The sequence below is a fragment of the Plantactinospora sonchi genome, from assembly GCF_036422035.1.
Taxonomy (GTDB): domain Bacteria; phylum Actinomycetota; class Actinomycetes; order Mycobacteriales; family Micromonosporaceae; genus Plantactinospora; species Plantactinospora sonchi.
Window position 1 is genome coordinate 115,344 of the sequence record NZ_JAZGQK010000012.1, and the last position, 114,454, is coordinate 229,797.

102 protein-coding genes and 1 pseudogene (2 of these 103 only partly in view) are annotated in these 114,454 nt (G+C 72.3%); 66 read left to right on the forward strand and 37 right to left on the reverse strand.

What is annotated here, in order from left to right; translation table 11 throughout:
* The 3 genes from V1633_RS14680 to V1633_RS14690 form a co-directional block, all read left to right on the forward strand.
* Positions 1–728: the 3' portion of a glycosyltransferase family 4 protein gene (locus V1633_RS14680; RefSeq protein WP_331214855.1), read on the forward strand. It extends 517 nt beyond the left edge of the window; 728 of the gene's 1,245 nt are visible here — the last part of the coding sequence; its start codon lies off the left edge, out of view; the stop codon is at positions 726–728.
* 222 nt (positions 729–950) lie between these two features.
* Positions 951–2,741: a DUF4012 domain-containing protein gene (locus tag V1633_RS14685; RefSeq protein WP_331214856.1), complete on the forward strand. Its 1,791-nt coding sequence runs from the start codon at positions 951–953 to the stop codon at positions 2,739–2,741.
* Positions 2,742–2,811: 70 nt separating this feature from the next.
* Positions 2,812–3,453 carry a hypothetical protein gene (locus V1633_RS14690; RefSeq protein WP_331214857.1) on the forward strand — a complete coding sequence of 214 codons (642 nt, stop codon included), beginning with the start codon at positions 2,812–2,814 and terminating at the stop codon, positions 3,451–3,453.
* Positions 3,454–3,574: 121 nt separating this feature from the next.
* On the opposite strand, the gene V1633_RS14695 is transcribed toward V1633_RS14690, so the two are convergent.
* Entirely contained in the window at positions 3,575–4,036 is a 462-nt protein-coding gene (locus V1633_RS14695) for a MerR family transcriptional regulator (RefSeq protein WP_331214858.1), read from the reverse strand.
* A 28-nt stretch (positions 4,037–4,064) separates the two neighbouring features.
* Between V1633_RS14695 and V1633_RS14700 the strand changes: the two genes are divergently transcribed.
* Positions 4,065–4,619: a class I SAM-dependent methyltransferase gene (locus V1633_RS14700; RefSeq protein ID WP_331214859.1), complete on the forward strand. Its 555-nt coding sequence runs from the start codon at positions 4,065–4,067 to the stop codon at positions 4,617–4,619.
* Positions 4,620–4,668: 49 nt separating this feature from the next.
* On the opposite strand, the gene V1633_RS14705 is transcribed toward V1633_RS14700, so the two are convergent.
* Positions 4,669–5,619 (reverse strand): LLM class flavin-dependent oxidoreductase, encoded by a 951-nt coding sequence (locus tag V1633_RS14705; protein ID WP_331214860.1) that lies wholly within the window; start codon positions 5,617–5,619, stop codon positions 4,669–4,671.
* Between V1633_RS14705 and V1633_RS14710 the strand changes: the two genes are divergently transcribed.
* Both V1633_RS14710 and V1633_RS14715 read left to right on the forward strand, forming a co-directional pair.
* Positions 5,609–6,586: a pirin family protein gene (locus V1633_RS14710; protein ID WP_331214861.1), complete on the forward strand. Its 978-nt coding sequence runs from the start codon at positions 5,609–5,611 to the stop codon at positions 6,584–6,586. The two genes, V1633_RS14705 and V1633_RS14710, sit on opposite strands and share 11 nt — an antisense overlap.
* Positions 6,587–6,729: 143 nt before the next feature.
* The gene (locus tag V1633_RS14715; protein ID WP_331214862.1) at positions 6,730–7,395 is read left to right on the forward strand and encodes a hypothetical protein; all 666 of its coding nucleotides are present in this window, start codon (positions 6,730–6,732) and stop codon (positions 7,393–7,395) included.
* Positions 7,396–7,651: 256 nt separating this feature from the next.
* Here V1633_RS14715 and V1633_RS14720 read toward each other — a convergent pair whose 3' ends face one another.
* Positions 7,652–8,257 carry a DUF1345 domain-containing protein gene (locus V1633_RS14720; protein WP_331214863.1) on the reverse strand — a complete coding sequence of 202 codons (606 nt, stop codon included), beginning with the start codon at positions 8,255–8,257 and terminating at the stop codon, positions 7,652–7,654.
* A gap of 54 nt (positions 8,258–8,311) precedes the next feature.
* A complete protein-coding gene (locus V1633_RS14725) occupies positions 8,312–8,617 on the reverse strand; it encodes a DUF2795 domain-containing protein (protein ID WP_331214864.1) in 306 nt (101 codons plus the stop codon).
* A 94-nt stretch (positions 8,618–8,711) separates the two neighbouring features.
* On the opposite strand from V1633_RS14725, the gene V1633_RS14730 reads away from it, so the two are divergent.
* Positions 8,712–9,623, forward strand: coding sequence for a sulfotransferase domain-containing protein (locus V1633_RS14730; protein ID WP_331214865.1), 912 nt, complete (start codon positions 8,712–8,714; stop codon positions 9,621–9,623).
* A 26-nt stretch (positions 9,624–9,649) separates the two neighbouring features.
* Here V1633_RS14730 and V1633_RS14735 read toward each other — a convergent pair whose 3' ends face one another.
* Positions 9,650–10,828 carry a CaiB/BaiF CoA transferase family protein gene (locus V1633_RS14735; protein WP_331214866.1) on the reverse strand — a complete coding sequence of 393 codons (1,179 nt, stop codon included), beginning with the start codon at positions 10,826–10,828 and terminating at the stop codon, positions 9,650–9,652.
* A gap of 161 nt (positions 10,829–10,989) precedes the next feature.
* Between V1633_RS14735 and V1633_RS14740 the strand changes: the two genes are divergently transcribed.
* From V1633_RS14740 to V1633_RS14755, 4 genes are all read left to right on the forward strand, one after another.
* On the forward strand, positions 10,990–13,143 hold the full coding sequence (locus V1633_RS14740; protein ID WP_331214867.1) for a glycosyltransferase family 2 protein: 2,154 nt from the start codon (positions 10,990–10,992) through the stop codon (positions 13,141–13,143).
* Between the two features lie 62 nt (positions 13,144–13,205).
* The gene (locus V1633_RS14745; protein WP_331215197.1) at positions 13,206–13,796 is read left to right on the forward strand and encodes a molybdopterin-dependent oxidoreductase; all 591 of its coding nucleotides are present in this window, start codon (positions 13,206–13,208) and stop codon (positions 13,794–13,796) included.
* Positions 13,766–14,530 (forward strand): ferredoxin reductase, encoded by a 765-nt coding sequence (locus V1633_RS14750; RefSeq protein ID WP_331214868.1) that lies wholly within the window; start codon positions 13,766–13,768, stop codon positions 14,528–14,530. Before V1633_RS14745 ends, V1633_RS14750 begins: the two co-directional genes overlap by 31 nt.
* A 32-nt stretch (positions 14,531–14,562) precedes the next feature.
* Positions 14,563–14,895 (forward strand): DUF6510 family protein, encoded by a 333-nt coding sequence (locus V1633_RS14755; protein ID WP_407952017.1) that lies wholly within the window; start codon positions 14,563–14,565, stop codon positions 14,893–14,895.
* Here the strand turns inward: V1633_RS14755 and V1633_RS14760 are convergent.
* Complete coding sequence (locus V1633_RS14760) at positions 14,861–16,303, reverse strand: MFS transporter (protein WP_331214869.1); 1,443 nt, start codon at positions 16,301–16,303, stop codon at positions 14,861–14,863. The two genes, V1633_RS14755 and V1633_RS14760, sit on opposite strands and share 35 nt — an antisense overlap.
* Before the next feature lie 363 nt (positions 16,304–16,666).
* Between V1633_RS14760 and V1633_RS14765 the strand changes: the two genes are divergently transcribed.
* The gene (locus V1633_RS14765) at positions 16,667–17,419 is read left to right on the forward strand and encodes a class I SAM-dependent methyltransferase (protein ID WP_331214870.1); all 753 of its coding nucleotides are present in this window, start codon (positions 16,667–16,669) and stop codon (positions 17,417–17,419) included.
* A gap of 123 nt (positions 17,420–17,542) precedes the next feature.
* On the opposite strand, the gene V1633_RS14770 is transcribed toward V1633_RS14765, so the two are convergent.
* Both V1633_RS14770 and V1633_RS14775 read right to left on the reverse strand, forming a co-directional pair.
* The gene (locus V1633_RS14770) at positions 17,543–18,235 is read right to left on the reverse strand and encodes a response regulator transcription factor (RefSeq protein WP_331214871.1); all 693 of its coding nucleotides are present in this window, start codon (positions 18,233–18,235) and stop codon (positions 17,543–17,545) included.
* A 70-nt stretch (positions 18,236–18,305) separates the two neighbouring features.
* The gene (locus tag V1633_RS14775) at positions 18,306–19,616 is read right to left on the reverse strand and encodes a sensor histidine kinase (RefSeq protein WP_331214872.1); all 1,311 of its coding nucleotides are present in this window, start codon (positions 19,614–19,616) and stop codon (positions 18,306–18,308) included.
* 229 nt (positions 19,617–19,845) lie between these two features.
* On the opposite strand from V1633_RS14775, the gene V1633_RS14780 reads away from it, so the two are divergent.
* The 3 genes from V1633_RS14780 to V1633_RS14790 all read left to right on the forward strand — a co-directional run bounded on the left by V1633_RS14780 (position 19,846) and on the right by V1633_RS14790 (position 23,099).
* On the forward strand, positions 19,846–20,736 hold the full coding sequence (locus V1633_RS14780; protein WP_331214873.1) for an ABC transporter ATP-binding protein: 891 nt from the start codon (positions 19,846–19,848) through the stop codon (positions 20,734–20,736).
* Positions 20,733–21,728, forward strand: a complete 996-nt coding sequence (locus tag V1633_RS14785; protein WP_331214874.1) for an ABC transporter permease — start codon at positions 20,733–20,735, stop codon at positions 21,726–21,728. Before V1633_RS14780 ends, V1633_RS14785 begins: the two co-directional genes overlap by 4 nt.
* Positions 21,729–21,827: 99 nt before the next feature.
* On the forward strand, positions 21,828–23,099 hold the full coding sequence (locus tag V1633_RS14790; protein ID WP_331214875.1) for an MFS transporter: 1,272 nt from the start codon (positions 21,828–21,830) through the stop codon (positions 23,097–23,099).
* A 102-nt stretch (positions 23,100–23,201) separates the two neighbouring features.
* Here the strand turns inward: V1633_RS14790 and V1633_RS14795 are convergent, their stop codons facing one another.
* Positions 23,202–24,128, reverse strand: coding sequence for a 2-hydroxyacid dehydrogenase (locus V1633_RS14795; RefSeq protein ID WP_331214876.1), 927 nt, complete (start codon positions 24,126–24,128; stop codon positions 23,202–23,204).
* 432 nt (positions 24,129–24,560) lie between these two features.
* Here V1633_RS14795 and V1633_RS14800 point away from each other — a divergent pair, with 432 nt between their 5' ends.
* On the forward strand, positions 24,561–26,660 hold the full coding sequence (locus V1633_RS14800) for an alpha-glucuronidase (protein ID WP_331214877.1): 2,100 nt from the start codon (positions 24,561–24,563) through the stop codon (positions 26,658–26,660).
* Positions 26,661–26,769: 109 nt separating this feature from the next.
* Here V1633_RS14800 and V1633_RS14805 read toward each other — a convergent pair whose 3' ends face one another.
* The 7 genes from V1633_RS14805 to V1633_RS14835 form a co-directional block, all read right to left on the reverse strand.
* Positions 26,770–28,809 (reverse strand): beta-galactosidase, encoded by a 2,040-nt coding sequence (locus V1633_RS14805; RefSeq protein WP_331214878.1) that lies wholly within the window; start codon positions 28,807–28,809, stop codon positions 26,770–26,772.
* On the reverse strand, positions 28,806–29,495 hold the full coding sequence (locus V1633_RS14810; RefSeq protein WP_331214879.1) for a DUF624 domain-containing protein: 690 nt from the start codon (positions 29,493–29,495) through the stop codon (positions 28,806–28,808). Before V1633_RS14810 ends, V1633_RS14805 begins: the two co-directional genes overlap by 4 nt.
* The gene (locus tag V1633_RS14815; protein ID WP_331214880.1) at positions 29,492–31,117 is read right to left on the reverse strand and encodes a GH39 family glycosyl hydrolase; all 1,626 of its coding nucleotides are present in this window, start codon (positions 31,115–31,117) and stop codon (positions 29,492–29,494) included. Before V1633_RS14815 ends, V1633_RS14810 begins: the two co-directional genes overlap by 4 nt.
* A 124-nt stretch (positions 31,118–31,241) precedes the next feature.
* Positions 31,242–32,879: an ABC transporter substrate-binding protein gene (locus tag V1633_RS14820; RefSeq protein WP_331214881.1), complete on the reverse strand. Its 1,638-nt coding sequence runs from the start codon at positions 32,877–32,879 to the stop codon at positions 31,242–31,244.
* A 59-nt stretch (positions 32,880–32,938) separates the two neighbouring features.
* The gene (locus V1633_RS14825; protein WP_331214882.1) at positions 32,939–33,901 is read right to left on the reverse strand and encodes a carbohydrate ABC transporter permease; all 963 of its coding nucleotides are present in this window, start codon (positions 33,899–33,901) and stop codon (positions 32,939–32,941) included.
* A complete protein-coding gene (locus tag V1633_RS14830) occupies positions 33,898–34,887 on the reverse strand; it encodes an ABC transporter permease (RefSeq protein ID WP_331214883.1) in 990 nt (329 codons plus the stop codon). The genes V1633_RS14825 and V1633_RS14830 overlap by 4 nt, the downstream gene beginning before the upstream one ends.
* A complete protein-coding gene (locus tag V1633_RS14835) occupies positions 34,884–37,310 on the reverse strand; it encodes a beta-xylosidase/alpha-l-arabinosidase (protein ID WP_331214884.1) in 2,427 nt (808 codons plus the stop codon). The genes V1633_RS14830 and V1633_RS14835 overlap by 4 nt, the downstream gene beginning before the upstream one ends.
* A 291-nt stretch (positions 37,311–37,601) precedes the next feature.
* On the opposite strand from V1633_RS14835, the gene V1633_RS14840 reads away from it, so the two are divergent.
* Positions 37,602–38,642, forward strand: a complete 1,041-nt coding sequence (locus V1633_RS14840) for a LacI family DNA-binding transcriptional regulator (protein WP_331215199.1) — start codon at positions 37,602–37,604, stop codon at positions 38,640–38,642.
* 108 nt (positions 38,643–38,750) lie between these two features.
* On the opposite strand, the gene V1633_RS14845 is transcribed toward V1633_RS14840, so the two are convergent.
* The 3 genes from V1633_RS14845 to V1633_RS14855 form a co-directional block, all read right to left on the reverse strand.
* A complete protein-coding gene (locus V1633_RS14845) occupies positions 38,751–39,848 on the reverse strand; it encodes a hypothetical protein (RefSeq protein ID WP_331214885.1) in 1,098 nt (365 codons plus the stop codon).
* Positions 39,849–39,964: 116 nt separating this feature from the next.
* Positions 39,965–40,786 (reverse strand): SAM-dependent methyltransferase, encoded by an 822-nt coding sequence (locus V1633_RS14850; RefSeq protein WP_331214886.1) that lies wholly within the window; start codon positions 40,784–40,786, stop codon positions 39,965–39,967.
* Positions 40,787–40,854: 68 nt separating this feature from the next.
* On the reverse strand, positions 40,855–41,685 hold the full coding sequence (locus tag V1633_RS14855; protein WP_331215200.1) for a helix-turn-helix domain-containing protein: 831 nt from the start codon (positions 41,683–41,685) through the stop codon (positions 40,855–40,857).
* 174 nt (positions 41,686–41,859) lie between these two features.
* On the opposite strand from V1633_RS14855, the gene V1633_RS14860 reads away from it, so the two are divergent.
* Positions 41,860–42,951 carry a winged helix DNA-binding domain-containing protein gene (locus V1633_RS14860; protein ID WP_331214887.1) on the forward strand — a complete coding sequence of 364 codons (1,092 nt, stop codon included), beginning with the start codon at positions 41,860–41,862 and terminating at the stop codon, positions 42,949–42,951.
* A 150-nt stretch (positions 42,952–43,101) separates the two neighbouring features.
* A complete protein-coding gene (locus V1633_RS14865; protein WP_331214888.1) occupies positions 43,102–44,580 on the forward strand; it encodes an MFS transporter in 1,479 nt (492 codons plus the stop codon).
* A gap of 6 nt (positions 44,581–44,586) precedes the next feature.
* Here the strand turns inward: V1633_RS14865 and V1633_RS14870 are convergent, their stop codons facing one another.
* Positions 44,587–45,255, reverse strand: a complete 669-nt coding sequence (locus V1633_RS14870) for a GntR family transcriptional regulator (RefSeq protein WP_331214889.1) — start codon at positions 45,253–45,255, stop codon at positions 44,587–44,589.
* A 118-nt stretch (positions 45,256–45,373) separates the two neighbouring features.
* Here V1633_RS14870 and V1633_RS14875 point away from each other — a divergent pair, with 118 nt between their 5' ends.
* The 10 genes from V1633_RS14875 to V1633_RS14920 all read left to right on the forward strand — a co-directional run bounded on the left by V1633_RS14875 (position 45,374) and on the right by V1633_RS14920 (position 55,974).
* Entirely contained in the window at positions 45,374–46,429 is a 1,056-nt protein-coding gene (locus V1633_RS14875; protein WP_331214890.1) for a sugar ABC transporter substrate-binding protein, read from the forward strand.
* A 94-nt stretch (positions 46,430–46,523) separates the two neighbouring features.
* Positions 46,524–47,609 (forward strand): mandelate racemase/muconate lactonizing enzyme family protein, encoded by a 1,086-nt coding sequence (locus V1633_RS14880; protein WP_331214891.1) that lies wholly within the window; start codon positions 46,524–46,526, stop codon positions 47,607–47,609.
* Positions 47,606–48,673, forward strand: coding sequence for an ABC transporter permease (locus V1633_RS14885; protein ID WP_331214892.1), 1,068 nt, complete (start codon positions 47,606–47,608; stop codon positions 48,671–48,673). Before V1633_RS14880 ends, V1633_RS14885 begins: the two co-directional genes overlap by 4 nt.
* Entirely contained in the window at positions 48,670–49,662 is a 993-nt protein-coding gene (locus tag V1633_RS14890; RefSeq protein ID WP_331214893.1) for an ABC transporter permease, read from the forward strand. The genes V1633_RS14885 and V1633_RS14890 overlap by 4 nt, the downstream gene beginning before the upstream one ends.
* On the forward strand, positions 49,659–51,185 hold the full coding sequence (locus V1633_RS14895) for a sugar ABC transporter ATP-binding protein (protein ID WP_331214894.1): 1,527 nt from the start codon (positions 49,659–49,661) through the stop codon (positions 51,183–51,185). Before V1633_RS14890 ends, V1633_RS14895 begins: the two co-directional genes overlap by 4 nt.
* A complete protein-coding gene (locus V1633_RS14900) occupies positions 51,182–52,201 on the forward strand; it encodes an aldo/keto reductase (protein ID WP_331214895.1) in 1,020 nt (339 codons plus the stop codon). Before V1633_RS14895 ends, V1633_RS14900 begins: the two co-directional genes overlap by 4 nt.
* On the forward strand, positions 52,198–53,031 hold the full coding sequence (locus V1633_RS14905; protein WP_331214896.1) for an amidohydrolase family protein: 834 nt from the start codon (positions 52,198–52,200) through the stop codon (positions 53,029–53,031). The genes V1633_RS14900 and V1633_RS14905 overlap by 4 nt, the downstream gene beginning before the upstream one ends.
* Positions 53,028–53,900: a fumarylacetoacetate hydrolase family protein gene (locus V1633_RS14910; RefSeq protein WP_331214897.1), complete on the forward strand. Its 873-nt coding sequence runs from the start codon at positions 53,028–53,030 to the stop codon at positions 53,898–53,900. The genes V1633_RS14905 and V1633_RS14910 overlap by 4 nt, the downstream gene beginning before the upstream one ends.
* On the forward strand, positions 53,897–55,192 hold the full coding sequence (locus V1633_RS14915; RefSeq protein WP_331214898.1) for an enolase C-terminal domain-like protein: 1,296 nt from the start codon (positions 53,897–53,899) through the stop codon (positions 55,190–55,192). Before V1633_RS14910 ends, V1633_RS14915 begins: the two co-directional genes overlap by 4 nt.
* A 32-nt stretch (positions 55,193–55,224) precedes the next feature.
* The gene (locus V1633_RS14920) at positions 55,225–55,974 is read left to right on the forward strand and encodes an SDR family NAD(P)-dependent oxidoreductase (protein WP_331214899.1); all 750 of its coding nucleotides are present in this window, start codon (positions 55,225–55,227) and stop codon (positions 55,972–55,974) included.
* A gap of 35 nt (positions 55,975–56,009) precedes the next feature.
* On the opposite strand, the gene V1633_RS14925 is transcribed toward V1633_RS14920, so the two are convergent.
* Together V1633_RS14925 and V1633_RS14930 are read right to left on the reverse strand one after the other, a co-directional pair.
* Positions 56,010–56,789, reverse strand: a complete 780-nt coding sequence (locus V1633_RS14925; protein WP_331214900.1) for a glucose 1-dehydrogenase — start codon at positions 56,787–56,789, stop codon at positions 56,010–56,012.
* The gene (locus tag V1633_RS14930) at positions 56,786–58,591 is read right to left on the reverse strand and encodes a glycoside hydrolase family 15 protein (RefSeq protein WP_331214901.1); all 1,806 of its coding nucleotides are present in this window, start codon (positions 58,589–58,591) and stop codon (positions 56,786–56,788) included. Before V1633_RS14930 ends, V1633_RS14925 begins: the two co-directional genes overlap by 4 nt.
* A gap of 140 nt (positions 58,592–58,731) precedes the next feature.
* Between V1633_RS14930 and V1633_RS14935 the strand changes: the two genes are divergently transcribed.
* From V1633_RS14935 to V1633_RS14955, 5 genes are all read left to right on the forward strand, one after another.
* The gene (locus V1633_RS14935) at positions 58,732–59,118 is read left to right on the forward strand and encodes a hypothetical protein (protein WP_331214902.1); all 387 of its coding nucleotides are present in this window, start codon (positions 58,732–58,734) and stop codon (positions 59,116–59,118) included.
* A gap of 169 nt (positions 59,119–59,287) precedes the next feature.
* Entirely contained in the window at positions 59,288–60,094 is an 807-nt protein-coding gene (locus tag V1633_RS14940; RefSeq protein ID WP_331214903.1) for an alpha/beta fold hydrolase, read from the forward strand.
* A gap of 112 nt (positions 60,095–60,206) precedes the next feature.
* Positions 60,207–62,636 carry an ATP-binding protein gene (locus tag V1633_RS14945; RefSeq protein ID WP_331214904.1) on the forward strand — a complete coding sequence of 810 codons (2,430 nt, stop codon included), beginning with the start codon at positions 60,207–60,209 and terminating at the stop codon, positions 62,634–62,636.
* A gap of 125 nt (positions 62,637–62,761) precedes the next feature.
* Positions 62,762–63,997 carry an alpha/beta hydrolase gene (locus V1633_RS14950; protein WP_331214905.1) on the forward strand — a complete coding sequence of 412 codons (1,236 nt, stop codon included), beginning with the start codon at positions 62,762–62,764 and terminating at the stop codon, positions 63,995–63,997.
* A gap of 131 nt (positions 63,998–64,128) precedes the next feature.
* Entirely contained in the window at positions 64,129–64,788 is a 660-nt protein-coding gene (locus V1633_RS14955; RefSeq protein WP_331214906.1) for a thiaminase II/PqqC family protein, read from the forward strand.
* A gap of 6 nt (positions 64,789–64,794) precedes the next feature.
* Here the strand turns inward: V1633_RS14955 and V1633_RS14960 are convergent, their stop codons facing one another.
* Positions 64,795–66,321, reverse strand: coding sequence for an MFS transporter (locus V1633_RS14960; RefSeq protein ID WP_331214907.1), 1,527 nt, complete (start codon positions 66,319–66,321; stop codon positions 64,795–64,797).
* Positions 66,322–66,425: 104 nt separating this feature from the next.
* Here V1633_RS14960 and V1633_RS14965 point away from each other — a divergent pair, with 104 nt between their 5' ends.
* The 5 genes from V1633_RS14965 (at position 66,426) to V1633_RS14985 (ending at position 71,405) form a co-directional block, all read left to right on the forward strand.
* Positions 66,426–67,172 (forward strand): TetR/AcrR family transcriptional regulator, encoded by a 747-nt coding sequence (locus tag V1633_RS14965; RefSeq protein ID WP_331214908.1) that lies wholly within the window; start codon positions 66,426–66,428, stop codon positions 67,170–67,172.
* 265 nt (positions 67,173–67,437) lie between these two features.
* The gene (locus V1633_RS14970) at positions 67,438–68,568 is read left to right on the forward strand and encodes an ABC transporter substrate-binding protein (protein WP_331214909.1); all 1,131 of its coding nucleotides are present in this window, start codon (positions 67,438–67,440) and stop codon (positions 68,566–68,568) included.
* Positions 68,569–68,575: 7 nt separating this feature from the next.
* Positions 68,576–69,505: an ABC transporter permease gene (locus tag V1633_RS14975; RefSeq protein WP_331214910.1), complete on the forward strand. Its 930-nt coding sequence runs from the start codon at positions 68,576–68,578 to the stop codon at positions 69,503–69,505.
* Entirely contained in the window at positions 69,493–70,314 is an 822-nt protein-coding gene (locus V1633_RS14980) for an ABC transporter permease (RefSeq protein ID WP_331214911.1), read from the forward strand. Before V1633_RS14975 ends, V1633_RS14980 begins: the two co-directional genes overlap by 13 nt.
* Positions 70,311–71,405 (forward strand): ABC transporter ATP-binding protein, encoded by a 1,095-nt coding sequence (locus tag V1633_RS14985; protein ID WP_331214912.1) that lies wholly within the window; start codon positions 70,311–70,313, stop codon positions 71,403–71,405. The genes V1633_RS14980 and V1633_RS14985 overlap by 4 nt, the downstream gene beginning before the upstream one ends.
* Before the next feature lie 55 nt (positions 71,406–71,460).
* On the opposite strand, the gene V1633_RS14990 is transcribed toward V1633_RS14985, so the two are convergent.
* Positions 71,461–72,915: a M20/M25/M40 family metallo-hydrolase gene (locus V1633_RS14990; RefSeq protein ID WP_331214913.1), complete on the reverse strand. Its 1,455-nt coding sequence runs from the start codon at positions 72,913–72,915 to the stop codon at positions 71,461–71,463.
* 140 nt (positions 72,916–73,055) lie between these two features.
* Between V1633_RS14990 and V1633_RS14995 the strand changes: the two genes are divergently transcribed.
* Positions 73,056–74,354, forward strand: coding sequence for an NAD(P)/FAD-dependent oxidoreductase (locus V1633_RS14995; protein WP_331214914.1), 1,299 nt, complete (start codon positions 73,056–73,058; stop codon positions 74,352–74,354).
* Between the two features lie 268 nt (positions 74,355–74,622).
* Here the strand turns inward: V1633_RS14995 and V1633_RS15000 are convergent, their stop codons facing one another.
* Positions 74,623–75,618 (reverse strand): EamA family transporter, encoded by a 996-nt coding sequence (locus tag V1633_RS15000; RefSeq protein WP_331214915.1) that lies wholly within the window; start codon positions 75,616–75,618, stop codon positions 74,623–74,625.
* A gap of 87 nt (positions 75,619–75,705) precedes the next feature.
* Between V1633_RS15000 and V1633_RS15005 the strand changes: the two genes are divergently transcribed.
* Positions 75,706–76,203, forward strand: a complete 498-nt coding sequence (locus V1633_RS15005) for a MarR family winged helix-turn-helix transcriptional regulator (protein WP_331214916.1) — start codon at positions 75,706–75,708, stop codon at positions 76,201–76,203.
* 68 nt (positions 76,204–76,271) lie between these two features.
* On the opposite strand, the gene V1633_RS15010 is transcribed toward V1633_RS15005, so the two are convergent.
* On the reverse strand, positions 76,272–77,252 hold the full coding sequence (locus V1633_RS15010) for a DUF2267 domain-containing protein (protein ID WP_331214917.1): 981 nt from the start codon (positions 77,250–77,252) through the stop codon (positions 76,272–76,274).
* Positions 77,253–77,579: 327 nt separating this feature from the next.
* Here V1633_RS15010 and V1633_RS15015 point away from each other — a divergent pair, with 327 nt between their 5' ends.
* Positions 77,580–77,900 carry a hypothetical protein gene (locus V1633_RS15015; RefSeq protein WP_331214918.1) on the forward strand — a complete coding sequence of 107 codons (321 nt, stop codon included), beginning with the start codon at positions 77,580–77,582 and terminating at the stop codon, positions 77,898–77,900.
* Between the two features lie 81 nt (positions 77,901–77,981).
* Here the strand turns inward: V1633_RS15015 and V1633_RS15020 are convergent, their stop codons facing one another.
* A complete protein-coding gene (locus V1633_RS15020) occupies positions 77,982–78,830 on the reverse strand; it encodes an aldo/keto reductase (RefSeq protein ID WP_331214919.1) in 849 nt (282 codons plus the stop codon).
* Positions 78,831–79,201: 371 nt separating this feature from the next.
* Between V1633_RS15020 and V1633_RS15025 the strand changes: the two genes are divergently transcribed.
* From V1633_RS15025 to V1633_RS15035, 3 genes are all read left to right on the forward strand, one after another.
* Positions 79,202–79,546, forward strand: a complete 345-nt coding sequence (locus V1633_RS15025; protein WP_331214920.1) for an STAS domain-containing protein — start codon at positions 79,202–79,204, stop codon at positions 79,544–79,546.
* A 113-nt stretch (positions 79,547–79,659) separates the two neighbouring features.
* On the forward strand, positions 79,660–80,106 hold the full coding sequence (locus tag V1633_RS15030; protein WP_331214921.1) for a response regulator: 447 nt from the start codon (positions 79,660–79,662) through the stop codon (positions 80,104–80,106).
* Between the two features lie 300 nt (positions 80,107–80,406).
* On the forward strand, positions 80,407–81,045 hold the full coding sequence (locus V1633_RS15035; protein ID WP_331214922.1) for a hypothetical protein: 639 nt from the start codon (positions 80,407–80,409) through the stop codon (positions 81,043–81,045).
* Positions 81,046–81,181: 136 nt separating this feature from the next.
* On the opposite strand, the gene V1633_RS15040 is transcribed toward V1633_RS15035, so the two are convergent.
* Positions 81,182–82,057 (reverse strand): hypothetical protein, encoded by an 876-nt coding sequence (locus V1633_RS15040; protein ID WP_331214923.1) that lies wholly within the window; start codon positions 82,055–82,057, stop codon positions 81,182–81,184.
* A 495-nt stretch (positions 82,058–82,552) separates the two neighbouring features.
* On the opposite strand from V1633_RS15040, the gene V1633_RS15045 reads away from it, so the two are divergent.
* A complete protein-coding gene (locus V1633_RS15045; protein WP_331214924.1) occupies positions 82,553–83,497 on the forward strand; it encodes an endonuclease/exonuclease/phosphatase family protein in 945 nt (314 codons plus the stop codon).
* A gap of 77 nt (positions 83,498–83,574) precedes the next feature.
* Complete coding sequence (locus tag V1633_RS15050) at positions 83,575–84,204, forward strand: hypothetical protein (RefSeq protein ID WP_331214925.1); 630 nt, start codon at positions 83,575–83,577, stop codon at positions 84,202–84,204.
* A gap of 17 nt (positions 84,205–84,221) precedes the next feature.
* Here V1633_RS15050 and V1633_RS15055 read toward each other — a convergent pair whose 3' ends face one another.
* Positions 84,222–84,644, reverse strand: a complete 423-nt coding sequence (locus tag V1633_RS15055) for an OsmC family protein (RefSeq protein ID WP_331214926.1) — start codon at positions 84,642–84,644, stop codon at positions 84,222–84,224.
* Positions 84,645–84,967: 323 nt separating this feature from the next.
* Between V1633_RS15055 and V1633_RS15060 the strand changes: the two genes are divergently transcribed.
* The 7 genes from V1633_RS15060 to V1633_RS15090 are packed head-to-tail and all read left to right on the forward strand — an operon-like array spanning position 84,968 to position 93,267.
* Positions 84,968–85,108, forward strand: a complete 141-nt coding sequence (locus V1633_RS15060; protein ID WP_331214927.1) for a hypothetical protein — start codon at positions 84,968–84,970, stop codon at positions 85,106–85,108.
* Positions 85,105–85,194 carry a K(+)-transporting ATPase subunit F gene (kdpF, locus tag V1633_RS15065; RefSeq protein ID WP_331214928.1) on the forward strand — a complete coding sequence of 30 codons (90 nt, stop codon included), beginning with the start codon at positions 85,105–85,107 and terminating at the stop codon, positions 85,192–85,194. Before V1633_RS15060 ends, kdpF begins: the two co-directional genes overlap by 4 nt.
* On the forward strand, positions 85,195–86,850 hold the full coding sequence (gene kdpA, locus V1633_RS15070; RefSeq protein ID WP_331214929.1) for a potassium-transporting ATPase subunit KdpA: 1,656 nt from the start codon (positions 85,195–85,197) through the stop codon (positions 86,848–86,850).
* Between the two features lie 44 nt (positions 86,851–86,894).
* Positions 86,895–89,099 (forward strand): potassium-transporting ATPase subunit KdpB, encoded by a 2,205-nt coding sequence (gene kdpB / locus V1633_RS15075; protein ID WP_331214930.1) that lies wholly within the window; start codon positions 86,895–86,897, stop codon positions 89,097–89,099.
* Positions 89,099–90,004, forward strand: a complete 906-nt coding sequence (locus tag V1633_RS15080; protein ID WP_331214931.1) for a potassium-transporting ATPase subunit C — start codon at positions 89,099–89,101, stop codon at positions 90,002–90,004. The genes kdpB and V1633_RS15080 overlap by 1 nt, the downstream gene beginning before the upstream one ends.
* A gap of 42 nt (positions 90,005–90,046) precedes the next feature.
* Positions 90,047–92,590 (forward strand): DUF4118 domain-containing protein, encoded by a 2,544-nt coding sequence (locus tag V1633_RS15085; RefSeq protein ID WP_331214932.1) that lies wholly within the window; start codon positions 90,047–90,049, stop codon positions 92,588–92,590.
* Entirely contained in the window at positions 92,587–93,267 is a 681-nt protein-coding gene (locus tag V1633_RS15090; protein WP_331214933.1) for a response regulator, read from the forward strand. The genes V1633_RS15085 and V1633_RS15090 overlap by 4 nt, the downstream gene beginning before the upstream one ends.
* A 135-nt stretch (positions 93,268–93,402) precedes the next feature.
* On the opposite strand, the gene ahcY is transcribed toward V1633_RS15090, so the two are convergent.
* Both ahcY and V1633_RS15100 read right to left on the reverse strand, forming a co-directional pair.
* Positions 93,403–94,863 carry an adenosylhomocysteinase gene (ahcY, locus tag V1633_RS15095; RefSeq protein ID WP_331214934.1) on the reverse strand — a complete coding sequence of 487 codons (1,461 nt, stop codon included), beginning with the start codon at positions 94,861–94,863 and terminating at the stop codon, positions 93,403–93,405.
* Positions 94,864–95,151: 288 nt separating this feature from the next.
* A complete protein-coding gene (locus tag V1633_RS15100) occupies positions 95,152–96,093 on the reverse strand; it encodes an EamA family transporter (RefSeq protein ID WP_331214935.1) in 942 nt (313 codons plus the stop codon).
* Between the two features lie 72 nt (positions 96,094–96,165).
* Here V1633_RS15100 and V1633_RS15105 point away from each other — a divergent pair, with 72 nt between their 5' ends.
* Positions 96,166–97,167, forward strand: a complete 1,002-nt coding sequence (locus V1633_RS15105; protein ID WP_331214936.1) for a LysR family transcriptional regulator — start codon at positions 96,166–96,168, stop codon at positions 97,165–97,167.
* Positions 97,168–97,235: 68 nt separating this feature from the next.
* Here the strand turns inward: V1633_RS15105 and V1633_RS15110 are convergent, their stop codons facing one another.
* Positions 97,236–98,390 carry a phospholipase D-like domain-containing protein gene (locus V1633_RS15110; RefSeq protein WP_331214937.1) on the reverse strand — a complete coding sequence of 385 codons (1,155 nt, stop codon included), beginning with the start codon at positions 98,388–98,390 and terminating at the stop codon, positions 97,236–97,238.
* 102 nt (positions 98,391–98,492) lie between these two features.
* On the opposite strand from V1633_RS15110, the gene V1633_RS15115 reads away from it, so the two are divergent.
* Positions 98,493–99,209, forward strand: coding sequence for a helix-turn-helix domain-containing protein (locus V1633_RS15115; RefSeq protein WP_407952026.1), 717 nt, complete (start codon positions 98,493–98,495; stop codon positions 99,207–99,209).
* On the opposite strand, the gene V1633_RS15120 is transcribed toward V1633_RS15115, so the two are convergent.
* The gene (locus V1633_RS15120) at positions 99,206–99,628 is read right to left on the reverse strand and encodes a VOC family protein (RefSeq protein ID WP_331214939.1); all 423 of its coding nucleotides are present in this window, start codon (positions 99,626–99,628) and stop codon (positions 99,206–99,208) included. The genes V1633_RS15115 and V1633_RS15120 overlap by 4 nt on opposite strands.
* Before the next feature lie 191 nt (positions 99,629–99,819).
* On the opposite strand from V1633_RS15120, the gene V1633_RS15125 reads away from it, so the two are divergent.
* The 7 genes from V1633_RS15125 to V1633_RS15155 all read left to right on the forward strand — a co-directional run bounded on the left by V1633_RS15125 (position 99,820) and on the right by V1633_RS15155 (position 108,967).
* The gene (locus V1633_RS15125) at positions 99,820–99,999 is read left to right on the forward strand and encodes a hypothetical protein (protein ID WP_331214940.1); all 180 of its coding nucleotides are present in this window, start codon (positions 99,820–99,822) and stop codon (positions 99,997–99,999) included.
* A gap of 11 nt (positions 100,000–100,010) precedes the next feature.
* Positions 100,011–101,480: a methyltransferase gene (locus tag V1633_RS15130; RefSeq protein WP_331214941.1), complete on the forward strand. Its 1,470-nt coding sequence runs from the start codon at positions 100,011–100,013 to the stop codon at positions 101,478–101,480.
* 67 nt (positions 101,481–101,547) lie between these two features.
* Positions 101,548–103,689 (forward strand): sulfatase-like hydrolase/transferase, encoded by a 2,142-nt coding sequence (locus V1633_RS15135; protein WP_407952027.1) that lies wholly within the window; start codon positions 101,548–101,550, stop codon positions 103,687–103,689.
* A 302-nt stretch (positions 103,690–103,991) separates the two neighbouring features.
* Positions 103,992–105,275, forward strand: coding sequence for a citrate synthase (locus V1633_RS15140; protein WP_331214943.1), 1,284 nt, complete (start codon positions 103,992–103,994; stop codon positions 105,273–105,275).
* A 503-nt stretch (positions 105,276–105,778) separates the two neighbouring features.
* Positions 105,779–106,528 (forward strand): acetate uptake transporter family protein, encoded by a 750-nt coding sequence (locus V1633_RS15145; protein WP_331214944.1) that lies wholly within the window; start codon positions 105,779–105,781, stop codon positions 106,526–106,528.
* 302 nt (positions 106,529–106,830) lie between these two features.
* The gene (locus V1633_RS15150; protein WP_331214945.1) at positions 106,831–107,769 is read left to right on the forward strand and encodes an SRPBCC family protein; all 939 of its coding nucleotides are present in this window, start codon (positions 106,831–106,833) and stop codon (positions 107,767–107,769) included.
* Between the two features lie 25 nt (positions 107,770–107,794).
* The gene (locus V1633_RS15155; protein ID WP_331214946.1) at positions 107,795–108,967 is read left to right on the forward strand and encodes a zinc-dependent alcohol dehydrogenase; all 1,173 of its coding nucleotides are present in this window, start codon (positions 107,795–107,797) and stop codon (positions 108,965–108,967) included.
* Between the two features lie 56 nt (positions 108,968–109,023).
* Here the strand turns inward: V1633_RS15155 and V1633_RS15160 are convergent, their stop codons facing one another.
* Complete coding sequence (locus tag V1633_RS15160) at positions 109,024–109,428, reverse strand: transcriptional regulator (RefSeq protein WP_331214947.1); 405 nt, start codon at positions 109,426–109,428, stop codon at positions 109,024–109,026.
* A complete protein-coding gene (locus V1633_RS15165; RefSeq protein ID WP_331214948.1) occupies positions 109,425–109,946 on the reverse strand; it encodes a hypothetical protein in 522 nt (173 codons plus the stop codon). Before V1633_RS15165 ends, V1633_RS15160 begins: the two co-directional genes overlap by 4 nt.
* Positions 109,947–110,031: 85 nt before the next feature.
* On the opposite strand from V1633_RS15165, the gene V1633_RS15170 reads away from it, so the two are divergent.
* Positions 110,032–111,099, forward strand: coding sequence for a PrsW family intramembrane metalloprotease (locus V1633_RS15170; protein WP_331214949.1), 1,068 nt, complete (start codon positions 110,032–110,034; stop codon positions 111,097–111,099).
* 115 nt (positions 111,100–111,214) lie between these two features.
* On the opposite strand, the pseudogene V1633_RS15175 reads toward V1633_RS15170, so the two are convergent.
* Positions 111,215–112,060, reverse strand: a pseudogene (locus V1633_RS15175) (DMT family transporter); the annotation flags it as partial.
* A 181-nt stretch (positions 112,061–112,241) separates the two neighbouring features.
* Between V1633_RS15175 and V1633_RS15180 the strand changes: the two are divergent.
* A complete protein-coding gene (locus V1633_RS15180) occupies positions 112,242–112,604 on the forward strand; it encodes a DUF3817 domain-containing protein (RefSeq protein WP_331214950.1) in 363 nt (120 codons plus the stop codon).
* Between the two features lie 141 nt (positions 112,605–112,745).
* Here the strand turns inward: V1633_RS15180 and V1633_RS15185 are convergent, their stop codons facing one another.
* Positions 112,746–113,291: a hypothetical protein gene (locus V1633_RS15185; protein ID WP_331214951.1), complete on the reverse strand. Its 546-nt coding sequence runs from the start codon at positions 113,289–113,291 to the stop codon at positions 112,746–112,748.
* 175 nt (positions 113,292–113,466) lie between these two features.
* On the opposite strand from V1633_RS15185, the gene V1633_RS15190 reads away from it, so the two are divergent.
* A protein-coding gene (locus tag V1633_RS15190; RefSeq protein WP_331214952.1) for a baeRF2 domain-containing protein crosses the window boundary here: on the forward strand, positions 113,467–114,454 show its 5' portion. It continues 140 nt past the right edge of the window; only the first 988 of its 1,128 coding nucleotides appear in the window; it begins with the start codon at positions 113,467–113,469; its stop codon lies off the right edge, out of view.

Genomic DNA, 114,454 nt, shown 5'->3' on the forward strand with positions numbered 1-114,454 from the left:
CCGGGATCGCGGTGATCGCGCCGTCGATGCGGGACGTGGTTGTCGAGCGGGGAGCCGACCCGGACAAGGTGCGGGTGGTGCTCAACTGGACCGACGAGAGGTTGTTCCGGCCGGTGGGGCCGACCCCCTCGGCCCGGCGGGCGATCGGCCACCGGGGCCGTACCACGATCATGCACGCCGGGACGATCGGACCGTTCCAGCGGGTGGACACGGCGGTCCGGGCGGCGGCCTCGCTCGACGGCCGGCTCGACGTGGACCTGGTGCTGGTCGGTTCCGGTCCGGAGGAGCAGCAGAGCCGGCGGCTCGCCGAGGAACTGGGCGCCGGCAACGTACGTTTCCTCGGCTGGCGCCCGCCGACCGAGATGGCCGAACTGTACGCCGCCGCCGAGTACCAGCTGGTCCTGCTGCGCGACCTGCCCGCGTTGCAGGGGGCGGTGCCGTCGAAGTTGCAGGCCGCGCTCTCGGCCGGGGCGCCCGTGGTGGCCTCCGCCGGTGGGGACACGGCGGAGCTGGTCGAACGGGCCCGGGTCGGGCTCTCCTGTCCGCCGGAGGACTGGCAGGCGCTGGCCGACCGCCTCGCGTTGGCCGCGCTGATCCCGAGCGCGGCACGGGACGAGATGGCCCGGCGGGCCCGGGACAGTTACCTGGCCCGGATGTCCCTGCGGGCCGGCGTCGACCAGATGGAACAGATGCTCGCCGAGGCGGCGGCGAGCCGGGGTCGCCGCTAGCGCCGAGTCCGGTCCCGCCGCCACGGCGAGTGCGTCCGCGGATCCACCGCCGCCAAAGCCTCGGTCGCCGCTTGTGAAGCATTTTATGAGCATCTTTCATGAGAAATAGATAAGAGCGGTAAAGGCGCGAAAACGTTCATTACGGACTTATTCGCATGCTATAGAGGTATAGGACAGTACTGGTGTTGTGTCCGGCTTCGTCCCGGATCAGAGAGAGCGGTGGTGGCAGTGGGAGACCTCTCCCCGGGCCGGCGGAACAGAGGCCGCCGGAAGGTTCGGCCGAGACTGCGCCGGATCCTGCTCACCACGCTTGTCGTCACCTGCCTGCTCGCCCTGTCGGTCGGCTGGGTGGGGCTGCGTGGCTGGCAGGCCCGGGGACACCTGGAGAACGCGGCCGACCTCGCCCAGGAGTTGAGTCGCCAGGTGCTGGACGGGGAGACGGCCCAGGCGCGGCGTACGCTGGCCGCCCTGCAACAGCAGACCAGCGCCGCCCGGTCGCGTACCGGTGACGTGGGCTGGCGGGCCGCCTCGCACACGCCGTACGGCGGGTCGACCCTGGTCGCGGTACGCGGGCTGGCGGAAGGGATCGACGAACTGGCCCGCCGGGCGTTTCCGCCCCTGGTGGAACTCGACTTCGAGGTACTGCTGCCCCGGACCGGTCGGATCGACCTGGCCGCGCTGCGCGACGTGATGCCGACGGTGGCCCAGGTGGACACCGCCGTCCAGGAGGTCCGGGAACGGATCTCGGACCTGCCGGCCGACGGGCTGTCCGCCCCGGTCCGGGACGCGGTCCGGCAGACCCGCGCCGAACTGGACCGGCTGGCCACCTTCACCGCCGCCGTACGGCGCAGCGGCGCGCTGCTCCCGGCGCTGCTCGGCGCCAGCGGGCCGCGCACGTACCTGATGGTCTTCCAGAACCTGGCGGAACCGCGGTCGACCGGCGGGATCTTCGGCGCCTACGCCGTCGTCCGGGCCAACGGTGGCGAGGTGAAGATCCTCAGGCAGGGCCCCACCAGCGACCTGGAGATGTTCGACCGGCCGGTGCTCCGGCTCTCCCGGGAACAGCGGGCCCTCTACACCGACCTGCTCGGGATCTATCCCGCCGACGTCAACCTCACCCCGCACTTTCCCACCGCAGCCACGCTCTACCGGGAGATGTACCGGCGGACCGTCGGCGGCACCGTCGACGGGGTGCTCGCCACCGACCCGGTCGCGCTCGCCTACCTGCTCCGCGCGATCGGCCCGGTTCCGGTGGCCGGGCATCCCACCCTCACCGCCGGGACCGCGGTCCGCAGCCTGCTCTCCGACGCCTACCGCCTGCTCGACCAGCCGGCCGAACAGGACGGTTACTTCGCCGCCTCGGCCAGGGCCGTGTTCGACGCGCTGCTGAAGCGTCCGGTCAACCCCCGCGCGGTGGCTCAGGCGGTCGGCACCGCCGCCGCCGAGCGTCGGATCCTGTTCTGGAGTGCCCGACCGGAAGAACAGAAGGAGCTGGTCAACAGCCGGCTGGCCGGGGTCATGCCGGACCGGGAGACGGTGAACAACGTCGGGGTCTTCCTCAACGACGGCAGCGGGGCCAAGCTCGGCTACTACCTGAAGCGCAGCGCCGAGCTGACCGTCGGCGACTGCCGCCCCGACGGCCGCCGGGAACTCCACCTGCGGCTCACCCTGCAGTCGACCGCTCCCTCGTCCGGCCTCAGCAAGTCCGTCCGCGGTCTCGCGCTGGCCGGCGATCCGTACACCGCCCGTCTAGTGATCTACGTCTTCAGCCCGCTCCGAGGCTCACCCGTCGGGGCACGGCTGGACGGCAGGCCGGAACCGATGGGGGGTGGCATCGAGCGTGGACGGCGGGTCGCCGTGCTCGGTGTCGACATCGGCGCCGGACGTACCCGCGTACTGGAGATCAGCCTGTTGACCCAGGCGAACACCAGCGGCGCGGCCGAGTTGTGGCTCACCCCCGGCACGACGCCATGGACCACCCGAGTCAGTTCCGCACCCGCGTGCAACCAGTAGGTCCCGCACGCATCCACGACGTCATGCGATCCGAAGTGACGGCATGAGACCAGTAGAGAGAGGATCCACCATGCGGCTATCCCGCATCATCGGCTCGGCCGTGGCGACGCTCGCCACGGTGGGCGCGTTCGCCATCGCGGGGGCGCCCGCCCAGGCCCAACCGCTACCACAACCGCCCTACCCGCCACAGCCACCGGCGCTGACCACCAGCGACTCGACGGTCGAGGTGGGCGCCGCGTTCACCGTGTTCGGCTCGGGATTCGGCGGTAACGAGCTGGTCCGGCTCGACTTCGCGACCTCACCGCTCGCCGCGCCCGCGCGCGGTGCGCAGCCGGCGGGCGAGGGTTCCGGCGGTGTCGGCGCGATGGACCCGCTCGTCCGCCAAGCCCCGACGGTGTACACCGACCCGACCACCATCACGGTCCGGGCCAACGCCACCGGCGAGTTCTCGGTCCGGGTCAAGTTCACCCGTCAGCAGACCGTGGTGATCACCGGTACCGGGCTGACCACGGGACGGGTGGCCACCACCACGGTGACCATCGTCCGTGGGCAGCCGCCACTGCCGGTGACGGGCAGTGAGACCGGATCCCAGATCACCCTGGGTGCGACCCTGCTGATCGTCGGTGCGCTGCTCGTCCTGATCGCTGTCGCGTGGCGGCGCAAGAACCGTGGTACCGGCGGCCGGTCCCGGGAACTGACCTCGGTCGGCTGACCCCGGCGCTCGGGTCGACACCGCACCTGGCGTCGACCCGGCACCGCGAACGGCGCCCGTCGGACGAGGCCCGCGTCCGGCGGGCGCCTGTCCGCGCGTGGGCACCCGGCGACCGCTGCCGTCACCGGCCGGGCGGGTTCCTCTCCTCGCCCGGCCGCCGCGCACAGTCCGCGTCGAGCCGGTGCACCATCTGCTGGAAGTCGGGGCAGTACAGGAAGTCCTCCGCCGGACAGGCCAACGCGTGGTCGAGCAGGTCGCGGGAGGCGGTCGCCCGGACGATCTGCTGGTCCAGTTCATCCCGGTGGTGCCGCAGCACGGTTCGTCGTGCGGTGGCGTCCTCGGTGGTGAGCATGACCCTGAGCCGGTCGAGCCCGATGCCCACCCGTCGGGCGTGCACGATGATCGCGACCCGGGTCAACTGGTCGCGGCCGTACCGGCGCCGGCCGTTGACCCGGCGGTCGGGCTGGAGCAGGCCGGCCGCCTCCCAGTGCCGCAGGACGTGGGTGGCGAGTCCGAAGTGGCCGGCGAGTTCTCCGATGGTCAACTCGGCGCTGCCGGGATCGTGCCGGGGGCTTGACTTCATGTTGACATTAACATGCACAGTCGACGTCATGGTCAAGCGAGAGAGCGCCCGCGAGGCGTGGAACCGGCGGGCGGCGAACTACGACAACCGGGGCGACCGGGCGGAGCGTATGGCGATCGGGGACAGTCGGGAGTGGATCTGCGCCCGGGCCCGGGGGCGGACCCTCGAGGTCGCGATCGGCACCGGCCGCAACCTGTCCCGCTACCACGACGCCGTCGACCTGGTCGGTGTCGACCTCAGCCCCGGGATGCTCGCGGTGGCCCGACGCCGCGCCGAGGAACTCGGCCGACCGGTGGAGTTGCGCGAGGCGGCGGCGGAGCACCTGCCGTTTCCGGACGCCGGTTTCGACACCGTCGTCTGCACGATGGCGGTCTGCGCGGTCGCCGACCGCGCCGCCGCGATCGCCGAGATGTACCGGGTGCTCCGGCCGGCGGGGACGCTGCTCCTCGTCGACCACGCAGAGCGGCGCTGGTTGCGGGGGAGGCCGGCGGACCTCGCCGTGCGGCAGGGGTTCGTGCCGGAGGCACGGGAACGGCTGCGGCTCGGACTGATCGAGCGGCTGGCCGCACGCCGACCCGGCTGATCCCCCGTGGCTCGACGTGAGGCCCGGTACCGGTGTCCGGTCGCCGCCCTCACCCGGGCAGCGCGGCCCGGACGGCCGGTACCACCTCCTCGGCGAAGATCCGGGACTGCCGTTCCCGGTCGGCGCCGGGCCAGAAGACGAAGGCGTTCATCCGGTGCTCGAGGTGCAACGTGGTCAACGTCTCCACCCATCGCCGTACCGGCCCGTGGAAGGCGTCCCGATCCTCGGCGCTGACCAGGCCCATCACGTTGTACAGCCGGACGATCCGGTCGGGATCCCGGCCGGCGGTACGAGCCGCCTCGTCGATCAGCGGGTGGAGTTCCGCCAACCGGGCCGGTGGCACGTACGGGGCGGAGACCGACCAGCCGTCCGCCTTCGCCCCGACCAGCCGTACCGCCCGGGGTCCGACCACACCGAGCCAGATCCCGATCTCGTGTGCGGGCCGGGGACCGGGCTGGACGCCCTCCAGCGCGTAGTGCCGGCCCTGGTGGGCGTACGGCTCGCCGGCCCAGCTCGCCCGGATGACGTCGATCGCCTCGCTGAGCGCCGCCCGGCCCTGACCCGGGGTGCGGCGCGGCCCGCCCATCCCGGCGATGGCGTCGACGAAACCGCCCGCGCCCAGCCCCAGCTCGAGCCGTCCGCCACTGATCACGTCGAGGCTGGCCGCCTGTTTGGCCAGCATCGCCAGCGGACGCAGCGGCAGGTTCGCCACGTTCGGGAACAGCCGCACCCGGCGGGTCCGGGCGGCCAGCCAGGTCAGCACCGTGAACGTGTCGAAGAATCCCGGGTTGTACGGGTGGTCCTGCACGCCGACGTACTCGAGGCCGTTGTCGTCGGCGATCACCGCGATCCGTTCGGCGATGGCCAGCCCACCGACGTTCGGGTCCGCGTTCAGGCCGAATCTCACCGCGTGCGCCATGCCCACCAGTCTGGCACCGTCGCCCCGGTCACCGGCCTGCGTGACCTGACCCACGCGTACGCTCGGACGGGTGAGCAGCACCGAACCGATGCTTGGACAGACCGTGCCACCCGCGGCGACCGCCGTGGCCGAGCCGACCAACGTCCTGTTGCCGGGCCACGACGTACCGCTGGGGCGCTACACCACGGTGCGCCGGCTGCTCCCGCAACGCCCGCGCCGCACCATCGGCGCCTGGTGCTTCGTCGACCACTTCGGCCCGGACAATGTCGCCAACCGGCCCGGCATGGGCATCGGTCCGCACCCGCACACCGGATTGCAGACGGTCACCTGGCTGGTGCACGGCGAGATCCGCCACCTGGACAGTCTCGGCAGCGACCAGCTCATCCGGCCGGGGCAGCTCAACGTGATGACCTCCGGCCGGGGCATCGCGCACGCCGAGTACTCCCCACCCGACCATCCGCCCACCCTGCACGGACTGCAGCTCTGGGTGGCGCTGCCGGACGCCGCCCGTTCCGGCCCGCCGGGTTTCGCCCACCACGCCGACCTGCCGGTGCTGACGGACGGGGACGTCTCGGTGACGGTCCTGGTCGGCGAGTTCGGCGGTGCCCGCTCGACGGCGGTGGTGCACACGCCGTTGCTCGGCGCCCAGCTCCGGCTACCGCGCGGCGGCACCGCCCGGGCGCCGCTGCACGGCGACTTCGAGCACGGTGTGCTGGTGATGTCGGGCGCGGTCGAGGTCGCCGGGATCCCGCTCACCCCCGGCTCGCTGCTCTATCTCGGGACCGGCCGGCGGGAGCTGGAGCTGCGCGCGGAGGGCCCGGCCCGGCTGATGCTGCTGGGCGGCGAGCCGTTCGACGAGCCGTTGGTGATGTGGTGGAACTTCGTCGGCCGTTCGCACGAGGAGATCGTCGAGGCCCGGACGGAGTGGATGGCCGGGGGTCCCCGGTTCGGCCGGGTGCACGGGGACGACAGCGCGCCCCTGCCGGCGCCGACGATGCCGACCACCCGGCTCAAGAGCCGCGACCGGCACGGCCGTACCGTCGGATGACGGTCCGTCGCCGGCGCGACCTCCGGGTGCCGGTCCGGCACTGACCGGTCGGCTGTGCCGGGAGCAGGGTCCGAACCGGGCTGGTGGCGGAATCGGCGGCTCCGGGTTGCTTTGCCCTGAGCCGTCGTGGGTAGTCGCCGGGCATGGCAACCACTGCGACCGCGAGCGTCGAGGAACGCAGGCGGCTCGCCCGTCGACTGGCGGGCCGGGGCCGGGGCTTCGCCGAGGAGTGCGGCATCCGGGTCACCAACAACCCGGCGAGTCTCTTCCAGGTGCTCTGTCTGGCGATCCTGCTGCGTCGTACCGGTGACGTCCGGCGCGCGGTCGAGCCGGCGCTGGCGTTGTCCGGCCGGGGCTGGGAAAGCCCGGCCCGGATGGCCAGGTCCCGGCCCGAGGCGCGCGCCGCCGTGCTGCGTGAGCACGGCCGGGGCGCGGACGCGGACCGGATCGCCGGCACGCTGGGTGACCTCGCCGGCACACTGGTTGCGCGTTACCAGGGCGACCTGCGTCGAGTCCGGGTCGCGGCCGGGTACCGGCCGGACCGGGAACGGACCCTGCTCGGCGAGTTGCCGGGCGTCGACGGCGAGGTGACCGACCTGTTCCTGCGCGAGGTCCAGGCGTTGTGGCGGGAGACCGCCCCGGTCGCCGACCGGCGGGCCCTCACCGCCGCCCGGCGGCTCGGCCTGGGCCGGTCGGCGGCCGAGCTGGCCACCCTCGCCGGGAGCGGCGAGTCCGAGCGGCTGGCCTGGCTGGTCGGTGCGTTGGCCAGGATCGACCTGGAGGACAACTACGACAAAATTGGTCGTTGAGTGATGAAATTGCCGTGCGTTCCCCCACAGTTTCCCCAAAATCTGACCGGACGGATGATGGCGACTCGTAGAATGAGGCAACGGTGATCGCTCATCCGGTTCGGGGAGCGACCGTCGCTCGGTGACCGCGTCCGGTTCGGACGCGTCGACGCCGGGGCACTGTCGGACGTGGTGCCCTGTCCGCGCCATCGCGTGCGCGGACGGGGTGCCTCGTCCGGTGTCGGGACGGCGCCGACAAGGAATCAGGACCCACCGGTCAGTGCGCGAGCCCGGCGAGCAGGTTGATGGTCGCCGCGATGATCACCGCGCCGAACAGGTACGACAACAGGGCGTGCCGGAGCACCGTGGCGCGTACCTGTTTCGACGTCAGGTCGGTGTCGGCCACCTGGAAGGTCATCCCGACGGTGAACGAGAGGTACGCGAAGTCCGTGTACTTCGGCGGCTCCGCCTCGTGGAAGTCCACCCCGCCGTCCTCGCCGGTGTAGTACAGCCGGGCGTACCGGGCGGTGAAGACCGTGTGCACCACGGTCCAGGACAGCAGCACACTGACGATGCCGAGCCCGATGTGGAAGTCGCGCTCCACACCGCGCACCGACTGGTCGGTGGCGAGCAGGATACCGATGGCGAGCAGGCTGGCCAGGCCGGCGACGAGCAGCACGACGTCCCGGACCGCCCGGCTCGGGTCCTCCCGGACGGCCAGTTCGGCGGTCTCCTGCCAGGTCCGTGGCCACAGCACCAGCCAGGCCCAGATCAGGTACGTCACCGCCGCCGCGTCCCAGCCGATCAGCGGGCCCATCACCGGGGAGTGCAGCAGCGTCGTCGGTATCCCGACGCAGAGGCCGACGACCGTGATGACGGTCATCTGCAGCGAGGCCCGAGGCGGGGTACGCCGGCTGCGCCCCATCCGTACGCGGGGTCAGATCTGGCGCATGTGCCGGGCCACCCGCTGGTGCGTACGGTTGCGGGTCTTCGCGGCCAACTCGGCGGGGGAGGCGTCCGGAGCCAGGTCGGTGGCGGCCGAACGGGCCACCTCCTCGGTGTTCCGGTAGTCGACCGGCGGCATCGCCCGCAACGCCTGCAACACCTCCCGTGGCGCGCCCGCGCGTTCGGCCTCCCGGACGATGTCCTCCTTCGGCGCCGGGAAGTCCATCGACTGCAGATAACGCAGTACGTCCGCGTTGGTCACCATGGGATTGCGCTCCTCGCCGGTTGTCTGCTCCACCGGCCGGCCGGATACCCGCTGCGGCGACGGTCACGCCTGCCTCCCCGGGGTATATCGGTGGGCCGCCCGGGGCCGGTGCGACTACTCTCGCCGGATGCTCAGTGGCCCCGTCCGGTACCGCTCCGACGACGAGGACAGTGCCCGCTGGCACGGTTTTCCGTACCGAACGGGCGACATCGTGATCAGCACCCGTTCGAAGAGCGGTACCACCTGGATGCAGATGATCTGCGCGCTGCTGGTGTTCCGGCGGCCGGAGCTGCCGGCCCCGCTGGCGGAACTCTCGCCCTGGCTGGACTGGCTGATCGTCCCCCGGGAGGAGGTCCTCGCCCGGCTGGCCGCGCAATCCCACCGTCGGTTCATCAAGACCCACACCCCGCTGGACGGTCTCCCGCTGGACCCGGCGGCCACGTACATCGTGGTCGCCCGGGATCCGCTGGACATGGCGGTCTCCCTCTACCACCAGGGCGGCAACCTCGACCGGGAGCGGATCCGGCAGCTCACCGGTCAGCCGGCCCCGACCGCCCCGCCGGCTCCCCGACCGCCGCTGCGGGAGTGGTTGCTGCGCTGGATCGACCGCGAGGTCGAGCCGGCCGACGCCCTCGACTCGTTGCCCGGCGTGTTCTGGCACCTCTCCGACGCGTGGGCGCGGCGCGACCAGCCGAACATCCTGCTCGTGCACTACGCGGACCTCACCGCCGACCTCGGTGGCGAGATGCGCCGGATCGCCGGCCGGCTCGGCGTCGAGGTGCCGGAGTCGCAGTGGCCCCGGCTGGTCGAGGCGGCGACCTTCGACCGGATGCGGGCCCGGGCCGACCGGTTGGCCCCCGACCCCTCCGGGATCCTGAAGGACCGCGCGGCGTTCTTCCGCCGTGGCGGTTCGGGGTCGGGCCGTGAGTTGCTCAGCGCCGACGAACTCGCCCACTACCGGGCCCGGGCGGCCCGGCTGGGCCCACCCGGGCTGATCGCCTGGCTGCACCGGGAGTGGGAGCCGGTGACCACCCGCTGATCCCGGCCCGACCCGGCGCAACCGGGTCAGGCCACCGAGCCGGCGTCCCGGAGCCGGCGGATCCGCGCGGCGTCCAGGCCCAGCACCTCGGCCAGGAGTTCGTCGGTGTGCTCACCGGGCTGTGGCGGGGGACGGCGGATCGCCCCGGGGGTACGGCTGAACCGGGGCGCCGGCGCGGGCTGTGTCCTGCCGGCGTGCTCGACGAAGACCCGTCGCGCCGCCAGGTGCGGGTGCTCCGGTGCCTCCCGCCAGTCGAGCACCGGCACCACGCAGGCGTCGGTGTGCTCCAGCAGCCCGGCCCAGTCGTCCCGGCTCCGGGTCCGGAACAGTCGTGCCCAGGCCCGCCGCAGGGCCGGCCAGTTCGCCGGGTCGTCCCGGTCGAGCGCCTCGTCCGGCGGCAGCGGGAAACCGGTGAGCCGGACCAGTTCGGCGTAGAACCTCGGTTCGATCGCGCCGACCGCCAGATAACCGCCGTCGGCACACTCGTACGTGTCGTAGTACGGCGCACCGCCGTCCAACATGTTGACCCCACGGGCGTCCTGCCAACGGCCCATCCCGCGCAGACTGTGGATCATGGTGGAGAGCAGCGACACCCCGTCCACCATGGCCGCGTCCACCACCTGCCCGGATCCGCCGCCGCGTACCTCGTACAGCGCGCAGACCACACCGAGGGCCAGCAGCATGCCGCCCCCGCCGAAGTCGCCGACCAGGTTCATCGGCGGCACCGGTCGCTCGCCGGCCCGGCCGATCCCGTGCAACGTGCCGGTCAGGGCCAGGTAGTTGATGTCGTGTCCGGCGTTCCCGGCGTTCGGGCCGTCCTGCCCCCAGCCGGTCATCCGCCCGTAGACGAGCCGGGGGTTGGCCGCGAGACACTCCGCCGGCCCCAGGCCGAGCCGTTCGGCGACGCCGGGTCGGAAGCCCTCGACGAGGACGTCGGCGGTGCCGGCCAGGTCGAGCACCAACTGCCGCCCCGCCGGCTGCTTCAGGTCGACCGCGAGGGAGCGGCGCCCCCGGTTGAGCAGGTCGGGATGGGCGGTGCCGAACCGCTCCGGTCGTACCTCGGCGACCCGGTCGACCCGGATCACGTCCGCGCCGAGGTCGGCCAGGACCATCGCGGCGAACGGAGCCGGCCCGATGCCGGCCAGTTCGACGAGGCGGACACCACGGAGAGGGCCGGGCGCGGGTGCCGGCCGGGCATCGGTCATCGCAGCACGATAGGACACCCGGGCCGGGGCTGGCGGGTACGACGGCCGGCAGGGCTTATCGTCGGCGAGGGAGTCACCAACCGTGTCCGCCATCGGACACTCCGCACCCGACGTGGTGCACCGGACGTGCGTACCCGGCGCGGCGGCTTCGGCCCGGTCCGGTGCGGCGTACCGGTGGGGTGGCGGCGTCCGGGCAGGGCGAGGCAGAGGCGGAGCGGAACCAGATGCGTACCGGCGAGCACGTGGACCCGGCTGCGGCCGTACCGGGAACGGGACCGGAGCCCGGGGGACTGGCCGCACCCGGTTCTCCGGATCGGGCGGAGCGGGGCTGGTGGTGGCGACTGGTCGACGCGCCGCCACCGACCCGGGCCGAACGCCTCGGCCGCTGGGTCGGGCTGCGGGTGCTCCGGATCCCCGGCCGAGGGCGGCTGCTGGTCGTCGCCGGGTCGGTGGACCGGCTCCGGGACCTGCTCACCATGCCGGTGTCGATCACCCCGACCCGGCGTACGACGGTCCTGGTGGCGTACTGGCGGGCGCCCTGGCGGGGCTGGGCGCACGGCATCGGCCCGCTCGACCACCTCCGTCGGCACCGGGTGACGCTGCCCCGTGGCGGCCGTGGCCCCGCCAGCGTCGCGGTCCGGCTCTCCCGGCCGGCGCGACTGCGCGACGTGGTACGGGCGGCGCTGGCCGCGCTGACTCCGGACCGGCCGCTGCCCGCCCCGGCCAGTGCGGAGCTGACCTGCTGGGACACCCTGCCGGGATACCTGCCCGCCGGGCCGGTCGCGGTGCTGACCGGGCCCCGGCTGCCGGCCGGTACCGAGATCCGTGCCCACGACCTCGTGCTGTGGGCGGGGGACCGGGCCGACTCCGCACACCGCGTCGACCCGGTAGCGGAGCCGCCCGGCAAGGCGTCGCGCACGGCCGACCCGGTAGCGGACACACCCGGCCCGGCGTCGCGCCCGGCCGACTCACCGCCGGGCGCCGGCAGCCCGTCATCGGGGGACGTCGAGCCGGCGTACGCGGTGGGCTGGCACGCCGGCCGACACGGACTGCGGACCGATGCCGGTCCGGTGGCGGTGCTGGTGGACGCGCGGCGGGTCAACCCCCGGGGCCGTCGCGCCGACTCCTACCGCCCGGACGCCCCCCGGATCCGGCTGGACTTCGTCTCGGATCCGCGGGGACGGCGACGCCCGGGTGCCGGCCGACTGGACGGACCGGGGCTGACCGCCGCCGACCTCGCCACCCTCCGCCAGGTCGGGACCGTCGACTGCGGCACCGTGCCGGACGCCGACCCGGTGGCGGTGGCGGCGCTGCTGGTGCAGGTGGCGATGACCGGGGCGACCCTGTCCGCCCCGACCCTGCCGGACCGGGTCGCCGGGCTGCTCACCCCAGAACTGCGGGAGACTGTCGGCGCGCCGGTGCCGCAGACGGACCCGCTGGCCCGCGAGGCGCGCAGCGTACGGCAGCGGCGGGCGGCCCTGCGCGGCCACGCCACCGGGTTCGCGCTGCCGCGACTCGCCGCCGCCCCGTTCCCCGGACTGCCCCGCCCACCGTCGGTGAGCGCGATCCTGGCCACCCGCCGCCCCGACCTGCTCCCCGAGGCGGTACGGACGATCGTCGGGCAGACGTACCCGGAGTTGGAGGTGGTGCTCTGCCTGCACGGGTGTGCACTGCCCGAGCCGGTACGCGACCTGCTCGCCGCCAGCGGACGACCGTACGAGATCGTCGAGGTGCCGGGGGCCCTCAGTTTCGGCGAGGCGTTGGGTGCCGCCACCGGTCGCGCCCGGGGCAGCCTGGTCACCAAGTTCGACGACGACGACAGCTACGGCCCGGAACACGTCTGGGATCTGGTGCTGGCCCGGCACTACTCCGGGGCGACGGTGGTGGGCAAGGGTTCCGAGTTCGTCCACCTGGAGACGCTGGACGTGACCATCCGACGGCCGTCCGGTGCCGCCGAGAGCGACGCCGAGGTGGTGGCCGGCGGAACCATGCTGATCGCCCGGGGCGACCTCGAATCGGTCGGCGGCTGGCGGCCGGTGCCACGTTCGGTCGACCTGGGACTGTTGCGGCGGGTCCGTCGGGACGGCGGCATCGTCTACCGCACCCATCCGTTCGGTTACGTCTACCACCGCCGGGCCACCGGCCACACCTGGGATCCCGGCCAGGAGTACTTCCTGGAAAGCGCGTACGCCCGCTGGCCCGGCCTGCCCGCCGAACTGCTGGACGGACCCGTCCCACCGTCCGGGGCGGACCGACCCGTCACGCCTCCCGGTCACCGGCGACCCGGGTCGGCGGGACCGGAGCACCGAGGCTGAGCCTTGTCCGGGTTCCCCGACGGCGCCGGGCCGCCGGGTGGTAGGAAGGTCGGGTGGGAATCGTGTCTCCGGGCTTCCAAGGACGGCGTCGGCCGAGCGAGCCGGCCTTGCCGCCGGGGCAGTACCTGACCGAGGACTTCCCGGTGCTCTCCGCCGGCCCCACCCCACGGGTGCCACGGCCGGACTGGGAGTTCGTGATCACCACCGAGACCGGTGCCGAGTTCCGGTGGACCTGGGACGAGATGTGGTCGCTGCCGACCGAGACCCCGACGGTGGACATCCACTGCGTGACCCACTGGTCGAAACTGGGCACCAACTGGGAGGGGGTCTCGCTGGACACCCTGCTCGAGGGTGTCGATACGGCCGCCGACTACGCGCTGGTCCACTCGTACGGCGGCTACACCACCAACCTGCCGCTGGACGATCTGCGTGACGGACAGGCGTGGATCGTCCACCGGTACGACGGCGGCGACCTGCCGGCCGAGCACGGCGGACCGGCCCGGCTGCTCGTTCCGCACCTCTACTTCTGGAAGTCGGCCAAGTGGGTGCGGGGCATCCGGCTCGGCCTGACCGACGAGCCCGGTTTCTGGGAGACCGCCGGCTACCACGACTACGGTGACCCATGGCGCGAACAGCGGTACCAGGGCGACTGAGCAACCGGGCCACCTGGCGGGTGGCCCGGTTGGTCGACCGTCGCCAGGAGACGGAGACGGCCGCCACGCTGGTGTTGGAGGTGCCCGACTGGCCCGGACACCAGCCCGGCCAGCACGTCGACCTGCGACTGACCGCCGACGACGGCTACCAGGCGGCGCGCAGCTACTCGATCTCGGCGCCGGTGGACGGTGACCGGGTCGAGGTGACGGTGCAGCGGGTGCCCGAGGGTGAGGTGTCGCCGTACCTGCTGGACGTCTTCACGGTCGGCGATCCGGTGGAGGTCCGCGGCCCGATCGGCGGCTACTTCATCTGGCGGGTCACCGACACCGCCCCGGTGCTGCTGGTCGGTGGCGGGTCCGGGATCGCGCCGCTGATGGCGATGGTCCGGGCCCGGCGGGCGGCCGGCAGCCGGGTGCCGTTCCGGCTGGTCTACTCGGTCCGCACCGAGCGGGACATCTACTTCGCCGACGAGTTGCGCCGACGGGTCCGGGACGACCAGGGGCTCGACGTGACGTACCTCTACACCCGCGAGGCGCCGGAGGGCTCGCCGGCGAGCCCGCACCGGATCGGTGTCGCCGACCTGAACACCCACGGCTGGCCGCCCCAGCTCGAACCCGCCTGTTACGTCTGCGGTCCGACCGGATTCGTGGAGACCGTCGCCGACATCCTGGTCGGGCTCGGTCACGAGCCCCGCCGGGTCCGCACCGAGCGGTTCGGCCCCACCGGAGCCTGACCGGCCCGAGCCGTGACCTTCCTGGAGGCGAGATGACCGACCAGTTCTATCCGGAGCAGCCGGCGATGGACTACCTGGACGGCAACATGCTGGCCGGCCCGCTGGCCGAGGTGTTCGCGGTGGACCTGACGACGGCCACCGGCCGGTGCGCCTCGTGCGGGCGTACCGGGCCGGTGGCCGGTCTCCGGATCTACGCGAACGCGCCCGGTGTGGTCGCCCGCTGTCCGTCCTGCCAGGAGGTCATTCTCCGACTGGTCCGGACCCCGACCAGCGCCTGGCTGGACCTGCGTGGCGCGACCTTCCTGCAGGTGCCGATGCCGGCCGAGCCGGTCATGATGCCAGGTCCGAACCCGACCGCGATGTGACCGTCGGCGCGTCGTCCGGGTCGACCCCCGGGCCCGACCGGCCAACCGTCGTGTCCGCCGGTCCGGTCCTACCCGCCGGTCCGCTGGGGTCCGCCGGTCCGGTCTCACCTGTCGGTTCGCTCGTACCGTTCGGTCCGCTGGGGTCCGCCGGTCCGGTCGCGGCGAGTTGTCGCCAGAAGGCGACGGTGAGCAGCGCCATCGCCGCCCCGGCGGCCCAGTACGGCGCGGTGAGACTGTCGGTCAGGGAGGCGAGGACACCGCCGAGCAGGCTGCCCAGCGCCGCGCCGCCGAGATCGAGCAGCCCGTAGACGCTGTTCACCCGGCCGCGCAGGTGGTCGGGCACGAGTCGGGCCCGGAGCCCCATCACGAGTGCGCCCCAGACCATGGTGTGCACCCCGAACAGTGCCATCACCGCCCCGGCCAGCCACGGCTCCCGGGTCGCCGCCAACACGACGTGGGTGATGACCTCGACGATCAGACCGGCCCGGAGCAGCGCCGGGGTGCCGTACCGGAGGCGCAGCCGCGGCGCGAGCCCGGCACCGAGCAGGCCGCCGGCCGCCGAGCCGGTCAGCAACACCCCGAAGCCGATCTCGTCCAGCCCGAGCCGGTCGCGGCAGTAGAGCACAAAAACCGCGAACGCCGCGCAGAACACCACGTTCATCAGCGCCAGGCAGACCGCCAGCATCCGCAGCACCGGGGACGACCACAGTGCCCGGACACCGGCGCGGATCTCGTCCGGCAGGCTCCGGCGGACCGGCCCGTCGGTCGCCGCCGACCGGTCGTCCGGCGCCGGGCGCCACCGGAGTACGGCGAGCAGCAGCGCCGCGACCACGAACGTTGCCGCGTCGAACCCGAACGGCAGCGCCACCGCGACCACGAAGAGGTACGCCCCGAGCGGCTTGGCCACGAACTGGTTGCCGACCACGAACGTCGCCTGCAGCCACCCGTACGCCTGTTCAAGGCGCTCGTCGGGGACGACGGCGGGCAGCAGTGCCGTGGCGGCGGTGTCGGCGATCGTCTCACCGGTGCCGAGCAGGAAGAAGGCCAGATAGACGGCGGGTACGCCGACCGTGTCGGTCAGCACGGCCCCGGCCAGCGCGGCGAGTACGCCGGCCCGACCGAGGTTGACCAGCACCATCACCCGACGGCGGTCGTACCGGTCCACCAGGGCGCCGCCGATCAGGGCGAACAGCAGCCAGGGCAGTTGCTGGGCGACGACCGCCCCGGCGACCAACGCCGGGTCGTCGGTCAGCGAGGCGACCAGGAGGGGGCCGGCCACCATGGTCACCCCGTCGCCGAGGTTGGAGACCGCACTGGCGGCCCAGAGTTTGCCGAAGTCCCGGCCCAGCGGGCGGATTCGGCGGGTTCCGGACGCGCGGGGGCGTCCGGAGTCGGCGTGCGAAGACACGGAGGAACTCCTCGGAAGCGATGCGGTGGCGCCGGACGGGGGCGCCGGAGACGGGGCCGCCCGGACGGGGCGGCCTGGGTGGTGCGATCGCTTCGAGGCGGAGGTCGGAGGTCGGAGGTCGACGGAGCGCGCTACGCGGTCGGTACGACGATCAGGGTGTCGTACGTCGAGGCGGCGGCGGGATCAGCGAGCGGTGGACTTCCGCGCCGAAGCGGGTACCTGCACCGTGCCGAGGAGAGCAAAGCTCATGATCAGCCTCCTGGGGTCGTACCTGTGACTCGGGGAGCGTACCTGACCGCCAGCGCCCGGTGTCCCTGCCGGAATCCGGTTGAGCGGGCTCCGGGCTGTCGGGAGACTCGCGCAATGGCAACCTTCGAGGAACTCGTCGCGGAAGGCGTCGCGGTGCCGGTCGAGGGCTGGGACTTCTCCTGGTTCGCCGGCCGGGCCACCGAGCAACGGCCGTCCTGGGGCTACGCCCGGCTGATGGGCGAACGCATGGCGCGCGCCGACCGGGCGGTGGATCTGCAGACCGGCGGCGGTGAGGTGCTGGCCGGTGTTCCGAAGCCGCCGCCGGTACTGGTGGCCACCGAGGGCTGGCGGCCGAACGCCGTGCTGGCCCGGCAGCGTCTCGCCGCCGTCGGAGGTGTGGTGGTCGAGGTCGGGGAGGCGGCCGACCTGCCGTTCGTCGACGGCGCGTTCGACCTGGTCGTCAGCCGCCATCCGGTGACGGTGCGCTGGGACGAGATCGCCCGGGTGCTGGCGCCCGGCGGGACCTACCTGTCCCAGCAGGTCGGTCCCGGGTCGGTACGGGAACTCGCCGAGTTCCTGACGGGACCGCGACCCGTCGGGCGGGCCCGCGATCCGGAGCGTGCCCGGGCCACCGCCACCGCACTGGGGCTGGACGTGCGGGACCTGCGCAGCGAGGCGTTGCGGATGGAGTTCTTCGACGTCGTCGCCGTGATCGTGTTCCTGCGCAAGGTGGTCTGGACGGTACCGGGTTTCACCGTCGACGGTTACCGGGACCGGTTGCTGGCGCTGCACCGGCGGATCGAGCGCGACGGCCTGTTCGTGGCCCACTCACGGCGTTACCTGTTCGAGGCGCGCAAGCGCGGCTGAGCGGATCGGCGGTGTGACCGTGAGCCGTCACCGACGGTTCCGGGCGGGCGCGGTCGGGCCCCTACCGGGCACGGACGTCAGGACCGGCCGAACCGGTGCGGTCAGCGTCCGGCCCGGCGGCGGTCAGCTCCGGCCGGGCAGGTCCGTGCCGCCACCGGGCGTGATCAGCCCGGTCTCGTAGGCGACGATGATCGCCTGCGCGCGGTCGCGCAGCCCGAGCTTCGACAGGATCCGGGTCACGTGCGTCTTCACCGTGGTCTCGCCGAGGTACAGCCGGGCGGCGAGTTCCGCGTTGGTCAGGCCCCGTCCCAGGAGCTGCAGCACCTCCAACTCGCGCGGTGTGAGCGTGGACAGGTCGCGGTGCGGTACGGCACCCCGGTCGTCGTGCCGCGCGAAGCGCTCGATGAGGCGGCGGGTGATCACCGGTGCCAGCAGCGCGTCGCCGGACCTGACCATGTGCACCGCCGCGACCAGGCGCTCCGGGGAGACGTCCTTGAGCAGGAAGCCACTAGCCCCGGCGGTCAGCGCCGCGTAGACGTAGCGGTCGAGGTCGAAGGTGGTCAGGATGATGATGCGCGGCGTCGGCGTCGGCCCGGCCAGGATGCGTCGGGTGGCCTCCAGCCCGTCGACCTCCGGCATCCGGATGTCCATCAGCACCACGTCGGGACGGGTACGCCGAACCGCGTTGACCGCCTCCGCGCCGTCGGCGGCCTCGGCGACCACCTCGATGCTGCCGTCGGCTGTCAGGATCATCGCGAAACCGGTACGGAGCAGGGCCTGGTCGTCGGCGATGACGACCCGCAGTGGCTTGGTCATGGCACCCCCTCGTCCACACAGCCGCCGGGTACCGCCGTGACCGGACGCGGAACCGGGGGGCCGCCCGCCGTCACGGCCGCTCCACGGGGATGACCGCGCGTACCCGGAACCCGCCGAGCGGCAGCGGGCCGGCGTCGAGGGTGCCGCCGTAGACGGCGAGCCGTTCACGCAGGCCGATCAGTCCTCGGCCGTGGCCGGAGCGGGCCGACGGCGACGGGCTGCCGCCGGTGTCGGAGACCTCCACCCGCAGCGCGTCGGTGCCGTGGTCGACCCGTACCACCGCGTACGCCCCGACAGCGTGCTTCATGACGTTGGTCAGCGCCTCCTGGACCACGCGGTAGCCGGTGAGGTCGACGCCGGCCGGGCGAGGGTCGGCGGTGCCGCGGACGGTCAGCTCGACGGGCACCCCGGCGGCCCGGACCCGGGCGATCAGCGCCGGCAGCTGCCCGAGGTCCGGTGGCGGGGTGAGTTCGTCCGTCCCGCCCTGGTCGGCGGGGTCGCCGTCCATGCTGAGCAGACCCATCACGTGCCGGAGTTCGCTCATCGCGGCCCGTCCGCCGGACTCGATGGCCAGCAGCGCCTGGTGCGCCTTCTCCGGTGCGGCGGCCAGGACCGTACGCGCGGCACCCGCCTGCACCACCATCACGCTGACATTGTGGGTGACCACGTCGTGTAGTTCCTGGGCGATCCGGGCCCGTTCGCGCTGCACGGCCAGCCGGGTCTCGGTCTCCCGTTGCGCCTCCACCGTCCGTACCCGCTGTTGCAGGGTGTGTACGGCGTTGGCCGCGAGCGCCACCGGGATCAGCAGGAACAGGAAGATCAGTCCGGGTTCGGTCCGGGGCAGACCGTCCCGCTGACCGCCGGCGATCAGCACGGCGCCGGCCAGCACACCCGCCACCGCCGCCACCCGGTACGGGCTGTACATCACCGCGCCGTACGCGACGGTCGCGCAGGCGGCGTAGGTGAACGTGGCGTCGAGGCCACCTCTGCCGTGGTACGCCTCACTCGCGAGGACGACCACCCAGAACACGGTGAGCGGATGGCGCCGGCGCACCGCGACGGGCAGTGCGGTGGCGAGCGCGAGCGCCACCCAGAGCCAGAGTTCGGCTCCGGACATCGGCTCCGATCCGGGAAAGCCGATGATCCATTCGGGCGGTGCCGGCGCGTCCGAGCCGCGGGGCAGGTCCCGTTGCGGCACGTCCTGCCCGGCACCCGGGCCGCCGTTGAGCAGGTCGTTGAGCGTGCCGACGGCGAGCGCGAGAGCGAGGAGCGCGTCGGCGCCCCAGGCCCAGCGGGACGGGCGCGGAGGCGGGACCGACGTACGCCGACGCAGTGTGGCGAGGCCCGCTTGCCAGCGCTCCGCCACCTCAGTCCTGTCCATCGACGCAAGTGTCTCAGGGCCGGCCGCCCGGCCACATCGTCCTCGGCGACCGTGGGGTCGTCCGGGACGCGTACATCGCGCGGAGGACGTCGGGGACGGATCCTCCCCGCGAAGGTCCCGGGTTCGTCGCCGCGACCGACGCGCCGAGGTGTCGACCGCTCCTAGCGTTCCCCCTCGTACCGAGCTGGAGGCCGTCCGCGGCTTCCGTGACCGAACTGAGGAGTCTGACATGACCAGCCCCGTGCTCCACGCCGAGGGCCTGACCAAGCGGTACGGGCGACGCCTGGCGTTGTCCGACTGCACGCTCTCCGTCCCGCCCGGCCGGGTCGTCGGGCTGGTCGGCCCGAACGGCGCCGGCAAGACGACACTGCTCCAACTGGCGGTCGGCATGCTGACCCCGACCGCCGGGACCATCCGGGTGGTCGGCGGCCGTCCGGCCTCGGGCGCCGCCCAACTGGCCCGGGTCGGCTTCGTCGCCCAGGACGCGCCCACCTATGCCGGTCTGTCCATCAAGGACCACCTGCGGTTCGCCGCCCGTACCAACCGACGCTGGGATCAGCGGATGGCCGAGGACCGGGTCGCCGCACTCGGTCTCGACCCCGGGCAGCGGGTGGGTCGGCTGTCCGGTGGGCAGCGCGCCCAGATCGCGTTGACCCTGGCCATCGCGAAGTGCCCGGAGCTGCTCGTCCTCGACGAACCGGTCGCCGCGCTGGACCCGATGGCCCGGCGGGAGTTCCTCCGCGCCCTGGCGGCGTACACCGCCGAGAACCGGACCAGTGTGATCCACTCCTCACACCTGGTGTCCGACCTCGAACGGGTCTGCGACTACCTGGTCGTGCTGGTCGCCTCCCGGGTCCGGCTCGCCGGTGACGTCGGGGAACTGCTCGCCGGCCACCACCGGCTCACCGGTACCCGTCGCGACGCCGCCGACCTGCCGGCCGGCGTCCAGGTCGTCGAAGCGAACCACACCGCGTGCCAGTCCACCTTCGTCGTACGGGGTGACACACCGGTCAACGACCCCTCGCTGACCGTCGAACCGCTCTCCCTCGAGGACCTGGTCCTGGCGTACATGTCGCAGGCCGTCACCTCGTCCCGGCCCGACCTGGAGGCGACACGATGACCTGGTTCACCTGGCGTCAGTTCCGTACCCAGGCCGCGGTCAGCGCCGCCGCCGTGCTCGCGTTCGGCATCGTGCTGCTGGTCACCGGCCCCGGCATCGCCGAGATGTACGCCGACGTCGCCGCCTGCCGGACCAACTGCGAGAGTGTGGTCTCCGGTTTCCTCAGCCGGGTCGACGACAGCGCCGCCGGGACCCTCTACCACGCGTCGCTGGCCGTCATGTACACGATGCCCGCCCTGATCGGCATCTTCTGGGGCGCCCCGCTGGTCGCCCGCGAACTCGAAGCCGGCACCCACGGACTGGCCTGGAACCAGGCGGTCACCCGGACCCGCTGGCTGGCCACCAAGCTCCTGGTCCTCGGCGCCGCCGCGGCGGCGCTCGGCGGTCTGCTCAGCCTGGCGGTCACCGGCTGGGCACGGCACATCGACAGCGCCGCCGCCGACCGGATCACCCCCCTGGTGTACGGCGCCCGCGGCATCGTCCCGGTCGGCTACGCGGTCTTCGGGTTTGTCCTCGGGGTGACCGCCGGCATGCTGATCCGTCGCACCATGCCGGCGATGGCGGCCACCCTGGCCGGCTACGTCGCCGCCGTCGCGCCGATGCCGCTGTGGATCCGGGCCCACCTGGTGCCCGCCCGGCACGAGACACCGGCGCTGGACCTCGACCGGATGGACTTCGTCGGGATCCGCACGGACGGTCGGATGGACGTCCTCGGTGAGGACCTGCCGAACACCTGGACCGTGGTCAACCGGACGACCACCCCCGGCGGCCAGCTCTTCACCGGACCCGCCGACCCGACCGCCTGCGGGCGCGACACGCCGGTGCAGGGGTGCGAGGCCTGGTTGCGTGGCCTCGGCCTGCGCCAGGAGGTCGTCTACCACCCGGACAGCCACTTCTGGTCGCTGCAGTGGATCGAGACGGGCATCTTCCTCGCCCTCGCCGTGCTGCTGGCCGGAATCTGCTTCTGGTGGGTCCGTCGGCGTATCACCTGACAAGGGCCGGATCGAGCACGGTCGCCGGGGCGTTGATCCGACATCGTCGGCTCGTTACCGTGCGCCCATTCGACCGCGAGTGCGAGGAGCGAATCTGGCGTGACAGGTCCGGCCATCGGCACCAGCACCGACGAGCCCACCCACGGCGGGATGCGTCTGTTGCGGCACAACCCGGCCTTCCGGGCGCTGTGGTCGGCCCGGGTCATCTCGTACGCGGGCGACTCGCTGAGCCTGGTGGCGCTGATGCTGCACGTGGCGGACAGTACCGGACAGGCGTTCGCGATCGCGGTGCTGCTGCTCGTCGGCGACTTCGCGCCGGCGCTGCTCGGCCCGCTCACCGGCGCGCTCAGCGACCGGTTCGACCTGCGACGGGTGATGATCAGCGCGGAACTGGTCCAGGGCGGAGTGCTGCTGCTGATCGCCGTACTGCTGCCGCCGTTGCCGGTGCTGCTGGCACTGGTGGCGGTCCGGGCGATCGCCGGGCAGGTGTTCCAGCCAGCCTCCCGGGCGGCGGTGCCGGCCCTGGTGCCCGACCGGGACCTGGAGACCGCGAACTCCACCGTCGGGTTCGGCACCAACGGCGGCGAGACGATCGGTCCGCTGCTCGCGGCGGCGCTGTTCCCGCTGATCGGCGTACGAGGGGTGCTGCTGGTGGACGCCGTGTCGTTCCTGCTCTCGGCGGCGCTGCTGGCTGCACTGCCGAAGATGTCGGTGCCCGCTGGCGGGGATTCCGCACGGGGTTCCCTGCTGCGCGACGCGCGGGTGGGCCTGGGCTACCTCTGGTCGACCCCGGTGGTCCGGGTGGTCGCGCTGGGGTTCTGTGCTGTCGTGGCGTTCAACGGTGTCGACGACATTGCCCTGGTCCTGCTGGCCAGCGACACTTTCCGGGCTGGCGCCTCGGCGGTCGGGTTGCTGCTGGGCGCGGTCGGGCTCGGGCTGTTCGTCGGCTACCTTGTGCTGGATCGGTACGCGACGCGCGCGTCCACCGCCGGGCTGCTGATCGCGGGGTTCGCCGTCAGCAGTGTCGGCAACCTGCTGACCGGCCTGGCCTGGGCGGTCGGCGCCGCCATTGTCATGCAGGCGGTACGCGGACTTGGCATCGCGGCCATGGACGTCGCCTCCAGCACGTTGCTGCAGCGGGTCGTACCCGAGGCAATGCTCGGCCGGGTCTTCGGCAACCTGTACGGCGCGATCGGGATCGCCGCCGCGCTCTCCTACCTGGGCGGTGCCGTGCTCCTCGACGCCACCTCGGCCCCGACCACCCTGATGGTCGCCGGCGCGGGTGGCACGCTGGCCACCGTCGCCACCGCCTGGGCACTTCGGCGGAGCCTGAACCGGACGAGTCGGCCCGCCGGTCGAGGGCGGCCATGAACGCGAGTGGCGCATTGATGGCTGTCGCGACGGACCCGGCCGGACGACCGGGACGGGGGCGGGACCCTTCGAACGGTCCCGCCCCCGTCCCGGCTCGTCGGCTCAGTAGCCGTCGGCGACCTGGTTGTGCAGCGGCTCGCCGGCCAGGAACCGGCGCAGCTGGGCCGCGACCAGCCGGTACGTGCGCGGCAGCAGGCCGTGCACCTGGGCACCGACGTGCGGTGTGATCAGGACGTTCGGCAGGTGCCACAGGGGATGCCCGGTCGGGAGCGGCTCCGGTTCGGTGACGTCCAGGACCGCCGAGATCCGGCCGGTGGACAGTTCGGCGAGCAGTGCCGCCGGATCGGCGACCGGGCCACGGGCGGCGTTGACCAGCATGGCTCCGTCCCGCATCAAGGTCAGGAAACGGGCGTCGACCATGCCGCGGGTCTGGGCGGTGAGTGGGACCAGCAGGACCACGATGTCGGCGGCCGGCAGCAGCCGGGGCAGTTCGTCGACGCCGTGCACGCCCTCGGCGGGTCGGGCGGTACGCGCGACCAGCGTCAGTTCCACCTCGAACGGGGCGAGCCGGGCGGCCAGGGCGGACCCGATCGAACCGGCCCCGACGATCAGCACCCGCCGGCCCGCCAGTTCGTCGGTCGGGGCGAACCGGTCGTTCGCCCAGATTCCCTGGTCCTGGGCCCGGACGAAGGAGGGGATGGCGCGCAGTCGGGACAGGATCCCGGCGACCACCCATTCGGCGGTGGCCGAGTCGTGCACGCCCCGCGCGTCGCAGAGGGTGACACCGGCCGGCAGCCGGTCGAGCCAGGCGTCGGCGCCCGCGCTCGGCAGCTGCACCACCCGCAGATCCGGCAGTTCGGTGACCAGGTGGTGCATCGGGGTCTGGTCGAGGAACGTGGGCAGCCAGAACTGGACCCCGTCCGGTGCCGAGGGGAGGGCTGCCGGATCGTCGGCGACCTCCACGAGAACGCTGTCCGGTAGGTCGCCAAGCAGCGGTATGCCGGCTTTATGAGGAATCCACACCTTCACGTCGGGCAACGCTAGCGGGCGGCGGGCCGTCGATGCCTGCCTGGTCGGCAAAATGTGCTGGTCAGCGGCTTGTGAGCCCGGTCATAGCGAGAGCCGGACGGGTCCGGGCGGGCCGGCGGGTTCGGTCGGATGCCGGCGGGCCACCGCGCGGGTCGGGGCGGTGTCGACGGTCGGGCCGCACCCGCTTCCGGCGCCCGGGCGACTGGCCGGCACGACGATGATCGATGTCCCACCGGCTGCGACGGCCGTCTTCCGGAGCCGTGGGCAGGCCCACCATGTACTACAGTTTGATCATTATTGGGTAGGTCGTGCGTGGCGGCCGGCCGGAGTCGCGCGACCCACCCGGCGGTACCCGACCGCCCGGACCCCGCCACCACCAGGCCGGACACACCCCACCCGCGACAGCACCGCAGACCACCCCGGGAGAAGACCGTGACCGCCCCCCAGCTCACCGACGTCCACCCCGCCTGGTTGCCACCGGAGGCGTTCCGTGCCCTCGGCTCGCGCCGCACCGTCGTCCAGGGCACCGGCCTGCTCGTCGAGACGGTCCGGCAGGAGGTCGCCGACGCCGCCGCCCGGTACGGCGGCAGCCTGCGGCAGCCAACCACCGGGGCGGACGAGCCGACCGAGCCGGACGATCTGGTGCTCGCACTGACCACCGGGGCCACCGTGCCGGCCGGGGCGGCGGCGGTCCTGGCCGAGCTGGCGGCGCAGACCGGACAGCTCGGTGCCGACGGGTTCGCCCTGGCCCGGCGGGCCGGCGTCACGGTGGTTCTCGCCGACGCGGCGCCCGGACTGCTCTACGGCCTGTTCGAGGTGGTCCGGCGGGGCGAGGCGGCGTTCGGGGCCGGATTCCCGGTCGAGCGGCACCGGCCCGCGATGCGGCTGCGGATGCTCAACCACTGGGACAACGTCACGGTCGACCCGGTGATGGGTCAGGTCGAGCGGGGTTACTCCGGCGGCTCGATCTTCTGGCGGGACGGCGCCCTGACACCCGAGCTGTCCCGGGTGCGGGCGTACGGGCGGCTTCTCGCCGCCAGTGGCGTCAACGCGGTCACGGTGAACAACGTGAACGTGCACGCGGTCGAGGCGCGACTGCTCACCGACCGGCTCGGCGACGTCGCGGCGATCGCCGACGAGCTGCGTCCGTACGGGATCCGGGTGCACCTCTCGATCACCTTCGCCGCGCCGGTCACGCTCGGCGGGCTGCCGACCGCCGATCCGCTCGACGAGCACGTCCGGGCCTGGTGGGCCAAGACGACCCGGCAGGTCTACGACACCATCCCGGACTTCGGCGGCTTCGTGGTGAAGGCGGACTCCGAGGGACAGCCGGGCCCCTTCGGGTACGGCCGCAGCCACGCCGACGGCGCGAACGTGCTCGCCGAGGCGGTGGCGCCGTTCGGCGGCGCGGTGCACTGGCGGGCCTTCGTCTACAACCACCGGCAGGACTGGCGGGACCGCTCCACCGACCGGGCCCGGGCGGCGTACGACCACTTCGCCCCGCTCGACGGGCAGTTCCGGGACAACGTGATCCTGCAGGTGAAGTACGGCCCGATCGACTTCCAGGTACGCGAGCCGATCTCTCCGGTGATCGCCGCGATGCCGGCCACCCGGTTGGCGGTGGAACTGCAGGTCACCCAGGAGTACACCGGCCAGCAGCGGCACGTCTGCTATCTGGGACCACTCTGGAGCGAGGTGCTCGGCTTCGGGCCGTGGGGCGCGGACGGGCCGAGCGTCGCCGACGTGGCCGCCGGCCGGACGGCGGATGTCGCCGGGCCACCCGTCGGTGGCGGGGGACTGGCCGCCGTCTCCAGCGTCGGTGACGACCCGTTCTGGACCGGACATCCGCTGGCCCAGGCGAACCTCTACGCCTTCGGCCGGTTCGCCTGGAACCCCCGACTGGACCCGCTGGCGATCCTCGACGAGTGGATCGACCTGACCTTCGTGCCCACGGCGACCGGCGATCCCGACCGGCTGCGCCGTACGCTGCACGCGATCATGGACGATTCGTGGCGGACGTACGAGCGGTACACCGCACCGCTCGGCGTCGGCTTCATGGTCCGGCCGGGACACCACTACGGCCCGGACGTGGACGGCTACGAGTACACCCCGTGGGGCACCTACCACTTCGCCGATCGCGACGGCGTCGGCGTGGACCGCACCCGGGCCACCGGTACCGGGTTCACCGGCCAGTACCCGGCCCCCTGGTCGCAGGTGTACGAGTCGCTCGACCAGTGCCCCGACGAACTGCTGCTCTTCTTCCACCACGTGCCGTACGGGCACGTGCTGCACAGTGGCTCCACCGTCATCCAGCACATCTACGACACCCACTTCGCCGGGGTGGAGCAGGTGACCGAGTCGCGGCGGCGCTGGGCCGAGATCGTTGACCTGGTCGACCCGGCGGTGGCCGCCCGCGTAGGGGAACGGCTCGACGAGCAGGTCCGCTCCGCCACCGAGTGGCGTGACCAGCTCAACACCTACTTCTTCCGCAAGTCCGGGGTGCCGGACGCGCACGGCCGCCGCATCCACTGAGGACGATGGCCGGGTGACCTGCCGTGGCCGGGGGGGGGGCACCGGGCCGGAGACGGTGACGGGCGGGCCGACCCGGCGGGGGCGAGGCACCTCGTACCCCCCCGCCGGGTCAGCCGGCCGCGCGCTCCTCGCGGATCACCCGTACGCCGTACGCGTCCAGCCGGACCGGGAGGCCGTCGGTGATCCGGTCACCGGTCAGCAGGTCGACCCCGGACCGGTCCGCGTCCACCTCGACCGGCTCGGCGCGGTGGTTGAGCAGGAACCGCAGCCGGGTGCCGTCCGGGGCGACCCGGACCGTGCTCTCCAGGTCGGGCACGTCGGCGTACGGCCCCAGCAGGTCGTGCCGCTCCAGCACCCGGCGTACCACCCAGTTGACCCCGGCCTGGTCCAGCCCGGCGGCGACGTACCAGCCGTGGCCGGCACCGAAGCTGTTCCGGGTGACCGCCGGGGTGCCGGCGTAGAAGTCGGCAGCGTACCGGCCGACCACCTCCGCGCCCTGCGGGATCACCAGCTCGAAGATCAGCCGCGACCCGACCTCCAGTTCGGTGTCGCCGACGGTCAGCCGCACCGGGTTGACCACCTCCGGTTCACGGGCGTCCCACTCGTCGACCCGGATCCCCGTCAGCGCCCCGAGCGGCCCCGGCACGTCCATCAGGAACGCCTGGTCGTCCTCGTCGACCCGGCCGGAGAGGAACGTGGTGAGCACCGAACCGCCCCGGTCGGCCACCTGTTCCAGACGCTGCGGCAGGTCGCCCTTGAGCAGGTGCAGCGCCGGCGCGACGACCACGTCGTAGCCGGTCAGGTCGGCGGTCACCGGCAGCACGTCCACGTCGACCCCGGCGTCCCAGAGCGCCCGGTAGTAGGCGTGCACCACCTGCTGGTAGCGGACCAGCCGGGACGGCCCGTCGGAGATCTCCAGCGCCCACCAGCTGTCCCAGTCGAACAGCAGCGCGACCCGGGCCGGGGTCCGGGCGCCCAGCGTCGCACCGCCGAGCCGGTCGAGTTCGGCACCGAGCGCGGCCACCTCCCGGAACACCCGGGTGTCGTCCCGGCCGGCGTGCCCGATCACCGCGCCGTGGTACTTCTCGCAGGCGCCCCGGGAGGCCCGCATCTGGAAGAAGAGGACCGCGTCCGCGCCGTGGGCCACCGCCTGCCAGCTCCACAGCCGCATCACCCCGGGCCGCTTCAGCGGGTTGACGTCCCGGGAGGCGGTGTAGCTGGGAGTCTGCTCCATCAGCCAGAACGGCTGGCCGGCCTTGAGGCCGCGCATCAGGTCGTGGGCCAGCGCCATCCAGCCCGGCGACCGGTCGTCCGGCGGGTAGTTGTCCCAGGAGACGAAGTCCAGGTGGTCGGCCCACCGGTGGTAGTCGATCGGCCGGTACATGCCCATCAGGTTGGTGGTCACCGGCAGGTCGCTCGCCTGGCGGATCGCCGCCTTCTCGTCGACGAAGTTGGCGAGCATCGCGTCCGACATGAACCGCAGGTAGTCCAGGGTGATGCCCTGGAACGCGGTGTGGTTCGGGCCGCGCCAGTGCTCGGTCAACGCCGACGGCGGTTCGATCTCCTCCCAGTCGGTGAAGGTGTGCGACCAGAACGTGGTGTACCAGGCGGTGTTGAGCGCCGCCAGAGTGCCGTACCGGGCGCGCAGCCAGTCCCGGAAACCGGCGGCGCAGAGCTCGCAGTAGCAGGCGCCGCCGTACTCGTTGCCGACGTGCCAGCCGACGACGGCGGGGTGGTCGGCGTACCGGGCCGCGATCCGGCGGGCCAGTTCGGCGGAGAGCCGGCGGAACACCGGTGAGCTGGGGCAGGAGTTGTGCCGCTGCCCGTACCGGTGCCGGCGGCCCTCGAAGTCGACCCGGGTCACCTCCGGGGACGACCGGGCCAGCCAGGCCGGGTGCGCGCCGGTGCCGGTCGCCAGGCAGACCTGCCGTCCCTCGACGCCGGCCCGCTCCACGATCCGGTCCAGTGTGGAGAAGTCGTAGACGTCGGGGGCGGGCTGGGTCCGTGCCCAGGTGAAGACGCCGAGCGTGACGGTGTCGATCCGGGCCGTGTCGAAGAGTCGGTAGTCCTGCTTCCACACCTCCTCGGGCCACTGCTCCGGGTTGTAGTCCCCACCGAAGGGCACCTTCCGGGTGCGCGGCAGGCTCACGCGGTGAACTCCTCACGGACTCTGTCGATCATGGGACGGGTGGTGCCCAGCAGCGCCAGGATCAGGACGGAACCGAGCAGCGCCAGCAGCGCCTCGGAGGCGAACACGGTGACCGCCGCCGCGGCGAGCAGGACGCCGGCGTTGCCCAGGGTCACCCCGGGCGTACGGCCGAGGAAGTGTACGGCCAGCCGGGCGACGTCCCTGGCCCGGAAGGTGAAGAGCGAGGTGATGACCAGCGCGTTCACCAGCCAGAGGGTGGTCAGCACCGTGACCACCACCAGCGGCACCCGCCACCAGCCGGGAAGCGCGGCGGCGTCGAGGTGGGCGAGGTTCACCGCGAGGACGGTCAGCCAGAGCACGGACGGGACCCAGATCCGCAGGACGGATCCGAGGTTGGTCCGGTAGCCACGCCAGAAGGCCGCCGCCGGCTTCAGATCGGTCAGGTCCGGCCGGTGGTGGTGCACCGCGTACAGCGCGGCCGAGACCGCCGGGCCGAGTGGCAGTACACAGGCCGCGACCAGCGGCAGGTTGCTGGCGTGCCGGTCCAGCAGGACGAGCGGCACCAGTCCGGGCACGCTGGTGACCAGGATCAGCAGTTCGACGACCAGCAGGCAGTAGATCAGCGCGGTGACCCGGGACAGTGGCCCGGTGCCGAACGGGCGCCGGGCGCCGACCGACGCGCTCACCGCCGCTCCGCCCCGTCGGCCCCGTCCGCCCCGTCGGCGGTGGCCGCCTCGCCCGCCGGCGGGCCGGCGTCGGCCGACAGGCCGTACAGTCGGCTCTCGTCCCACCAGGGCGGCGTCTCGTCGACCACGGCGGTGATCTCGACCAGGGTCACCTCGTGCCGGGCGAGGGTGAGATCGAGATCGACCCGGCCGGCGACGACCCGCAGTCGGCAATGGCCACGGCCCGGCTCGGCCGCCTCCCGCAGCGTGTCCAGTTGCCGGGTACGCGGCGAGCGGGGCCGTCCCATCTCGGCCCAGGCCGTCCAGGCGTTCCCCTGCTCCTCGTTGACCGACGAGCGGTGGACGTACGCCCAGCCCCGCGCCGGGTCCGACACGAGGTCGGCGGGTCGATGGTCGTCCGGCGCACCGCCGACCGGGATCGACAGCAGGATCTCGTGCCGGTCCACCGGGTCCCGGCCGGTGACGTCCACCGGCGCCCAGGCCAGCACGGTCACCCGGCCCTCGCGGCCCCGGGTCACCAGATGGTCCGACCCGCGGGCCAGGACCTGGTCGCCGAGCCGGGCCATGAAGGCGTACAGGTGGTAGGTGGGCTTCTTGACCTGGCGGTGGGTGAGCAGCCCGAAACCACCGTGGAACAGCGAGGTCGGCACGCCCACCTCCTCGAACATGTCGCTGAACGTCCAGTACGAGAACGAGTCCACCAGGTCGCCCCCGGCCGCCAGCACCGGGGCCAGGTACGCGGCGTGGAAGGCGGTGTCGTGGATCGGGTTGTCCGGCCGGTACGACGAGTTGAACTCGGTGATGTGCACCGGCAGCCCGGCCAGCGCGGTGTCCCGCAGCAGGTGCCGGGGACTGCCGAACTGCTCCAGCAGCCGGGCCGCCGGTGCCAGCGTCTGGTGCACGCCGAACGGCACGTGCTGGGCCGGCCCGGAGGTGTAGGCGTGCTTGCTGACGAAGTCGACCGGCACGTCGCGCGCCGCGACGAAGTCGGCGAAGCGCGGCAGCCACTCGTCGGCACCGGGGGAGATCGCCGGCCCGCCGACCTGGAGCCCGGCGTCCACCTCCTTGACGGCGTGCGCGGTCACCTCGTAGAGCCGGTGGTAGGCGGCCTCGTCGGCGTGCTGCCAGAACTCCGTGAGGTTGGGTTCGTTCCACACCTCGATCGGCCAGCCGCGCACCTCGTCGAGGCCGTACCGGTCGACGAGGTGGGAGACCGTGGCCCGGACCAGGTCCGCCCACTCGGTCTCCGACCGGGGCGGGGTGACGTTGCCGCGCCACCAGAAGACGGTCTGGTCGCCGGAGGCGAGGGCGGCGGGCATGAAGCCCAGCTCCACGAAGGGTCGGATGCCGAGTTCGAGGTAGGCGTCGATCACCTGGTCGACGTAGGTGAAGGCGTGCCGGACCTGCCGCGAGCCCCGGTGTTCGTAGGGCCGGTGCACACCGACCCCGTCGCTCAGCAGGCCGTGCCCCCGGATGTGCCGGAAACCGATCTCACGCTGGACCAGCGCGAGTGAGTCCTGGTAGTCACGGCGCAGCGCCAGCTCGAAACGGCCCGTGCCGACGCAGGCCCGCCAGGCCTCGGTCAGCCGGCCCGAGGGGTGCGCCGGAACGGTGAAACGCATGTGTTGTCCTCTGCTCAGTGCCAGCGGGCCCGACCGTCGGCGGGTGCCGTGCGGCCGGGCCCGGTGGTGGTGCGGCCCGGTCACGCCCGGGAGGCGGGCGCGACCGGACCGAGGTGCCGATCGATCAGCCGTGTTCCTTCTTGAACCGCTCGTACGCCTTGTTGAGCAGGTCGATGTAGGCGTCCGCGTTCTTGCCCTTGACCTCGGCCACGTAGGCGTCCCACTGCGCGAGGTCCCGCTGCCCGAGGATGAACGCCAGCGTCTGCTGGGTGACGTAGTCCTTCAGCGGGGTCTCCCAGAGCGTCGCCTGCTCCCGCTCCTCGTCGGTGAACGGGTGCGGCGGGTCCACCGGCAGGGTTTTCTTCGCGGCCATCGCCTGCTGGAACTCGAGTTCCTCGGCGGAGAAGGTGGACTGGAGCAGCTTGGTGGGGCCGCCGTAGGCGAAGACACCGTTGCCGAAGCCGAAGTCCTTCTGCAGATGCTTCGGCGCGCCCGGGTTCAGCGCGACGTAGTCGATGTCCTTCGCCAGCGTCCACTTGCCGGCGGCGTCCTTGGTGAAGGTCGTCCCCTCGACGCCCCACTTGGCGAACTCCTGGCCGGCGTCGGAGTAGTAAAGCCAGTCGAGGAACTGCATCATCGCGACGAAGTTCTTGCTCTCCCGGGCCTTCGTGGAGATCGCGACACCGTTCTCGAGCCGGGTGCCCCGCTTGACGTCACCGGCCGGGCCGGCCGGCAGCGGGATCTTGACGATCTTCGCGTTCGGGTCGAGCTTGGCCAGGTCCGGCCGGTACTCGTTGACCAGGGTTTGCGCGTTGGTGCCGATCACGAACGACTTACCGGAGGCGAGCTTCTGCCGGGCCTGGTCGTCGTCCTGGGTGAAGCTCTCCGGGTCGAGCAGTCCCTCCTTGACCAGCTTGTTGAGGAACTCCACCATCGCCTTGTACTGCGGGGTGGTGCCGGTGAAGACGAACTTGCCGGCCGCCGCGTCCCAGCTGTAGTTCTGGTAGTCCCAGCCACCCCGGGTGCCGAAGCCGACACCCATGATGTTGAACAGGTTGCCGCCCGGGGTCGGCTTGCTCCACCGGTCCGAGAAGGGGTACTGGTCCGGGTACCGGGCCTTCATCGCCTTGAGCACGGTGTACAGCTCGTCCCAGCTCTTCGGGATCTGGAGGTTGAGTTCCTCCAGGATGTCCGTCCGGACCGCCAGGGAGTAGTCCGGCCAGACGTTCTCGTGCAGGCCGGGGAGAATGTAGAACTTACCGTCGGACTGGCGCAGCGTGTCGATGTCGGCCTTGAGGTTCCACTTCTCCATCTTGTCCTTGAAGTTGGGCATCAGGTCGAGGTACTCGCTCACCGGCAGGAGCGCGCCCGACGCCACGAACGGGGCCTCCTGGCCCGGGTACGTCTTCGGGATGATCATCGGCGCCTCACCGGCACCGATCATCAGACCGCGCTTCTGCTCGTAGTCGCTCAGCGGCACCTCGACGGTCTCGATCGTGACGCCGGTGCGCTTGTTGAGCTCCGACCAGAACAGCCAGTCCTTCCTGTTCGGGTAGTTCGGGTGGTTGTTGTAGAGCATCGAGAAGGTCAGCGGCTCGGTGGCCTTGAACTGGGTGCCGACCCCGTACTCGGACATCGCGCCGACGCGGTTGTCGTCCAGGTTCTCGGCGTCGGACTCCTCGCCACTGCCGCACGCGGCCATGGTGAGGGTGAGCGCACCGGCAGCGACCAACGCTGCGCGGCGCCGGAATCTGTGGAACATCGGTTTTCCTTCCGGTGTGAGGTGCGGTGGGGTTGGACGGACTGGGGAGGTTCCCGGGATTAGCCCTTGACCGCGCCGAGCATGACCCCGGAGACGAAGTACCGCTGGACGAAGGGGTAGACCATCAGGATCGGTACGACGGTGAGCACGATCGTCACCGCCTGGATGCTGGCGGCGGTCTGCACCACGTCGGAGGTGCCGATACCGCCACCGGTGGAGGTGGCGCTGGTCGCCCCCGCGATCAGGTTGCGCAGGTAGACGGTGACCGGAAAGAGATCCGACCGGTCCATGTAGAGGAACGCGCTGAACCACGAGTTCCAGAAGGAGACCGAGTAGAACAGCACCATGGTCGCGATCACCGCCTTGGACAGCGGGATCACGATCCGCAGCAGGGTACCGTACGTGCTCAGCCCATCGACGGCCGCGGCTTCCTCCAACTCCACCGGCAGGCTCTCGAAGAACGCCTTCATGACCAGCAGGTTGAAGACGCTGATCGCGTTCGGCAGCACGATGGCCCAGATGGTGTTCCGCATGCCGAGGTTGTTGATCAGCACGTAGTTCGGGATCAGGCCGCCGGTGAAGAACATGGTGAAGACCGCGATCCCGACCAGCGCGCCCCGACCCTTCAGGTGGGGCTTCGAGAGCACGTACGCGTAACAGGTGGTCATCACCATCGCGATCAGCGTGGCGACGACGGTGTACACCACGGTGTTGCGGTAGTTCGTCCAGAACATCGAGTCCGACATCACCAGGTCGTACGTCTCCAGGTTCCAACCGCGCGGAATCAGGTTGACCTGGCCGGACCGGATGTAGAACTCGTCGCTGAACGAGCGGGCGACGATGTTGACGAACGGGTACAGCGTCACCACCACGACGAGGGTGAGGACGATGCCGTTGACCACCTGGAAGATCCGGTAGCCGCGGCTGGTCTGGATGCCGCGGCGTCGCCGGGGCGCGGCCGGTGTGCTGAGCCCCTCGTCGGACGGCTTCCCGGGCGGGGTCAGGGTCGGGTTGGTGGTCACCACAGGCTCGCCCCCACTGTGCGACGGGAGATCGCGTTCGCCGACAGGACCAGGGTCAGCCCGATCAGGGCCTCGAAGAGTCCGATCGCCGCCGCGTAACTGAGATTGCTGGACTGCACACCCATCCGGTAGACGTACGTGGCGATCACGTCTCCGGTCGGGTACGTCAGCGGGTTGTAGAGCAGCAGGATCTTCTCGAACCCGACCGCCATGAAGGTGCCGACGTTGAGGATCAGCAGCGTCACCATCGTCGGCCGGATGCCGGGCAGCGTGACGTGCCAGGTCTGCCGCCACCGGTTGGCGCCGTCGATCCGGGCCGCCTCGTAGAGGTTGTCGTCGATGGTGGTGAGTGCGGCCAGGTAGAGGATGGTGCCCCACCCGACGGTCTGCCAGACCTCGGAGGAGACGTAGATGGTCCGGAACCACTCGGGCTGCTGCAGGAACGGCACCGCCTCGCCGCCGACGGCCCGGATCATCTGGTTCACCGTGCCGTCGACGGAGAGGATCTGCATCACCATGGCGGCGACGACCACGATCGACAGGAAGTGCGGCAGGTACGACACCGACTGGACGAACCGCTTGAGCCGGCGGGCCCGGACCTCGTTGAGCAGCAGGGCCAGCACGATCGGCAGCGGGAAGCAGATGACCAGGGTCAGCGCCCCGAGGACCAGGGTGTTGGTGAAGACGTTCCAGAACGTCGGGTCGGTGAGGAACATCTTGACGTAGCGCAGGCCGACCCAGTACTCGCCGAAGATGCTGCCGCCCGGCTGGAACCGGCGGAACGCGATCACGCTGCCGAGCATCGGCAGGTAACGGAAGATCAGGAAGAACAGCAGGGGCAGGACCGCCAGCGAGTAGAGCTGCCAGTCCCGGCGAAGTGCCTGTCTCCAGCTCCGGCGCCGGGGGCGGTCGCGACGGCCGCGCTCGGGCCGTACCTCGACGCTCCGGCTCTCCGGGGGCGGGACCAGTGTTCTCGGTGTGCTCATTTTCGGGCCTCCGGAATGTGCGGGAGCGCGACGTTGCGCTCGACCCGCACCAGCGACTCGAGTTGTCGCTGGTGACCGACCTCGCGCTCGGCGCCGACCAGGCGGAGCGGCACGGTGGCCGCCACGTCGCCGCTGGACCGGCCGAGGCGCAGCTCGACGTCGCCGGGCTCGACGATCCGTCGGCCGTGCACGCCGGCGAAGGACGTGACGTCGGCGGGGACGACGAAGGTCGTCTCGGCGGCCTCGCCCGGCTCCAGCGGAACCCGGGCGTAGCCGACCAGTCGGACCACCGGCCGGGTCGTCTGGGCGACCGGGTCGTGCAGGTACAGCTGGACGACCTCGGTACCGGCCCGGGCCCCGGTGTTGCGGACGGTGATCCGTACCGTCACCTCGCCGTCGACGGCCCAGGCCGTCGGTCCGTCGGCTCCGTCGGCCGAGCCGGGCGGCACCGGCTCGCCGTCCGACCCGAGTACGACCGCGTCGCTCCACTCGAACGTCGTGTAGCTGAGCCCGTGTCCGAACGGGAAGGCGGGGGTCGGGTCGACGGACGACACCTCGGTCCGGCGGCCCAGCGGCGGGGCGAGGTAGGTACCCGGCAGGCCGCCCGAGTCCCGGGGCACACCGACCGGCAGCCGTCCCGACGGGTTGACCGCCCCGGTGAGGACCTCGGCCACCGCCCGACCGCCCTGCTGGCCGGGGAAGAACGCCTGGACGACGGCGGCGGACTCGAGGTCCGGGCCGAGCGCGTACGGTCGTCCGGCCAGCAGCACCAGGACGACCGGGGTGCCGGTGGCGAACACCGCCCGGACCAGTTCGCCCTGTACGCCCGGCAGACGCAGGTCGCTGGCGTCGCATCCCTCGCCGGAGGTGCCCCGGCCGAAGAGGCCGGCCCGGTCGCCGACCGCGACGACGCAGACGTCGCTCTCCGCCGCCGCGGCGACCGCCGCCGGGATGCCCGAGGTGTCGTCGCCGGTGATGTCGCAGCCCGGGACGTGGGTGAGTTTCGGTACCAGTTGGCCGAGGGCCTCCCGCAGCGACCGGATCTCCACCCCGGTCTCGTGCTCGGGATGCCGGACCCCGACGTGCAACGGGAAGGAGTAGCAGCCGAGCATCGCCATCGGGTCGTCGGCGACCGGTCCGACCAGCGCGACCCGCTGGTCGGCGGCGAGCGGCAGCAGCCCGCCGCTGTTGCGGAGCAGGACGACGGACTGCCGGGCCAGCCGCAGGGCGATGTCCCGGCCGATCTCGTCGTCGAGCCGCAGCCGCTCGACGTCGTCCGGCAGCGGCTGCCAGTCCGCGTCGAGCAGGCCGAGTTCGGCCTTCTGGGCCAGTACCCGCCGCAGTGCCCGGTCGACCAGCGCCTCGTCGACGGCGCCGGAGCGGACCGCCTCGGCCAGCGGTGGCCCGTACGCGTCCGCACTGGGCAGTTCCACGTCGATCCCGGCCCGCAGCGCGAGCCGGGCGGCGTCGGCGGGGTCGGCGGCGACCCGGTGCAGGGTCTGCAGGAACCGGACCGCGAAGTAGTCGGCGACCACCACGCCGGTGAAACCCCACTCGTCGCGCAGCAGTTCGGTCAGCACGGTCGGATCGGCGGCCACGGGTACGCCGTCGATCTCGGCGTACGAGTTCATCACCGAGCGTGCCCCGCCGAGCCGCAGTGCCATCTCGAACGGCGGCAGGATGACGTCGACCAGTTCGCGTCGGCCCATCGGCACCGGAGCGTGGTTGCGGCCGCCCCGGGAGGCGGAGTATCCGGCGAAGTGCTTGAGGGTGGCGACGACCCCGGCACCCTCCAGACCCCGGACGTACGCCGCGCCGACCGTGCCGACCAGGTACGGGTCCTCGCCGATCGTCTCCTCGGTCCGCCCCCAGCGGTAGTCCCGGGTCACGTCCAGCACCGGCGCCAGACCCTGGTGTACGCCGGCGGCCCGCATGGAGAGGCCGATCCGGGTGGCCATCGCCTCGACCAGTTCGGGGTCGAAGGCGGCGCCCCAGCTCAGCGGCGCCGGATACACGGTGGCCCGCCAGGCGGCGAAGCCGGTGAGGCACTCCTCGTGCACCTGGGCGGGTATCCCGAACCGGCTGACCTCGGCGATCTGCGCCTGGGAGGCGGCGAGCGACCGCGCACCGAGCACCGGGTCGACCGGCGCGGTGCCGAACGGCCGGGTCAGTTGGCCGAGCCCGTGCCGGATCGCCTCGCTCCACTGTGGCGCGTCGCTGGTCATGTCGGCCTGGTGCGGGGCGACGCCGCCGCCGGAGGCGTCAGCGCCGACCCAGAGCCCAACCAGTTGGGCGAGTTTCTCCTCAAGTGACATCAACCGGATGAGCGCGTCGGCCCGTTCCTGGGGGGAGAGCGCCGGATCCCGCCAAGGCGTGGTTATTTCGGACCCGGCTCCGTCGTCGATGGGCAACTGACTTGTCATGCCACCCTTCCAGTCCGAGCATGGGTTCGTCCCGTTCGGGTGGCGGGCGGCTCACGTCGGCGTGTCTTCGAAACTTTCGGTAATAACTGCGTTACCTGTGCCGGGCAACTTAAGCGCCGCGCCGAGGTGTGTCAAGGGTCTCTGAACTGCGGTCCTCATTGATTGCATGGAGTATCGTCCCGGAAACACTTCGGCCGGCGGTGTCGGGTCTCCGGTCAGTGCCTACGCTCTTGATCTTCACGGTGTTAGGGTTCGTAGCCGAAACTTTCGGACACGTTGTGTGAGGCCATGATGACAAGCAATCGTCCGGATGTCGGACCCGGTTCGGCAACGATCGCGACCATTGCCGACGAGGTCGGCGTCTCCATGACCACTGTTTCGAAGGTCCTGAACGGACGGTCGGACGTCGCGCCGGACACCCGGGCCCGGGTGGAGGCCAGTCTGGAGCGGCACCGGTACCGCCGCCGGGGCAAGCGGCAGTCCGTCGGTGCCGAGCAGATCGACCTGGTCTTCCACGAGTTCAACGCGGCCTGGGCGATGGAGATAATCCGTGGGGTGGAGGCGGTGGCCGCCGCCTCCCGGATCGACGTGGTGCTCTCCCAACTGGGCGGCGCACACCGCCCCCCGGCGCAGTGGCTGGACGTCGTGCTGGCCCGGCGCCCCCTCGGCGTACTGCTGGTGCTCTGCAACCTGACCGAGTCCCAGCGTCAGCAGCTGCAACGGCAGCTGATCCCGTTCGTCGTCATCGACACCGACAGTGCGACGTCGGCCTCGGTTCCCACCGTCGGATCGAACAACTGGAACGGCGGCCAACTCGCCGCCCGGCACCTGTTGGAACTGGGGCACCGGCGGATCGCGATCATCTCCGGCCCGCAGGACGTGTTGTGCAGCCGGGCGCGGGCCGCCGGGTTCCAGTTCGCCCACGACGAGGCCAACATCCCCGTCGACCCGGAACTCGTCCGGTACGGCAGCTTCTATGTGGACGCCGGCTACCAGCACGGCATGGCGCTGCTGAGCCGGCCGGACCGCCCCACCGCGATCTTCGCCGGCTCCGACCTGCAGGCCATGGGGGTGCTCCGGGCGGCCCGACAGCTCGGTCTGGACGTGCCCCGGGACCTCTCCGTGGTCGGCTACGACAACATCTCGGTCGCCGCCTGGCTCGGACCCGCCCTCACCACGGTCAACCAACCGCTGCGACACATGGCCACCACCGCGACCCAGATGCTGCTCGACCTGGCCCGGGGCGTCGACCTGCCGACGAGCCGGGTCGACCTGGTGACCGAACTGGTCGTCCGGGAGAGCACCGCGCCCCCGCCCCCGCCACCTGGGTAGCGGCAGTGTTCCGAGGGCGCGGGCAGCGGACAGGGTCCGACGACGCGCGGCGGGCCGCCCGGCATCTGCTCCGGGCGGCCCCACCGATCGGTGCCTCGTGCTGCCGGCTCAGTCCCGCGAGGTGAAGGTCGAGAGGAAGTCGTGCGGCGCCGGGGAGCCGCTGTTGTCGAAACACAGCACGTCCACCTCGGCGGTGCCGCCGACGTGCCGCCACGGCTGGGTCAGGTGGCAGTAGTTCGACCCGGGTCCGAACGCCGTCACCTGGGCGTGCGTCTCCTGGTAGCCGAGGAACGGGTACTTCACCAGGTAACGGCCGGCCGGAGCGAGCGCGCCGAAGGCGTTGAACCCGAATCCGCCGGCCGGGTAGTTCCAGTTGGTCTGGCCGCCGTGGGCCGAGGAGAGGTAGCCGACGTACTTCGGCGGTCCGAACGAGCCGAAGACCGCCCGCTCCCGGTGGTAGGAGAGGGTGAACTCGCTCGCCGTCGCCGCCCCGGCCTGGTCGAAACAGGCGACGTAGGCGATGACGTCCAGCCCGCTACCACCCCAGCGCAGTACCTTGCAGCGGCGTGGTCCGGCGTTCGGCTGCACCGCGGTCACCTGGAGGTTGCCGGCGAGCCCGGCGAGGACGCCGACCCCGCCGAGCCGGACCTCGTAGATGCCGACCCCGACGGGGGTCACGCTCACCCCGCCACCGGTCGAGTTGTACGCCTGCACGATCGCGGCGGGCCCCCACTGCACCGAGGCGTACGTCCCCTCGGCCGGCGGGATCACCCCGGTGCTGACCGTCCACAGTACGGTGAACGGAGTGTCGGCCCGGTCGCCGCCCGGCTTGTGGCACTGCACGTCGACGATCTCGTCAGCGCCGGACTGACCCCAGCGCACGATTTCGCAGTAGTGTCCGGTCCGGTTGACCGGAGTCACCTGCACGTTTCCCCGTGAACCGGTGCCGACCTGCGGAAACCTGACCAGGAACCGGCCGGGCGCGACCCGCATCCCCTCGGCGGACAGTCCGGGGAAGGTGTCCTTCCAACTGCCCCACTGCCGGGTCGGGTCCAGGACGGTCCAGACGGGCACGGTCGGATCGTCGACGTAGGCGAAGCCCCAGCGGTCGGCGGTGGCGGCCCGGGCGGGGGCGGTCGGGGTGGCCACCGTGGCCGCGAGCGCGGCGGCCAGGGCGACGGCGAGCAGGCGCGGACGGAGTCGCATAAACCCTCCTGTCGGCAGAGGTCGATGTGGCCTCACAGTCTCCGCGAAGGAAGGCGGTCGCGCTGTCGGATCGTGGGCACCACCGGGCCGGCCGATGTCGTCGGCCGGTGCCGCCGTCAGGGCTTGCGGCCCACGCCCACGAGGTTGTCCAACCTCCGGGGCGGTCCGGACGGGCTGGGGTCGGGCCGCCACTCGGTGACGTCCACCAGGCCGGGCTCGACCAGTTCCAGGCCGTCGAAGTAGCTGGCGATCTCCTCCGGGCTGCGCATCGCGTACGGCGGATTGGCCGACTCGTTCCAGATCCGCATCACGTCGTTGAGTTCCGGGTTGGTGTTGGTGCCGTCGACGACGACCAGGTGACTGCCGGAGGGCAGGGCGTCCATCAGTCCACGTACGGCGGACCGGGCCTCCTCGACGGTCGGCAGGTGGGCCAGGATCCCGGAGAGCATGAGCGCGACCGGCTGGTTGAGGTCGAGCGTCCGCCCCGCCTCGCGCAGGATCGTCTCGGCGTCGCGGAGGTCGGCGTCGATGTAGTCGGTGGCGCCCTCGGGGCCGCTGGTCAGCAGGGCCTGGGCGTGGACGAGCACCAGCGGGTCGTAGTCGACGTAGACGATGCGGGCCTCCGGGGCCACCGACTGGGCCACCTCGTGGGTGTTGTTGGTGGTGGGAAGTCCGGTGCCGACGTCCAGGAACTGGCGGACGCCGGCCTCGCCGGCCAGGTAGCGCACGGCCCGGTTGAGTACGGCGCGGTCGGCGCGGGCGATGTCGACGATGATCGGAAAGGACTTCGCGATCTCGTCACCGAGGGCACGGTCGACCGGGTAGTTGTCCTTGCCGCCGAGCCAGTAGTTCCAGACCCGGGCTGTCTGCGGAACAGTGGTGTCGATCTTGGGTCCGGACTCCTGGTCGTCGCCGGACAGGCGGATCTCCTCGGTCACCAGTCATGCCCTTCGGTCTGTAGCCGTCCACAGTGGTGGGTCAAGGATACATCCGTCGCGACGTCGTCTCATCGAAGATCGCGGATGATCTGGTCCAGGATCGGTACGGTGTCCTTCGCCGGGGCGGCCTCGACGAACAGGCGGTTCACCGCGTCGAAGTAGCAGTCGACGTCCTCGCGTCGGTCCAGGTACAGGGCGCTGGTCAACTGTTCGATGTAGACCAGGTCGGGCAGGTCCGGCTGGGCGAAGCGCAGGATGCTGAAGGCACCGCCGGCCGCGGCGTGTCCACCGGCGGCGAGCGGGACCACCTGCAGGGTCACGTTCGGCATCTTCGTGACGGTGGCGATCAGCGCCTCGAGCTGGTCGCGCATCACCCGGGGGCCACCGACCGGGCGGCGTAGCGCGGCCTCGTCCACCACCGCCCACAGCTTGGGCGGATCCGGACGGGAGAGGATCTGCTGTCGCCCGAGTCGCAGCCGTACCCGGCGCGTGACCTCGTGCTCCTGCGCGCCACCGTGGCCGAGTCGCACCACCGCCCGGGCGTACTCCTCGGTCTGCAGCAGGCCCGGGACGAACTGGACCTCGTAGCTGCGGATCAGCGTCGCGGTCGCCTCCAGGCCCAGGTACCGCTGGAACCAGTTCGGCGTGACGTCGCGGTACGCGTACCACCAACCCGACGCGTTCGCCTCCCGGACCCGGGCCAGCAACGCGGCCCGCTCTCCCTCGTCCCGTACGTCGTAGAGGGACAGCAGGTCCAGTACGTCGCGTTCCTTGAAGCCGACCCGCCCCAGCTCCATCCGACTGATCTTCGACTCCGAGGCGCGGATCGGCTCACCCGCCTCCGCCCTGGTCAGCCCCCGTTCCTCGCGCAGGCGCCGGAGCTGGGCGCCGACCATCATCCGCACCGCCGTCGGGCCGTCGCCAGGCCCGTCCTGCTGTGGTGATCCGCGCACCGCGCACCTCCGGATCTTTCCCGCGGTCCAGCATGCCACCACGGCCCGGTGGAAGCCACCTGCTGTCGATGCCGGTGCGTCGGGCCGGGGCGTGCGGGTGCCGTTCACTAGGGTGGGGGCATGGTCGACCTGCGCCAGGTGTCGTCGTTCCGGGTCCGCGCCCAGCAGCTCGACCGGGACCACGGCACGCTCGGCGACACCGCCGTACTCGACGTCGGGGTGCAGGACACCGGACCGGACGGCGCCCGGTGGGCCCTGGCCCTGCGCGGGGTCGACGTGACGGCGCTCGCCGAACCGGATGTGATCATGTTGTGGACCGTCCGAGGCGCTCCCCACCTCTACCGGCGCGGCGACGCGGGCGAGGTGGCCGCAGCGGTCGAGCCGTACTCCGAGGCTGACGCGGGCCGGCGGATCTACGACGCGGCCAGGCCGTTGAAGGCGGCCGGCATCGGTAACCTCGCCGCGCTCGACGAGGTGGCCGCCCGGTTGCGGGCCATCGTGACCGGGCCGATGGTCAAGGGCGACGTCTCCGGCCGGCTGGCCAGCGTGCTGCCCGAGCCGTACCTGCGGTTCTGCCGACCCTGCGACGCCACCCACACCTACGAGATGCCGTTCCGGCTGGCCGCCGTACGGGCCGGACTGGAACTGCGCCCCGACACCTCGCCGCCGGTGCTGTGCCCGATCGCGGGGTTCCGTCCGGCGGCCGTCGCCGGCGAGCGGTTCGACCTGGTCCGTGGCTACCTCCGGCTGCTCGGTCCGGCCACCCCCAGGCAGGTGGCGGGTTACCTCGACGCCCCGGTCAAGGACGTGAAGGCGCGCTGGCCCGAGGACGTGGTCGAGGTGACGGTCGACGGCGAACCACGGTGGCTGCTCGCCCGCGACCAGACGGTGCTGGAGTCCGCCGAGGCCGCGGTGACCCGACTGCTCGGCCCGTACGACCTCTTCCTCCAGGCCCGCGACCGGGAGACGCTGGTCGCCGACCCCGCACACGCGAAGGAGCTGTGGCCGGTGCTGGGGCGTCCGGGTGCGGTCCTGGTCGACGGTGAACTGGTGGGCAGTTGGCGGCCCCGTAAGTCCGGCCGGAAGTTCACCGTCGCGGTCCGGCCGTGGCGCCGGTTGTCGTCGGCCACCCGGGACGCCGTCGCCGAACAGGCGGAGCGTCTCGCCGGGTACCGGGGCGTCACGCTCTCCGGTGTCGAGTTCGGCGGATAGCGTCCGACCCCGCCGATCCCACCCCGCCGACCCCACCCCGCCGACCCCACCCCGCCGACCCCACCCCGCCGGGCCCGGCCGGTCGGTGGCGGGTCGCCGATTCGGGACACCTGGACCTCAACCGCGATTGAGCCCGTACGGTCAGGGGTCATGAGCAGAATTCCGGGGGACCGTCGGACCTTCTACCAGTTGCTCGGCAACACCCTGCTGGTGTCGGTCACCAACTACACCGTCTGGTTCGCGATCACCTTCTACGTCTACCTGCAGACCCGGTCGGTCTTCGCCACCGGCGTGGTCTCGGGGATCTTCCTGGTGATGACGGCGTTGACCGGGATCTGGTTCGGCAGCCTCGTCGACCATTTCCCGAAGAAGACGGTCATGCAGGTGTCGGCGGGGGTCTCGCTCGCCCTGTACGCCGTGGCCCTCGTCGTCTACCAGGTCGTGCCGCACCGGTCGTTCAGGGATCCGACGAGCGTCGGGCTCTGGACGCTCATCGTGCTGCTGATGTGTGGCGTCATCGCGGGCAACATCCGGACCATCGCGCTGCCGACCCTGGTCACCGTGCTGATCGCCGAGGAGGGCCGGGACCGGGCCAACGGGCTGGTCGGCAGTACGTCGGGAGTGGGCTTCCTGGTCACGTCGGTGATCAGCGGCGTCCTGGTGGCGGTCGGCGGAATGCTCTGGGTACTGGTCCTGGCGTTGGTGGTGCTCGCCGTCGGCGTCCTGCACCTGGCCCTGGTGACGGTGCCGGAACGGGCTCCCGGCCCGGACGGCCCGACCGGACGAGTCGGAACGGAACCGGTGGAAGGGCCGGCTGCCGGGGCGGCGGTCACGGCCACCGACCTGCTCGCGCCGGTGCCGGACCCACGGCCGGCGGTCGGTGGGACACCGGGGGAGCCGGAGGGCGGACCGAAGCGCAGCGTGGACCTGCGGGGCACGATCCGGGTGGTCGCCGAGGTGCCGGGCCTGCGGGCCCTGATCCTCTTTTCCGCGTTCAACAACTTCCTCGGCGGCGTCTTCATGGCGCTGCTCGACGCGTACGGCCTGTCCTTGATGTCGGTCCAGGCCTGGGGTCTGCTCTGGGGGCTGCTGAGCACCGGCTTCATCGTCGGCGGGCTGCTCGTCGCCCGGACCGGCCTGAGCCGGAACCCGGTACGGCTGCTGCTGCTGGTCAACCTCGCGCTCTGGACGGTGACCCTGCTGTTCCCGCTGCGCTCCTCGATCATCCTGCTCACCGCCGGCCTGTACGTCTACATGCTGCTGGTGCCGTACGCGGAGGCGGCCGAGCAGACGATCCTGCAGAAGGTGGTGCCGTACGAGCGGCAGGGGCGGGTCTTCGGCTTCGCGCAGAGTGTCGAGCAGGCCGCCTCACCGCTGACCGCGTTCCTCATCTCACCGCTCGCCCAGTTCGTCTTCATCCCGACCATGACCGACGGGGTCGGTGCCCGGACCATCGGGGGCTGGTTCGGCACCGGCGCCGACCGGGGGCTCGCGCTGGTGTTCGTACTGACCGGTGTCGTCGGTCTGGCCGCGACCGCCGTGGCCTTGTCCAGCCGGCCGTACCGGCGGTTGAGTGGTCGGTATCTGAGCCGGCCGGCGGACCAACCGTCGCCGGTCGAGGTGGGGTAGGCCGGTTCACTCGAAGGCGGGCAGGTGTCGTTCGCGGGCCCGCACGAGGTGCTCGCGCATCGCGGCCTCGGCCTGGTCCGGGTCCCCGGCGGCGATGGCCGCCGCGACCCGCTGGTGTTCGTCCCGGGTGGTGCCGGTCTGCCCGTACGGGAAGTAGCGGCGGTGCAGGTGCAGGTGGACGTGCAGCCGGTCGAGGCCCTCCCGCAGCAGGGCGTTGCCGGACGCCTCGGCGATCAGGCCGTGGAAGCGCGCGTCGAGTGCGGTGAAGGCGGCGTGCCAGCCGTCCGGGCCGTCGGTCTCGGGCGGGGTCGGTACGGCGGCCTCGGCGGTGATCGAGGCGCGTTGCGCGGCGCTGGCCCGTTCCGCGGCGAACCGGCTGCCCGCGCACTCCAGCAGTAGGCGCATCTCGAACATCTGGAAGAACTCGTCCCGGGTCAGCAGCGGGCTGACGGTGTAACCGGCGAGCGGGCGTTTGCGGACCAGTCCGTCGGCCTCCAACCGGGCCAGCGCCTCGCGTACCGGGGTCGGCGAGACGGTCAGTTCGCGGGCGAGCGCGTCGATGTTGATCCGGTCGCCGGGGGCCAGGGTGTGCTCCAGCACGAGGCTCTTGAGTGTCTCGTAGATGTCGTCGCCGAGCGTGGAGCGCCGGAGCTGGATGGGTTCACGGCTGGTCAACGACCCTCCTTCCCACGTCGGTCTGTAGCCCGCAGGTTAAGCCTTGACTCACTGATGACAAGCGGGTACACATTCTGGAACATCCTATAGGATCTACGATCGGACAAGAGGTGCGGTCATGACTCGGAGACCGTTCGTCCGGCTCGGCGCGGCGGCCACCCTCCTGGTGTTTGCCGTCGGCGCCACCGCCGGTTGCACGAGGAAGAGCGAGAACGACACGTCCGGAGCCACCACCCGGACGGCCGACCAGGTGAAGATCGCCCTCGTACCGGGCGGGGCGCACCCTTACTTCCAGCCCTGGAAGACCGCGGCCGCCCAGGCCAGGAGTGAACTCAAACTCGCCGACGTCACCTTCAACGAGACCTCCGGCTGGGACCAGACCAAGCAGAACGACGTGGTCAGGTCCCTCGCCGCCCAGGGATACAACGCCTTCGGCATCTTCGGCGTCTCGCCGGAGAACATCAACGCCTCCTTCGAGGACCTGAAGCGGCAGGGATTCCCGGTCGCCTCGCTGGCCTCCTGCCCGGCCGGTGACGTCAACAAGGCCGACTTCTGCCTCTCCACCGACGTGGAACTCGCCGCGTACAAGGCCGCCCAGGCGGCGGTCCAGGCGATGGGCGGGCAGGGCAACCTGGTCCACCTCACCGGCAACAAGGTCGACTCGAACACCCAGCGCCGCATCGCCGGGGTGCAGAAAGCGGTCGACGAGACCGGGGGCAAGGTCAAGCTGCTGCAGACCGTCACCGACGTCGACAAGGACCTGCAGAGCGCGCAGAAGGCCGTCGCCGACCTGCTCGCCGCCAAGGGCACCCAGATCCAGGGGATCGTCAACACCGCCTACAACCCGGCGGTCGCCGCCGCGGAGGGTGTGAAGCAGGCGAAGCTGCCGATCAAGGTCATCGCGATCGACGACGACCAGACCATCCTCGCCGGCATCCGGGACGGCTCCGTCGCCGGCACCGTACTGCAGAACCCGGTCGGGCAGGCGACGGTCGGGGCGTACGCGCTGTTGAAACTCTCCGAGGGCTGCACCATGAGCCAGCCGGGTGTGGTGGTCGACTCCGGCTCCTTCGTGGTCACCACGGCGAACGTGGCGAGCTACGAGGCCGACCGCAGCGCCAAGACGGACGAACTGCGGAAGGCGTTCGACAGCCAGTACCTGCGCTGCGGCTGACCGTACACGGGCCGGGGCGGGCGCGGTCCGCCGTCGCCCGCCACCGCCGTGACAGGAGCCGACGACGGCCCGACCCGCCCGGTAAGGAGCTGTGTTGCCCGCGATCACCCACGCCGAGGCGTACCTGGTCGACCTGGAGGTCGAGACGGTGCGGACCGACGCGGTCCAGTCGTTCCTCAAGCAGGAGACCGTCTTCGTCGAGATCGGTACCGACGACGGCGGCGGAGGTACCGGTTACTCGTACACCATCGGCACCGGCGGCACGGCGGTGCTCGCGATGCTGCGCGACTACCTGTTGCCCCGGCTGGTCGGCGCGGACCCGCAGCGGGTCGAGGCGGTGTGGCGGGACCTGTTCGCCGCCACCCGGGCCACCGCCGTCGGGGCGATCACGTCGCTGGCGCTGGCCGCCGTCGACACCGCGTTGTGGGACTGGCGGTGTCGGGCCGCGGGCCAGCCACTGTGGCGGCTCGCGGGCGGCGCCAAGGACCGCGTCCCGCTCTACGACACCGAGGGCGGCTGGCTGCACCTGAGCACCGAGGAACTGGTCTCCGGCGCGAAGGCCAGCCAGTCCGCCGGGTGGCGGGGCGTCAAACTGAAGATCGGCCGGTCACCGGTGCAGGACGCGGACCGGTTGGCCGCCGTCCGGGCCGCCGTCGGGCCGGACCTCGACCTGATGGTCGACGCCAACCAGTCCCTCACCGCGGCCGAGGCGGCCCGTCGGGCCCGCCTGCTCGAACCGGCCGACCCGTACTGGTTCGAGGAGCCGCTGCCCGCCGACGACGTCGCCGGGCACCAGTCGCTCGCCGCGGCCACCACCATCCCGGTCGCGGTCGGCGAGTCGATGTACTCGGTCACCCAGTTCCGCGAATACCTGCACCGCCAGGCCGCCGGCATCGTCCAGGTCGACGTGGCCCGGATCGGCGGCATCACGCCCTGGCTGAAGGTCGCGCACCTGGCCGAGGCGTACCACGTACCGGTCTGCCCGCACTTCCTGATGGAGCTGCACGTGAGTCTCTGCTGCGCGGTGCCCAACAGCCGCTACCTGGAGCACATCCCGCAACTGCGGGCGATCACCCGCCAGGAGATCCGGATCGTCGACGGCGAGGCGTTGGCACCGGACACCCCCGGGCTCGGCATCGACTGGGACCGGGACGCGATCGACGACCGGAGGGTCCGGTGACCACCCGGACCGCCGCCCCCGAGGCCCCGCCCTCGGCCACACCACCGTCGGGCCGGCCGGCCCGGATCCCGCTCTGGGCCAACCCCCGGGTCGGACTGGTCGTGCTGCTGGTCGGCCTGGTGGTGCTCTTCACCGCGCTGCGTCCGGCCTTCCTGGACACCACACTGACCCTGGTGCCGCTGCAGTCGGACATCAGCGTCTACGCCGTGGTCGGGCTGGCCCAGCTGGCTGTTCTCTCGCTCGGCCAGATGAACATGGCCGTCGGGCGGATGGCGGCGATGAGCGCCTTCGCGACGGGCCTGGCCTACGACCGGCTCGGCGTGCCGCTCATCGTCGGACTGATCATCGGACTGGCCGTCGGCGCGCTGCTCGGCGCGCTCGCCGGGCTGATCATCTCGCGTACCGGGGTCAACTCGTTCGTGGTCACGCTCGCCCTCGACTTCGCCCTGGTCGGTCTGATCACGATCCTCTACACCCGGTTCACCGACGGGGTCGCCTTCGCCGGCCAGCCCGCCGGCATGACCGCGCTGCGCAACGACACCTTCGCCGACTACTGCATGGGCGAGATCTGCGGGCCGCGCATCCCGCTGGTCGTACCGCTGGCGCTCGCCGCCGCGCTCGCCGTCGGGCTGCTGTTCCGGTACACCCGGGTCGGGCGGGAGATCCTGATGACCGGCGCCAACAGCCGGGCCGCGCAGCTCTCCGGCATCCCGACCCGCGACCGGGTGGTGCAGGCGCACGCGCTCAGCGGACTGCTCGCCGGACTGGCCGGCTTCCTGCTCGCCGCCAACAACGGCGCCTTCTCCGCCAGCATCGGCGACCAGTTCCTGCTGCCGTCGTTCCTCGGACCGGTGCTCGGTGGCACCTTGCTCGCCGGCGGCGCGGTCAGCGTGCTCGGTACCGTCCTCGGCGCCACCCTCACCCAGGTCATCTACAAGGGACTGAACCTGCTGCAGTTCCAGCTCGACCAGCTCAAGCTCTACATCGGCCTGGTGCTGCTGGTGGCACTCTCGCTGGACCGGGTCCGCCACGTCGTGGCCGAGCGGAGAGGAGCACGGGCATGACCACCACCACCGCCCGGCCCGCCGGGGGCGGCGTCCGGCTGCGGGCCGTCAGCCGCCGTCCCGAGTTCACCCTCGCCGTACTGGCGCTGGCCGGATTCGTCGCGCTGGCCGTCGCCACCGGCGGCAACCTGCTCTCCAGCGGCACGCTCGGCGCGTTCTTCCGGTTCCTGGCCGTCCCCATCGTCATCGGACTGGCCCAGATGGTGGTCCTGGCCATCGGCCAGATGAACCTCTCGGTAGGCACCCTCACCGGCCTCTGCGCGATGGTCGCCGCCTGGCTCATGCTGGAGGCCGGCCTGCCCGCGCCGCTGGCGATCCTCGGCGCGCTCGTCGTCGGGCTCGCCGCCGGCCTGCTCAACGGGCTGCTGGTGGTCTTCACCCGGATCAACGGTTTCATCGTCACGCTCGCCACCATGACCATCTTCGAGGGCCTGCGGTACGGGGTGAACGGCCCCGACACCTTCCAGGGCTACTCGGCCGGGCTGCGGGAGTTCGGTTCGGCCTCGCTGCTCGGGCTGCCGGTGGTCTTCCTGGTCGCGCTGGCGGTGGCGGGACTGGTGGCGGTCTTCTTCGCCCGCGCCGTCGCCGGCCGGCAACTGCTCGCCACCGGCGGCAGCCCCTTCGCCGCCCGGCTCTCCGGGGTCTCCAACGACCGGTCCGTCGTCGTGGCGCACGGGCTCAGCGGACTGCTCGCCGGCGTCGCCGCCGTGCTCACCGTCGCCGCCTCCGGTTCGGTGAACGCCAGCATCGGCGACGACCTGCTGCTGCCGAGCTTCGCGGCACCGATCATCGGCGGCGTCGCCCTCACCGGTGGTGTGGTCAGCGTCGTCGGCACCTGCCTGGCGGCGTTCCTGATCCGGCTGGTGGACGTGATGCAGGCCCAGTTCGACATCAACCGGCGCTGGATCGACCTGATCGTCGGCGCCGTGGTGCTCGGCGCGGTGCTGCTCGGCACCGTCCGGCAGCGGCTGTTGCGGAGGACGTCATGATGCTCACCGCCGAGAACCTGGTCAAGACGTTCCCCGGGGTACGCGCGCTGGACGGCGCCACCCTGCGGCTCGCCAGCGGCAGCGTGCACGCGCTGCTCGGTGAGAACGGCGCCGGAAAGAGCACCCTGGTCAAGATCCTGACCGGGGTGTACCGCCCGGACGGCGGCCGGATCCTGCTCGACGACACCGAACTGCGGCTCAGCGGCCCGCTGGACGCCCAGCGGGCCGGCATCGGCGTGGTGCACCAGGAGCGCAACCTGATCCCGGCCTTCTCGGTCGCCGAGAACATCGTGCTGCACCACCTGCCGCGCCGGGCCGGTCTGGTCGACCGGGCCCGGATGCGTACCGAGGCGCGGCGCTGCCTGGACCTGCTCGACCTGGACCTCGACCCGGATCGGCCGGTTGCCGACCTCTCGGTCGCCCAGGCGCAGCTGGTGGAGATCGCCAAGGCGCTCAGCGTCGACAGCCGGGTGCTGCTGCTCGACGAGCCGACCGCCTCGCTGACCGGGGACGAGGCCGACCGGCTCTACACCATCGTGCGCAAGCTGCGGGACAGCGGCCACGCGGTGGTGCTGGTCAGTCACAAGCTGGAGGAGGTCTTCGCGGTCGCCGACACGGTGACGGTGCTGCGCGACGGGCGCAGTGTCGCCGAGGCCGAGCCGCTGGCCGACCACACCCAGGACCAGGTGGTAGACCTGATGGTCGGCCGGGCGTACGCCTCGGTGCGGCTCGCCGAGCGGCACGTCGACCCGGCCACGGAACCGGCGCTTCGGCTGCGCGACCTGAGCACCGCCCGTGGCCACCGCGACATCTCCCTGCAGGTACGCCCCGGCGAGATCCTCGGCCTCTACGGACTGGTCGGGGCCGGACGCAGTGAACTGGCCAAGGCGCTGCTCGGGCTGGACCGGATCACCGGCGGAACGGTGGAGGTGCGGGGCCGGCCGGTCCGGATCCGCGACGTCGGCGAGGCGCTGCGCCGGTACCGCATCGGATACGTCCCGGAGAACCGCAAGGAGGAGGGGCTCTTCCTGGAGCAGCCGATCACCCGCAACATCGGGGTGACGGTGTGGCGACGGCTGGCCCGGGCCGGTCTGGTGACCGAGCGGGCCGAGCGGCGGCTGGTGGCCGAGTACACCGACCGGCTCGGCATCCGCGCCGCCTCGCCCCGACAGCTGGCCGGCCAGCTCTCCGGCGGCAACCAGCAGAAGGTGAGCCTGGCGAAGTGGCTCGCCGCCCGGTGCGAGATCCTGATCGTGGACGAGCCGACCGTCGGGATCGACGTCCGGACCAAGGCGGCCTTCCACCAGCTCATTGCCGAGCTGGCCGAGTCGGGCCTGGCGTTGCTGCTGATCTCCTCCGACCTGCCGGAGATCGTCACGCTGGCCGACCGGATCGCGGTGCTGAACGACTTCACGCTGCGCGGCGAACTGACCAACGACCACGACTACGGCCGGATGAGCCAGGCGATCATCCGGCTGATCCACGCCGGCCCGGACGGGGCGGGGGAGGAGAGGGCAGCATGAGACACACCGACCGGACCCGGCTGGGCGGCAGCGACGTCGAGGTGACCCGGCTCGGGCTCGGGCTGGCGCCGCTCGGCGGCCTGTACCGCCGGGTCGGCGACGAGCAGGCGTACGCCGCCGTGGAGCGGGGCTGGGCGGAGGGACTGCGCTACTTCGACACCGCGCCGCTGTACGGCAACGGGCTCTCCGAGCGTCGTGCCGGGCGGGTGCTGGCCGGGAAGCCTCGCGACGAGTTCACCCTCTCCACCAAGGTCGGTCGGGTGCTCGAGCCCGCCCCGACCGCCGACGGCGGTTCGGCGCCCGACGGCGGTGGCGTCGCCGACCAGAACAGCACCATCTGGGCCGAGCCGACCGGCGCCGAACCGGCCTGGGACTTCACCGCCGACGGGGTGCTGCGGTCGTACGCCGAGAGTCTCGACCGGCTGGGCCTGGACCGGGTGGACGTGCTGCACGTCCACGACCCCGACGAGCACTACGCCCAGGCGGTCGCCGAGGCGCTGCCGACCCTGGCGGGCCTGCGCGAGCAGGGCCGGATCGGCGCCGTCTCGGTCGGCATGAACCAGGCGGAGATGCTGGCCGACTTCGTCCGGACCGGGCACCTCGACAGTGTGCTGCTCGCCGGTCGGTACACCCTGCTGGACCAGTCCGGCCTCGCCGAGCTGCTGCCGTCGGCCCGGCAGCGCGGTGTCTCGGTGATCGCCGCCGGGGTCTACAACTCCGGACTGCTCGCCGACCCGAGACCGGGGGCGACCTACGACTACACGGCGGCACCGGCACCACTGCTCGCCCGCGCCCAGGCCCTCGCGGCGGTCTGCGCCCGCCACGACGTACCGCTGCGGGCCGCCGCGGTGCAGTTCCCGCTCGCCCACCCGGCGGTGGCGACGGTGCTGGTCGGCGTCCGTTCGGCCGAGGAGGTGGCCGACGCGGTGGCGATGTTCGGCCACGAGATCCCCGGCCAGCTCTGGCGGGACCTGCGCCGGGAGGGCCTGCTACCGGAGGAGGTGCCCCTGCCGTGATCACCGATGCGCACCAGCACCTCTGGACCGCCGACTACGGCTGGCTGGCGGATCCGGCGTTGGCCCGGATCCGCCGCGACTACGGCGTCGAGGAGCTGCGTCGCAACCTGCGGATCGCCGGCGTGGACCGGACCGTGCTGGTGGAGGCCGGCCGGTGTGAGGCGGCCGAGACGACGGGGTTCCTGGCGACCGCCGCCGACACCCCGGAGATCGTCGGCGTGGTCGGCTGGGCGTCGCTCACCGACCCGGCGCTGGCCGACGTGGTCGCCGGACACCGGGCCGGCCCCGGCGGCGAGCTGCTGGTCGGGATCCGGGACCAGGTGCAGGGCCAGCCGGACGACCACCTCGACCGGCCGGAGGTCCGCGCCGGACTGCGTACCGTGGCGGCGGCCGGACTTGTCAACGAGCTGGTGGTCCGGGCGGCGCAGTTGCCGTCGGTGGCCCGGGTCGCCGACGCCTTGCCGGAGAGCCGGTTCGTCCTCGACCACCTCGGAAAACCGCAGGTCCGGGCCGGTGCCGACGGGCTGGCCCGGTGGCGTGAACTGATCACCCCGGTGGCCGCCCGGCCCAACGTGGTGGCGAAGCTCTCCGGCCTGGTCGCCGAGGCGGACTGGGACCACTGGACGGTCGCGGACCTGCGGCCGTTCGTGGTGGCCGCCGTGGAGCTCTTCGGCCCCGACCGGCTGATGTTCGGCTCGGACTGGCCGGTCTGCGAGGTGGCCGCCTCCTATGCCGAGGTCCTCGCCGCGATCGGGGCCATTCTCGGCGGGACACCCGACGACATCTTCCACAGCACGGCAGTCAGCACCTACCAGTTGGAGATCGAATGAGGTACATGCGGGTGGGCCCGGTCGGCGCGGAGCGTCCGGTGGCCCAGGTGGACGGTCGGTACTTCGACCTGTCCGGCGTCACCCCGGACATCAACGGCGCCTTCCTCGCGGCGGGTGGCCTGGCCGGGGCACGCGGGATCGACCCGGGTGCCGGTGACGCCGACCTGGTGGCCGGACTGCCCGAGCGGGACGTCACCGGAGAGCGGATCGGCGCCCCGATCACCCGACCGGGGGTGGTGCTCTGCGTCGGGCTCAACTACGCCGCGCACGCCGCCGAGTCGGGGGTCCAGCCGCCGCAGTCCCCGGTCATCTTCTACAAGGCGCCGAACACCGTGGTCGGCCCGTACGACGACGTGCTGGTCCCGCGCGGGTCGACGAAGACCGACTGGGAGGTGGAACTGGCCGTGGTGATCGGCCGTACCGCCCGCTACCTGGAGTCGCCGGAGGCGGCGCTGGCGCACGTGGCCGGGTACGCGGTCGCCAACGACGTCTCGGAGCGGGAGTTCCAGCTGGAGGTCTCCGGCGGCCAGTGGTCCAAGGGCAAGTCCTGCGAGACGTTCAACCCGCTCGGGCCGTGGCTGGCCACCCCGGACGAGGTGGGTGACCCGGGCCGACTCGGACTGCGGCTGTGGGTCAACGGTGATCTCCGGCAGGATTCCAGCACCGCGGACATGATCTTCGACGTGGCGTACCTGGTCTGGTACCTCTCGCAGTACACCGTGCTCGAACCGGGCGACCTGGTCAACACCGGTACCCCGCAGGGTGTCGCGCTCTCCGGGCGGTACCCGTACCTGGCCGACGGTGACGTGGTCGAACTCGAGATCGACGGCCTCGGCCGGCAGCGTTCCGTGGTACGGGCCGCGGCATGAGGGTCACCGCGGTCGACACGTACGACATCCGTTTCCCCACCTCGCGGGAGCTGGACGGCTCCGACGCGATGAACCCCGACCCGGACTACTCGGCCGCCTACCTGGTGCTGCGCACCGACGCCGGGCCCGAGGGGCACGGCTTCACCTTCACCATCGGCCGGGGCAACGAGGTGTGCCGGGCGGCGATCGAGGCACTCGTCCCGCTCGTCGTCGGGCAGGACGTCGACGACCTCGGCGAGTTCGCCCGCCGACTCACCTCCGACTCGCAGCTGCGCTGGCTCGGTCCGGAGAAGGGGGTCATCCACCTGGCCACCGCGGCCATGGTCAACGCCGCCTGGGACCTAGCCGCCCGGGTGGCGGGCAAGCCGGTGTGGCGGCTGCTGGCCGACCTGCGGCCGCAGCAGATCGTGGACCTGGTGGACTGGCGCTACCTGACCGACGCGCTCACCCCGGCCGAGGCTCTGGAACTGCTGGAGGCGGCCCGACCCGGCCGCGAGCAGCGGATCGCCCGACTGGAACGGACCGGCTACCCGGCGTACACCACGTCGCCGGGCTGGCTCGGCTACGACGACAACAAGCTGGTCCGGCTCGCCAAGGAGGCGGTGGCGGACGGCTACCAGCAGATCAAACTCAAGGTCGGCGCCGACCTGGCCGACGACGTACGCCGGCTGGCCCTGGCCCGGGAGACGGTCGGCCCGAGGGTTCGGATCGCCGTCGACGCCAACCAGCGCTGGGACGTCGCCGAGGCGGTCGAGTGGATGACCGCGCTGGCGCCGTACGAGCCGTGGTGGATCGAGGAGCCGACCAGCCCGGACGACGTACTCGGACACGCCGCGATCCGGCGGGCGCTGGCCGGGGCCGCACCGGGCGGACGGCCGATCCGGGTCGCCACCGGCGAGCACGTGCAGAACCGGATCGTCTTCAAGCAACTGCTGCAGGCCGAGGCGGTCGACGTGGTCCAGATCGACGCCTGCCGGGTCGCCGGGGTCAACGAGAACATCGCGATCCTGCTGCTGGCGGCGAAGTACGGCGTCCCGGTCTGCCCGCACGCCGGCGGCGTCGGCCTCTGCGAGCTTGTCCAACACCTGTCCATGTTCGACTACGCGGCGGTCTCCGGCTCGATGGAGAACCGCACCATCGAGTACGTCGACCACCTGCACGAGCACTTCGTCGACCCGGTGGTGGTCGTGGACGGGGCGTACCGGGTGCCGACCGCGCCCGGCTTCTCGGCCCGGATGCGGCCGGAGACGCTGGCCGGGTACCGCTATCCGGACGGGTCCGCGTGGTCCTGATCCCCGTCGACGGAAATGGAGTGAGGTAGGGCATGGGTGACTTCGACGGTCTGGTGGCCGTGGTGACCGGCGGCGGGTCCGGCATCGGCGCGGCCTGTGCGGCGGCGTTCACCGCCGGTGGCGCGAAGGTCGGGGTGCTCGACCTCGACCCGGGGCAGCCGGGCGGCGACACGCTGGGCGTGGTCACCGACGTGGCCGACCGGTCCGCGCTGGAGGTGGCGATGGCCCGGGTCGCCGAGACGTTCGGCGGCATCGACATCCTGGTCAACAACGCCGGCATCAGCGCGGTCGGCAGCGTCGAGGAGAACGACGACGCGGAGTGGCACCGGGTGCTCGACGTCAACGTCGTCGGCGTGGTCCGTACCACCGCCGCCGCGCTGCCGTACCTGCGGCGCAGCGCCCGGGCGGCGATCGTGAACATCTCCTCGATCGCGGCCACCGCCGGGCTGGTGCAACGGGCCCTCTACTCGGCATCCAAGGGGGCGGTGCACTCACTCACCCGGGCGATGGCCGCCGACCTGGTCTCCGAGGGCATCCGGGTGAACAGCGTGGCGCCCGGCACCGTGGACACCCCGTGGGTGGCCCGGCTGCTGGCCAGGGCGGCCGATGCGGCGGCGGAGAAGCGCCGACTCGCCGCCCGGCAGCCCACCGGGCGGCTGGTCAGCGCCGAGGAGGTCGCCGCCGCGGTGGCGTACCTGGCCAGCCCCGCCGCGGGCGCGACCACCGGCACCTCGCTCGCCGTCGACGGCGGCATGCACGGGCTGCGCCTGCCGCGTGCCTAGCCACCGCGCCGGTCCGCCGCCTGCCGGTGGACCGGTCAGGCGCCCTGGCCCTGGTTCTGCATCAGGCCGCCGTCCATGAAGTACGTCGAACCGGTGACGTAGTCGGCGTCGTGACTGGCCAGGAAGACGGCGAGCCGGCCGATCTCCTCGGGCTGGGCGGCCCGCTTCCACGGGATGCTCTGCACCTGTTCCTCCAGGTACTTCGGGTCGTCGATCGCCTTCTGGTTGAACGGGGTGAGGACCATGCCGGGCCCGATGTTGTTGACGTTGATCCCCATCGGGGCGAGTTCCAGGGCCAGGCTCTTGGCCAGGTTCAGCAGTGCGCCCTTGCTGGCGTCGTAGTCGGCGCCGCCGGCCCGGGCGACCTCCTGGTGGATCGAGGTGATGTTGATGATCTTTCCGTCGCCGCCCTGGTCGCGGCGGTGCTGTGCGAACCGCCGGGAGCAGAAGAACGCGCCGTAGACGTTGACCCGGATGGCCCGGTCCCAGGTCTCGGTGTCGAGATCGATCACCGGGATGCCCGAGGCGTCCACACCCGCGTCGTTCACCAGTACGTCCAGTGCGCCGAACTCGGACAACGCGTCGTCGAACATCGAGCCGACCTGATGCTCGTCGCTGATGTCGCCCTGTACGACGATGGCCCGCCGCCCGGAGCGCTCCACCTGCTCCCTGGTGTGCTCGGCACCGTCGTGGTCGGTCAGGTAGTGCACCACCACGTCCGCGCCCTCCCTGCCGAACTCGATCGCGGTGGCCTGTCCGATGCCGGAGTCCGATCCGGTGATGAGTGCGGTCATCCCGCTGAGCCGTCCGGTCATGGGTAGCCCTCCTCGGAGTAGGTCGCGCCGGTCGACGCGGTGCTGAGCTGCCAGGCCGCCAGGATCAGCCCGATGTGCGAGAACGCCTGTGGGAAGTTGCCGAGCTGCTCGCCCGTGCGCGGGTCGAGCTGTTCGGCGAAGAGTCCCAGGTCGTTGGCCTTGCTCGCGATGATTTCGAACAGGCGTGCGGCCCGGTCCCGCTCGCCGGCCAGCGTCAGACACTGCGCCAGCCAGAACGAGCAGAGGTGGAAGGTGGCCGGGTCGCCGTCCCAGCGGCGGAGCAGGCCGTTGTGGCCGAGTCGCCGGTCGATCAGATTGATGGTGGCCCGCATCCGGGGATCGGCGGCCGGCAGGAAACCGATGATCGGCATCACCAGCACGCTCGCGTCCAGCCGGTCGGACCCGAACGCACCGGTGTAGGCGCCGACGTCGGCGTTCCAGCCCTCCCGCAGGATCGTCTCCCGGACCTCGTCCCGTTGCCGCGTCCAGCGCGCCAGGTCGTCGGCGTCGCCGAGCCGCTCGCCGAACCGCACCGCCCGGTCCAGCCCCACCCAGCAGTAGACCTTGGACGACAGATAGTGGCGCTGGGCGTCCCGGGCCTCCCACATCCCGGCGTCCGGCTCACGCCAACTGGTCGCCGCCTGGTCGGCGAGATCGCGCAACAGGTCCCGGATCTCTTCTGGCATCGGGTCGAGATGGTCCCGCAGCCGCCAGGCCGCGTCCAGCACCTCACCGAGTACGTCGAGCTGCCGCTGTCGCCACGCCTCGTTCCCCACCCGGACCGGCGCACTGTCGGCGTAGCCGCGCAGCGTCTCCATCGTGCGTTCGTCCAGCTCCCGTTCGCCCTCCACACCGAACATGATCGGCACCTGGCTCCCGCCGACCCGACCGACGGCCGAGGCGACCCAGTCGAAGAGTCGGCCCGCCTCGGTCGGGCACGCGGCGACCCAGAGTGCCCGTAGCGTCAGGCAGAAGTCCCGCAGCCAGGCGTACCGGTAGTCGTAGTTGCGGTCACCGCCCAGTTCCTCCGGCAGCGAGGTGGTGGCCGCCGCCACGACCGCGCCGCTCGGTTGGTAGGTGAGCCCCTGCAGCACCAGCGCGTTGCGCTGGACCAGTTCGGCGTAGCTGCCCTGGAACGGATGCTCCTCGGCCCACGACCGCCAGCCCAGCACGGTTTCGGCGAGCGGGTCCGGGTCGTCCACCGTCGGCACGGCCGGCGCCTCCCCGTACGTCGGGGCGTAGCGGAGCGTGAAGGTCTCCCGTTGTCCGGCGTGGACCTCGAAGTCGAGGGTCGCCTCTCCGGCGGTCGAGGCCAGCGGCAGACTGGCGTCCAGGGTCAGCGTCGTCGGGCCGGCGGTGGCCCGCAGTGTCCCGTCCCGACGGACCAGGTAGGCGTCCCGGCGGGCGTACTCGAACCGGGGACAGTAGGACATCGCCATCGGTACGACGCCGGAGACTCCCTCGACGACCCGTACCAGAGCGCGCGGCGAGCGCCGGCCGATCTGGTGACCACGGGCACCCGGCTCCAGCGCGAGCCCGTCGGTCACCGTCACCTCGCCCTGTCCGGTGCGGAAGACGGTGCGCAGCACCAGGGTGCCCGGCAGGTAGGAGCGGTGCACCTCGAACCGCCCGCGTGGGCGCAGCGACCAGTGACCGCCGTTCGGGTCGAGCAGCCGGGCGAAGACCGAGGGCGCGTCGAACCGTTCCGGACACCACCAGTTGACCGAACCGTTCCGGTCCACCAGGGCCGCGCTGCGCCCGTCCGCGAGCAGCCCGTGGTCGGCGATCCGGTCGTTGGCCACGTCAGCGTCTACCCCTCCGCGCCGGCGTCATTCGACCGGGGCCGGTTGTTCCGGCCCGCCGGGGGTCCCGGGTGGCGACGACGCCATCCACCGACGGTCATTCGTTGCATCAATGGGACAGCCGGGGCGAGGTGGTATTTATGGACAGAACCGCGCGTTTTTCCATGATCGCGGCCTTCGCCGGCTCCGCCGTGCTCTCCGCCGTGATGGCGGCGACCCGGCGCGACCACGGCCTCGGCCTCGGACCGGCCTGGGCCTGGATCCTCACCGCCCTGCAGGTGACCGCGCTCTACGCGGTGGGCAGAGGACACGGCGTGGGCTGGCTGCTGGGTGCCGCCGTCCAGCTCTGCTGGATCACGTACGCGGTCTTGACCACGCAGTACGGCTTCGTGCCGGGGTGCGTCGTCTCCGCCCTGGTCCAGGGCTACTCCTACCTGCGCACCGTACGGCGGCCACCGGCCGGCGTCGGCGCGCGGCCCGCCCCGGAGCTCGCCGAGGAGGCGTCCGGAACCGAACGCGGCGGGTGACCCTCGCACACGTAGCACCGGCGGTGAGGGGCCATTTCTGGATCGAGGGATGCAGAAACGCTGGGCCGATGTGCCCGTGCCATCCGCCCCGGCTGTGATCCGGCGCACGTACCGGATGTGCACTCCCTCGTTACGCCCATCGGGTGGAACGTGAGCGCGAGGAGGCGGGATGTACGAGGCGGAGCGGCGGTACTTCGGTGAACTGGCCGGTGACCGGGCCGGCGGTGGCGGTGACCGGCCCGCACTGGTGTTCCTGCACGGACTGACCTACGACCGGCGTCAGTGGGGACCGGTGCTGCGTGAACTGGCGGTCGTCGACCCGGGGCGGCGGACCCTGGTTGTCGATCTTCCCGGGCACGGGGGGTCACCCCGCCGGGACTCCTACCGCCCGGCCGAGGTCGCCGAGGTGGTGCACGGCGCGGTGACCGCCGCCGGCCTTGACGCGCCGGTGCTGGTGGGGCACTCGCTCGGCGGGGTGCTGGCCACCTGCTACGCCGCCACGTACCCGGCCCGGGGGGTGGTCAACGTCGACCAGCCGCTGCTGGTGGGCGGCTTCGCGGCGGTGCTGCGCCGGATGGAGCCGGTGCTGCGTGGCCCGGACTGGCGGGACGTCTGGAACACGATGCTCGGCGGGATGCGGATCGAGGAACTGCCGCCGTCCGCCCGCGAACTGGTCCGGACCGCCACCACACCCCGGCCGGACCTGCTCCTCGGCTACTGGGACGAGGTGCTGTCCCGGCCGGCCGAGGAACTCGCCGCGGAGCGGACCGCCGAGCTGGCCACCATCCGGTCCCGGGGCCTCGCCTACCGGTACGTGACCGGCGCGGAGCCGGATCCGGCGTACCGGAGCTGGCTGGAGACGAACCTGCCCGAGGTCACCATCACCGTACTGCCCGGAAGCGGCCACTTTCCGCACCTGGCCCACCCGGACGCGCTGGCCCGGCTGTTGGCCGGCCCGTCGAACGGGTCGGCGTAGCACCGTCGCCGACGTCCTGGCGGGCTGCCCCGGCCCTCGACGTGCACCGGGCCGGTCGCCGGACAGGGGCCTTACCAGGCGATCGCCGCGTACCGGCACGTACCCTGACCCGGTGGCCCTGATCGGACGCCGCCGCGAACTGGCCCTGGTGCGGCAGCTGCTCGACCGGGCGGTGGCCGGGGTGGGTGGCCTGCTGGTGATCACCGGCCCGCCCGGCTCCGGCCGGACGGCCCTCGCCGACGCGGCCGCGCGACAGGCCCGGGACCGGCACCTACCGGTGGTCCGGGCAACCGGCACCGGCACCGGTCGGTGGCTCTGGACGCAGGTGCTGGGTGACCTCGGCGGCGCCGCACCGCCGTCCGGCCCGGAGCCGTCGGATCCGCCCGCTCCCGACGACCTCGAGCGGGCCGCCCGGGTGATCGCCGACGGCGGTCCACGCCTGATCGTGGTCGACGACCTCGACCAGGCCGGTACGCGGGCGGTGGCCTTCCTGGCCCGGCTCGCCGCCCGCCTCGCCTCGGGCGCGACCGCGGTGCTCGCCACCGCCGCGGAACCGGTCGCGACAGCGGCCGAGCTGCGCCTGCGTGGCCTGACCGAGGCGGAACTCGCCGAACTGCTGCCCGGGCTGCCCGCCGACGCGGTGCACGCGCTGTGGCTCGCCTCGGCCGGTCTGCCCGGAGCCGCGATCAACCTCGCCGGGGAACTCGCCGGGCTCGACGTCACCGCCGACTCCGTCGTCCACCTGGCCCTGACCCGCCCGTCCCGGGCCGAGTTCCTCGACCTCGACGTCGGACTGATCCGGCTGCTGGAGGAGGCGGCCGGACGGCCGTCGCCGTCGGCCACCCGGGCCCGGGTGCTCGCCCGGCTCGCCCGCGAACTGCTCGGTGACCCGTCGGCCGCGCACCGCCGACGTGAACTGGTCGACGAGGCTCTGACGCTGGCCCGACTGACCGGCGGTCCCGGTACCGTCGCCGAGGTTCTCGACGCCCGACTGCACGCCCTCTGGGATCCGGCGGCGGTGCGGGAACGGCTGAGTACCGCGACGGAGATCGTCGCGCAGGCCCGCCGGGCCGGCGAGACCGCCCTCGAACTGCGCGGACTCTTCTGGAGTTTCACCGCCCTGGCCGAACTCGGCGACCTGGTCGCGGCCGAGACCGCCCTCGCCGGGTACGCCCGCGCCGCCGAACTGGCCGGCGACCCGGAGGCGGCGGTGGTGGTGTTGGCCCGCCAGGCGATGCTGGCGACGGTACGCGGTCGGTTCGCCGAGGCGGAGTCCCTGACGGCCGAGGTGGCCGAGCGGGGACGGCGGGTCGGGCTCGCCGACACCGACCGGCTGACCCGTTCGCTGTACGGCCGGCTCGCCATGTTCCGGGGCCAGGTCGGTACGGCGGAGGTGTCGATCCTGCGGGGCCTCGCCCGGCGCCTGCCCGGACACTTCTTCGAGGCGACCGCCGCCCGGACGCTCGCCGAGACCGGTGGCGACACCGAGGCGGCGCTGGAGTTGGAGCGGCTGCTGCCGACGGTGCTCGCCGGCTCCGGACCGCGTTGGGTGGGGGCGCTGGCCGACCTGGCGGTGGTCGCCTGCCGTACCGGCCCCGTCGAGGCGGCCCAGGCGCTGTACGACGCCCTGCTGCCGTACCGGGGACGGCTGGTCGTCTGGGGTGGCGCGAACACGATCACCGGTCCGGTCGACGACTATCTCGGCCGGCTCGCCGTCCGGCTGGGCCGCCCCGACCAGGCGCTGTCCCATCTGGACGACGCGGTACGGCTGGAGCGGCGGATCGGCGCCCTGCCCTGGCAGGCGTACACCCTGGTCGCCCGGGCCGACGCCCGGTCCGCCCGGGCCGACGCTGCCGAGGTCGGTGCCGGGCGGGGGCGACCCGACGCCACCGACCGTGACCTGGCGCGCGACGACCTCGCGCGGGCCCGGGTGATCGCGGCCCGCCTCGGCATGGCCGGCCTGCTGGGCAGCCTCACCCCACCGGCCGACGACCGGGTGGCCGACGAGTGGCGGCTGGTTCGCGACGGCGACGACTGGCTGCTCGACGCCGGTACCGAGTCGGTCCGGTTGCGTGACGCGCGCGGCCTGCACTACCTGAGGAGCCTGCTGGCCGCACCCGGTACGGAGATCGCCGCACTGGACCTGGTCGCCGGGGGTGCGGGTCTGCGGGTCCCGGACGGTGAACCGATGCTGGACGAGGCCGCCCGTCGGGCGTACCGGAACCGGTTGCGGCTTCTCGACGAACAGTTGGCCTCGGCGGACCGCGCCGGCGACGTGGACCGGGCGACGAGTGTCCAGGCGGAACGGACCGCCCTGCTGGCCGAACTGCGACGGGCCACCGGGCTGGGCGGTCGGACCCGGCCCCGGACCGGCGAGGCCGAGCGGGCCCGGGTCAGCGCCACCCGGGCGTTGTGGACGGCCGTCACCCGGGTCGAGTCGGCCGCGCCGCTGGCCGGCGCGCACCTGCGGGCCTCGCTGCACACCGGCCGGTTCCTCCGCTACCAGCCGGCGCCCGGCGGACCGGCCCGGTGGCGGGTCTGAACCGTCCGGCGCGGCCACCAGCGGTGGTTCGCCGACGGGCCGGGCGTCGGCGCTCGGGTCGGCCCGCCGGTTCCTCCCGTTGTCTACTGTCGAGGGGCCGGTTCCCGAACGCGTGGGTGGAGACGATGGAAGATTCCGAGCTGCTGGCCTACGCCATCGCCCGGGCCTGGCCGGACGACCCGAAGGAGGTCCCGCCCGAGCTGGCGGCGATCGAACCCGAACTGCTCGACGAACTCCGTGCCCTGGACGGTGGCGTCGGGGCCGCCACCGAACTGCCGCAGCGCCGTATCCGCGCCCTGCTCGATGGTGTGCCGGCGCTCAGAAACCGGGTGTACGTCGAACTGGACCACCTGATCGACACGATCGAGCGCGGTCCCGGTCCGCGGCTCGACGACGGGCTGCGCCGGATCCGGCACAGCCAGGTCGAGATCGGGTACGTCACCGACCGGTCGCCCACCGGGGTCGCGGGCGCCGAACATCGGTACGGCAGCCAGCGGGCCCGGACCCTGAGTTTCGGGGTGGCCCGGGTCAGCATCCCGGACGACCACCGGATGGGCCGACTGCCGAGGCCCCGCGGCTGGCGGTTGTGGTTCCGGCCCGACCGGGCGAGCCATCTTGAACTGGACGGGGCGGGCGAGCTCACCGACGTGCTGACCCGGCTGCGTACCCGTGCGCCGCGACCGGACCTCCTGGTGTTCGTCCACGGCTTCAACGTCGGGTTCGCCGACGCCGTGCGCCGGACCGCCCAGCTCGCCTACGACCTCAACTTCACGGGCGTCCCGGTGCTGTACAGCTGGCCGTCGGAGGGGGAGACCCTGTCGTACTTCGTCGACGGGGAGAACGCCGCCGCCAGCCAGTGGAACTTCCGTACCTTCCTGCGGGCGGTGACCGGCGACCAGGACGGCGGGCGGGTGCACGTGGTCGCCCACAGCATGGGCAACCGGATCCTCAGCGAGGCGTTGAGTGCCCTGGACACCTACCGGCTCGGGCAGGTGGTCTTCGCCGCGCCGGACGTCGACGCCGGCGTCTTCGCCGACCGGGCCGCCGCGTTCACCGGCACCGCCGAGCGCTACACGCTCTACACCTCCGCGCGGGACCGGGCACTGGCCGCCGCGCGACAGTTCGTCCGGCATCCCCGCGCCGGTCAGGCCGGACCGGGCCTGGTGGTGGTGAAGGGCGTCGACACCATCGACGTCAGCGAACTGGACACCGACTTCCTGAGCCATTCGTACGTGCTGGAGCACCGCTCGGTCGTCGCGGACCTGTACGCCCTGATCGAGCACGGCCGTCCGCCGGAGCAGCGGTTCGGGCTGGCACCGATGATGGCCCCGAACGGTCCGTACTGGAAGTTCCGCAGGTAGGTCCCGACCGGACGGCCCGCAGGTGGTGCGGAACCGTGGGCGGCACCTGGTGCCCGCCGGCGTTGTCGACCCCGGGAGGTCCGGCGGCCGGTACCGTCGGGACGGTCGCGTCGAGCGGTGGGAGGGCCGAGATGACAACCGGAGCACGGGAACTGCTGGAGACGATGCGTGCCCGGGCCGACATCGACCCGCTGGCCAACCCGTTCGTCGCGGCGGTGGTCGAGGGACGGGCACCGGTGGCGTCGGTGGCCGCGTTCGCCGCCGAGGAGCGACACATCATTCCCAGCGACCGGCGCAGTTTCCTGCTGCTCGCCGCGCGGGCCGAGGAACCGGTCGCCGTCGAGTTCTTCACCACGCTGGCACAGGGCGAGAACCTGGTGCTCCCGATGGTTTCCGCGCTGGCGGCCGGTGCCGGGATGGCCGGCCCGGCGCTCGCGGCGTACGAACCGCAGGCCGGCTGCCAGGCGTATCCCGGGTACGTCGCCTGGCTGGCGCTGAACGCCGATCCGGCCGGGGCCGCGCTCGCGCTGGTGGCGAACTTCGCCGCCTGGGGCGGGTACTGCGCGGCGCTCGCCGGGGCACTGCGTGAGCGCTACGGGTTCGACGACACCTCCTGTGCCTTCCTGGACTTCTTCGCCACCCCGGCCCCCGGTCTGGCGGAGCAGGCGGTCAGGGCGGCACAGGAGGCGCTCGACGCCGGCCGGCCGCTGACCCATGCCCGGCGGTACGCCCGGCTGCTGCACGACGTCGAGACGACCTTCTGGCACACCCTGGCCGCCGTGGCGCACTGACCGGGGTCAGCGGGCCACGGTCAGGTCCTCCTCGGCCGGTACCGCCGTCGTCGGGGTCACCGGGGCGGCCGGGGTCGCTTTCGGACGCAGTACGGCCACCGCGACGATCGCGGCGGCGACGCCGCCCAGCATCCCGACGATCGCGCCGGTGGACATCGCGTCCACAAAAGCGCTCCTGGCCAGCCGGACCAGTTCGCCGTCACCGGTGAGGGCGGCGATCCGCAGCGCCTCGCCGATCGACTCCCGGGCCGGGCCGGTGACCTCCCGGGGCAGCGCGGCGGCGTACGCGGCGGTCAGCACACTGCCCAGCACCGCGACGCTGAGCGCCGCGCCGACCTGCTGCACGGTGTCGTTCACCGCAGAGCCGACACCGGCGCGTTCGGGCGGCAGGGCCGCCAGCAGCGTGCCGACCGCGGCCGGACCGGTGATCCCGCTGCCCATTCCGATGACGACCAGCGCCACGGCCAGTTTGGGGTAACCGTCGGTCGACCCGGTGGAGGCGAGCACCGCGAAGCCGGCGGCCATCAGCAGCAGGCCGGTGGCGATCGCCACCCGGCTGCCGAGCCGTCTGTCCACCACGACCCCGATGCCGTTGAACGCCACCACGGTCACCAGCATCGGAATGAACGCCAGGCCCGCCCGCATCGGACCGTACCCGAGCACGAACTGCAGGTACTGGGTGAGCGCGAGCATCACACCGCCGGCGGAGAACGAGAGCAGCACGATCGACAGGCTGGCCCCGCCGAAGTTCCGGTCGCGGAACAGCGACATGGGCAGCATCGGCTCGGCGACCCGCCGCTCCCACAGCGCGAAGGCGGTGAGCAGTACGGCGGCGGCGACCAGTCCGCCGACCGTGCGGGGCGCGGACCAGCCGTGCCCGACCGACGAGATGACCGCCCAGACCAGGGCCGTCATGCCGAGTGTGGAGAGCAGTGCGCCGAGCACGTCGGGTCGGCTGGCCGGTCCCCGGGACTCGGGGATGATCAGGAGGGTGGCGACGACGCCGAGTACGGCGATCGGGATGTTCATCAGGAACACCGAGCCCCACCAGAAGTGTTCGAGCAGCAGTCCGCCCACGGTCGGACCGCCGAGCGCGCCGAGCATCAGCACGGAACTCCAGATGGCGATCGCCTTCTTGCGTTCGGAGTCGTCGAAGACGGTGGTCAGGACGGAGAGCGTGCCGGGCATCAGGAACGCGGCGCCGACGCCCATCAGGCCCCGGGCGGCGATCAGCTGACCGGGTGTCTGACAGAGCGTGGCGAGGCCGGACGCGCCGCCGAAGACGACCAGGCCGATGACCAGGCCACGGCGTCGGCCGTGCCGGTCGGAGAGGCTGCCCGCGGTGAGCAGCAGGCCGGCGAAGACCAGGATGTACGAGTCGATGATCCACTGGATGTCCGAGGTGCTCGCGCCGAGGTCGCGGATCAGCGACGGGATGGCGATGTTGAGCACCATGTTGTCGATCACGACCACGAGCAGGCTCAGACAGAGCACGCCGAGGATCCACCATCGACGCGGGTGGGGAGCGGTCACGACGATCTCCGATCGTACGGTGTACGAGAATTCTCGCACACCGTACAGGACTCTCGAACAGCGTACGAGGGTCGGTAGGATGACCGGGTCGAGAGGACGCCCGGATGCCCCCGAAGTCGGACCACTTCACCAACTCGGTCTGGACCCGTCCGCCCCGCGGTCGGGGCGAGCAGCCCACCCTGAGCCGCGAGCAGATCGTCCGTGCCGCGATCGAGCTGCTCGACGCCGAGGGTCCGACCGGGCTGAGCATGCGCCGCCTCGGCACCCGCCTCGGCGCCGGCGCCACCTCCGTCTACTGGTACGTGGCGAACAAGGACGAGCTGCTCGAACTCGCCGTCGACGAGGTGATGGGGGAGGTGTACGTCCCGGAGGTCGGCGACACCGGCTGGCGGATCGGCGCCTCGGTCCTCGCTGCCGGCTTCCGTACCATGCTGCTGCGCCACCCCTGGGTGATCGGCCTGCTCGGCGTACGCCCGAACCTCGGCCCGAACGCGCTGCGGATCGGCGAGCGTACGGTGGCGCTCCTGGCGGCGGCCGGCTTCTCGGGCATGGAGTTGGCCCACGTGAGCTCGCTGCTGATGTCCCACGCCATCGGCTCGGCGACCATGGTGTCCGCGGTGCGGAACAGCACCAGCGGTTCCGGCCAGTCGTTCGACGAGGCGGTCCGGGCACTCGAGCCGCACCTGGAGCGGGTGGGGGCCGACCACCCGAACTACGACCGGTGGCGCCGCGACCTCGGCGCGGACGCGACGGACCTGGAACGGTCCTGGGACGAGGGCTTCACCTTCGGGCTGGAACGACTGCTCGACGGCCTGGAGATGTGGCTCGCCCGGCGCGACCCGAACAGCTGAGCGCGCTCGTCGCGGGCACCGACGGTGACCCGCCGCCCCGGCCCGGACGGGCCGTCGTCACGCGGCGACGGTGACCGCTGTCGGTGCCGGTACGCCTTTCGTCACCACCTTTCTCCGGAACACCGTCGACCGTTCACCCACACGTCGTCTTCTCTCCTGGTCAGGACACCGGGACCGGGCAGTATGGCCGCCGGGCGCGCACCACCCGACCGCAGCAGCGGAGTCGGGCGGCAGGGCGCCGACGAAACGGCTAAGGAGAAAGCAAGTGCGATTCGCGGTTGCCCGTACGGTCGCGGTGCTCGCGGCGTCCGCCGGGTTGGTAGGTGTCGCCGCCTGTGCGCCGCCCGAGAAGGCCGGTGCGGAGACGAACAGCCCGGCAGCCACCGCCACCACGGCGGCCGACCTGGGTGGACTCGACAAGTTGATTGAGGCGGCCAAGAAGGAGGGGGAGCTGAACGTGATCGCCCTCCCGCCGGACTGGGCCAACTACGGCGCGATCATCAAGGCCTTCGGCGAGAAGTACGGCATCAAGGTCAACTCGGCCCAGCCGGACGCCGCCAGCCAGGACGAGATCAACGCGGCCAACCAGCTCAAGGGCCAGGCCGGCGCGCCAGACGTCTTCGACCTCGGTGACGCGGTCGCCCGGGCGAACGTGTCGATGTTCGCCCCGTACAAGGTCTCGACGTTCGACGAGATCCCGGCCGCGCTCAAGGCCGCCGACGGCGCCTGGGTCAACGACTACGGCGGCTACATGTCGATCGGCTTCGACGCCGGCAAGGTGCCGGCGCCGCGGAGCCTGGCCGACCTGCTCAAGCCGGAGTACAAGGGCAAGGTGGCGCTCAACGGCGACCCGACCCAGGCCGGCGCGGCGTTCAGCGGAGTGGTGATGGCGGCGCTGGGCAACGGTGGCTCGGCCGACGACATCAGCAAGGGTGTGGACTTCTTCGGCCAGCTCAAGAGGGCCGGCAACTTCCTGCCGGTCGACCCCACCCCGGCCACCATCGAGTCCGGCCAGACCCCGGTCGTGATCGACTGGGACTACCTCAACGTGGCCCAGGGCGCCAAGCTGGCCGGCAAGGCCGACTGGAAGACCGTGGTACCGGAGAACGCGGTGGTCGGCTCGTACTACGTACAGGCGATCAACGCCGACGCCCCGCACCCGGCGGCGGCCCGGCTCTGGCAGGAGTTCCTCTACTCCGACGAGGGACAGAACCTCTGGTTGTCCGGCGGCGCCCGCCCGGTCCGCGCCGAGGCGATGGCGAAGGCCGGCACGATCGACCAGACCGCGTACGGCGCGCTGCCGGCCACCACCGGCCAGCCGGTCTTCCTCACCGAGGCGCAGACCGCCAAGGCGAAGGAGATCCTCACCGCCAACTGGGCCAAGACGATCGGCTGACCCGGGCATGACGGTTGTCACCCACCGGCCGGACCCCGTGGCGCAGGCGCCCGGGGTCCGGCCCACCCCGGCCCGGCGCCGGGTCCGCCTCTCCGGGGGCGGCGCGCTGCTCGGCGTCGTCCCGTTCCTCGCGTACATCGTGCTCTTCCTCGCCATTCCCACCCTGGTGGTGGCCGTCGGGGCGGTCACCGCCGACGACGGCGGCTTCACCCTCGACAACCTCGCCCGGCTCGGCGACCCGTACATCCTGGCCGCCTTCGGGCGCAGCATCCTGCTCTCCGCGGTCACCGCGCTGGTCGGCGCGGTGCTCGGCGCCCTGCTCGGGTACGCCCTGGTCACCGCCCGCCCGGACGGCCTGCTCCGCCGGGTGGTGACCGCCGCCTCCGGGGTGCTCGCCCAGTTCGGCGGCGTGACGCTGGCCTTCGCCTTCATCGCGACGATCGGGCTGAGCGGCTTCGTCACCGAGTTCCTCCGCGACCGGGTCGGCGTCGACATCTACGCCTCCGGCGTCTGGCTCTTCGAACTGCCCGGCCTGCTGCTGGTCTACAGCTACTTCCAGATCCCGCTGATGGTGATCGTCTTCCTGCCCGCGCTGGACGGCATCCGGCCCCAGTGGCGGGAGGCCGCGGCCAGCCTCGGCGGCTCGACCTGGCAGTACTGGCGGCTGGTCGGGATGCCACTGCTCGCCCCGCCGTTCCTCGGCGCCACGCTGCTGCTGTTCGCCAACGCCTTCTCCGCGTACGCCACCGCGGCGGCGCTGGTCAGCCAGGGCAGCCCGATCGTGCCGCTGCAGATCCGTGGGGCGCTGACCAGCGAGGTGGTACTCGGGCAGCAGAACCTGGGCAAGGCGATGGCCCTCGGGATGATCGTGGTGGTCGCGGTGGTCATGTGGCTCTACGCCCTGGTGCAGAAGCGGAGCGCGAAGTGGCTGGGGTGATCCGGCGCCGGGCCCGGCGACAGCGGGCGTTCCGCTGGATCGTCCTCACCGTGCTCGGGGTCTTCTTCCTGCTTCCCCTGCTGGCCATGCTGGAGTTCACCACCCGGGGCACCGGCGGTCTCAGCCTGGACACCTGGCGGCTGCTGGTCGCCTGGCCGGCACTCACCGAGACCTATCCCGACCTCTCCAGCGGCATCCGGGCCTCCCTCGGACTGGTCCTGCTCACCGTGCTGCTCACCCTGGTCCTGCTGGTGCCGACGGTGATCTGGGTACGGCTGCGGCTGCCCCGGCTGCGCCGGCTGGTGGAGTTCCTCTGCCTGCTCCCGCTGACCATCCCGGCGATCGTGCTGGTGGTCGGGCTGGCCCCGGTCTACGCCTGGGTGACGTACTTCCTGGGCGGCTCGCCGCTCACCCTCACCTTCGCGTACACGGTACTGGTTCTGCCGTACGCGTACCGCTCGATCGACGCCGGGCTGTCCGCGATCGACGTCCGTACCCTCGCCGAGGCGGCCCGCAGCCTCGGCGCCGGCTGGACGACGGTGATCTGGCGGGTGGTGCTGCCGAACATCCGCTCCGCGGTGCTCTCCGCGGCCTTCCTCACCGTGGCGCTGGTGCTCGGCGAGTTCACCATCGCCTCGCTGCTCAACCGGACCAACCTTCAGGTCGCGGTGAACCTGCTGGGCAAGAGCAGCGCCACCATGTCGGTGGCGGTCTCGCTGGCGGCCCTGCTGCTCGCCTTCGTCCTGTTGCTGCTGCTCTCCCTCGTCGGCGACGGCCGGCGGCGCACCCCCGCGAAGGAGACCTCATGACCGCGTCCATCGTCGCCACCGAACCGGGCCCGGCACCGGCCCGCCAGGGTGTGCCGGTACGCCTCGAGGGGCTGCGCCGCAGTTTCGGCGGCACCCACGCGCTGGCCGGACTCGACCTCGACCTCGCCCCCGGCGAACTGGTCGCCCTGCTCGGCCCCTCCGGCTGCGGCAAGACCACCGCGTTGCGGGTACTCGCCGGCCTCGAGGAGGCGGACGCCGGCCGGGTGCTGGTCGACGGCGAGGACATCACCGACCGTCCGGTCAACCGGCGCGGGATGGGCATGGTGTTCCAGGCGTACAGCCTCTTCCCGCACCTGACCGCGGTGCAGAACGTCGAGTTCGGGCTGCGCCTGCGGGGCCGGCCCGGCGCGCAGCGCCGGCAGCGGGCGGCGGAGATGCTGGAACTGGTCGGCATCGGCGGGCACGCGGCCCGCTATCCCCACCAGCTTTCCGGCGGTCAGCAGCAGCGGGTCGCGCTGGCCCGGGCCCTGGCCATCGAGCCCCGGGTGCTGCTGCTCGACGAGCCGCTCTCGGCGCTCGACGCCAAGGTCCGGGTCCAGCTCCGCGACGAGATCCGCCGGATCCAGCTGGAGGTCGGCACCACCACGCTGTTCGTCACCCACGACCAGGAGGAGGCGCTCGCCGTCGCCGACCGGGTCGGCGTGATGCGGGGCGGCCGGCTGGAGCAGCTCGCCACCCCGGCGGAGATCTACCAGCGGCCGGCGACCGCGTTCGTCGCCGACTTCGTCGGGCTGAGCAACCGGATCCCGGGGCGGACCGGGGCCGACGGCACCGTGCGGATCCTCGCCCAGACGCTGCCGCTGGTCGAACCGGAGAGCGCGCCGGCCGGCCCGGACGCGCCGGTCACCGCCCTGGTCCGCCCCGAGGCGGTCGAACTGCTGCCCGAGGCGGACGGCCCGGACCGGGTCGTCGCCGCCAGCTTCCTCGGGCCGATCAGCCGGGTCAGCGTGACCCTGGCCGACGGCACGCCGGTCGTCGCGCAGGTCGGCAGCGACCGGCTGGCCGAACTCAGCCCCGGCACCCCGGTCCGGGTACGGCTCCGGCCGGCCCCGGTCGCGCTCGCCGGCTGAACGCCGGGTCGGCCGGTCCCGGTCGCACCGCCGGGACCGGCCTGACCCGGACGGGTCAGCTACCCGGGCGGGGGAACGCCACCGGGCTGCGGTGGCCGGCACTGTCGACCGCCCGTACGCCGAAGAAGACGTTGTCCTTCGACAGGTCGATGGTGGCCTCGGTGACGTCACCGACCGCGATGACGTGGGTCCACTCCGGTGCGGTGGTCTCCCGCCACACGATCTCGTAACCGGCCAGGTCGGGTTCGGTGCCGCGCTGCCAACGCAGGGTGGTGTCGTTGGTCAGGTTCGTGGTGACGATGACCACGCCCTTCGGGGTGCCGGGCGCCTGGGCCAGCGACCAGAGCGCCGCCCCGTTCACCTTCGCCACCCGGGTGATGTACTCGAAGTCGCAGAACTCCGGCAGGTCGCCGTACTGCTTGCCGTCCTCGACCCGGACATCCTGGTGCTGGTGGGCGAAGTCCTCGTTCGGCTCGGTGAACCGGCCGGCCGGGTACCCCTGTTCCAGGAACGAGATGTGGTCGCTGCCCCGCAGGTAGCGGTCCCGCCGGTAGATCACCCGGATGTTCATCCCGGTGACGTCGTTGTCGGCCACGTCGCTGACGAACCGGGCCAGTTGGCGGGTCGGGGAGTCGTTCTCGCCGCCGACCGAGCGTCGGGTGTTCGCCTCGGCCGGGGTCTCGGCGGTCGGCACCCCCTCGGCGAAGAGCCGCAGCGTACGCCGGTCGCGGGTGCCGTCGTCGGCCCGGGAGCTGCCGACGATGTCGTCGCTGAACATGCCCTGTACGTCCGCGCCGGCCGCCTTGAACTGTCGGGCCATGTACCCGGAACCGTAGAGGCCCTGTTCCTCGCCGGCCACGGCGGCGAAGACGATGGTCGCCTCGCTGCGTCGGGTCGCCATGATCCGGGCCAGTTCCATCAGTACCGCCACCCCGGAAGCGTCGTCGTCCGCGCCCGGCGCGTCACTGGTGGCGTCCATGACGTCACTGGCCCGCGAGTCGTAGTGGCCGGTCACCACGTAGATCCGCTCCGGCGTGGTCTCGCCGCGCAGTGTCGCGACCACGTTGGTGATCCGGGTCGGTACCGGGATCCGGGACGCCGGCTCCTGGATGTACGACTGCAGTTCGACCGTCATCCGGCCGTCCGAGCGCGCCGCGTACCCCTGCATCTGCTGGTGGATCCAGTCCCGGGCGGCGCCGATGCCGCGCTGCGGATCGTCCTGGCTGGAGAGGGTGTGCCGGGTGCCGAAGGCGGCGAGTCGGCGCACGATCGCCTCGATCCGGCGCTGGTCGATCTCCCGGAGCAGGTCCCGCAGCTCCCGGTCGGGCGGCTGGGGCCGGACCGGCCGGCCCGGAACCGGGGCACCGATCCCCACCGGCGCGGCGGCGGCGGTGCCCGGGGACGCGGCGGCGGCGGTGACGGTCGCGGCGGCGGTGACGGTGGCGGCGGACAGGAACGTGCGGCGGCTGGGCCTCGTGGGTCCGTCGCCCTGAAGGTCGTGGATGGCCATGTGTCATGGTCATCAATGGCGGCCGTGACTGTCAACGTGCCGGATGTGCCGGCTCGACCGGTTTGCGACCCCCGGATCCGTCCTCGCTGGTCAGGGCCATCCCGAGGTTTGCCCGGCTTGTGACCGGGAACGGCGGCGGCATGACAAAACCGCGCGTTGTCATCGTCGGGGCCGGGTTCGCCGGCTACCACGCGGCGAAGCACCTGTCCCGGATCGCCCGTGGACAGGCCGAGATCATGCTGCTGAACCCGACCGACTTCTTCCTCTATCTCCCGCTGCTGCCGGAGGTCGCCGCCGGGATCCTGGAGCCCAGCCGGGTCTCCGTGTCGCTGGCCGGATCGCTGCCCGAGGTGCGGACCGTCATCGGCGAGGCGAACCACGTCGACCTGAAGGCCCGCCGGGTGGACTACACCGGCGCCGAGGGCGACCCGGGCGAACTCCGCTACGACCGGCTGATCCTCGCCGTCGGCAGCGTCAACAAACTGCTGCCCATCCCCGGGGTGACCGAGCACGCCCACGGTTTCCGGGGCCTGCCCGAGGCGCTGTACCTGCACGACCACGTCGTCTCCCAGATCGAGCTGGCGGACGCGACAGACGACCCGGCGGAACGGGACGCCCGGACCACCTTCGTGGTCGTCGGCGCCGGCTACACCGGTACCGAGGTCGCCGCGCACGGCCAGCTCTTCACCGACGCGCTCGCCGCCCAGCACCCCCGGCTCGGGGTACGCCCACGGTGGCTGCTGCTCGACGTCGCCGAGCGGGTGCTGCCCGAACTGGACCAGCGGATGTCCGACACCGCCCGGCGGGTGCTGGACAGTCGGGGGGTCGACGTACGGATGGGCTGCACCGTCGCCGAGGCGACCGCCGAGGGGGTACGCCTCAGCGACGGTCAGTACGTCCCGACCCGCTCCCTGATCTGGTGCGTCGGCGTACGCCCCGACCCGCTGGTCGCCGACCTCGGCCTGCAGACCGAGAAGGGCAGGCTGGTCGTCGACGAGTTCCTCAACGTGCCCGGCTTCCCGGAGATCTTCGCCTGCGGCGACGCCGCCGCCGTACCGGACCTGACCCGACCGGGACAGTTGACCGCGATGACCGCCCAGCACGCCGAGCGGCAGGGCAAACTCGCCGCGCACAACGTCGCCGCCTCCTACGGGCAGGGCAGACGGCGCCCGTACCGGCACCACGACCTCGGGTTCGTCGTCGACCTGGGCGGCACCGACGCGGCGGCGAACCCGCTGCACGTGCCGCTGTCCGGGCTGCCAGCCAAGGCGGTGACCCGGGGCTACCACCTGATGGCGATGCCGGGCAACCGGGCCCGGGTGAGCGCCGACTGGCTGCTCGACGCGGCGTTGACCCGGCAGGCCGTGCAGCTCGGGCTGGTGCCGGCCAACGCGGTGCCGCTGGAGAGTGCCGCCCCCGAGCGGCCGGTCCGGCGCTGACCCACCCCGATCGGGTGCTCCGGGACGCGTGGGACGGCGGTGACCTGGTGGCCCCGGGACACGGCCTCGTCCACCACTCGGCTGCCGACCTGGCCCGCCGCGCCGAACACGGTGATCCTCATGCTCTCGTTCTTCCTCTCCTGGGGGATGCCCCCGTCGGACCCCGGTTCTCCGGGCCGGCCAACGTCTCGGTGATCCGTGGGCGGTGAGCTGTTCCGGCGGTCGCCGGCTCGCCCGTCCGCCGGCTGTCGGTCGCCGGTCCGCCTGGTCAGGCGGCGGTCCGGGCTCGGGGCGTCCGGCCGTCGCGCAGTCGGGGCAGCCGCGCGCCGCCGTCTGTCCCGCCGCGCACGTCGCCCTGACCGTCGCGGTGTCGCCGTGCCCCGCCGGGGTCGCGGCGGCGGTTCCGCACGTCGACCCGGGGGAGCTGTGGCACGACGACGGAGGCGAGGACGATCAGTCCGCCCACTGCCTGGGTCGGGGTGAGCGCCTGCCCGAGGACGAGCCAGCCGAGCGCGGTGGCGATGACGGGGCTGAGCAGGCCGAGGAACGTGACGTTGGTCGACGGCAGGGCCCGGATGCCGCGGAACCAGAGGACGTAGGCGAGGGCGGTGCCGACGATCGCGAGGTAGCCGTATCCGACCAGGTTCGATCCGGTCAGCGAGGTGGGCGGCGGTCCCTCGACGAGCAGCGTCACCGGCAGCAGCAGCAGGCCACCGGCGACGAGCTGCCACCCGGTGCTGGCCAGGACAGGTACCGGCGCGGGCCAGCGCTTGCTCAGCACCACCCCGAGCGCCATGCAGACGGCTCCTCCCGCCGACGCGGCGACGCCCACCGCGTCCAGCCGCGCGTCGGCCCGGAGCACCAGCAGACTGACGCCGGCCAGTCCGGCGAATCCGGCGACCACCGTACGGGTGCGGAGGCGTTCGCCGAGCAGGCCGCTGGCCAGGCCGAGGACGAGCAGCGGCTGGATCGCGCCGACGGTCGCCGCCACCCCGCCGGGCAGCCGGTACGCGGCGACGAAGAGCAGCGCGAAGAACGCGCCGATGGTGAGGGTGCCGAGCACGGCGGCCCGCCACCACCAGCCTCCCTGGGGCAGTCGCCGGGTGAGCGCGACGAGCGCGAGGCCGGCGGGGAGTGCCCGGACGGTCGCGGCGAGCAGCGGGCGCCCCGGCGGCAGGAGTTCGGTGGTGACCAGGTAGGTGGTGCCCCAGATCATCGGGACCAACGCGGTGAACAGGACCAGGGACGTTCGATTTCTTAGCACTAAGGAAAAATACTTCACCGCTAAGACAAATGAAGGCCGCCGCGTGGTGAGTTACCTCACCGCTAAGATATTCGCTAGGCTCACGGCGTGGCAGATCATGTCGACCTCGTACTGGCGCAGTGGGCCCGGCACCGTCCCGAACTCGACGTCTCCCCGATGGCGGTGATCGGACGGCTGTCCCGCCTCTCCCGCCTGGTCGGCGCCGAACTGCAACGCACGTTCGCCACACACGGACTCGACGGAGCCTCGTTCGACGTACTGGCCACCCTCCGGCGGGCCGGACCGCCGTACCGGCTCACCCCGACCGAGTTGATGCGCGCCGCGATGGTCACCTCGGGCGCGATCACCCAGCGCCTGGACCGTCTCGAAGCGCGCGGGCTGGTCACCCGTACCCCGAGCGAGGCCGACCGGCGGGCCGTTCTGGTCGCCCTGACCGACGAGGGTCGCGCCCTCGTCGACCGGGTCCTGCCCGACCACGTCGCCACCGAGGAACGGCTGCTCGCCGCGCTCGCCCCGGCCGAGCGGGAGGACCTCGCCCGGACGCTCCGGGGACTGCTGGAATCACTCGGCGACACCACCGACTGACCGGGCGCCGCCGGCGGCGTGCACGACCGGCTGACCGGCGCACGCCGCCGGTGGCGTCACGACCTGCCTCAGGGGCTGGCGAGGCCGGCGGCGACCTCGTCGACCGCGTCGTCGATCTGGTGCGCCAGGTCGACGTCGAGCGCCGTCACCGCGTCCAGTGCCCGGGTCCGGACGGTGATCACCGCTGTGTTCGGCGACTGGCGGCCGATGCTCGGCCCCCGGCCGGTGTCCGGCCGCAACCGGGCCAGCCGGCCCAGGACCCGGTCCAGGTTCTCCGCCGGCAACTCGATGGTGCGGGTCAGCCGGCTCCGGTCCCCCGACCAGTACGGCAGGGTGGCCAGCGCGTCCCGCAGCTCGTCGTCGGTCAGGGCGGCGGTGGCCCCGGTCGGGTCGACCAGACCGCCGCCGGCCGCCGGCGGTCCGAGCAGGTCACGGAGATCCTCGGGCAGGTCGAGCGACTCGATCAGCTCCCGGTCCTGCTCGGCGAGGGCGCTCAGCGTCGCCTGGGCCTGGTAGCGGGCCTGCTCCGGGGTACGTCGACTGAGCCGGGCGACCTCGTCGAGGAAGCCGGCCAGGTCCCGGCGCCGGTTCCCGGATCCCAGGGAACCCTCGTCGCAGAGCTGCCCGGGCACGGCGTCGAGCAGCCGTTGCCGGTCGGCGACGTCCAGGGCCAGGGCGAGCGCGGTCACCGTGGCCTCGGCCGCCGCCCGGGCCTGGTCGAAGTCGACACCGGCGCGGCGCCCGACGTCCGAGACCAGGTCCCGGTAGGTGATGACGGCGACACCCGGGCCGGCGGTCGCCGGTTCATCGGGCAGCGGCATCGGTCGCTCCGCCGGAGCCGGTGGGGGAGTGGTCGGGCCACCCCGCTCGGTGCTCGGCTTGCGGGCACCCGACGGCGGTGGACCGTTGCGGCGGCTTCTGTCCAGGCTCTCGATCTGCTTGTCGGCACCGAGGGTGGCGCCGACCTCACTCGGTCGCCGACCCCGCTGGCGGGCCTGCCTGGCCAACGTACGGCGCCGCTGGTTGTCGCCCTCCATCTGCTTTCCCATGACCTCGCCTCGCTCCGCGTGTCGCGACCATCGGACCAGGCCGTCGGTGCCCGTCGCCCGACGACCGGCACACCCCGCCCGGCGTGCTCCGGGCCGTGCCGGCGGTGAACGGCGGACGAACCCGGCCGTGCGGCCCTCGCCGGGGCCACCCACGGGCGGCCTGATTCGGATTGCCTTCCCGTGGCGGCATCGGCGAAACGCCCCGCGCGCTCGGCCGGGGCCGGGCGGGTCCGCGCTCATCTCGGCGGGGTGAGGAGGGCTCACCCCGGTGGCGCCGATGATCGGGACAGCTCGTGGCACTTCCGAGGTACCGGAGGGAAGGTCACCATGAAGAGGATCGTCGAGATCGTGCCCGCCCGGCCCGGCTGGTACGCCCGCTGGCGCCTCGACCCGGACACGACCCGCTCGTACCCGGTCTCCGTCTGGGCGCTGTTGGAGGAGAGTGACCACGGCAGCCGGGAGGTCGTCGGGGTCGACTCGGTGGGCCAGTGGCCCGGCGCGGACGAGAACGAGTCGGGCGGCGACTTCGTCCGGTACCTGTTCCAACCACCGGAGAACGGTGAGCCCGAGGACGCCGCCCGGCCGGAGGACCTCGGCGCCGAGCCGACGAAGCGACCGGCCCGGCTGGAACCGACGGCGGGAGCCTGACCGGGCGCGGCCCGCACGGGGCGCGGCTCGGACGGACCCGTGCCACTCGGCCCAGCCCGCGCGGGAACGGCATGCTCACCGTCAGAGCAGCTCGAGTGGGCGCGGGCCGTCCGGCGGCGGAAAGGCGGCGTCGAGTTCGGCGAAGTCGTCCTCGGTCAGGTCCAGGTCCACTGCCGCGCGGTTCTCCCGGACCCGGTCCGGAGTGCTCGCCTTGGTCACCGTGCAGACCCCCTCCTGGCGCAGCAGCCAGGCCAGACCGACCTGGCCGGGGGTGGCGCCGTGCCGGCGCGCCACCCGGGCCAGGACCGGGTGGTCGAGCATCCGTCCCCGTTCGAGCGGTGAGTACGCCATCACCGGCAGCCCGGCCGCCCGGCAGCGGGGGAGCAGATCCCACTCGATGCCCCGGCGGGTCAGGTTGTACGGGATCTGGTCGGTCTCGACCGCCGTGCCGCCGGGGATCCCGGTCAGTTCGACCACGTCGGAGACGTCGAAGTTGCTGACCCCCCAGTGCCGGATCAGTCCTCTGGTCATCAGCGTGGTGAACGCCTCGACCGTCTCCGGCAGGGGCGCGTCCCCCCGCTGGTGCAGCAGATAGAGGTCGATCCGGTCGGTACCGAGCCGTTCGAGGCTGCGTTGGCAGGCGTCGAGTGTCCCGATCGCGGTCGCGTGCTCCGAGGAGACCTTGCTGACCAGGAAGATCTCCTCGCGACGGTCGCCGAGCGCGGTACCGACGAGTTCCTCGGCGCGGCCGTCGGCGTACACCTCGGCGGTGTCGATCACCGTCAGGCCGGCGTCGACACCGGTACGCAGGGCCGCGATCTCGTCGTCCCGCCGTGCCGGGTCCTCGGCCATGCCCCAGGTGCCCTGACCCAGCGCCGGTACCGCCTCCCCGGACGGCAGGGTGACCGTCGGAACCTTCCGTACCGCCATGACTGCCCTCTTCCTGGTCGGATGTCCGGCGTCGCCCTGCGCGACCGTCCCGTGCACCCCCGCCGGTCGCGCTCTGTCCCGGCGTGTCCGTTCCGGCGCGAACCGCGCCGGCCTGGGCACGCCGGTGCCGTGGTGTCTGCCGTCGGCGGCGGGCTTCCGGTGTGGCGCCTTCCCCCCGATGTCCGGAACCAAACCGCTGCCGGTCAGGGAATCGACATCACTCGATTTCTGGACAGACCGGGACGGTCGACCGGGGAGTGCCGGGCGTGTCCGGGCCCGGTGGAGCTGATCTAGGGCATGCGTATACTTGCCTGACTGCAACTATGGGCCGCTCGTCAGCTACGAGAGCGTAGGCGGAAGGGGAGCGGGTCGTGGCTTTCTCCGTGAGCCACCTGTCGCACGAGCGGTACGTGAGGGTGCGACTGACCGGTGAACTTGACCTCACCACGACACCGGAACTGAACGCCGCCCTCGACAAGGTGTTCGACGACGGTCATCGGCGCGTCCTGGTGGACCTTGGTGACCTGGTGTTCTGTGACTCCAGCGGGCTCGCCGCCTTTGTCCGTGGCGACGACCTCGCGACGGAACGCGGCGGTTGGCTCCGGTTGACCGGCGCGACCGGTCGGGTCGACCGGGTGTTACGGATCAGCGGGCTGGCGGAACTGCTCCGGTATGACGAAACCGCCCAGAACCCGGCAGCCGCGGGTGACCGATGATCGGCTAATGTTCCCTCGCCACCCCGACGGTCGATAGATTGCCGGACGAGCTTCGCGGGAGGGCGGCGCCAGTGGCCGTCGCGACCCTCCCGCCGACCGGAGGCAGGTGTCTCATGGGTGCAGCCGCACCGAACCAGGTACGGATCCTGGTCGTGGACGACGACCCGGGTGACGTACTGATGATCGAGGAAGCCCTCGCCGGGTCGGGCATACCCAAGACCATCAACGTCGTCAGTGACGGCGAGGAGGCGATGGAGTTCCTGCGTGGAGTGGGTCGGCATTCGGGCGCCACGCGGCCGGACGTGATCCTGCTGGACCTGAACATGCCCCGCATGGACGGTCGCCAGGTGCTCACGGAGGTCAAGGGGGACGAGGACCTCCGGACGATCCCGATCGTCGTGTTGACCACGTCGAATGCCGAGAACGACGTACTCGGCAGCTACAGCCTCCGGGCCAACGCGTACGTGACCAAGCCGATCGACCTCGACGACTTCAACGAGGTCGTCCGCCGGATCGACGAGTTCTTCGGCCAGATCGTGGTGCTCCCCAAACGCCGCTGACCATCCGGTCCGGTCTTGGTTCCCGGTCCCGCCGGAGATGGTCGTCCGGTCGGGTCGCCTGCGCCGTCGGACCGGCGGTGGTCGCCCGGCCGCCCGCGCCGTCGGATCGGCGGTCCCCGAGGGCCGGTCGTCCGGCCGGCTCTCCGGCGGTCTGGGGGCCGGGTCGCCCGGCCGGCTGTCCCACAGTCCGCGAAGGCCGTCCGGATGCTGAACAATTTTTCCGCATCGGCCCCGCCGACCTGCCCCGGTGACAAGGATTCAAAGGTGGCAAGGGTCATCAGCTGCCCGGGGGGGCGAAGCATGGAGTTTTCCGTCGTGGAAGCCGACTACGACCAGATTCGGGACCAGGACCGGATCGATCACTGTCTACAGGAGCTGGGCGAGCGACTGGCCCGGTTGGCGGCGCCGACGGACGCCGCGGACGTCGAGCAGGAGTTGGCCCGGGCGCGGGCGGAACTCGTCCGGCTGGGCGGTCTGCTGGCCGCCGCGCCCGGCCCGGCCGGGCGTACCGGCACGACGCACGAGGCCACGGCGCACGAGGCGGCCATGGACGGCGTGCCGCAGGAGGCGGCCGTCCACGAGGCCACCGCGGGCCTGGGCCCGGGTAGTCCGGGGACGGCCGGAGCCGCTGACCCGTCGGTGCGGGCAGACCAGGTGTTGCTCACCGCCGAGCGGGAGGCCGCCGAGATCCGGGCCCGGGCCCGGGCCGACCTGGCCGCCGCCCGCGAGGAGGCCCGCCAGGTACGCGACCGGGTCTACGCCGAGGCGGTAGAGGCACGACGGGAGTTCGAGGCGGCCCTGCACGCCCGTCGACTCCGGGCGGAGCGGGCGGACGAGATCCTGCGCACGATCCCCTGTGCGTCGATGTCCCGGCCCGGGAACGAGGCCGAACGGTCCGAGCCGGTCGGTGCCTCGTCCACCATGGACCACCGACACTGATCGACCGTCTCCGTGCCACCTCCGGCCCCGCGCCGACGGGTCGGCGGACACCGTCGCTCTCGCGGGCGGGTGCGCGCTTCGCCGTCATCGTCCAGCGGGGTCGGGGGACGGGTGGAGGTCGGATCGGGTACCCCGGTCAGACCAGGGCGCCGACCACCGTGCTCGCCCGTGTCTCGTGCTGGGCGTACGCGTCCGGGAAGGCGGAGACCTGCACCGCCTGCGCGGCGCCGGTCACGCTCATCTCCTGCCAGCCGGGGATGGCGAGCAGTGCCTTGAAGAACTGCTCGGCGGCGTACGCGGGACGCATCAGGTCCGCCACCGTGCCCCAACCGGAGCTGGGCCGCTGCTGGAACAGCCCGACCGAGTCGTGGTCGTAGCCGACACCCTGGTTCGGGTACTCCAGTGACTCCGGCACCCCGGTGTTGGCGAGGTTGTAGAGGTTGCTCTCCTGCATGGCGGTGGCGATGGCGACCACCAGGCCCCGACGCGGGACCTTGAGCCTCACCCCGGTCTGGACGATGGCGTGCGCGTTGTCCATCTGCGTCTGGGTGAGCCCGGCGACCGGGCTGGGCCGGGTCTGCCGCTTCGCCCGGGTCACCTGGGTACGCGCGGCAGTGGGGCGGACGGTCGGCTGGCTGGGGGACGGGCTGGCGGTGGAGGTCGGCGTGGGTGCCACGGCCCGCTCGCTCCCCCGGGACGCCGGCTCCTCCTCGGCGGCGGCCCTCCGCTCGGCGAGCACGTTCGGCGCCGGCGGCGGTGGGGTCGAGGTGTCGGCCGCCCGGGACTCGACGAAGGCGACGGTGCCGAGGCAGCAGGTGACCACGGCGACCGACCCGAACCGTACCGGGCCGGAGCCGAGCACCGAGCGCAGTCTGCGCCAGGTCCGGCCCGACCGTCGCGGGTTCTCCGCCCGGTGTCGACCCACCTGCCGGTCGGTTGAGGTGACCTCCTCCGAACGGCCACCCTCCGTCTCGTTCTGCGGTGCGTGATCAGCATGTTCCTTGTGAGGCACCCGCCGAGGTTAGGAAACGGCTGAGAGGAAGGGACCACCCGCAGCGGTGGCATATAACACAGTTTTGCCTGCTCAACTGGGCAATCGCCGAAGGTCGGGCGAGATCAGGTCGAGAACCGGAAAGTACGTAATTTCCGAATTGCTGGTGTCGTCGCCCTGATCGGGCAGGAATCGCCGCGCCGGAGGGGGCCGGAGCTGAAGATCAGCTGGGCCCGGTGTTCGGGCCACCTTGCCCTCGGGTGAACGGGGGATGTCGATGATCGTCTGGAAGCCCGGGGGGCGGGTCGACGGCGGCGCGCGTCAGCGGAGCCCGGGTACCGGGCGGGTCGACGGACGCGCGCGCCAGCGGAGCCCGGGAGTGGGGCGGGTCGACGGACGCGCGCGCCAGTGGAGCCCGGGTGTCCGGGGCAGCGCGGGCCGGGGCGTGACGCCGGGCCCGCGCCGATCTCGTCAGCTCCCGGTCGCCCGTGGTGTCGCCTGGGTACGATGCTGTCGGTGGCCGAGAGCAAGATCAAGCCGTCGGACGCGACGGACCCCGGATGGCGTCGCCGCGGCACGCTGATCCTGATCGCGACCGCGGTGTTGACCGTGCTGCTGATCGGTCACCGGCTGATCCCCAACGTGCGGGGCTTCGGCAGCCTGGTCGACACCGGTGCGCCCTTCCTCGGCCTCGGGGTTCCCCTCCTCGCGCTGATCGCCCTGCTGCGCCGGTCCCGCAACGCGCTCGTCGCCGTTGTCGTTCCGGCGGTGGCCTGGGTGCTGCTCTTCGGCACGGCCTGGCTGCCGTCCGGCGACGGGGGCCCGGCGCGGCTGCGGGTGGCGAGCCAGAACCTGCGGGCCGGCAACCCCGACCCGGCCGGCACGGTCGCGGCCATCGCCGCCGCCGGCGTCGACCTGATCGGCCTGCAGGAACTCGACGAGGCCGCCCGCAGGACGGTGTCCGGGACGCTCCGGGAGCGGTATCCGTACCAGGTGTCCGTCTCCACGGTCGGGCTGTGGAGCAGGTTCCCGATCCGGGACGAGGTCGGGGTGGACACCGGACTGGCCTGGACCCGTGCCCTGCGGGCCGTGGTCGCCGCGCCCGACGGCGACGTGGTGGTCTACGTCGTACATCTCGGCTCGGCCCGGGCCGGCGACACCGACACCCGGGACCGCACCGTGGCCGCGCTCGCCGCCCAACTGCGTCAGGACGACGCCGGACGTCTCATCGTGCTCGGGGACCTCAACACGGCCACCACCGACCGGGTGATCGAGCCGCTCACCGAACTGCTGCGCGACGCCCAGGCCGACGCCGGCCAGGGGCCGGGGTTCACCTGGCCTGCGGCGCTGCCGATGATCCGCCCTGACCACGTGCTCTACCGGGGCCTCACGGCGTCGTCCGCCGACGTCGTCCGGACCCCGGCGAGCGACCACCGGGCGGTCACCGCGGGCTTCCGCTGACCGCTGACCGCTGACCGGACCGGGGCGGCGCGACTGGCGCGGGATCTTCGTCGCCAACCCTCGTCCTCGGCCTCGCCGTGCTGCTCGCCGCCGCGAGGTCACTGCCGGCCGACCGACGGCAGCGGGCCGTCGCGATCGACCCGCTGGCCGCGATCCTGCTGGTGCTCGGGGTGCTCGGGGTGCTCGGGGTGCTCGGGGTGCTCGGGGTGCTCGGGGTGCTCGGTGGCGTCGTGCAGAGCGCGAACGAGGGCTGGCGGCCGCTGTCGGCGCTCGCGGTCGGGCTCGGCGCCGCCCTGCTGACTCTCTTCGTCCGGGACCAGCTCCGCGGCGGGAACCCGCTGCTGGCTCCGTCCCTCTTCGGCCACCGGGGCTTCGACGCCGGGCTGCTGACCGTACCGCTGTTCGTCTGTGGGCTGGGCTGCTGCTTCGGTTCACTGTTCGCGGTCACCCTCGGCGACGTCGCCGAGGAGCAGGCGAGCGGTGTCAGCGTCACCCTCCGACGCCGTACAGCAGCTCACCAACGCGATCGGCGCGGCGGGTGTATCGACGATTTTCCCGACCGTCGGTACGACACACGCGTGCACGGGCCGGCGTGCTCGTCACGCTCCTCGCCGTACTCGGTGTGGTGGTGCTCTACGCGCTGTGCCTGCCGCTGCTGCCCCGTACCGCGACGGCGGACCACCACTGAACCGTTCCCGGACCGGTGACGCCGGTCCGGGAGGGTTCACCGGCTGCCGGGCTCCGCCGGGCCGACGGTGAGGGTGTGCCGGCCGCCCTCGCTGGAGAACGGCCAGAGTCGGTCGGCGTAGCGGGCCAGGTCGGTCAGTTGGGCACGGTTCAGCCCGACCGACGCGATGCTGGCCCGCACGTCGGCGCGGTAACGGCCGTCGGGATCCCGGGCCAGCCGGGCCTGGGCGCGTACCTGCACCGTGTGGGCCTCGTCGGTGATCCCGGTGGCCGCCTCCACCGCCGCGTGGTGCAGGCAGGAGGCGAACGCCGCGGCGAGCAGCTGTTCCGGCGCGAGCCCGGTGCAGTGCGGCGCCAACGGCGAGGCCAGGCTGGTGGACAGCTCGCCGTCGTCCGTATGCAGGTGACCCCCCTCAGCGGTGGCCGTGGCCTCGTGCACCCAGGACTCGGATTCCGGCATCGCGCACCCCCCGTGTGGCTCACCGCGCGGCTACCCGGTGGCTCCGTCGGCAAACCCGGAGCACCGGGCCGCTTCCGCCGAAACCGCCCGGAGACGGCGCGGCCCGGGTAGGTTGCCGCACCAGCCGACCCGCCCTGACCGACCCACCCCGGACCTGCCCGTGCCGGACCTGCCTGCCTCGGCCTGCCTGTCCCGGACCCGCCCGCTCTGGACGGGGTCGTCGGGCACCGCCACGGCCGAGCGTCAAGGCGCCGTCAAGAACCGGGCAACCGACGTAGCCGAGGTGTCAGAAACCCGGTGCCACCGCCTCCAGCAGGGATTTCATGGTTTCGGCGGCCGATAACGGTCGTCTGGACGCCTGTGCTGGAGAGGACGTTGACGTGATCGACGTCGTGTTCGTGCTGCTGACGGTGGGGCTGTTCGTGGCCCTCGCCCTGGTCGCCCGGGCGGTGGAGCGGCTGTGAGCCCGGTCAACCTGATCGGCCTGGTCCTCGCCGTCGGCCTGGCCATCTTCCTGCTGTGTGCACTCCTGTTCCCGGAGCGTTTCTAGATGAGTACGACAACCGCGGGCGTCATCTTCCTCGTCTCGCTCGCCGTGGTGCTCGCCGCGGTCCACCGGCCGGTCGGCGACTACATGTTCCGGGTGGTCTCCGGCCGCCGGCACTCCCGGGTCGAGCGGGGCATCTACCGACTGGTCGGCGTCGACGCCGAGGCCGAACAGTCCTGGGGCACGTACGCCCGCAGCGTGCTGGCCTTCTCACTGCTGTCGCTGCTGTTCCTGTACGGCTTCCTGCGGCTGCAGGACAAGCTCTGGCTCTCGCTCGGCTTCGACCCGGTGACCGACCACGTCGCCTGGAACACCGCGGTCAGCTTCGTGACCAACACGAACTGGCAGGCGTACGCGGGTGAGTCGACACTGGGTCATCTGGTGCAGATGGCCGGGCTGGCCGTACAGAACTTCGTCTCGGCCTCGGTGGGCATCGCGGTGGCGGTGGCGCTGATCCGCGGCTTCGCCCGCAGCCGGACCGCGCAGCTCGGCAACTTCTGGGTGGACCTGGTCCGGATCACCCTGCGGATCCTGCTGCCCGTCGCGGTGCTCGGCGCGATCGTGCTGATGATCGGCGGAGTGGTGCAGAACCTCTCCGGCGGCACCGACGTGACCACGCTGACCGGTGGCAGCCAGACGATCACCGGGGGACCGGTCGCCTCCCAGGAGGTGATCAAGGAACTCGGTACGAACGGCGGCGGCTTCTACAACGCCAACAGCGCCCACCCGTTCGAGAACCCGACCACCTGGACCAACTGGTTCGAGATGTTCCTGATCCTGCTGATCCCGTTCAGCCTGCCCCGGGTCTTCGGCCGGATGGTGGGGCAGAACCGGCAGGGCTACGCGATCGTGGCGGTGATGGCGATCCTCGCCATCGCCAGCGTCACGCTGACCAACGTCTTCGAGCTGACCGGCGGTGGCACCGTTCCGCAGGCGATCGGCGCGGCGATGGAGGGCAAGGAGGCCCGGTTCGGGGTCTCCAACTCGGCGAGCTTCGCCGCGGTGACCACGCTGACCTCCACCGGCGCGGTCAACTCGTTCCACGACTCCTTCACCCCGCTCGGCGGGATGATGCCGTTGGTCAACATGATGCTGGGCGAGGTGGCCCCGGGCGGTGTCGGTGCCGGTCTGTACGGCCTGCTCATCCTCGCCGTGATCACCGTCTTCGTGGCCGGTCTGATGGTCGGCCGGACGCCGGAGTACCTGGGCAAGAAGATCGGTGCCCGGGAGATCAAGTTCGCCTCGCTGTACTTCCTGGTCACGCCGATGCTGGTGTTGATCGGCACCGCGGCGGCGTTCGCGACCGGCAACAACACGACGGCGCTGAACGTCGGGCCGCACGGCCTGAGCGAGGTGCTCTACGCCTTCACCTCGGCGAGCAACAACAACGGTTCCGCCTTCGCCGGCATCACCGTGAACACCCCCTGGTGGGACACCGCCCTCGGGCTCTGCATGCTGCTCGGCCGGTTCCTGCCGATCATCTTCGTGCTCGGCCTGGCCGGTGCGCTCGCCCGGCAGAAACCGGTGCCGGCGTCCGAGGGCACCCTGCCCACCCACCGGCCGCTCTTCGTCGGTCTGGTCGTCGGCGTCACGGTGGTCCTGGTGGCCCTGACCTTCCTGCCCGCGCTGGCCCTGGGCCCGCTGGCCGAAGGGTTGTGAGCCCGATGCGCGGATCTCTCCACGACATGATGAGGAAAGGGACAATGACTGTCAGCCCGGTGGTGCCCGCCCCCTCTGGCGGGCTGCCGTCCTCCGGCCACCGGACCGGTGGCCGGGTCGGCGGTGGGCTGTTGGACCCCCGGCAGCTGCTCCGCTCGCTTCCGGACGCGGTACGCAAGCTCAACCCGGTGACGCTGTGGCGCAACCCGGTGATGTTGATCGTCGAGATCGGCGCGGTCTTCACCACGGTGCTGGCCATCGCCGATCCCTCCGGCTTCGCCTGGGCGATCACCGTCTGGCTCTGGCTGACCGTGGTCTTCGCCAACCTCGCCGAGGCGGTCGCCGAGGGCCGGGGCAAGGCCCAGGCCGCGACACTGCGCCAGGCGAAACGGGACACCGTGGCGACCCGGCTCACCGGCTGGTCGCCGGGGGCCCGGCCCGGCGGCTACCGGGAGGAGGCGGTCGCCGCCACCGAGCTGCGGCACGGTGACGTCGTACTGGTCGAGGCGGGTCAGATCATCCCCGGCGACGGTGACGTCGTCGAGGGGATCGCCAGCGTGGACGAGTCGGCGATCACCGGTGAGTCCGCCCCGGTGATCCGGGAGTCCGGCGGGGACCGCAGCGCGGTGACCGGCGGGACCAGGGTGCTCTCCGACCGGATCGTCGTGCGGATCACCCAGCAGCCGGGCCAGAGCTTCGTCGACCGGATGATCGCCCTGGTCGAGGGAGCGAACCGGCAGAAGACCCCGAACGAGATCGCGCTGAACATCCTGCTCGCCGCGCTGACCATCATCTTCCTGATGGCGGTGGTGACCCTGCAGCCGTTGGCGATCTTCTCCAAGGCGTTCCAGGCGGCGGCACCGGACACCACGGCGATCAACGCGGACGGGGTCACCGGCATCGTGCTGGTCTCGCTGCTGGTCTGCCTGATCCCGACCACGATCGGGGCGCTGCTCTCGGCGATCGGCATCGCCGGGATGGACCGGCTCGTCCAGCGCAACGTGCTGGCGATGAGCGGCCGGGCGGTCGAGGCCGCCGGTGACGTCAACACCCTGCTGCTGGACAAGACCGGCACCATCACGCTGGGCAACCGGCAGGCGGCCGAGTTCGTCCCGGTGGACGGGGTGACCCCGGAGGAGGTCGCCGACGCGGCCCAGTTGTCCAGCCTGGCCGACGAGACCCCGGAAGGGCGTTCGGTGGTGGTGCTGGCCAAGAACGCGTACGGGCTGCGGGAGCGGGAGCCCGGCCTGATGCCGCACGCCACCTTCGTACCGTTCACCGCGCAGACCCGGATGTCCGGCATCGACCTGAGCCCGGAGGCCACGGTCGACGGCGGGGTCGGCGCGGCGACCCGGCGGATCCGCAAGGGCGCCGCGGCGGCGGTGATGAAGTGGGTCCGCGACAACGGCGGCCACCCGACCGACCAGGTCGGTGACATCGTCGACGGGATCAGCGGCGGCGGTGGCACCCCGCTGGTGGTGGCCGAGCACGTCGAGGGTTCGCCGGCCCGCACCCTCGGGGTGATCCACCTCAAGGACGTGGTCAAGTCGGGGATGCGGGAACGGTTCGACGAGATGCGCCGGATGGGCATCCGGACCGTGATGATCACGGGCGACAACCCGCGGACCGCGAAGGCGATCGCGGACGAGGCCGGGGTCGACGACTTCCTCGCCGAGGCGACGCCGGAGGACAAGCTCGCCCTGATCAGGAAGGAGCAGGAGGGCGGCCGGCTGGTCGCGATGACCGGTGACGGCACCAACGACGCGCCCGCGCTGGCCCAGGCGGACGTCGGGGTGGCGATGAACACCGGCACCACGGCGGCCAAGGAGGCCGGCAACATGGTCGACCTCGACTCCGACCCGACGAAGCTGATCGAGATCGTCGAGATCGGCAAGCAGTTGCTGATCACCCGTGGGGCGTTGACGACGTTCTCGATCGCCAACGACATCGCCAAGTACTTCGCGATCATCCCGGCCATGTTCGCCGGGATCTATCCGAGCCTGGACGCCCTGAACGTCATGCGGCTGTCCAGCCCGGGTTCGGCCATCCTCGCCGCGGTGATCTTCAACGCGATCATCATCGTCGCGCTGATCCCGCTCGCCCTGCGCGGTGTGCGGTACCGGCCGAGCAGTGCCAGCAAGCTGCTGACCCGCAATCTGTGGATCTACGGCCTCGGCGGCATCGTCGCCCCGTTCGCCGGCATCAAGGCCATCGACCTCATCATCCAGTTCATCCCGGGGATCTCGTGATGCGTTTACCCACCTGGTTGTCCCAACACCTGGCCGCGTTCCGTGCCGTACTGGTCTTCACGGTGCTGCTCGGACTGGCGTACCCGCTGGTCCTGGTCGGGGTCGGGCAGCTGCCCGGCCTGAGCGGCCGGACCGACGGTTCGCTGGTGCACAGCGCCGACGGAAAGCCGGTCGGCAGCCGGCTGATCGGCCAACTCTTCACCGACCCGGACGGCAACCCCGTCCCGCGCTACTTCCAGTCCCGCCCCTCGGCCGCCGGTGACGGCTACGACCCCACCTCCACCGCCGCCAGCAACCTCGGCCCGGAGAGCGTGGAGGACACCCTGCCGGTGCCCGGGGCGGTCGACGCCGACGGCAACCCCGACGAGGGCGGCCAGAGCCTGCTCACCCAGGTCTGCGCCCGGAGCAGGGCCGTCGGCGAGCTGGACGGAGTCGACGGCAGCCGACCGTTCTGCACCCCGGACGGGGTCGGCGCGGTGCTGCGGGTCTTCCACCGTGACGGCCTGACCGGCCCGGTCACCCGGGCGGTCAGCGTCAACCAGGCCTGCCCGGCCACCCCGTTCGTCGCGACCTTCGGCGGCGTCGCCGTGGAGTGCGCGGTGCCGGGCCAGGACTACTCCGGTGGTCTGCTCACCCCGGTCCGGGGCGACGCCCCGGACAAGCCGGCCGTGCCGGCCGACGCGGTCGCCGCCAGCGGCAGCGGCCTCGACCCGGACATCAGCCCGGCGTACGCCCGGATCCAGGTCGCCCGGGTCGCCCGGGAGCGGCACACCACCCCGGAGACGGTACGGCGACTCGTCGACGCGCACACCAGCGGACGGGACCTCGGTTTCCTCGGCGAGCCCCGGGTCAACGTGCTGGAACTCAACCTCGCCCTGGACCGTGAGCTGCCGGTCGGTGGCTGAGTTGACGGTGGGCGGCCCCGGACGATGAGGCAGGATCAACAGGTGGCACGTGGGCAGCTGCGCATCTACCTCGGGGCCGCCCCCGGCGTCGGCAAGACGTACGCGATGCTGGAGGAGGCGCAGCGGCGGGCCGCGCGCGGTACGGACGTGGTCGTGGGTCTGGTCGAGACCCACGGCCGCCGGCACACCGCGGCGATGCTCGGCGACCTTCCGGTGCTGCCCCGCCGGTCGGTCCGCTACCGGGACGTCGACCTCACCGAGTTGGACCTCGACGCGTTGCTGGCCCGGCGGCCCGAGGTGGCGGTGGTCGACGAACTCGCGCACACCAACGTCCCGGGCTCGCGCAACGGCAAGCGCTGGCAGGACGTCCAGGAGCTGCTCGACGCCGGGATCGACGTGCTGTCGACGGTGAACGTCCAGCACCTGGAGTCGCTCAACGACGTGGTCGAGCAGATCACCGGGGTCGTCCAGCGGGAAACCGTGCCGGACGGGGTGGTCCGGGCCGCCGAGCAGGTCGAGCTGGTCGACATGACCCCGGAGGCGCTGCGCCGGCGGATGGCGCACGGCAACATCTACCAGCCGGACAAGATCGACGCTGCGCTGGCCAACTACTTCCGGATCGGCAACCTCACCGCGCTACGCGAACTGGCCCTGCTCTGGCTCGCCGACAAGGTCGAGGACCAGCTCGACCGGTACCGGGCCGACCAGGGCATCGCGACGCCCTGGGAGACCCGGGAACGGGTGGTGGTCGGCCTCACCGGGGGACCGGAGGGGGAGACCCTGATCCGCCGGGCGGCCCGGATCGCCGCCCGGAGCAAGGGCGCCGAACTGATGGCGATCCACGTGTCCCGCAGCGACGGGCTGCGCGGGGCCGACCCGGCGATGCTGAGCCGGCAGCGGATGCTGGCGGAGCGGCTCGGCGGGACGTACCACCAGGCGGTCGGCAGCGACATCCCCGCGGCGCTGCTCGACTTCGCCCGGGGCGTCAACGCCACCCAGATCGTGCTCGGGGCGAGCCGGCGGGGTCGGCTGGCCCGGATCCTCTCCCCGGGGGTGGGTTCGACCACCACGGCGCTGTCCGGGCCGATCGACGTACACCTGGTGACCCACGAGCGGGCCGGTCGGGGCCGCCGGTCGGGGCCGGCTCCGGCGGCGCTCTCCGCGCGGCGCCGGCTGATCGGTTTCGGACTCACCGTTGTCGGCATACCGCTGCTGACGTACGTGCTCTGGCTGCTGAACGAGGAACTCTCGCTCACCAGTGACCTACTGCTCTTCCTCGCCGCCGTGATCGGTGTGGCACTCGTCGGCGGGCTCTGGCCGGCGCTGCTCGCCGCGATCGTCGGGTCAGTGCTGATCAATTTCTTCTTCACCCCTCCGGTGCACACCCTGAACATCTCGGCCCGGGAGAACCTGCTCGCGCTGGTGGTCTTCCTGCTGGTCGCCGCCTCGGTCAGCGGGGTGGTGGACCTGGCCGCCCGGCGTACCCGGGAGGCGGCCCGGGCCAGCGCGGAGGCGCAACTGCTCGCCACCGTCGCCGGTGGCGTCCTGCGTGGGGAGCGGCCGCTGACCGCCCTGCTGGACCGGTTGCGGGAGACGTTCGGCCTGACCTCGGTCACCCTGCTGGAGCGGCTGCCGGACGCGCCCGAGAGCCCGGACCGGCAGCGCGACCCGCGCGCCTGGCGGGTCGCCGCCAACGTCGGTGCGGAGCCGTGCGGCACCCCGGCCGCCGGCGACGCCGAGGTACGCGTCGACGACCAGCTCACCCTGGTCCTGCGCGGACGGGTCCTGCCGGCGGCGGACCGGCGCATCGTGGAGGCGTTCGCCGCCCAGGCCGCGGTCGCGCTGCGACAGGAGCGGTTGGCCGAGGAGGCCGCCGCGGCCCGGCCGATCGCCGAGGCGGACCGGATGCGTACCGCACTGCTCGCCGCGGTCAGCCACGACCTGCGTACCCCGCTCGCCTCAGCCAAGGCGGCGGTGACCAGTCTGCGCAGCGCGGACGTCGAGTTCGACGCCGACGACCGGGCCGAGCTGCTGGCCACCGCCGAGGAGTCGCTGGACCGCCTCGGCCGGCTGGTCGCCAACCTGCTGGACATGAGCCGGCTGCAGGCCGGCGCGCTCGGCCTGCGTCCGGCCACCTTCGGGCTGGAGGAGGTGGTGCCGTCGGCTCTCGACGAACTGGGCCCGCCGGCCGGCGGGGTCCGGGTGAACCTGCCGGCGCAGCTGCCGGCGGTCCGCTCCGATCCGGGCCTGCTGGAGCGGGTGCTGGTGAACCTCGTCGCCAACGCCCTGCGGTTCAGCCCGGCGGACCGGCCGCCGACGATCAGCGCCAGCGCGCACGGCGGCTTCGTCGAACTCCGGGTGGTCGACCGGGGCCCGGGCCTGCCGCCGGACCAGTGGGAGCGGGCCTTCCTGCCCTTCCAGCGGGAGGGGGACCGGGACAACCACGCCGGGGTCGGACTCGGGCTGGCGCTGTCCCGGGGACTGGCCGAGGCGATGGGCGGCGGCCTGGAGCCGGAGGAGACGCCCGGCGGGGGACTGACCATGGTGCTGCGGCTGCCGGTGGCGGACGAGGAGGGTGTCGGGTGACCCGGGTACTGGTGGTGGACGACGAGCCGCAGATCCTGCGCGCGCTGCGGATAAACCTGCGGGCCCGCAGGTACGACGTCGAGGTCGCCGCCGACGGCGCGAACGCGCTGCGGCTGGCCGCCAGCCACCGCCCCGACCTGGTGGTGCTCGACCTCGGGCTGCCCGACATGGACGGGGTGGAGGTGATCCGGGGACTGCGCGGCTGGACCCGGGTGCCGATCATCGTGCTCTCCGGACGGGCCGGCAGCCAGGACAAGGTCGCCGCGCTGGACGCCGGGGCCGACGACTACGTGACCAAACCGTTCGGGGTCGACGAACTGCTGGCCCGGATCCGCGCGGTGACCCGGCGGGCGGTCGGTGCCGGCGAGGAGATCCCGGCGGTGCGGATCGGCCGCTACACGGTGGACCTCGTCGCGCACGCCGTCCGGGCCGACGACGACGGCGAGGTCCGGCTCACGCCCACCGAGTGGCACCTGCTGGAGATCCTGGTCCGCAACCCGGGCCGGCTGGTCAGTCAGCGCCAGCTCCTGCACGACGTCTGGGGCCCGCAGTACCAGTCGGAGACGAACTACCTGCGGCAGTACCTGGCGCAGTTGCGACGCAAGCTGGAGGACGATCCGGCCCGCCCCCGGCACCTGCTGACCGAACCCGGCATGGGTTACCGCTTCCAGCCCTGAACCGGCGTACCGCCTCCCGCGACCGGATCATCGCGCTCGGCGGGCCGGCGACGCGGCACGGGCGGCGGCCGGCGTCGCGCACCGACCGAGCGCCCCGGGAGCGGTCGAAGACGGCTCCCGGGGCGGGGTCCGGTGTCAGTAGCGGTAATGGTCCGCCTTGTACGGGCCTTCGACGTCGACCCCGAGGTACTCGGCCTGCTTCTTCGTCAGGGTGGTGAGGCGTACCCCGAGCGCGTCCAGGTGCAGCCGGGCCACCCTCTCGTCCAGGTGCTTTGGCAGGACGTGGACGTCCCTGGCGTACTGGCCCGGCTTGGTGAACAGCTCGATCTGCGCCATTGCCTGGTTGGTGAACGAGGTCGACATGACGAAGCTCGGGTGGCCGGTGGCGTTGCCGAGATTCATCAGCCGACCCTCGGACAGAACGATGATCGAGTGTCCGTCCGGAAACCGCCACTCGTGCACCTGGGGCTTGATCTCCAGCCGTTCGATGCCCGGCACCCGGGCCAGGCCCGCCATGTCGATCTCGAGGTCGAAGTGGCCGACGTTCCCGAGGATCGCGTTGTGCTTCATCCTGGTCATGTGTTCGGCCGTGATGATGTCGGTGCCACCGGTGGTGGTGATGAAGATGTCGGCGGTGGACACCACGTCCTCCAGTTCGACGACCTGGAGTCCCTCCATCGCCGCCTGTAGTGCGCAGATCGGGTCGATCTCGGTGACCACCACGCGGGCGCCCTGACCGCGCAGCGACTCGGCGGCGCCCTTGCCCACGTCACCGTAGCCACAGACGACGGCGAGCTTGCCGCCGAGCATCACGTCGGTGGCCCGGTTGAGACCGTCCGCGAGCGAGTGCCGGATGCCGTACCTGTTGTCGAACTTCGACTTCGTCACCGAGTCGTTGACGTTGATGGCCGGGAACAGCAGCTGGCCGCTGCGGGCCAGCCGGTAGAGCCGGTCGACGCCGCTGGTGGTCTCCTCGGTGACGCCGCGGAGCTGGGCGGCGATCCGGGTGAACCGCTGGTCGTCGGCGGCCAGGCTCGCCGCCAACGTCCGCAGGATGAGCGTGTACTCGACGTGGTCGTCGGAGCCGGGAAGCGGCACGGCGCCGGCCTTCTCGTACTCGACGCCCTTGTGCACGAGCAGGGTGGCGTCACCGCCGTCGTCGACGATCATGTTCGGGCCCTGCCCGTCGCCGAAGTCGAAGAGCTGCATGGTGCACCACCAGTACTCCTCCAGGGTCTCGCCCTTCCAGGCGAACACCGGGGTACCGCTGGGCCGTTCGACCGTACCGTCGGGGCCGACGACGACCGCGGCGGCGGCCTCGTCCTGGGTGGAGAAGATGTTGCAGGACACCCAGCGGACCTGCGCACCGAGCGCGACGAGGGTCTCGATGAGCACAGCGGTCTGGACGGTCATGTGCAGCGAGCCCGCGACCCGCGCCCCGCGCAGTGGCTGGGACTGCGCGAACTCGCGACGGAGCGCCATCAGGCCGGGCATCTCGTGTTCCGCCAGGCGCATCTGGTGCCGTCCCGCCGTGGCGAGCGACAGGTCCGCCACCGCGAATTCGACACCGTTGATCTTTTGCAGTCTTGCGTTCATGGATTCCTCTTCCGTACTCCACAGGTCTGGAGATCGGTCGGACCACGGTCCGGCCGGTACGGCGCCGCGGCGGTTGTCGGCCGCGGCGCGGCAGGAAGATGCCAAGAAGGGCACCTCCTGCTCGGAGGCGCCCTTGTCTCTGGCCTCAGACCGAGCGTGGCGGATGGAATCCGTCGCAGCGCCTCTCGACCCGGGCCGCGCCCCGTAGGGCGCGCGGAAAGTGTATCCCGAAGGGCGCGTGTCCGGGGTACCCGGCGAACCGGTTCCGGTGGCGCTGGCCGCTGCCGGTCAACTGATCCGCACCGGGGCCGGATCCGGTACCGTGCCGGCGTCGCCGCCGGCCGGATCGGGTGTCGCCGCCGTGCTGACCTGCCGGCCGCCCCGGGTCCGCACCACCAGGGCCAGCCCGACCAGCACGACCACGCCGGCCGCGATCTCCGTCCAGGTGATCGGCTCGTCCAGCAGTAGTCCGGCGGCGGTCAGCCCGAAGATCGGCACCAGCAGGCTGAACGGGGCGACCCGGGCCACCGAGTAGATGCCGATCAGCCGGTTCCAGATGCCCCAGCCGACCAGCGTGGAGAGGTAGCCGACGTAACCGACCGCGAGCACGGCGCTCCAGGACATCCCGGTGATCGTGTCGAGGACCACCCGGGGGCCGTCCACCACACCGGCCAGGCCGAGCAGCGGAATCGGCGGGACCAGGCTCGACCAGACCAGCAGGGACAGCGGCCGGGTCTCGCCGCTGGCCCGGACGACCACGTTCGCCACCGCCCAACTGCCGGCCGCGACGAGGGTGAGTACGAAGCCGATCGCGGTGGCGTGCCCGCCGGCGCCGACGGCGAGCAGGGCTATCCCGGCCGAGCCGGTGAGCACCCCGGCGAGCTGCGTACCGGTCGGCCGCTCGCCGAGGAAGGCGGTGGCGAGCACCACCGAGACCAGTGCCTGGGTCTGGAGGACCAGCGAGGCGAGGCCGGGAGGCATTCCGGCGTCGATGGCGACGAACAGGAGGCCGAACTTGAGTACGCCGAGCAGCAGTCCGTAGCCGAGCACGTAGCGCAGCCGGGCGGTCGGGCGGGGGACCAGGAAGACCAGCGGCAGCGCGGCGGCGACGAACCGCAGTGCGGTGAGCACCAGCGGCGGCAGGTCCCGCAGGCCGACCTCGATGACGACGAAGTTGACCCCCCAGAGGGCGGCGACCAGGACCGCCTGCATGCGGTGCGAAAATCTCATGCCGTCCACGCTGCCGGCCAGGTCGTTTAAGGTCCAGTTCAAGATTCTTAATCGGCGTTGTAGCGTGGCTACATGGATCTGGACGTCCGGCGTCTGCGGGTACTGCACGAGGTGGCGTTGCGCGGCGGGGTGACCGCTGCCGCCGCCGCGCTGCACGTCACTCCGTCGGCGGTGTCCCAGCAACTCGCCCAGCTCGCCCGGGAGGCCGGCTACCCGCTGGTCGAACGCTCGGGCCGGGGCGTGGTGCTGACCTCCGCCGGGCAGTTGCTCGCCATGCACGCGGAACGGATTCTCGGCGCCGTCGAGCAGGCGGTCACCGGGCTGGCCGTGGCGCACCAGCGGGTCGCCGGGATCGTCCGGGTCGGCTCCTTCCCGTCCGCAGCCGGTGCGCTGGTCGCCCCGGCCGCCGCCCGGGCGATGGCCGCGCACCCGGAACTCGACGTACGGGTGAGCGAGGCGGAGGACCAGCAGAGCCGGCTGGACCTGCGTTCCGCCACCCTGGACATCGCGGTCCTCCAGGAGTACGACCACGTGCCCGGCGTCGCCACCGCCGAACTGGAGCGGCACCCGGTCGCGACCGATCCGATGCACCTGATCACGCCGGTCGGCTGGGGTCGGCGTACCGGGCGGCTCGCCGACCTCGCCGACGTGCCGTGGGTGGCCAGTGCCGAGGACACCCCGTGCGGCCGGTCCACGCTGCGCGCCTGCCACCTGGCCGGGTTCGAGCCCGACATCCGGCACCGGGCGATCGACTTCGCGCTCACCCTGGACCTGGTGGCGGCCGGGCTCGGCGCCGCGCTGGTGCCGGGGATGGCGCTGCGCAACGTACCGGCCGAGGTGCACACCGAGCCACTGGTCCGGCCGGTCACCGGTCGCCGGATCTTCGCGGTCACCCGGCCGAGTGGCGACGGCCCGGTCCATCCGGCGATCGCCGCCGTCCTGACCGCGCTGGCCCAGGTACGGCCGCCGGCGGACCGACCTTCCACATCGCCCCCTCGCGACGGCGGCCGGCTCGGGTCCGGGGTCCGTCCGACGGGGGAGCACGGCTACCGGCTCGACACGTACCCGGTGTGAACCCCGCGGGCCGGTGACTCCGGCCACGCGAGCCTCCACTCCCGGGTCCCGCGCGGGCGCCCGCCGGACTACCGCTGCCCGAGGAACCGTTCGCCGGCCAGCTCGATCCGCTCGATCTCGGCCCGGAAGAAGGCGGCGATCTCGGCGCACCGGCCGAGGTCGGTCGGCCCGCCCTCGCGACGGGGCAGATCGGGGTACGGGCTGCCGATCACGAAGATGTTCTCGTCGTTGTACTGGTTGGCCGGCGCCGTGTAGTTGAACGAGCCGGCGACCACCACCGAGTCGTCGACCACCATCAGCTTGTGGTGCAACTTGCCGAAGGCGGGGGAGCGGACCGGGGCGTACAGCGCGATGTTGGCGCGGTCGAGGTCGTGGGTCGCCGCCCACTTCTGCACCCCCTGGCCCGGGTCCACCGCCCCGGTCACGGTACGTCCCGCCTCGGCCAGCGCGATCATCGCGTCGTCGATCCCGGACGAGCCGGAGAACGTGAAGATCGCGAAGTCGACGCGGACGGCCGCCTTCAACATCTGCTTCATGATCTCCAGCTCCGGCGTGTGGTCCGGGGCGAAAAGCACCTTCACCGGCACGCCCCCGACGTTGTACGTGCTCGGCACCCGGCCGTGTTCGCCCCGACCGAACCGACCCTGCCGGAGTCGGCCGAACTCGTCGGCGTACTCCCGGCAGATCCGGACGTCGTGGAAGACCACCAGGTGGTTGAGGTTGCGGTGGCAGTCGGTGCCGGTGAAGTTCGCCGAGCCGGTGAGCACCGCAGAACGGGCTCCGGCCCGGCCCCGGTAGTCGCGGACCGCGAACTTCTGGTGGAAGATCGCCGGGTTGTAGTCGGCCTTGACGTCGACGTCGCAGCGCAGCAGCGCGGCCACGATCCGGCGGTTCGGTTCCAGACTGCGTGCCCCGGCCTCCGGCTCCCACTGCGCCCGGTGCCGGGCGTCGGACTCCGCCTCGCCCGGCCGCGCGGTCACCCGGGGCAGTTTGGCGGTCCGCAGGTAGTCCTGCTCCAGCACCATCCGGACGCTGACCCCCCGGAACCGGGCGTCGAGGATCGCCTGGGCGATCGGTTCCGAGTCGAGTTCCTGGACCGCGATGTCCAGGCTCTCCCGGGCACCGTCGACGAAGTCGACGACGACCTGTTCGAGGTTGTCGGCGGCGCCGAGTTCCGGCGGCCCGACAAACGCCTCGATCTTCTTTCCGGCGAACCACGCCATGCTCCGCAGGTTCGCATCCCGGCGGCCGGTGGCGTGTCGGCTTGGCTACAGTCCCGACACACCCCGGTGACGCGTACCGGTTCGGTTGATTAGCTGATGGCCGTGTATCGCGAGCGGGAGTCCAGGCTGGCCGGCGCCGTGGTCTGGACGGCCACCCGGGCCGCCGGATCCGGGCCGAGTCGGATCCTGCCGGACGGCTGCATGGACCTGATCTGGTCGAGCCGGGACGGTCTGCTGGTGGCCGGACCGGACACCGTCGCGCAGTTGGCCACCAGAACCGCCGCCGAGCGTTACGTCGGGCTGCGGTTCGCGCCGGGCACCGGGCCCGCGGTGTTCGGACTGCCCGCGTACGAGTTGCGGGACCAGCGCGTCCCGCTGGACCGGCTCTGGCCGGCGTCGGCGGTCGCCGACCTGGCCGAGCGGGTGGCCGGCGCGACGCTGCCGTCCCGGGTCCTGGAGGCGGCGGCGCGGGACCGACTGGTCGCGGCCGGCGGCCCCGATCCGCTGGCCGCGCCGGTGGTCGCCGGGCTGGTCACCGGCCGGGACGTCGCCGCCACCGCCGAGACGCTCGGGCTCGGCACCCGGCAGTTGCACCGGCGCAGCCTCGCGCTGTTCGGCTACGGGCCGAAGACGCTGGCCCGGATCCTGCGGATGCGCCGGGCCCTGGCGCTGGCCCGGGCGGGCCGGCCGGCCGCCGAGATCGCCGCCGTCACCGGGTACGCCGACCAGGCACACCTGTCCCGGGAGATCAGGAGCCTGGCCGGCGTGTCGTTGCGGGCGCTCGTCGGCGACGTCCCGGTGCGCCGGGGCGGCTCCTAGCCTGGCTGTCCGCCCTGGCCCGGTGCTCCGGGGAGGGCGGCGTAGAGGTCGACCCCGTTGCCGTCCGGATCGAGCAGCGACGCGTACCGCTGACCCCAGAACGCGTCCCAGGGCTTGAGGTGCCCCTGGTAGCCGGCGGTGGTCATCATCTCGTACGTGGCGTCCACCTCGGACGGGTCGGCGCACCGGAAGGCGAGGCCGAAGCGGCCGGAGCCGGTCGGGTGCACGTATCCGGGATCGATGGAGGCGGCCATCTCGGCGGTGTCCCACATCAGCCGTAGTCCACCCGCCAGGACCACCTCCACGTGGGCCTCGTGGTCCGCCGCCGCCGGGATGTCCAGCCCCAACCGACGGTAGAAAGCCAACGAAGCGGCCATGTCGGCCACGATCATCCCAAATGCGTCTAATGTCGGTGTCATTGGTCCAGCGTAGGACCCGGGGCAGGTTGCCGTCTTGAACGAATCGGACACCTCGGGGCCGACGGCCCGGAGCACCTGCCGAGGCCGTCACCCCGTGGTGTCGACGTGCCGCGGGCGCCGGGCCGGTGGTCGGCTCCGGCGGGCCACGCGAGGGCCTCCGGCACGGGGACGGAGAGAAAGGGAGGTGGCCGATGATGAACCTGGCCTACCTGGATGCGGGTTCCGGCAGCCTCATCGTGCAGGCGGTGGTCGGCGGGGCGGCCGGGGTGGCGGTGGCGGCCAAGCTCTACTGGCGGCGGCTGACCGGCCGGTTCCGTCGGCAGCCGGCCCGCCGGCAGGCCCCCGAACAGTCCCCGGGTGAGCAGGACTGAGGTCCGCGACGATGGTTGCCCCGCATCCCGTGCCGGCGAGCCCGTTCACCGCGGTCTCCGGCGCCCGGCCTGATCCCGGTTCCTTCCGTGACCCGGCCAACCAGGTGCTGCACGTCGACGGGCAGGTCCTGCGCGGGCTCGGGCCGGCCGCCGCCGCCGACTGGCGCAGGCTGGCCGGCAGCCCGTTCTTCGCGCGGCTGCTCGCCGAGGGCAAGGTCTGCGGCACCGAGCAGATGGATCCGGATGCCGTACCCGAGGACCAGGTCGGCCGGTGGTCGACCGTACTGCGGCACGAGCGGATCCCGTTCGTGTCGTACCCGTACGAGTGGTCGTTCGGGATGCTGCGCGACGCGGCGCTGCTGCACCTGGAGATCCTCCGCGCGGCGCTGCCGGCCGGCTTCACCACAAAGGACGGTTCGGCGTACAACCTGCAGTGGCGGGGCGTCGAACCGGTCTTCATCGACGTCGGCTCGTTCGAGCCGGCGCGCGACGGCGAGCCCTGGGCGGGGTACCGGCAGTTCTGCCAGACCCTGCTCTATCCGCTGCTGCTGCAGGCTCACCTCGGACTCGACTTCCAGCCCTGGCTGCGCTCCCGGATCGACGGCCTGGAGGCCGGGCAGCTGCGCGGACTCTTCGGCGGGACCCGACGGTTCCGGGCCGGTGTGCTGAAGCACGTCCACCTGCACGACGCGCTGCAGAACCGGTACGCCGACACCAGCAGCGGATCGGTCCGCGCCCAGCTGAGGGACGCCGGCTTCAGCCGGGAACTGGTGCTGGCCACCATCGGCGCGCTCGACAGACTGGTACGTCGACTCGACCGGCAGCCCCCGGCGAGCCACTGGTCGGGGTACCGGGACACCTGCAGCTACTCGGCCGACGACCGGGCCGCCAAGGAACGGTTCGTGGCCGGGGCACTCGCCGAGGCGGGCCGACCGGAGCGGGTGCTGGATCTCGGGGCCAACGACGGCAGGTACGCCCGCGTCGCGGCCCGGCACGCCGGCCACGTACTGGCGGTGGAGGGCGACCCGGCAGTGGCCGACCAGCTCTACCGTCGGCTGCGTGCCGACGGCGAGCGGCGGATCCTGCCGTTGGTGATGGATCTCGCCGATCCCTCGCCCGGCGGCGGTTGGGCCGGCGTCGAACGCGGCTCCTTCGCCGCCCGGGCCGACGCCGACGCGGTGCTCGCCCTCGCCCTGGTCCACCACCTCGCGATCGGGCGGAACGTGCCGCTGCCGGCGGTGCTCGACTGGCTGCTGGGCTTCCTGGCCGTGGCGGGTCCGGCCGGACGGCTGGTGGTCGAGTTCGTCCACCCCGACGACCCGATGGCGGTACGCCTGCTCGACAACAAGCCGGCCGGGATCTTCCCGGACTACCGTCGGTCCGAGTTCGAACGCCTGCTCGGCCAGCGGTGTGTCGTCCTGCGGCGGCTGGAACTGCCGTCCGGAACCCGGACCCTCTACCTCGGCGCGCCGCGTGGCTGACCCGGACGACAACGGCACCCCGGCGGCGTCGGGTGGTGCGGTGGACCGGGTCACGGCCGGGACGGCGGTGTCGGATGGCGCGGGGGCGGCGCTGCCCGCCGGGGGCGCCGATGTCGGCGCGGCGCGGACGGCGGCGGCGCGGTCCGGCGGTCGCCGGCACCGTGAGGTGTGGCGGCTGGCCGAGGTCAGCGCGCTCTGCGGCATCGTGGTCGCCCAGCCGATGCTCGACGTCACCGGTCGGAGCCCGGACTTCTTCCTCTTCCACGGCGCCGACACCCTGGACATCCTGCTGCTGGTCGCGATCGTCACGCTGGGGCCGCCGCTGCTGCTCTGGGGGGTGGGCACGCTGACCGGCTCGCTGGCCGGCCGGCTGCTCGGCGCGACGTCCGGCCGGGCGTTCCGGGCGGCGACCCACACCGGCACCGTCGCGCTGCTGCTGGCCGGACACGCGGTGCAGGTGGGCAAGCACGTCTCCGGGGTACGCGGCTGGCCGCTGGTGGCGACCGCGGTGGTCGTCGGCGCCCTCGGCGGGTACGCGTACCGGCGTTGGGCGGTGGTCGGCCAACTGCTCCGGGTCGCTGCGGCGGGACCCCTGGTCTTCGTGCTGCTCTTCGTGTTCGCCTCGCCGGCCTCCGCCGTCGTACTGCCCGCCGGTCGTGGCGGCGTCGGGCCGGCAGGTGCCACCGGGGCGGCGCACCCGCCGGTGGTGATGCTGGTGCTGGACGAGTTTCCGCTGGTGTCCCTGCTGGACGCGGGCGGCAGGCTCGACGCCCGCCGGTTCCCGAACTTCGCCCGGCTGGCCGGGGAGTCGACCTGGTACCGCAACGCGAGCGCGGTCAGCGGTTTCACCCCGTACGCATTGCCGGCGATGCTGACCGGTCGGTATCCGGCGGGGGATCAGGCGCCGCACTACTCGCGCCACCCGGGCAACCTCTTCACCGCGTTCGGCGGGGCGTACCAGATCGAGGCGCAGGAGAGCATCTCGCAGCTCTGCCCGCCCCAACTCTGCCCGGAACGGGTCGGCGCGGACCGGGGAGGACTGCCGTCCCTGCTGCGGGAGAGCGCCGGCCTGCTGGGGCAGATCGTCTCTCCCACCGAGGTCGGGCGGCGGGAGCCGGAGCATTCGTACCAGGAGGTCACCCGTCGGGAGGCGGGCCGGGACGCCCATCGGGAAAGCGAGCCGGCCGTGCCGACGGACCCGCGCTTCCGCTGGGGTGCCCTGGATGTGAACCAGCCGGCACGGTTCGCCGACTTCCTCGCCGCGCTGCGTCCCGCCGACCGGCCGACGCTGCACTTCCTGCACCTGCTGCTGCCGCACTCACCCTGGAACTACCTGCCCTCCGGGATGAAGTACGAGGCGGCGCCCGGGATGCCCAACGACGGCGCGGGCTGGGTCGAGCTGGCGTACCGCCGCCACCTGCTCCAGGTGGAGTACACCGACCGGCTGCTCGGCGAGACGCTGCGCCGACTCGAGTCCACCGGCCTGTACGACCGGGCGCTGGTGGTGGTCACCGCCGACCACGGGGTCAGCTTCACCCGGGGGGCGCAGGGGCGTGGTCTGAACGCCCTCCGGCAGGCGCCGGGCGAGCTGCTCTGGGTACCGCTGTTCGTGAAGCGCCCGGGACAGCGGACCGGCGTGGTCGACGACCGGCACTGGGAGCACGTCGACCTGCTCCCGACCGTCGCCGACCTGGCCGGGGTGCCGGTGCGGTGGCCGGTGGACGGTGTCTCGGCGCTGCGGACCAGCCGACCGGACGGTGACCGGCGCTACCACGACCAGCCGGACCGGCCGACCAGCGTGCCCGGATCCACCTTCGCCGACGTGGTCAGCGGCCGGGCCCGACCCGTGCTGCCCGATCCGCCCCGACCGGACCTGGTCGGCCGTGCCGTGGCCGAGCTGCCGACCGGGCCGCCCGCCGGAACGGTCACCCTGGACAACCGCGGCGACTTCGAGGGGATCGACCCGGACGGCGGGCGGTTGCCGGTCCTGGTCTCCGGAAGCGTGCCGGCGGCCGTACCCGACGGCACCCTGCTCGCGGTCGCCGTGAACGGCCGGATCGGGGCGGTGACCCCGGTGGTCCGTCCGGACCGCAAGGGTCACCGGTTCGCCGCCCTGGTGCCGGACGAGTCACTCTTCGTCCCGGGACGCAACCAGCTCGACGTCTACCAGCTCACCGACGGCTCCGTGCTGCGGCCGCTGCGCGGCTGACCGGACCCGCGATCCGCGCGCGCTGGCCGCGACCTACGCCGATCGCCGTGTGCGCCGGCCTCCCACCGTCGTCTGCGCCGGTCTCCCACCGCCGCGGCACGCCGTTTCCGCAGCCTGTCGCCCCTGCCGACCGCTCCTGGCCGGACCGACACGTACCAGCTTTGCCGGGTGGTGGCAAACCTGTTGCCGGCGTGATGCATCACTCACCCGCCGACCACCCCGGAGGCTTCGCTACCCTGCACGATTACCGTAAAAAGTGAAGGCAATTTCAACGTAGATTCTGCCGGCGAAGCGAGGAACGCATGACGGATGTCAAACTCGACCATCCCGGTGGACAGCTGTCGATACCGGTCAAGCCCGCGATCGACGGCCCGTCCGGGGTAGCGGTCAGCAATCTGTTGAAGGAGACCGGGTACGTCACCTACGATCCCGGCTTCGTCAACACCGCCGCTTGCTCCTCCGAGATCACCTACATCGACGGAGACGCGGGGATCCTGCGCTACCGTGGCTACCCCATTGAACAGCTGGCCGAGAACTCCTCCTTCCTCGAGGTCTCGTACCTGCTGATCTACGGCGAGTTGCCGACACCGCAGCAGCTCACGGAGTTCGACAACCGGATCCGGCGGCACTCGCTGCTGCACGAGGAGATGCGTCGGTTCTTCGACGGTTTCCCCCGCGACGCCCACCCGATGGCGGTGCTCTCCTCCGCGGTGAGCGCGATCTCGACGTTCTACCAGGACAGCCTCGACCCGTTCGACCGGGAGCACGTGGAGCTCTCCACGTTCCGGCTGATGGCCAAGGTGCCCACCATCGCCTCGTACGCGTACAAGAAGTCCATCGGACAGGCGATGCTGTACCCGGACAACTCCCTCGGGTACGTGGAGAACTTCCTCCGGCTCAACTTCGGCGTGCCGGCGGAGGAGTACGAGGTCGACCCGGTGGTGGCGCGGGTGCTGGACATGCTGTTCGTGCTGCACGCGGACCACGAGCAGAACTGCTCCACCTCCACCGTGCGGCTGGTCGGCTCCAGCCAGGCCAACCTCTTCGCCTCGGTCTCTGCCGGGGTGAACGCGTTGTTCGGGCCACTGCACGGCGGCGCGAACCAGGCCGTCCTGGAGATGCTTGACGGCATCCGCGCCGACGGCGGTGACGTGCCGGCGTTCGTCCGGCGGGTGAAGGACAAGGAGCCCGGCGTCAAGCTGATGGGCTTCGGTCACCGGGTCTACAAGAACTACGACCCGCGGGCGGCGATCGTGAAGAAGGCCGCCCAGGACGTCCTCAACCGGATGAACAAGCCGGATCCGCTGCTGGACCTCGCGATGCAGCTGGAGGAGATCGCCCTCGCGGACGACTACTTCGTCTCGCGCCGGTTGTACCCGAACGTCGACTTCTACACCGGTCTGATCTACAAGGCCATGGGCTTCCCGACCAAGATGTTCACCGTGCTCTTCGCGCTCGGTCGGCTGCCCGGCTGGATCGCCCAGTGGCGGGAGATGATCTCGGACCCGGACACCAAGATCGGCCGCCCACGGCAGATCTACACGGGCTCCCCCGAGCGGGAGTACGTACCGATCGAGAAGCGCTGACCGCCGGCCCCCTCCGGGCCCGGTCGTCACCGGCCGCCGGCGGCGGCGCCCGCCCGCGGGCCCCCCGGGTGAGTCGGCGCGGGGCGGTCAGCGCGCGCCCCCCCCCCCCCGGGGGGGCGGGGGCCCCCCCGCCCCCCCCCCCCCCCCGCCGCGCCCCCCGGCGTGTTTCTCCGGGCGGTGTGACCTCGGCTCGCTCCCTTCGCCGGGCAGGGCGTCTCTCCCCCTGCCGGGTGGGGCGTCCCGGCTTTCGCGTGTGCCGGGTGGGGCGTCCCCGGCGCTTCTTCCCGGCAGGTGTCGTTCGTCTTCCTCCTGGCGTTCCCGTGGCGGTGTCGTCCGGTCAGCGTCGCGGCGCGGTCCGTGCCGGTGACGGCGGCGCCGCCCGGCAACCACCGTTCCGTGTAACAGCTCCGTCACCGGGTAGTCCGCGGTGGCCCCGGTGGCCGTTGGCCCGGTGGCCGACCGTGTCACCGCGGTGCGAATCGCCCGCGAAGAAGGAGCCTGTGATGACCCGCATGTCACGACCGGTACCACCTGGACACGACGGCCACGACGGCCACGACGGCGAGTTCGAGTTCTGGCGCAACCACGCACAGATCTCCCTGCAGCCGGTGGCCGCACCATCGATCCTGGGACTCTTCGGCTTCGCGGCCGCGACCTTCGTCGTCGCCACCAACCTGGCCGGCTGGTACGGCGACACCGTCACCACCCCGCAGTTCCTGTTCCCGTTCGCGGCCCTGACCGGTGGTCTCGCCCAGTTCCTGGCCGGGATGTGGGCGTACCGGGCGCGTGACGGCCTGGCCACCGCCATGCACGGGATCTGGGGTGCGTTCTGGCTCGCCTACGGGATCCTCTTCCTGCTCGTGGCGACCGGGGTGCTGGTCCAACCGGTGCCGTTCGTCGCGTTGGGCTTCTGGTTCGCGGCGCTGGCCGCGATCACCTGGTCGGGGGCGTTCGCCGCACTGGCCGAGAACCTCGGTCTCATGCTGGTGCTGGCCACGCTGGCCGCCGGTGCCACCTGCCAGGCCGTCGGTCAGATCGCCGACATCTCCGCCTGGCGTACCGCCGGCGCCTACCTGTTCATCGCCTCCGCGGTCATCGCCTGGTACACCGCCACTGCGATGATGCTGGAGGGGACCTTCCGCCGGGTCATCCTGCCGATTGGCAAGACCCGTGGCCCGAACGTGCCGGGGCGGGAACCGCGACAGGTCATCCAGTTCATCGCCGGTGAGCCCGGAGTCAAGGTCGGGCAGTAGAACGCCTCCCGACCGGGTGACACCGGCCGGGACAGCCCGGGGAGGCCGGCCGGATGCGGCGGCCCGGGGTCGGCCCAGCAGGCCGGCCCCGGGCCGTTCCACGAGGTCAGGACCAGGGGATCCGGCCCCCACACCATGCCGTCGCCGGCCCGGTGCTCCGGGCCGTGCGGCCGCCGTCCGCGCAGCGGGCCCGGCGGTTTCCGCGTTTCGCCAGCCGATCGTGTTGATGTGGATACGGTGAGTGTAGGTAGTGTCGACGGAGCCGGGCGGGGGCGAACGTGAGGGCGATGCGTGGTGCGCCGATGGACAGCCACGACGGGGACGCGCGGCCCCGCCACCTGCTGCCACGGGCACTCGGTGTGCTGAGCCTCGGCCTCGGCGCCGCCGCGATCGGTGCGTCGCACCAGGTCGGTCGGCTGATCGGGGTGGGTGACTCGGCTACCGCCCGGACGGCCGTACTGCCCGTCGTCGGCGCCCGCGAGCTGCTGTCCGGGATCGGCCTGCTGGTCAGCCGCCAACCGGCCGGCTGGGTCTGGTCCCGGGTCGCCGGTGACGCCATGGACCTGGCGGCCCTTGCCATGGCGCGTCAACAACGCGGTGGCGAGCGGCGGCAGCGGGTCGACGTCGCCCTGGCCGTGGTCGCCGGTGTCACCGCGCTCGACCTGATGGCCGCGGTGCTGACCAGCCGTGCGGCCGGTGCCCGTCGTCGGGCCCTGCGGGCGAGCGCGACGGTCACCATCAACCGACCGGCAGACGAGGTCTACCGGTTCTGGCGGGACTTCGAGAATCTGCCCCGGTTCATGTACCACCTGGAGTCGGTGCGCGCCGAGGGCGACGGCCGGTCGCACTGGACCGTGCGGGCGCCGGGCGGCCGGCAGGTCGAGTGGGACGCGGAGATCGTGGAGGACAACCTCAGCGAGCTGATCTCCTGGCGGTCGGTCAGGGGCGCCCGGGTACCGAACGCGGGACGGGTCCGGTTCAGTCGGGCCGCCGGTGGCCGGGGGACCGAGGTCCGGGTCGACCTGGCGTACGCGCCACCGGGCGGATCGGTGGGCCGGATGATCGCGAAGCTCTTCGGCGAGGAGCCCGGACAGCAGATCAGGGACGACCTGCGCCGCTTCAAGCAGGTGATCGAGACGGGTGAGGTGGTCCGGTCGGACGGAAGTCCGGACGGGCTGGCCACCCGTCAGCAGGTACGGCAGCAGCCGGCGCGTCCCGGCGCCGACCAGCTGTCCCGCTGAGCACTCGGGACCCCCGGAGGGACACATGAAGGCGAACTGCTGGCTGGGCCGGGACTCTGTCGGGGTGGAGGAGGTGCCCGATCCGCAGATCCTGAACGCCCGGGACGCCATCGTCCAGATCACCAGTACCGCCATCTGCGGCTCCGACCTGCACCTGTACCAGGGCTACATCCCGACGATGAAAAAGGGCGACGTGCTCGGCCACGAGTTCATGGGCGAGGTCGTCGAGGTGGGGCCGGAGGTGCGTAACCTGCGGATCGGCGACCGGGTCGTGGTGCCCTTCCCGATCGCCTGCGGAAACTGCGCGGCGTGTCAGTCCGGCCTCTACTCGCTCTGCGAGAACTCCAACCCCAACGCCGGGATCGCCGAGAAGCTGCTCGGGCACTCGCCGGGCGGCATCTTCGGCTACTCACACATGCTCGGCGGGTACGCCGGCGGCCAGGCGGAGTACGCCCGGGTGCCGTTCGCCGACGTGGGGCCGCTCCGGGTCCCGGACGATCTGCCGGACGAGAAGGTGCTGTTCCTCTCCGACATCTTCCCGACCGGCTACATGGGTGCCGAGATGTGCGGCATCAACGGCGGTGAGGTGATCGCGGTCTGGGGGGCCGGCGCGGTGGGCCTGCTCGCCATGCGCAGCGCGTACCTGCTCGGTGCCGAGCGGGTGATCGCGATCGACCGGTTCCCGTACCGGCTGCGGAGAGCGCAGGAGCAGGCCGGGGCGGAACCGTTGAACTACGAGGAGGTCGACGTCGTCGAGGCGCTCCGGGACATGACCGGTGGCCGGGGCCCGGACGCCTGTATCGACGCCGTCGGGATGGAGGGCCACCACTCGTCCGGCGTGTTGGACGCCTACGACCGGACGAAGCAGACGGCCCGGTTGGAGACCGAGCGTCCGCACGCGCTGCGGCAGGCGATCATGAGCTGTCGCAACGGCGGGACGGTGTCGGTGATCGGAGCGTACGGGGGTTTCCTGGACAAGTTTCCGATCGGTTCGCTGATGAACCGCTCGTTGACGCTGCGTACCGGTCAGTGTCACGTCCAGCGGTACACCCGGCTGCTGCTGGACCGGATCCGTCGTGGCGAGATCGACCCGAGTTTTGTCATCTCCCACCGGCTCCGCCTCGACGACGCGCCGATCGCCTTCGAGATGTTCCGGCAGAAGCAGGACGAGTGCCTGAAGGTCGTGCTCCGGCCCTGAGTCGGTGCGTCCCGGACGCCGACGGGCGAGCACCGGCGACCGGGGACGCCCGCCGGTCAGTCCGGTGGTCGGGGTGGCGGTGGGCCGCCGGCAGGGCTGGCCGCCCCGTCGCCGTCGGGTCGGGTGCCGTTGTCCTGGCCCCGCCGCACACCGCCGGTCCGTTCCGGACGGGCCCGCGCCACGATCCGGTCGAGCGCGGCGACGTGTCCGTCGAACGCGGTCTGGCCGGCGTCGGTGAGAGCGAGCCAGGTACGTCGGACGCCCCGACCCCGGTTCTCCTTGTGCACGGCCACGTAGCCGGCGGCGCCGAGTGCGCTGATGTGCTTCGAGAGGGCTGAGTCGCTCAGTCCGAGCTGGTCGCGGAGGTAGCCGAACTCGACCGCGTCGGCGGGGGCGAGCAGGGCGACCAGCGAGAGCCGGGCCGGGGCGTGGATCAGCTCGTCGAACCGGGGCTCGGTCATCGTGCCGGGTGCTCCGTGCCGGGTGCGCCATTGCCCAGGCTGCCGGTGGCGGCGGTGCGCGGTGATCCGTAGACGGCGGCGTACTGCCAGCCGGCCATCGCGGCGAAGAGCAGGGCGGACGGAACGGCGGCGAGTATCGAGGTCACCCCCTCCGGGACCACCGGCAGCAGGACCAGCCGGGGGAGAGCGTACGCCGCGGCGAGCGCGACCAGCCAGACGGCGGTCAGGGTCAGGTGGCGCGGTCGCCAGAAGGTGTCCGGGCGGGGCCGTACGGGCCCGTTCGCCTGCCGGCGGGACTGGGCGAGGTGGCCGGCGAGGAACAGCGCGGCGCCGCCGGCGAAGCCGATCAGGGGTACCGGGAACGGCAGGTCCAGGGTGGCCAGGGCGAGGTAGTAGCCGGCCGTCAGCAGCAGGGTCGACCACCAGACGGGGCGCTGGCGGGCCAGCTCGGTCCGTACCTGTCGCTGGCGGCTCCGAACCTCGTCAAGCGCGGTACGGGCCTCGTTCGGTTCCACCATTGCTCCTCCTCGGTCCGGCACCAGCGGGGGACATCGCCGCTTTCCTATATGGAAAGTAGCACCTGTTTTCCGTGATGGAAAGTAGGTGGTGACGTTCGCCCGGAGTGGCCGCCGTCGGTCCGGTGCGGTCGACACGTTCGGGGTCACCGGCAACGGGTACGCCGCAGTCCCGGACCCGGAATCCCGCGGAGGAGTGATGGACGGCGTCGGCAGGCAGTGGACGGCGGCGGTCCCGGTCACCCCGCGTCGTCAGTGGTTACGCATCTTCCTGGTCGGGCTCGGGCTCTGGCTCGCCACCGTGCTGGTCATCTTCCTCACCGGCAATCCGACCCTGCTGCCGACCCTGGTGCTGCTCGGCAGCTTCCTCGTGCCGGTGACCTTCGTGGCCTGGGCCTTCCAGCGGCGGGACACCGGCGAGGTGACGGTGAGCCTCGTCTTCGCGACGTTCCTCGCCGGCGGGGTGCTCGGGGTGCTCGCCTCCGCGGTGCTGGAGTCCTACCTGCTGCGCCCCTCGGTCCTGCTCTTCCTCGGCGTCGGTCTGATCGAGGAGGCCGCGAAGCTGGCCGCGTTGGCGCTGCTGACCCGGCACCTGGCGACCAAGAGCCTCCGGGACGGGATGATCCTCGGGGCTGCCGTCGGCTTCGGGTTCTCCGCCCTGGAGTCCGCCGGGTACGCCTTCATCGCGCTCTTCACCGTGCAGGGCCTCTCGGTGGTGCAGGTGGTGCAGACGGAGATCCTCCGGGGGCTGGTGGCACCGGTCGGGCACGGACTCTGGACCGCGATCCTCGGGGGTCTGCTCTTCGCGGCCAGCACCCGGGAGCACTTCGTGGTCGGGGGCCGGCTTCTCCTCGCCTACCTGGGCGTCGCCGTACTGCACGCGCTCTGGGACGGGATGCACGTCATCGCGCTCTTCCTGGCCCTGGTGCTGACCGGGGACGCCGACGCCCCGGTCAGCCTGGACGGTTCCTCGGGCCTGCTGACCTCGACGCAGGCGGTGCTGATGCCGACGTTGGAAGGACTGGGCCTGGCGGCCGTCGCCGTGATCGGCGTCGCCTGGCTGGTGGTGCTGTGGCGGTCCGCCCGCCACCAACCGGGACGACCGGGGTCCGGCCTGCGGGTGCCGACCGGGTCCAGGGGAGCCGTACGCCCCTGAACCGGCCCGAGCTCCGGCCGGCCACCCGCCGACCGCGGGCGCGCCGGCGTCGACCGTCACCGGCGGTTGACCGGTCCGCCGCGGCGAGCAGCAGCACACCCCAGGCCGCCAGCCCGGCTCCGGCCAGCGCGACGAGTACGCCCCAGAGGCCACCCGAGGTCCGCTCGCCGAGCAACAGGATCGCGATCACCGCCGAGGCGACCGGGTTGGCCAGGGTGACGGTGGCGAGCGGGCCGCCCAGGCCGCCCTGGTACGCCACCTGGGACAGGAGCAGTCCGGCGGTGGCCATGCCGGCCAGCGCCAGCAGCAGGCCCGCCGTCGCCACGACCGACCCGGTTCCGCCGATGAGCTGGGACACCAGCTGGGTGAGGGCGGAGGCGACCGCGAAGGCGATGCCGGCCGCGGTCGCGACGAGCAGACTGCGCGGCACCGCCGAGCGGGCGGCCCGGCCGGCCAGCACCAGCCCGGCCACACACGCCGTCGCGACGACGGTCAACAACCACCCCTGACCGGTACGCAGTTCGTGCACTCCGGCCCCGGGCAGGGTCACCGCGAGCAGGGCGACCAGTCCGGCCATGGTCACGCCCGCACCGAGCCACTGTCGGGCGGAGGCCCGGCGACCGATCGCCGCCGCCCCGATCGGAAGGGCGAGGACCAGGGTCAGCACGCCCAGCGGCTGCACCACGGAGAGTGGCCCGTACGCCAGCGCCGCCACGTGCAGGGCGGCCCCGGCGCCGTTCAGGCCCACCGAGCCCCACCAGCGGAGCCGGCCGAGGACGGTGGCCAGGTAGCCGCGGCCGGTGACCAGCGTCGGCGCCGCCTGGGCGGCGAGTCGTTCCTGCAGCACCGCCGCGGCCGCGTACGCGGCCGCCGAGGCGACCGAGAGGGCGATCGACAGCGCCAACCCGCTCACGGTCGGCGCCAGGGACGATTGGTCGTCATGTAAACATGATCCACCCACCGTGCCGCTTCGGCGTCACCCCGTGGTCGGCATCACGGGTACGACCCCAGGTGTAGGCCCGGCCGGTTGTCCTCCCCCGCAAGGGCGAGCCGCTCCTCCACGCGGCCGGTGAGTCGGTTCGCCGGAGCCGGCCGGGTCGGGTCGCCTAAGCTGTGCCGTCGGGGACGAGGACGGGAGCGGAATGAACCGGACTGCGGTACGACTGTTCGTGCTGGCCGCGATCGCGGAGGCGGGATCCTGGCTCGCCCTGCTGGTCGGCATGGCGGTCAAGTACGGCCCGCCGGGCAACGAGATCGGTGTCAAGATCTTCGGTCCGGTACACGGTGGCCTGTTCATCGCGTACGTCGCTCTGGTCCTGGTGGTGGGCCGGCTGCACCGCTGGGGCTGGCTGACCGTCGGCGCCGCGCTGGTCTGCGCCGTGCCGCCGTTCGCCACCCTCGGTTTCGAACGGTGGGCCCGTCGACGGGGCCTGCTGACCGGGCCCGCCGGGACGTCCCCCGCCAGGTCGGCGGCGCGGCCCGAGCCGGCGTCGACCCCGCGCTGACCGTTCCCGCCGGCCGGTCCCCGTCGACCGCGCCAGGGGTCCCACCCCGCGTCGAACCGTCCCACCGGTCCGTTGCGGCCGACCGTCTCAGGTGTCCCACCCCGCGCTGCCGCCGGAGACGGCCGGCGCCCGGCCACCGGGTCAGGTGGCCAGGACGATCCCGGCGGTGATGCCGCCGACCAGCAGGAGTCCGATCACGGCCTGGAGCAGCAGCGCCGGTCCGAGGTGTGACCAGACGGTCGGGACGCGGGGGGTGAGCAGTTGCCCGGTGGTGAGGTTGACGATCTTCTCCACCCGGGGGGCAAGTCCGGCGTCCTTCTGTGAGCGCACGGTGACCTGGATGTGGTCCCTGGGCTCCAGGGCGCTCTGCGGCAGGTGGCCGTGGATCTCCAACTCGCAGAGCACCCCGGTGTCGTCCCGCAGCCGCAGCGGGGTGACCAGGAACTCGGGCCCCTTGCGAAGCTCCGTCCAGCGCCGCCGGGCACCACCGGCGGCTCCCGCCCGCAGCACCGAGGCGAGCAGCAGCAGCGTCACCCGGAACAGGCCGGCGGTGCCCAGTACCGCGACCAGTACCGGCTGCCCGACCCGGAGCTCCCGGGAGTAGCCCTCGAGCAACCGGACCACGTGGCCGGTGATGACCGGGCCGGTACGCCAGGCGACCCGCTCGGGAAACAGTTCATGATCCATGCCCTCACCACCGAGAGTCCGCTCCCCGTGACGAATTGTATCGATCATGAGGAATGAATGCGGAGTGAGTGAATCGGTTCACCAGAGCGTGACCGGAGCACCGGGTCGAGCGGTCGAGGTGACAAGCGGAGCGGCGTGGGTATCCGGCGGAACGAGCTTGGAGAGGGGACGACCGATGCAGCTGTCCTTCCTACGCCCGATCTGTGCCCGTCCCGGCCCTTGGGCGTCGGTTTACCTCGACGCGTCCCGGGACACCCACGACGCCCACGCCGCCCTCGACGTACGGTGGCGCAACCTCCAGGAACGTCTGGCGGAACAGGGGACCGACCGGGCCACGCTCGCCGCCCTGGACGACGTGGTCCGTGGACACGAGCCGATGCCCGGCGACTACGGGCTCGCCGCGTTCGCGACCGACGGCCGGGTGACCCTGACCGAGTACCTTCCCGCCCCACCGCTGAAGGACATCGCCGCGTACGGGCCGGTCGCGCACACCATGCCGCTGGTCGCCCAGCGCCGCGACCAGATCCCCTGGGTCCGGGTGCTGACCAACCGGACCGGGGCGGAGGTGACCGGGGTGAGCGCCGGCGGCGTACCGCGACACGCGCACGTCAAGGGCGGCAACCAGTGGCCGATCCGCAAGGTCGACCCGGGCGGCTGGTCGCAGCGGCACTTCCAGCAGGGGGCGCAGCTGTCGTGGCAGCGCAACGCCGGGGACGCCGCGGCGGCCACCGCCGAACTCGCCGAGCGGGTCGGCGCCGAGGTGATCGTGATCGCCGGCGAGACCCGGGCCCGGCAGCTGCTCGCGGACCAGCTGCCGGAGTTCTGGCAGGACCGGATGGTGCAGACCGACGCCGGTTTCCTGGCCGCCGGAGCCGACCAGGGTGGGCTGGACGACGTCACCGTGCAGGCGATCGCCGAGGTCGCCGCCGCGCACACCGACGTCGCCCTCGACAAGTTCGGCATGCAGCAGCAGGTCGGCGAGGGGCTGGACGCGGTGGTCACCGCGTTGCAGCGCAGTCAGGTCGACACCATGCTGATCGTCGACGACCCCTCCTCGACCGAGCAGCTCTGGATCGGTCCGGAACCGACCGACATCGCGCTGTCCGCCGACGAACTGCGGGCGATGTCGGTCGCCGAACCGGTGCGGGTGCGTGCCGACGCCG

What these genes read in the sequence shown, in the direction of transcription:
- V1633_RS15125 (WP_331214940.1), top strand. Translation starts at nt 99,820, where the DNA reads ATGATGAACCTGGCCTACCTGGATGCGGGTTCCGGCAGCCTCATCGTG.
- V1633_RS14840 (WP_331215199.1), top strand. Translation starts at nt 37,602, where the DNA reads ATGACAAGCAATCGTCCGGATGTCGGACCCGGTTCGGCAACGATCGCG.
- V1633_RS14875 (WP_331214890.1), top strand. Translation starts at nt 45,374, where the DNA reads ATGACTCGGAGACCGTTCGTCCGGCTCGGCGCGGCGGCCACCCTCCTG.
- V1633_RS15180 (WP_331214950.1), top strand. Translation starts at nt 112,242, where the DNA reads ATGAACCGGACTGCGGTACGACTGTTCGTGCTGGCCGCGATCGCGGAG.
- V1633_RS15160 (WP_331214947.1), bottom strand. Translation starts at nt 109,428, where the DNA reads ATGACCGAGCCCCGGTTCGACGAGCTGATCCACGCCCCGGCCCGGCTC.
- V1633_RS14720 (WP_331214863.1), bottom strand. Translation starts at nt 8,257, where the DNA reads ATGACCGTCATCACGGTCGTCGGCCTCTGCGTCGGGATACCGACGACG.
- V1633_RS14785 (WP_331214874.1), top strand. Translation starts at nt 20,733, where the DNA reads ATGACCTGGTTCACCTGGCGTCAGTTCCGTACCCAGGCCGCGGTCAGC.
- V1633_RS15140 (WP_331214943.1), top strand. Translation starts at nt 103,992, where the DNA reads ATGACGGATGTCAAACTCGACCATCCCGGTGGACAGCTGTCGATACCG.
- V1633_RS14730 (WP_331214865.1), top strand. Translation starts at nt 8,712, where the DNA reads ATGCTCAGTGGCCCCGTCCGGTACCGCTCCGACGACGAGGACAGTGCC.
- V1633_RS14775 (WP_331214872.1), bottom strand. Translation starts at nt 19,616, where the DNA reads ATGGACAGGACTGAGGTGGCGGAGCGCTGGCAAGCGGGCCTCGCCACA.
- V1633_RS14990 (WP_331214913.1), bottom strand. Translation starts at nt 72,915, where the DNA reads ATGGCCATCCACGACCTTCAGGGCGACGGACCCACGAGGCCCAGCCGC.
- V1633_RS15165 (WP_331214948.1), bottom strand. Translation starts at nt 109,946, where the DNA reads ATGGTGGAACCGAACGAGGCCCGTACCGCGCTTGACGAGGTTCGGAGC.
- V1633_RS15010 (WP_331214917.1), bottom strand. Translation starts at nt 77,252, where the DNA reads ATGGGAAAGCAGATGGAGGGCGACAACCAGCGGCGCCGTACGTTGGCC.
- V1633_RS15055 (WP_331214926.1), bottom strand. Translation starts at nt 84,644, where the DNA reads ATGCCGGAATCCGAGTCCTGGGTGCACGAGGCCACGGCCACCGCTGAG.
- V1633_RS14830 (WP_331214883.1), bottom strand. Translation starts at nt 34,887, where the DNA reads ATGAGCACACCGAGAACACTGGTCCCGCCCCCGGAGAGCCGGAGCGTC.
- V1633_RS14925 (WP_331214900.1), bottom strand. Translation starts at nt 56,789, where the DNA reads ATGACCGGACGGCTCAGCGGGATGACCGCACTCATCACCGGATCGGAC.
- V1633_RS15100 (WP_331214935.1), bottom strand. Translation starts at nt 96,093, where the DNA reads ATGAGATTTTCGCACCGCATGCAGGCGGTCCTGGTCGCCGCCCTCTGG.
- V1633_RS14955 (WP_331214906.1), top strand. Translation starts at nt 64,129, where the DNA reads ATGACAACCGGAGCACGGGAACTGCTGGAGACGATGCGTGCCCGGGCC.
- kdpA (WP_331214929.1), top strand. Translation starts at nt 85,195, where the DNA reads ATGAGTACGACAACCGCGGGCGTCATCTTCCTCGTCTCGCTCGCCGTG.
- V1633_RS14975 (WP_331214910.1), top strand. Translation starts at nt 68,576, where the DNA reads ATGACGGTTGTCACCCACCGGCCGGACCCCGTGGCGCAGGCGCCCGGG.
- V1633_RS14770 (WP_331214871.1), bottom strand. Translation starts at nt 18,235, where the DNA reads ATGACCAAGCCACTGCGGGTCGTCATCGCCGACGACCAGGCCCTGCTC.
- V1633_RS14940 (WP_331214903.1), top strand. Translation starts at nt 59,288, where the DNA reads ATGTACGAGGCGGAGCGGCGGTACTTCGGTGAACTGGCCGGTGACCGG.
- V1633_RS14735 (WP_331214866.1), bottom strand. Translation starts at nt 10,828, where the DNA reads ATGACCGATGCCCGGCCGGCACCCGCGCCCGGCCCTCTCCGTGGTGTC.
- V1633_RS14910 (WP_331214897.1), top strand. Translation starts at nt 53,028, where the DNA reads ATGAGGTACATGCGGGTGGGCCCGGTCGGCGCGGAGCGTCCGGTGGCC.
- V1633_RS15080 (WP_331214931.1), top strand. Translation starts at nt 89,099, where the DNA reads ATGCGTTTACCCACCTGGTTGTCCCAACACCTGGCCGCGTTCCGTGCC.
- ahcY (WP_331214934.1), bottom strand. Translation starts at nt 94,863, where the DNA reads ATGAACGCAAGACTGCAAAAGATCAACGGTGTCGAATTCGCGGTGGCG.
- V1633_RS15150 (WP_331214945.1), top strand. Translation starts at nt 106,831, where the DNA reads ATGGACAGCCACGACGGGGACGCGCGGCCCCGCCACCTGCTGCCACGG.
- V1633_RS14985 (WP_331214912.1), top strand. Translation starts at nt 70,311, where the DNA reads ATGACCGCGTCCATCGTCGCCACCGAACCGGGCCCGGCACCGGCCCGC.
- V1633_RS15110 (WP_331214937.1), bottom strand. Translation starts at nt 98,390, where the DNA reads ATGGCGTGGTTCGCCGGAAAGAAGATCGAGGCGTTTGTCGGGCCGCCG.
- V1633_RS14750 (WP_331214868.1), top strand. Translation starts at nt 13,766, where the DNA reads ATGGCGCGAACAGCGGTACCAGGGCGACTGAGCAACCGGGCCACCTGG.
- V1633_RS14950 (WP_331214905.1), top strand. Translation starts at nt 62,762, where the DNA reads ATGGAAGATTCCGAGCTGCTGGCCTACGCCATCGCCCGGGCCTGGCCG.
- V1633_RS15035 (WP_331214922.1), top strand. Translation starts at nt 80,407, where the DNA reads ATGGAGTTTTCCGTCGTGGAAGCCGACTACGACCAGATTCGGGACCAG.
- V1633_RS15155 (WP_331214946.1), top strand. Translation starts at nt 107,795, where the DNA reads ATGAAGGCGAACTGCTGGCTGGGCCGGGACTCTGTCGGGGTGGAGGAG.
- V1633_RS14920 (WP_331214899.1), top strand. Translation starts at nt 55,225, where the DNA reads ATGGGTGACTTCGACGGTCTGGTGGCCGTGGTGACCGGCGGCGGGTCC.
- V1633_RS15030 (WP_331214921.1), top strand. Translation starts at nt 79,660, where the DNA reads ATGGGTGCAGCCGCACCGAACCAGGTACGGATCCTGGTCGTGGACGAC.
- V1633_RS14765 (WP_331214870.1), top strand. Translation starts at nt 16,667, where the DNA reads ATGGCAACCTTCGAGGAACTCGTCGCGGAAGGCGTCGCGGTGCCGGTC.
- V1633_RS15020 (WP_331214919.1), bottom strand. Translation starts at nt 78,830, where the DNA reads ATGGCGGTACGGAAGGTTCCGACGGTCACCCTGCCGTCCGGGGAGGCG.
- V1633_RS14780 (WP_331214873.1), top strand. Translation starts at nt 19,846, where the DNA reads ATGACCAGCCCCGTGCTCCACGCCGAGGGCCTGACCAAGCGGTACGGG.
- V1633_RS14695 (WP_331214858.1), bottom strand. Translation starts at nt 4,036, where the DNA reads ATGAAGTCAAGCCCCCGGCACGATCCCGGCAGCGCCGAGTTGACCATC.
- V1633_RS14815 (WP_331214880.1), bottom strand. Translation starts at nt 31,117, where the DNA reads ATGCGTTTCACCGTTCCGGCGCACCCCTCGGGCCGGCTGACCGAGGCC.
- V1633_RS14900 (WP_331214895.1), top strand. Translation starts at nt 51,182, where the DNA reads ATGAGACACACCGACCGGACCCGGCTGGGCGGCAGCGACGTCGAGGTG.
- V1633_RS15060 (WP_331214927.1), top strand. Translation starts at nt 84,968, where the DNA reads ATGGTTTCGGCGGCCGATAACGGTCGTCTGGACGCCTGTGCTGGAGAG.
- V1633_RS14995 (WP_331214914.1), top strand. Translation starts at nt 73,056, where the DNA reads ATGACAAAACCGCGCGTTGTCATCGTCGGGGCCGGGTTCGCCGGCTAC.
- V1633_RS15105 (WP_331214936.1), top strand. Translation starts at nt 96,166, where the DNA reads ATGGATCTGGACGTCCGGCGTCTGCGGGTACTGCACGAGGTGGCGTTG.
- V1633_RS14690 (WP_331214857.1), top strand. Translation starts at nt 2,812, where the DNA reads ATGCGGCTATCCCGCATCATCGGCTCGGCCGTGGCGACGCTCGCCACG.
- V1633_RS14700 (WP_331214859.1), top strand. Translation starts at nt 4,065, where the DNA reads ATGGTCAAGCGAGAGAGCGCCCGCGAGGCGTGGAACCGGCGGGCGGCG.
- V1633_RS14835 (WP_331214884.1), bottom strand. Translation starts at nt 37,310, where the DNA reads ATGACAAGTCAGTTGCCCATCGACGACGGAGCCGGGTCCGAAATAACC.
- V1633_RS14935 (WP_331214902.1), top strand. Translation starts at nt 58,732, where the DNA reads ATGGACAGAACCGCGCGTTTTTCCATGATCGCGGCCTTCGCCGGCTCC.
- V1633_RS14965 (WP_331214908.1), top strand. Translation starts at nt 66,426, where the DNA reads ATGCCCCCGAAGTCGGACCACTTCACCAACTCGGTCTGGACCCGTCCG.
- V1633_RS14865 (WP_331214888.1), top strand. Translation starts at nt 43,102, where the DNA reads ATGAGCAGAATTCCGGGGGACCGTCGGACCTTCTACCAGTTGCTCGGC.
- V1633_RS14890 (WP_331214893.1), top strand. Translation starts at nt 48,670, where the DNA reads ATGACCACCACCACCGCCCGGCCCGCCGGGGGCGGCGTCCGGCTGCGG.
- V1633_RS14915 (WP_331214898.1), top strand. Translation starts at nt 53,897, where the DNA reads ATGAGGGTCACCGCGGTCGACACGTACGACATCCGTTTCCCCACCTCG.
- V1633_RS15185 (WP_331214951.1), bottom strand. Translation starts at nt 113,291, where the DNA reads ATGGATCATGAACTGTTTCCCGAGCGGGTCGCCTGGCGTACCGGCCCG.
- V1633_RS14895 (WP_331214894.1), top strand. Translation starts at nt 49,659, where the DNA reads ATGATGCTCACCGCCGAGAACCTGGTCAAGACGTTCCCCGGGGTACGC.
- V1633_RS14845 (WP_331214885.1), bottom strand. Translation starts at nt 39,848, where the DNA reads ATGCGACTCCGTCCGCGCCTGCTCGCCGTCGCCCTGGCCGCCGCGCTC.
- V1633_RS15015 (WP_331214918.1), top strand. Translation starts at nt 77,580, where the DNA reads ATGAAGAGGATCGTCGAGATCGTGCCCGCCCGGCCCGGCTGGTACGCC.
- V1633_RS15120 (WP_331214939.1), bottom strand. Translation starts at nt 99,628, where the DNA reads ATGACACCGACATTAGACGCATTTGGGATGATCGTGGCCGACATGGCC.
- V1633_RS14855 (WP_331215200.1), bottom strand. Translation starts at nt 41,685, where the DNA reads ATGATGGTCGGCGCCCAGCTCCGGCGCCTGCGCGAGGAACGGGGGCTG.
- V1633_RS14860 (WP_331214887.1), top strand. Translation starts at nt 41,860, where the DNA reads ATGGTCGACCTGCGCCAGGTGTCGTCGTTCCGGGTCCGCGCCCAGCAG.
- kdpB (WP_331214930.1), top strand. Translation starts at nt 86,895, where the DNA reads ATGACTGTCAGCCCGGTGGTGCCCGCCCCCTCTGGCGGGCTGCCGTCC.
- V1633_RS14715 (WP_331214862.1), top strand. Translation starts at nt 6,730, where the DNA reads ATGGCAACCACTGCGACCGCGAGCGTCGAGGAACGCAGGCGGCTCGCC.
- V1633_RS15130 (WP_331214941.1), top strand. Translation starts at nt 100,011, where the DNA reads ATGGTTGCCCCGCATCCCGTGCCGGCGAGCCCGTTCACCGCGGTCTCC.
- V1633_RS14755 (WP_407952017.1), top strand. Translation starts at nt 14,563, where the DNA reads ATGACCGACCAGTTCTATCCGGAGCAGCCGGCGATGGACTACCTGGAC.
- V1633_RS15145 (WP_331214944.1), top strand. Translation starts at nt 105,779, where the DNA reads ATGACCCGCATGTCACGACCGGTACCACCTGGACACGACGGCCACGAC.
- V1633_RS14820 (WP_331214881.1), bottom strand. Translation starts at nt 32,879, where the DNA reads ATGTTCCACAGATTCCGGCGCCGCGCAGCGTTGGTCGCTGCCGGTGCG.